General features: G+C 73.0%; 112 protein-coding genes and 2 pseudogenes (2 of these 114 cut by a window edge). 60 read left to right on the top strand and 54 right to left on the bottom strand.

What is annotated here, in order from left to right; all coding sequences use genetic code 11:
- Window positions 1-949: the 5' portion of an IS481 family transposase gene (locus tag GA0070622_RS31170; protein ID WP_245666118.1), read on the bottom strand. Its footprint begins 872 nt before the window's first position; the window shows 949 of its 1,821 coding nt (coding positions 1-949); its start codon is at window positions 947-949; its stop codon lies beyond the left edge, outside the window.
- Window positions 950-1,660: 711 nt separating this feature from the next.
- Here GA0070622_RS31170 and GA0070622_RS31165 point away from each other — a divergent pair.
- Window positions 1,661-3,142, top strand: coding sequence for an ATP-binding protein (locus GA0070622_RS31165; RefSeq protein WP_091584316.1), 1,482 nt, complete (start codon window positions 1,661-1,663; stop codon window positions 3,140-3,142).
- Window positions 3,143-4,444: 1,302 nt separating this feature from the next.
- Here the strand turns inward: GA0070622_RS31165 and GA0070622_RS32255 are convergent.
- Complete coding sequence (locus tag GA0070622_RS32255; RefSeq protein ID WP_141684652.1) at window positions 4,445-4,768, bottom strand: hypothetical protein; 324 nt, start codon at window positions 4,766-4,768, stop codon at window positions 4,445-4,447.
- A gap of 231 nt (window positions 4,769-4,999) precedes the next feature.
- On the opposite strand from GA0070622_RS32255, the gene GA0070622_RS31160 reads away from it, so the two are divergent.
- Window positions 5,000-5,383 (top strand): VOC family protein, encoded by a 384-nt coding sequence (locus GA0070622_RS31160; RefSeq protein ID WP_091584312.1) that lies wholly within the window; start codon window positions 5,000-5,002, stop codon window positions 5,381-5,383.
- 350 nt (window positions 5,384-5,733) lie between these two features.
- On the opposite strand, the gene GA0070622_RS31155 is transcribed toward GA0070622_RS31160, so the two are convergent.
- The 3 genes from GA0070622_RS31155 to GA0070622_RS31145 form a co-directional block, all read right to left on the bottom strand.
- Window positions 5,734-6,354: a DUF4240 domain-containing protein gene (locus GA0070622_RS31155; protein WP_091583450.1), complete on the bottom strand. Its 621-nt coding sequence runs from the start codon at window positions 6,352-6,354 to the stop codon at window positions 5,734-5,736.
- Window positions 6,355-6,518: 164 nt separating this feature from the next.
- Complete coding sequence (locus tag GA0070622_RS31150) at window positions 6,519-6,764, bottom strand: hypothetical protein (protein WP_245666930.1); 246 nt, start codon at window positions 6,762-6,764, stop codon at window positions 6,519-6,521.
- A gap of 291 nt (window positions 6,765-7,055) precedes the next feature.
- Window positions 7,056-7,685: a VOC family protein gene (locus GA0070622_RS31145; RefSeq protein ID WP_091583446.1), complete on the bottom strand. Its 630-nt coding sequence runs from the start codon at window positions 7,683-7,685 to the stop codon at window positions 7,056-7,058.
- 196 nt (window positions 7,686-7,881) lie between these two features.
- On the opposite strand from GA0070622_RS31145, the gene GA0070622_RS31140 reads away from it, so the two are divergent.
- Window positions 7,882-8,136 carry a hypothetical protein gene (locus GA0070622_RS31140; protein ID WP_091583442.1) on the top strand — a complete coding sequence of 85 codons (255 nt, stop codon included), beginning with the start codon at window positions 7,882-7,884 and terminating at the stop codon, window positions 8,134-8,136.
- Window positions 8,137-8,211: 75 nt separating this feature from the next.
- Window positions 8,212-8,754 (top strand): hypothetical protein, encoded by a 543-nt coding sequence (locus GA0070622_RS31135; RefSeq protein ID WP_141684651.1) that lies wholly within the window; start codon window positions 8,212-8,214, stop codon window positions 8,752-8,754.
- A gap of 22 nt (window positions 8,755-8,776) precedes the next feature.
- Here the strand turns inward: GA0070622_RS31135 and GA0070622_RS31130 are convergent, their stop codons facing one another.
- Window positions 8,777-9,679, bottom strand: coding sequence for an AraC family transcriptional regulator (locus tag GA0070622_RS31130; protein WP_091583434.1), 903 nt, complete (start codon window positions 9,677-9,679; stop codon window positions 8,777-8,779).
- An 86-nt stretch (window positions 9,680-9,765) separates the two neighbouring features.
- Here GA0070622_RS31130 and GA0070622_RS31125 point away from each other — a divergent pair, with 86 nt between their 5' ends.
- A complete protein-coding gene (locus GA0070622_RS31125) occupies window positions 9,766-10,722 on the top strand; it encodes an SDR family NAD(P)-dependent oxidoreductase (protein ID WP_091584305.1) in 957 nt (318 codons plus the stop codon).
- 4 nt (window positions 10,723-10,726) lie between these two features.
- Here the strand turns inward: GA0070622_RS31125 and GA0070622_RS31120 are convergent, their stop codons facing one another.
- Together GA0070622_RS31120 and GA0070622_RS31115 are read right to left on the bottom strand one after the other, a co-directional pair.
- Window positions 10,727-11,641, bottom strand: coding sequence for a Nif3-like dinuclear metal center hexameric protein (locus GA0070622_RS31120; protein WP_091583431.1), 915 nt, complete (start codon window positions 11,639-11,641; stop codon window positions 10,727-10,729).
- Between the two features lie 285 nt (window positions 11,642-11,926).
- A pseudogene (locus tag GA0070622_RS31115) lies at window positions 11,927-12,373 on the bottom strand (SRPBCC family protein); the annotation flags it as partial.
- A 179-nt stretch (window positions 12,374-12,552) separates the two neighbouring features.
- Between GA0070622_RS31115 and GA0070622_RS31110 the strand changes: the two are divergent.
- Window positions 12,553-14,748: an acyltransferase family protein gene (locus GA0070622_RS31110; RefSeq protein WP_091583422.1), complete on the top strand. Its 2,196-nt coding sequence runs from the start codon at window positions 12,553-12,555 to the stop codon at window positions 14,746-14,748.
- 27 nt (window positions 14,749-14,775) lie between these two features.
- On the opposite strand, the gene GA0070622_RS31105 is transcribed toward GA0070622_RS31110, so the two are convergent.
- Window positions 14,776-15,396 (bottom strand): pyridoxamine 5'-phosphate oxidase family protein, encoded by a 621-nt coding sequence (locus GA0070622_RS31105; RefSeq protein WP_091583417.1) that lies wholly within the window; start codon window positions 15,394-15,396, stop codon window positions 14,776-14,778.
- Window positions 15,397-15,563: 167 nt separating this feature from the next.
- On the opposite strand from GA0070622_RS31105, the gene GA0070622_RS31100 reads away from it, so the two are divergent.
- The 3 genes from GA0070622_RS31100 to GA0070622_RS31090 all read left to right on the top strand — a co-directional run bounded on the left by GA0070622_RS31100 (window position 15,564) and on the right by GA0070622_RS31090 (window position 17,837).
- Window positions 15,564-16,070 (top strand): DUF2231 domain-containing protein, encoded by a 507-nt coding sequence (locus GA0070622_RS31100; RefSeq protein ID WP_091584301.1) that lies wholly within the window; start codon window positions 15,564-15,566, stop codon window positions 16,068-16,070.
- Complete coding sequence (locus tag GA0070622_RS31095; protein ID WP_091583413.1) at window positions 16,067-16,594, top strand: Hsp20/alpha crystallin family protein; 528 nt, start codon at window positions 16,067-16,069, stop codon at window positions 16,592-16,594. The genes GA0070622_RS31100 and GA0070622_RS31095 overlap by 4 nt, the downstream gene beginning before the upstream one ends.
- Window positions 16,595-16,730: 136 nt before the next feature.
- Entirely contained in the window at window positions 16,731-17,837 is a 1,107-nt protein-coding gene (locus GA0070622_RS31090) for a glycosyltransferase family 9 protein (protein WP_176710619.1), read from the top strand.
- Here GA0070622_RS31090 and GA0070622_RS31085 read toward each other — a convergent pair.
- On the bottom strand, window positions 17,812-18,684 hold the full coding sequence (locus GA0070622_RS31085) for a glycosyltransferase family 2 protein (RefSeq protein WP_091583409.1): 873 nt from the start codon (window positions 18,682-18,684) through the stop codon (window positions 17,812-17,814). The genes GA0070622_RS31090 and GA0070622_RS31085 overlap by 26 nt on opposite strands.
- Window positions 18,681-20,555, bottom strand: coding sequence for a D-glycero-beta-D-manno-heptose 1-phosphate adenylyltransferase (gene rfaE2 / locus GA0070622_RS31080; protein ID WP_245666928.1), 1,875 nt, complete (start codon window positions 20,553-20,555; stop codon window positions 18,681-18,683). The genes GA0070622_RS31085 and rfaE2 overlap by 4 nt, the downstream gene beginning before the upstream one ends.
- Before the next feature lie 142 nt (window positions 20,556-20,697).
- On the opposite strand from rfaE2, the gene GA0070622_RS31075 reads away from it, so the two are divergent.
- Both GA0070622_RS31075 and GA0070622_RS31070 read left to right on the top strand, forming a co-directional pair.
- Entirely contained in the window at window positions 20,698-21,255 is a 558-nt protein-coding gene (locus tag GA0070622_RS31075; RefSeq protein WP_091583405.1) for a type 1 glutamine amidotransferase domain-containing protein, read from the top strand.
- 53 nt (window positions 21,256-21,308) lie between these two features.
- Window positions 21,309-22,982 (top strand): MDR family MFS transporter, encoded by a 1,674-nt coding sequence (locus GA0070622_RS31070; RefSeq protein WP_091583402.1) that lies wholly within the window; start codon window positions 21,309-21,311, stop codon window positions 22,980-22,982.
- Between the two features lie 28 nt (window positions 22,983-23,010).
- On the opposite strand, the gene GA0070622_RS31065 is transcribed toward GA0070622_RS31070, so the two are convergent.
- Window positions 23,011-23,502 carry an NUDIX domain-containing protein gene (locus GA0070622_RS31065; RefSeq protein WP_091583400.1) on the bottom strand — a complete coding sequence of 164 codons (492 nt, stop codon included), beginning with the start codon at window positions 23,500-23,502 and terminating at the stop codon, window positions 23,011-23,013.
- Between the two features lie 86 nt (window positions 23,503-23,588).
- On the opposite strand from GA0070622_RS31065, the gene GA0070622_RS31060 reads away from it, so the two are divergent.
- Complete coding sequence (locus GA0070622_RS31060; RefSeq protein WP_091583394.1) at window positions 23,589-25,238, top strand: fatty acid--CoA ligase; 1,650 nt, start codon at window positions 23,589-23,591, stop codon at window positions 25,236-25,238.
- A gap of 181 nt (window positions 25,239-25,419) precedes the next feature.
- Here the strand turns inward: GA0070622_RS31060 and GA0070622_RS31055 are convergent, their stop codons facing one another.
- From GA0070622_RS31055 to GA0070622_RS31035, 5 genes are all read right to left on the bottom strand, one after another.
- Window positions 25,420-26,433 (bottom strand): NADPH:quinone reductase, encoded by a 1,014-nt coding sequence (locus GA0070622_RS31055; protein ID WP_091583390.1) that lies wholly within the window; start codon window positions 26,431-26,433, stop codon window positions 25,420-25,422.
- 65 nt (window positions 26,434-26,498) lie between these two features.
- A complete protein-coding gene (locus GA0070622_RS31050) occupies window positions 26,499-27,152 on the bottom strand; it encodes an HAD family hydrolase (protein ID WP_091583387.1) in 654 nt (217 codons plus the stop codon).
- A gap of 31 nt (window positions 27,153-27,183) precedes the next feature.
- On the bottom strand, window positions 27,184-28,044 hold the full coding sequence (locus GA0070622_RS31045; RefSeq protein WP_425412794.1) for an SCO6745 family protein: 861 nt from the start codon (window positions 28,042-28,044) through the stop codon (window positions 27,184-27,186).
- A gap of 127 nt (window positions 28,045-28,171) precedes the next feature.
- Window positions 28,172-28,828 carry an FKBP-type peptidyl-prolyl cis-trans isomerase gene (locus GA0070622_RS31040; protein ID WP_091583378.1) on the bottom strand — a complete coding sequence of 219 codons (657 nt, stop codon included), beginning with the start codon at window positions 28,826-28,828 and terminating at the stop codon, window positions 28,172-28,174.
- Between the two features lie 119 nt (window positions 28,829-28,947).
- The gene (locus GA0070622_RS31035; protein WP_091583375.1) at window positions 28,948-29,598 is read right to left on the bottom strand and encodes a DUF4241 domain-containing protein; all 651 of its coding nucleotides are present in this window, start codon (window positions 29,596-29,598) and stop codon (window positions 28,948-28,950) included.
- An 80-nt stretch (window positions 29,599-29,678) separates the two neighbouring features.
- Here GA0070622_RS31035 and GA0070622_RS31030 point away from each other — a divergent pair, with 80 nt between their 5' ends.
- On the top strand, window positions 29,679-30,071 hold the full coding sequence (locus tag GA0070622_RS31030; protein WP_091583372.1) for a PPOX class F420-dependent oxidoreductase: 393 nt from the start codon (window positions 29,679-29,681) through the stop codon (window positions 30,069-30,071).
- Between the two features lie 55 nt (window positions 30,072-30,126).
- On the opposite strand, the gene ku is transcribed toward GA0070622_RS31030, so the two are convergent.
- A complete protein-coding gene (gene ku, locus GA0070622_RS31025; protein ID WP_091583369.1) occupies window positions 30,127-31,104 on the bottom strand; it encodes a non-homologous end joining protein Ku in 978 nt (325 codons plus the stop codon).
- An 86-nt stretch (window positions 31,105-31,190) separates the two neighbouring features.
- Here ku and ligD (GA0070622_RS31020) point away from each other — a divergent pair, with 86 nt between their 5' ends.
- Together ligD (GA0070622_RS31020) and ligD (GA0070622_RS31015) are read left to right on the top strand one after the other, a co-directional pair.
- Complete coding sequence (ligD, locus tag GA0070622_RS31020; protein WP_091583364.1) at window positions 31,191-32,129, top strand: non-homologous end-joining DNA ligase; 939 nt, start codon at window positions 31,191-31,193, stop codon at window positions 32,127-32,129.
- The gene (gene ligD / locus GA0070622_RS31015) at window positions 32,119-33,033 is read left to right on the top strand and encodes a non-homologous end-joining DNA ligase (protein ID WP_091583361.1); all 915 of its coding nucleotides are present in this window, start codon (window positions 32,119-32,121) and stop codon (window positions 33,031-33,033) included. The genes ligD (GA0070622_RS31020) and ligD (GA0070622_RS31015) overlap by 11 nt, the downstream gene beginning before the upstream one ends.
- On the opposite strand, the gene GA0070622_RS31010 is transcribed toward ligD (GA0070622_RS31015), so the two are convergent.
- On the bottom strand, window positions 32,960-34,033 hold the full coding sequence (locus GA0070622_RS31010; protein WP_091583358.1) for a hypothetical protein: 1,074 nt from the start codon (window positions 34,031-34,033) through the stop codon (window positions 32,960-32,962). The two genes, ligD (GA0070622_RS31015) and GA0070622_RS31010, sit on opposite strands and share 74 nt — an antisense overlap.
- 103 nt (window positions 34,034-34,136) lie before the next feature.
- Entirely contained in the window at window positions 34,137-34,508 is a 372-nt protein-coding gene (locus tag GA0070622_RS31005) for a DUF4267 domain-containing protein (RefSeq protein ID WP_091583353.1), read from the bottom strand.
- Between the two features lie 87 nt (window positions 34,509-34,595).
- Here GA0070622_RS31005 and GA0070622_RS31000 point away from each other — a divergent pair, with 87 nt between their 5' ends.
- From GA0070622_RS31000 to GA0070622_RS30980, 5 genes are all read left to right on the top strand, one after another.
- Entirely contained in the window at window positions 34,596-35,174 is a 579-nt protein-coding gene (locus GA0070622_RS31000) for a TetR/AcrR family transcriptional regulator (protein WP_091583348.1), read from the top strand.
- A 27-nt stretch (window positions 35,175-35,201) separates the two neighbouring features.
- The gene (locus GA0070622_RS30995) at window positions 35,202-35,888 is read left to right on the top strand and encodes a TIGR03089 family protein (RefSeq protein ID WP_091583343.1); all 687 of its coding nucleotides are present in this window, start codon (window positions 35,202-35,204) and stop codon (window positions 35,886-35,888) included.
- A 91-nt stretch (window positions 35,889-35,979) separates the two neighbouring features.
- On the top strand, window positions 35,980-36,879 hold the full coding sequence (locus GA0070622_RS30990) for an alpha/beta fold hydrolase (RefSeq protein WP_091583340.1): 900 nt from the start codon (window positions 35,980-35,982) through the stop codon (window positions 36,877-36,879).
- A gap of 253 nt (window positions 36,880-37,132) precedes the next feature.
- Window positions 37,133-37,990 (top strand): GNAT family N-acetyltransferase, encoded by an 858-nt coding sequence (locus tag GA0070622_RS30985; protein ID WP_091583335.1) that lies wholly within the window; start codon window positions 37,133-37,135, stop codon window positions 37,988-37,990.
- A gap of 178 nt (window positions 37,991-38,168) precedes the next feature.
- A complete protein-coding gene (locus GA0070622_RS30980) occupies window positions 38,169-39,122 on the top strand; it encodes a zinc metalloprotease (protein ID WP_091583331.1) in 954 nt (317 codons plus the stop codon).
- Window positions 39,123-39,174: 52 nt separating this feature from the next.
- Here the strand turns inward: GA0070622_RS30980 and GA0070622_RS30975 are convergent, their stop codons facing one another.
- Window positions 39,175-40,854 carry a DNA repair helicase XPB gene (locus GA0070622_RS30975; protein WP_091583327.1) on the bottom strand — a complete coding sequence of 560 codons (1,680 nt, stop codon included), beginning with the start codon at window positions 40,852-40,854 and terminating at the stop codon, window positions 39,175-39,177.
- A 173-nt stretch (window positions 40,855-41,027) separates the two neighbouring features.
- Between GA0070622_RS30975 and GA0070622_RS30970 the strand changes: the two genes are divergently transcribed.
- Both GA0070622_RS30970 and GA0070622_RS30965 read left to right on the top strand, forming a co-directional pair.
- Window positions 41,028-41,891 (top strand): L,D-transpeptidase family protein, encoded by an 864-nt coding sequence (locus tag GA0070622_RS30970; protein WP_091583323.1) that lies wholly within the window; start codon window positions 41,028-41,030, stop codon window positions 41,889-41,891.
- A 120-nt stretch (window positions 41,892-42,011) separates the two neighbouring features.
- The gene (locus tag GA0070622_RS30965) at window positions 42,012-42,248 is read left to right on the top strand and encodes a hypothetical protein (protein WP_091583320.1); all 237 of its coding nucleotides are present in this window, start codon (window positions 42,012-42,014) and stop codon (window positions 42,246-42,248) included.
- Between the two features lie 4 nt (window positions 42,249-42,252).
- Here the strand turns inward: GA0070622_RS30965 and GA0070622_RS30960 are convergent, their stop codons facing one another.
- Window positions 42,253-44,718, bottom strand: a complete 2,466-nt coding sequence (locus GA0070622_RS30960; protein ID WP_091583317.1) for a helicase-associated domain-containing protein — start codon at window positions 44,716-44,718, stop codon at window positions 42,253-42,255.
- Window positions 44,719-44,755: 37 nt separating this feature from the next.
- Between GA0070622_RS30960 and GA0070622_RS30955 the strand changes: the two genes are divergently transcribed.
- Together GA0070622_RS30955 and GA0070622_RS30950 are read left to right on the top strand one after the other, a co-directional pair.
- The gene (locus GA0070622_RS30955; protein ID WP_091583314.1) at window positions 44,756-45,379 is read left to right on the top strand and encodes an HAD family hydrolase; all 624 of its coding nucleotides are present in this window, start codon (window positions 44,756-44,758) and stop codon (window positions 45,377-45,379) included.
- Between the two features lie 28 nt (window positions 45,380-45,407).
- Window positions 45,408-45,794, top strand: coding sequence for a cold-shock protein (locus tag GA0070622_RS30950; RefSeq protein WP_091583311.1), 387 nt, complete (start codon window positions 45,408-45,410; stop codon window positions 45,792-45,794).
- Here the strand turns inward: GA0070622_RS30950 and GA0070622_RS30945 are convergent.
- Entirely contained in the window at window positions 45,755-46,585 is an 831-nt protein-coding gene (locus tag GA0070622_RS30945) for a 1,4-dihydroxy-6-naphtoate synthase (protein ID WP_091584294.1), read from the bottom strand. The two genes, GA0070622_RS30950 and GA0070622_RS30945, sit on opposite strands and share 40 nt — an antisense overlap.
- A 525-nt stretch (window positions 46,586-47,110) precedes the next feature.
- Between GA0070622_RS30945 and GA0070622_RS30940 the strand changes: the two genes are divergently transcribed.
- Window positions 47,111-47,983, top strand: a complete 873-nt coding sequence (locus tag GA0070622_RS30940; RefSeq protein ID WP_245666926.1) for a GNAT family N-acetyltransferase — start codon at window positions 47,111-47,113, stop codon at window positions 47,981-47,983.
- On the opposite strand, the gene GA0070622_RS30935 is transcribed toward GA0070622_RS30940, so the two are convergent.
- Together GA0070622_RS30935 and GA0070622_RS30930 are read right to left on the bottom strand one after the other, a co-directional pair.
- Complete coding sequence (locus GA0070622_RS30935) at window positions 47,955-48,605, bottom strand: futalosine hydrolase (protein ID WP_091583305.1); 651 nt, start codon at window positions 48,603-48,605, stop codon at window positions 47,955-47,957. The two genes, GA0070622_RS30940 and GA0070622_RS30935, sit on opposite strands and share 29 nt — an antisense overlap.
- Window positions 48,602-50,233 carry an MFS transporter gene (locus tag GA0070622_RS30930; RefSeq protein WP_091583302.1) on the bottom strand — a complete coding sequence of 544 codons (1,632 nt, stop codon included), beginning with the start codon at window positions 50,231-50,233 and terminating at the stop codon, window positions 48,602-48,604. Before GA0070622_RS30930 ends, GA0070622_RS30935 begins: the two co-directional genes overlap by 4 nt.
- Before the next feature lie 87 nt (window positions 50,234-50,320).
- Between GA0070622_RS30930 and GA0070622_RS30925 the strand changes: the two genes are divergently transcribed.
- Entirely contained in the window at window positions 50,321-51,163 is an 843-nt protein-coding gene (locus GA0070622_RS30925; RefSeq protein ID WP_091583298.1) for a DUF3027 domain-containing protein, read from the top strand.
- A gap of 4 nt (window positions 51,164-51,167) precedes the next feature.
- Here the strand turns inward: GA0070622_RS30925 and GA0070622_RS30920 are convergent, their stop codons facing one another.
- Window positions 51,168-51,383 (bottom strand): DUF2530 domain-containing protein, encoded by a 216-nt coding sequence (locus tag GA0070622_RS30920; RefSeq protein WP_425412793.1) that lies wholly within the window; start codon window positions 51,381-51,383, stop codon window positions 51,168-51,170.
- Window positions 51,384-51,521: 138 nt separating this feature from the next.
- On the opposite strand from GA0070622_RS30920, the gene GA0070622_RS30915 reads away from it, so the two are divergent.
- The 5 genes from GA0070622_RS30915 to thpR all read left to right on the top strand — a co-directional run bounded on the left by GA0070622_RS30915 (window position 51,522) and on the right by thpR (window position 56,079).
- Window positions 51,522-53,003, top strand: a complete 1,482-nt coding sequence (locus GA0070622_RS30915) for an NCS2 family permease (protein ID WP_091583290.1) — start codon at window positions 51,522-51,524, stop codon at window positions 53,001-53,003.
- 61 nt (window positions 53,004-53,064) lie between these two features.
- Complete coding sequence (locus GA0070622_RS30910) at window positions 53,065-53,514, top strand: MarR family winged helix-turn-helix transcriptional regulator (protein ID WP_176558738.1); 450 nt, start codon at window positions 53,065-53,067, stop codon at window positions 53,512-53,514.
- Between the two features lie 69 nt (window positions 53,515-53,583).
- Window positions 53,584-54,870 (top strand): MFS transporter, encoded by a 1,287-nt coding sequence (locus tag GA0070622_RS30905; protein WP_091583287.1) that lies wholly within the window; start codon window positions 53,584-53,586, stop codon window positions 54,868-54,870.
- A 116-nt stretch (window positions 54,871-54,986) separates the two neighbouring features.
- Window positions 54,987-55,496, top strand: a complete 510-nt coding sequence (locus GA0070622_RS30900; protein WP_091583282.1) for a hypothetical protein — start codon at window positions 54,987-54,989, stop codon at window positions 55,494-55,496.
- A 4-nt stretch (window positions 55,497-55,500) separates the two neighbouring features.
- Window positions 55,501-56,079, top strand: a complete 579-nt coding sequence (thpR, locus tag GA0070622_RS30895; RefSeq protein WP_091583278.1) for an RNA 2',3'-cyclic phosphodiesterase — start codon at window positions 55,501-55,503, stop codon at window positions 56,077-56,079.
- Window positions 56,080-56,231: 152 nt separating this feature from the next.
- Here the strand turns inward: thpR and GA0070622_RS30890 are convergent, their stop codons facing one another.
- The 4 genes from GA0070622_RS30890 to GA0070622_RS30875 form a co-directional block, all read right to left on the bottom strand.
- Entirely contained in the window at window positions 56,232-57,218 is a 987-nt protein-coding gene (locus tag GA0070622_RS30890) for an aldo/keto reductase (RefSeq protein ID WP_091583275.1), read from the bottom strand.
- Window positions 57,219-57,281: 63 nt separating this feature from the next.
- Window positions 57,282-58,370 carry a septation protein SepH gene (gene sepH / locus GA0070622_RS30885; RefSeq protein ID WP_091583270.1) on the bottom strand — a complete coding sequence of 363 codons (1,089 nt, stop codon included), beginning with the start codon at window positions 58,368-58,370 and terminating at the stop codon, window positions 57,282-57,284.
- A gap of 191 nt (window positions 58,371-58,561) precedes the next feature.
- Window positions 58,562-59,689: a phosphoserine transaminase gene (serC, locus tag GA0070622_RS30880; RefSeq protein WP_091583266.1), complete on the bottom strand. Its 1,128-nt coding sequence runs from the start codon at window positions 59,687-59,689 to the stop codon at window positions 58,562-58,564.
- A gap of 259 nt (window positions 59,690-59,948) precedes the next feature.
- Window positions 59,949-61,055 carry a citrate synthase 2 gene (locus GA0070622_RS30875; protein ID WP_091583263.1) on the bottom strand — a complete coding sequence of 369 codons (1,107 nt, stop codon included), beginning with the start codon at window positions 61,053-61,055 and terminating at the stop codon, window positions 59,949-59,951.
- 272 nt (window positions 61,056-61,327) lie between these two features.
- On the opposite strand from GA0070622_RS30875, the gene pdxH reads away from it, so the two are divergent.
- From pdxH to GA0070622_RS30840, 7 genes are all read left to right on the top strand, one after another.
- Complete coding sequence (pdxH, locus tag GA0070622_RS30870) at window positions 61,328-61,957, top strand: pyridoxamine 5'-phosphate oxidase (protein WP_091583259.1); 630 nt, start codon at window positions 61,328-61,330, stop codon at window positions 61,955-61,957.
- Window positions 61,954-63,246, top strand: coding sequence for an MFS transporter (locus GA0070622_RS30865; protein WP_091583256.1), 1,293 nt, complete (start codon window positions 61,954-61,956; stop codon window positions 63,244-63,246). Before pdxH ends, GA0070622_RS30865 begins: the two co-directional genes overlap by 4 nt.
- Window positions 63,247-63,262: 16 nt before the next feature.
- Complete coding sequence (locus tag GA0070622_RS30860) at window positions 63,263-64,189, top strand: aldose 1-epimerase family protein (RefSeq protein ID WP_091583253.1); 927 nt, start codon at window positions 63,263-63,265, stop codon at window positions 64,187-64,189.
- Window positions 64,190-64,191: 2 nt separating this feature from the next.
- Complete coding sequence (locus tag GA0070622_RS30855) at window positions 64,192-64,794, top strand: nitroreductase family protein (protein ID WP_091584286.1); 603 nt, start codon at window positions 64,192-64,194, stop codon at window positions 64,792-64,794.
- A gap of 54 nt (window positions 64,795-64,848) precedes the next feature.
- Window positions 64,849-65,154 carry a type II toxin-antitoxin system VapB family antitoxin gene (locus GA0070622_RS30850; RefSeq protein ID WP_089154454.1) on the top strand — a complete coding sequence of 102 codons (306 nt, stop codon included), beginning with the start codon at window positions 64,849-64,851 and terminating at the stop codon, window positions 65,152-65,154.
- Between the two features lie 31 nt (window positions 65,155-65,185).
- On the top strand, window positions 65,186-66,346 hold the full coding sequence (locus GA0070622_RS30845) for an acyl-CoA dehydrogenase family protein (protein WP_091583249.1): 1,161 nt from the start codon (window positions 65,186-65,188) through the stop codon (window positions 66,344-66,346).
- Window positions 66,347-66,446: 100 nt separating this feature from the next.
- Complete coding sequence (locus GA0070622_RS30840; protein ID WP_091583246.1) at window positions 66,447-67,211, top strand: DUF4230 domain-containing protein; 765 nt, start codon at window positions 66,447-66,449, stop codon at window positions 67,209-67,211.
- A gap of 513 nt (window positions 67,212-67,724) precedes the next feature.
- Here GA0070622_RS30840 and GA0070622_RS30835 read toward each other — a convergent pair.
- Window positions 67,725-67,928, bottom strand: a complete 204-nt coding sequence (locus GA0070622_RS30835) for a PspC domain-containing protein (protein ID WP_026267959.1) — start codon at window positions 67,926-67,928, stop codon at window positions 67,725-67,727.
- A gap of 364 nt (window positions 67,929-68,292) precedes the next feature.
- On the opposite strand from GA0070622_RS30835, the gene GA0070622_RS30830 reads away from it, so the two are divergent.
- The 6 genes from GA0070622_RS30830 (at window position 68,293) to GA0070622_RS30805 (ending at window position 76,984) form a co-directional block, all read left to right on the top strand.
- The gene (locus tag GA0070622_RS30830; RefSeq protein ID WP_091583244.1) at window positions 68,293-69,663 is read left to right on the top strand and encodes an L-serine ammonia-lyase; all 1,371 of its coding nucleotides are present in this window, start codon (window positions 68,293-68,295) and stop codon (window positions 69,661-69,663) included.
- Window positions 69,664-69,728: 65 nt separating this feature from the next.
- Complete coding sequence (locus GA0070622_RS30825) at window positions 69,729-70,556, top strand: ABC transporter permease (RefSeq protein WP_091583242.1); 828 nt, start codon at window positions 69,729-69,731, stop codon at window positions 70,554-70,556.
- Window positions 70,557-71,300: an ABC transporter ATP-binding protein gene (locus GA0070622_RS30820; protein WP_091583239.1), complete on the top strand. Its 744-nt coding sequence runs from the start codon at window positions 70,557-70,559 to the stop codon at window positions 71,298-71,300.
- Window positions 71,297-73,300 carry a DUF5941 domain-containing protein gene (locus GA0070622_RS30815; protein WP_091583235.1) on the top strand — a complete coding sequence of 668 codons (2,004 nt, stop codon included), beginning with the start codon at window positions 71,297-71,299 and terminating at the stop codon, window positions 73,298-73,300. The genes GA0070622_RS30820 and GA0070622_RS30815 overlap by 4 nt, the downstream gene beginning before the upstream one ends.
- A 16-nt stretch (window positions 73,301-73,316) precedes the next feature.
- On the top strand, window positions 73,317-75,506 hold the full coding sequence (locus tag GA0070622_RS30810) for a bifunctional glycosyltransferase/CDP-glycerol:glycerophosphate glycerophosphotransferase (RefSeq protein ID WP_091583231.1): 2,190 nt from the start codon (window positions 73,317-73,319) through the stop codon (window positions 75,504-75,506).
- Between the two features lie 158 nt (window positions 75,507-75,664).
- Window positions 75,665-76,984, top strand: coding sequence for an ABC transporter ATP-binding protein (locus GA0070622_RS30805; RefSeq protein ID WP_091584281.1), 1,320 nt, complete (start codon window positions 75,665-75,667; stop codon window positions 76,982-76,984).
- A 52-nt stretch (window positions 76,985-77,036) separates the two neighbouring features.
- Here the strand turns inward: GA0070622_RS30805 and GA0070622_RS30800 are convergent, their stop codons facing one another.
- Complete coding sequence (locus tag GA0070622_RS30800) at window positions 77,037-77,573, bottom strand: TetR/AcrR family transcriptional regulator (RefSeq protein ID WP_245666924.1); 537 nt, start codon at window positions 77,571-77,573, stop codon at window positions 77,037-77,039.
- A gap of 65 nt (window positions 77,574-77,638) precedes the next feature.
- Here GA0070622_RS30800 and GA0070622_RS30795 point away from each other — a divergent pair, with 65 nt between their 5' ends.
- Window positions 77,639-78,046, top strand: coding sequence for a nuclear transport factor 2 family protein (locus tag GA0070622_RS30795; RefSeq protein WP_091583221.1), 408 nt, complete (start codon window positions 77,639-77,641; stop codon window positions 78,044-78,046).
- Window positions 78,047-78,049: 3 nt separating this feature from the next.
- Here the strand turns inward: GA0070622_RS30795 and GA0070622_RS30790 are convergent, their stop codons facing one another.
- Entirely contained in the window at window positions 78,050-78,253 is a 204-nt protein-coding gene (locus tag GA0070622_RS30790; protein ID WP_091583217.1) for a hypothetical protein, read from the bottom strand.
- On the opposite strand from GA0070622_RS30790, the gene GA0070622_RS33370 reads away from it, so the two are divergent.
- Both GA0070622_RS33370 and GA0070622_RS30780 read left to right on the top strand, forming a co-directional pair.
- Window positions 78,227-78,382 carry a Scr1 family TA system antitoxin-like transcriptional regulator gene (locus GA0070622_RS33370; RefSeq protein ID WP_245666922.1) on the top strand — a complete coding sequence of 52 codons (156 nt, stop codon included), beginning with the start codon at window positions 78,227-78,229 and terminating at the stop codon, window positions 78,380-78,382. The genes GA0070622_RS30790 and GA0070622_RS33370 overlap by 27 nt on opposite strands.
- Window positions 78,373-78,561, top strand: coding sequence for a DUF397 domain-containing protein (locus GA0070622_RS30780; protein ID WP_091583214.1), 189 nt, complete (start codon window positions 78,373-78,375; stop codon window positions 78,559-78,561). Before GA0070622_RS33370 ends, GA0070622_RS30780 begins: the two co-directional genes overlap by 10 nt.
- A gap of 24 nt (window positions 78,562-78,585) precedes the next feature.
- Here the strand turns inward: GA0070622_RS30780 and GA0070622_RS30775 are convergent, their stop codons facing one another.
- From GA0070622_RS30775 to GA0070622_RS32775, 3 genes and pseudogenes are all read right to left on the bottom strand, one after another.
- Window positions 78,586-78,915: a hypothetical protein gene (locus GA0070622_RS30775; RefSeq protein ID WP_141684650.1), complete on the bottom strand. Its 330-nt coding sequence runs from the start codon at window positions 78,913-78,915 to the stop codon at window positions 78,586-78,588.
- Window positions 78,916-78,975: 60 nt separating this feature from the next.
- Complete coding sequence (locus GA0070622_RS32780) at window positions 78,976-79,359, bottom strand: YybH family protein (RefSeq protein ID WP_176710616.1); 384 nt, start codon at window positions 79,357-79,359, stop codon at window positions 78,976-78,978.
- Between the two features lie 42 nt (window positions 79,360-79,401).
- Window positions 79,402-80,067: pseudogene (locus GA0070622_RS32775) on the bottom strand (nucleoside/nucleotide kinase family protein); the annotation flags it as partial.
- Between the two features lie 227 nt (window positions 80,068-80,294).
- On the opposite strand from GA0070622_RS32775, the gene GA0070622_RS30765 reads away from it, so the two are divergent.
- The gene (locus tag GA0070622_RS30765) at window positions 80,295-81,164 is read left to right on the top strand and encodes a sulfotransferase family protein (protein WP_091583206.1); all 870 of its coding nucleotides are present in this window, start codon (window positions 80,295-80,297) and stop codon (window positions 81,162-81,164) included.
- 52 nt (window positions 81,165-81,216) lie between these two features.
- On the opposite strand, the gene GA0070622_RS30760 is transcribed toward GA0070622_RS30765, so the two are convergent.
- Window positions 81,217-81,741 (bottom strand): hypothetical protein, encoded by a 525-nt coding sequence (locus tag GA0070622_RS30760; RefSeq protein ID WP_091583201.1) that lies wholly within the window; start codon window positions 81,739-81,741, stop codon window positions 81,217-81,219.
- 110 nt (window positions 81,742-81,851) lie between these two features.
- Here GA0070622_RS30760 and GA0070622_RS30755 point away from each other — a divergent pair, with 110 nt between their 5' ends.
- The 3 genes from GA0070622_RS30755 to GA0070622_RS30745 are packed head-to-tail and all read left to right on the top strand — an operon-like array spanning window position 81,852 to window position 84,222.
- Complete coding sequence (locus GA0070622_RS30755; protein WP_091583197.1) at window positions 81,852-82,256, top strand: GntR family transcriptional regulator; 405 nt, start codon at window positions 81,852-81,854, stop codon at window positions 82,254-82,256.
- Window positions 82,253-83,161: an ABC transporter ATP-binding protein gene (locus tag GA0070622_RS30750; RefSeq protein ID WP_091583194.1), complete on the top strand. Its 909-nt coding sequence runs from the start codon at window positions 82,253-82,255 to the stop codon at window positions 83,159-83,161. Before GA0070622_RS30755 ends, GA0070622_RS30750 begins: the two co-directional genes overlap by 4 nt.
- Window positions 83,158-84,222, top strand: a complete 1,065-nt coding sequence (locus tag GA0070622_RS30745; protein ID WP_091583190.1) for an ABC transporter permease — start codon at window positions 83,158-83,160, stop codon at window positions 84,220-84,222. Before GA0070622_RS30750 ends, GA0070622_RS30745 begins: the two co-directional genes overlap by 4 nt.
- 3 nt (window positions 84,223-84,225) lie before the next feature.
- On the opposite strand, the gene GA0070622_RS30740 is transcribed toward GA0070622_RS30745, so the two are convergent.
- On the bottom strand, window positions 84,226-85,338 hold the full coding sequence (locus GA0070622_RS30740; protein WP_091584276.1) for an FAD-dependent oxidoreductase: 1,113 nt from the start codon (window positions 85,336-85,338) through the stop codon (window positions 84,226-84,228).
- A gap of 30 nt (window positions 85,339-85,368) precedes the next feature.
- On the opposite strand from GA0070622_RS30740, the gene GA0070622_RS30735 reads away from it, so the two are divergent.
- The 4 genes from GA0070622_RS30735 (at window position 85,369) to GA0070622_RS30720 (ending at window position 89,801) form a co-directional block, all read left to right on the top strand.
- Window positions 85,369-86,097: a TetR/AcrR family transcriptional regulator gene (locus GA0070622_RS30735; protein WP_245666920.1), complete on the top strand. Its 729-nt coding sequence runs from the start codon at window positions 85,369-85,371 to the stop codon at window positions 86,095-86,097.
- Window positions 86,098-86,163: 66 nt separating this feature from the next.
- The gene (locus GA0070622_RS30730) at window positions 86,164-86,631 is read left to right on the top strand and encodes a DUF4442 domain-containing protein (RefSeq protein ID WP_091583186.1); all 468 of its coding nucleotides are present in this window, start codon (window positions 86,164-86,166) and stop codon (window positions 86,629-86,631) included.
- A 48-nt stretch (window positions 86,632-86,679) separates the two neighbouring features.
- Complete coding sequence (locus GA0070622_RS30725) at window positions 86,680-87,432, top strand: beta-phosphoglucomutase family hydrolase (protein WP_091583183.1); 753 nt, start codon at window positions 86,680-86,682, stop codon at window positions 87,430-87,432.
- Window positions 87,429-89,801, top strand: a complete 2,373-nt coding sequence (locus GA0070622_RS30720) for a glycoside hydrolase family 65 protein (protein ID WP_091583178.1) — start codon at window positions 87,429-87,431, stop codon at window positions 89,799-89,801. The genes GA0070622_RS30725 and GA0070622_RS30720 overlap by 4 nt, the downstream gene beginning before the upstream one ends.
- Before the next feature lie 45 nt (window positions 89,802-89,846).
- Here GA0070622_RS30720 and GA0070622_RS30715 read toward each other — a convergent pair whose 3' ends face one another.
- The 3 genes from GA0070622_RS30715 to GA0070622_RS30705 form a co-directional block, all read right to left on the bottom strand.
- The gene (locus GA0070622_RS30715) at window positions 89,847-90,026 is read right to left on the bottom strand and encodes a hypothetical protein (protein ID WP_091583174.1); all 180 of its coding nucleotides are present in this window, start codon (window positions 90,024-90,026) and stop codon (window positions 89,847-89,849) included.
- Window positions 90,027-90,088: 62 nt separating this feature from the next.
- Window positions 90,089-90,436 carry a thioredoxin gene (gene trxA / locus GA0070622_RS30710; protein WP_091583171.1) on the bottom strand — a complete coding sequence of 116 codons (348 nt, stop codon included), beginning with the start codon at window positions 90,434-90,436 and terminating at the stop codon, window positions 90,089-90,091.
- Complete coding sequence (locus GA0070622_RS30705) at window positions 90,406-90,798, bottom strand: MerR family transcriptional regulator (protein WP_091583168.1); 393 nt, start codon at window positions 90,796-90,798, stop codon at window positions 90,406-90,408. The genes trxA and GA0070622_RS30705 overlap by 31 nt, the downstream gene beginning before the upstream one ends.
- A 405-nt stretch (window positions 90,799-91,203) precedes the next feature.
- On the opposite strand from GA0070622_RS30705, the gene GA0070622_RS30700 reads away from it, so the two are divergent.
- A complete protein-coding gene (locus GA0070622_RS30700; RefSeq protein WP_091583165.1) occupies window positions 91,204-91,866 on the top strand; it encodes a dienelactone hydrolase family protein in 663 nt (220 codons plus the stop codon).
- Window positions 91,867-91,868: 2 nt separating this feature from the next.
- Here GA0070622_RS30700 and GA0070622_RS30695 read toward each other — a convergent pair whose 3' ends face one another.
- Window positions 91,869-92,990 carry an AI-2E family transporter gene (locus tag GA0070622_RS30695; protein ID WP_091583162.1) on the bottom strand — a complete coding sequence of 374 codons (1,122 nt, stop codon included), beginning with the start codon at window positions 92,988-92,990 and terminating at the stop codon, window positions 91,869-91,871.
- A gap of 129 nt (window positions 92,991-93,119) precedes the next feature.
- Here GA0070622_RS30695 and GA0070622_RS30690 point away from each other — a divergent pair, with 129 nt between their 5' ends.
- On the top strand, window positions 93,120-93,302 hold the full coding sequence (locus GA0070622_RS30690; RefSeq protein WP_091583159.1) for an antitoxin: 183 nt from the start codon (window positions 93,120-93,122) through the stop codon (window positions 93,300-93,302).
- A 59-nt stretch (window positions 93,303-93,361) separates the two neighbouring features.
- On the opposite strand, the gene GA0070622_RS30685 is transcribed toward GA0070622_RS30690, so the two are convergent.
- The 5 genes from GA0070622_RS30685 to GA0070622_RS30665 all read right to left on the bottom strand — a co-directional run bounded on the left by GA0070622_RS30685 (window position 93,362) and on the right by GA0070622_RS30665 (window position 96,340).
- On the bottom strand, window positions 93,362-93,976 hold the full coding sequence (locus tag GA0070622_RS30685; protein WP_091583156.1) for a C39 family peptidase: 615 nt from the start codon (window positions 93,974-93,976) through the stop codon (window positions 93,362-93,364).
- A 155-nt stretch (window positions 93,977-94,131) separates the two neighbouring features.
- Window positions 94,132-94,545 carry a pyridoxamine 5'-phosphate oxidase family protein gene (locus GA0070622_RS30680; protein ID WP_091583152.1) on the bottom strand — a complete coding sequence of 138 codons (414 nt, stop codon included), beginning with the start codon at window positions 94,543-94,545 and terminating at the stop codon, window positions 94,132-94,134.
- A gap of 43 nt (window positions 94,546-94,588) precedes the next feature.
- Window positions 94,589-94,930 carry a YkvA family protein gene (locus GA0070622_RS30675; RefSeq protein WP_091583148.1) on the bottom strand — a complete coding sequence of 114 codons (342 nt, stop codon included), beginning with the start codon at window positions 94,928-94,930 and terminating at the stop codon, window positions 94,589-94,591.
- Window positions 94,931-94,970: 40 nt separating this feature from the next.
- On the bottom strand, window positions 94,971-95,807 hold the full coding sequence (locus GA0070622_RS30670) for a hypothetical protein (RefSeq protein WP_091584271.1): 837 nt from the start codon (window positions 95,805-95,807) through the stop codon (window positions 94,971-94,973).
- Between the two features lie 134 nt (window positions 95,808-95,941).
- Window positions 95,942-96,340 carry a hypothetical protein gene (locus tag GA0070622_RS30665; protein ID WP_091583145.1) on the bottom strand — a complete coding sequence of 133 codons (399 nt, stop codon included), beginning with the start codon at window positions 96,338-96,340 and terminating at the stop codon, window positions 95,942-95,944.
- Window positions 96,341-96,549: 209 nt separating this feature from the next.
- Between GA0070622_RS30665 and GA0070622_RS30660 the strand changes: the two genes are divergently transcribed.
- Window positions 96,550-97,158, top strand: a complete 609-nt coding sequence (locus GA0070622_RS30660) for a lipocalin family protein (protein WP_091583141.1) — start codon at window positions 96,550-96,552, stop codon at window positions 97,156-97,158.
- A 51-nt stretch (window positions 97,159-97,209) separates the two neighbouring features.
- Here GA0070622_RS30660 and GA0070622_RS30655 read toward each other — a convergent pair whose 3' ends face one another.
- The 6 genes from GA0070622_RS30655 to eccB all read right to left on the bottom strand — a co-directional run bounded on the left by GA0070622_RS30655 (window position 97,210) and on the right by eccB (window position 104,051).
- Window positions 97,210-99,507, bottom strand: a complete 2,298-nt coding sequence (locus GA0070622_RS30655; RefSeq protein ID WP_218060642.1) for an ABC transporter permease — start codon at window positions 99,505-99,507, stop codon at window positions 97,210-97,212.
- Window positions 99,504-100,187: an ABC transporter ATP-binding protein gene (locus GA0070622_RS30650; RefSeq protein ID WP_091583138.1), complete on the bottom strand. Its 684-nt coding sequence runs from the start codon at window positions 100,185-100,187 to the stop codon at window positions 99,504-99,506. Before GA0070622_RS30650 ends, GA0070622_RS30655 begins: the two co-directional genes overlap by 4 nt.
- Complete coding sequence (locus tag GA0070622_RS30645; protein WP_091583134.1) at window positions 100,184-100,708, bottom strand: PadR family transcriptional regulator; 525 nt, start codon at window positions 100,706-100,708, stop codon at window positions 100,184-100,186. Before GA0070622_RS30645 ends, GA0070622_RS30650 begins: the two co-directional genes overlap by 4 nt.
- Window positions 100,709-100,814: 106 nt before the next feature.
- The gene (locus GA0070622_RS30640) at window positions 100,815-102,101 is read right to left on the bottom strand and encodes a WXG100 family type VII secretion target (RefSeq protein ID WP_091583131.1); all 1,287 of its coding nucleotides are present in this window, start codon (window positions 102,099-102,101) and stop codon (window positions 100,815-100,817) included.
- Complete coding sequence (locus GA0070622_RS30635) at window positions 102,094-102,465, bottom strand: hypothetical protein (protein WP_091583126.1); 372 nt, start codon at window positions 102,463-102,465, stop codon at window positions 102,094-102,096. The genes GA0070622_RS30640 and GA0070622_RS30635 overlap by 8 nt, the downstream gene beginning before the upstream one ends.
- Before the next feature lie 116 nt (window positions 102,466-102,581).
- Window positions 102,582-104,051, bottom strand: coding sequence for a type VII secretion protein EccB (gene eccB, locus GA0070622_RS30630; protein ID WP_091583122.1), 1,470 nt, complete (start codon window positions 104,049-104,051; stop codon window positions 102,582-102,584).
- A 162-nt stretch (window positions 104,052-104,213) separates the two neighbouring features.
- Here eccB and GA0070622_RS30625 point away from each other — a divergent pair, with 162 nt between their 5' ends.
- Window positions 104,214-105,386, top strand: coding sequence for a type VII secretion protein EccE (locus tag GA0070622_RS30625; protein WP_091583118.1), 1,173 nt, complete (start codon window positions 104,214-104,216; stop codon window positions 105,384-105,386).
- Here GA0070622_RS30625 and eccD read toward each other — a convergent pair.
- Complete coding sequence (gene eccD / locus GA0070622_RS30620; protein ID WP_091583114.1) at window positions 105,370-106,767, bottom strand: type VII secretion integral membrane protein EccD; 1,398 nt, start codon at window positions 106,765-106,767, stop codon at window positions 105,370-105,372. The two genes, GA0070622_RS30625 and eccD, sit on opposite strands and share 17 nt — an antisense overlap.
- Before the next feature lie 170 nt (window positions 106,768-106,937).
- Between eccD and eccCa the strand changes: the two genes are divergently transcribed.
- Window positions 106,938-110,351, top strand: partial view of a type VII secretion protein EccCa gene (eccCa, locus tag GA0070622_RS30615; protein WP_091583111.1) — the 5' portion only. The gene runs 552 nt beyond the window's last position; 3,414 of the gene's 3,966 nt are visible here — the first part of the coding sequence; it begins with the start codon at window positions 106,938-106,940; its stop codon lies off the right edge, out of view.

Genomic DNA, 110,351 nt, shown 5'->3' with positions numbered 1-110,351 from the left:
TGGCCAGCGCTGGCGGCAGCCGCAGCGGCAGCTGTTCCTCAGCCGGCTGGGCGGTGAAACGGTCGGCCGGGAACGCCATCCCGAGGGACTGGTGCGGCCGTTCGGTGTTGTATTCGTGCCGGAACACGTCGATCGCTGCTTGGGCCTCTTCCGGGGTGGCCCAGACCTCGACGTCGTCGAGTAGTTCGCGTTGCAGGGTCTGGTGGAACCGTTCGACCTTGCCGGTGGTGGTCGGTGAGCGGGGCTTGGTCAGCCGGTGAGTGATGCCGTTCTCTCGGCAGATCCGGTCGAACATCACCTCACCGCCGCCGCGGCCGAACCGGGCAGTGAACTGCTTGCCATTGTCCGTGAGGACCTCTTCGGGAATCCCGAACCTGTGCAGGGCTTCGGCGAAGGCGAGACAGATCGCCCGACCGGTGGCCCGGCGGACCACGGCGGCGATGACGCAGAACCGGGAGTGGTCGTCCACGCCGGTGACGACCTTCGCCTCACCGCCATCGGCCAGCTGAATACCGCCGACGATGTCCATCTGCCACAGTTCCATCGGCCGGCCACGTTCCCATCGCCGGTAGTCCTCACGCCGACGCCGGCGAGGTGTCGGATCGACCAGGCCGTGCCGGATCAGCACCCGATGCACGGTGATCCGAGACGGGATCGGACCCGGGCAGTCACGACGGCCAAGCTCATAGAGCAGGCGACGGGCACCCCATCGCGGGTGATCCCGGCGCAGCTCACAGATCAGCGCCTCCACCTCAGGAGAAGTCTGGCCAGGCGAGGAACGCGGCCGGCTGGACCGGTCCGCCAGCCCTTCCAAGCCCTCGTCCTGATACCAGGCCAGCCAGCGGTGCACCGCCTGGCGGGAGACCCCGAATCGTTCGGCGACGTCCGTGACCGTGGATCCGGCAAGCACGTCCTGGACGGCTCGATACCGCTGTTCCATCACGCTCATCTCCACCAACACTCGGCGGAGTGTCACCCAGGTCCTGACACCGATGTGTCACGCAGGTCCCGAGACCGGACAGCACCCTCCCAGAATCCCCGTTCAAAGTTTCTGTACGTCTTCAAGGCGGCCCTGAACGGGCCGCACGCGCCGCCGCCAGGGCGCGCGCCGACCGCTGCCGCTGTCGCTCTGCGGCCGTCACGCCGAACGCCCGGCGGCTGGCGCGGAGAGCGGGAAGCCCGGAGGGCCGCCGCAGAACGACAGACCGTTGAGTGGTGGGGTGGTGGGCCGGCAGCCGGCCGGGCCGCGCGGCCACGACCCGCGCGGCGTAAGGGAGCGCACGCCGGCCACGTCGACGAGCTGGCGGCGGTCGCGGGGTTGTGGTTAGGGCGCCTCCGGCGGGGGCGCTCCGGCTCCAGGATGGCCGAAGATCGTCGGCAGCCGCCGGGTCCGTGGGTAGTCAGGGAGGAAAGCCATCCCGCCTGCCATCGACCCGGGCAAGCCGAGCAAACCACCGCCCGACCCGCCAGCGTCCGAACCTGCGTCAAGGTCCGTTTGACGTGGCGGGCCGGGCGGCGGCCCGCTCCCCGAAGGGCGGGTCGACGGCATACGGGATGGCGATACGCAGTCGGTGTCATGCTGATGGGCTAGCCTCACGCGTGTTCGGACGGACATCATGAGTTGCCACGCGCACGGGGCGCGCTATTGAGGGAGCGGTTGGTGAGCCGGAGCCAGGAGCAGCTGGAAGAGCTCGTGCGGGCTCTAAGCGCCTTGCCGCAGGAGACGGAATGGGTCGAGTTTAAGGAAAACTATTCTGACTTGGAGGGAATCGGCCAGTACGTGTCTGCGCTCTCCAACTCGGCTGCCCTGCATCGCAAAGATCGCGCTTACATGTTGTGGGGAATCAGCGACGAGAGCCACGCCCTGGTGGGAACGTCCTTCAAGCCGAAAACTGAGAAGATCGGCAACGAAGACTTTCTGCCCTGGCTTGTTCGGCTGCTGGATCCTCAGATTCATTTCGAATTCTTTGAATTCTCAGTCAGTGGAACCCCTTTGGTGTTATTGGAGATATCGCCAGCCGCGCATCGGCCAATCTCGTTCAAGGGTGGCGAGTACATCAGGATCGGCTCTTACAAGAAGAGGCTGCAGAGCTTCCCGGACCACGAGCGGCGACTGTGGCAAGTGTTTGATCGGACGGACTTCGAGAGCGGTGTGGCAAAGGCTGACGTAGCCTCCAATGACATCGCGAAGTTCATCGATATTGATGCGTATTTCAAGTTACTTGATATGCCAGCTCCCGCAGACCCGTTGGACGTGTTGGCCGTATTGGCCTCCGAATCAATCATCACTGAGACAACCACCGGGCGTTGGAACATCACCAACATGGGTGCGATCCTGTTTGCTCGCGACCTTACAAGTTTCGGTCCACTCGGAAGGAAGGCCCTCCGGATAATTCACTATCAAGGATCGAATAGAGTCAACACCATCCGTGAGCAGGTTGGAACTTTCGGATACGCAAAGGGATTCGAAGGTGCCGTCGATTACCTGCTCTCCAGGCTGCCGTCTAATGAAGTAATTCGAGTTGCGCTACGACAAACCGTGCGGATGTTCCCGGACCTGGCAGTTCGCGAGTTGCTTGCAAACGCTCTAGTCCACCAGGACTTCGCCATTACAGGAGCGGGCCCGATGGTGGAAATATTTGAGGATCGCCTCGAAATCTCCAATCCCGGCGAACCTCTAATGGATCACTGGCGATTTGTCGATACCCCACCAAGGTCTCGCAACGAAAGACTTGCGGGGCTTATGAGACGCGCGGGAATCTGCGAAGAACGTGGCAGCGGCTGGGACAAGGTAGCTTTCCAGATTGAGTACTACCAGCTTCCTGCGCCGCTGGTAGAAGTCACAGACGAGAACACCCGGATCGTCCTCTTTGCTCATCGGGACCTTAAGGACATGGACCGCGAGGATCGAGTGCGCGCAACCTACCTGCATGCGGCCTTGCGATGGGTTAACCGAGAAAAGGTGACGAACGCCTCCGTTCGAGAGCGATTCGGGATTCCGGGCTCAGACCTACCCAAGGCTTCTCGCATCATCAAGGAAGCCATCGAAGATGGCAAGATTGCGATTCGGGACACCTCAGCCCCACCTCGCTACCGGGACTATGTGCCCTTCTGGGCCGCAGGGAGGAATACGGAGAGTTAGCGCTCCACTTGCAGCCTGTCGCAGCCGTCGACGCGCAGGCGCCTCCAAGACCCCCGTTGACCTGCTGTTTTCACCGAACGCTCTCACTTGCCCTTAACTTGCAAAACCCCTTGGAATGGCACCTGGCCGCTACTCTCCGTGGCTGTGCGCCTCCTTGGCTGCCTGCTTGTCAGTCTCGAAATACCTCTCCTGCTGGGCCCCGTCTGCGGCTCGCGGGCCGGGAGCGGGGCCATGCAGGGGGTCGCGCCCAGGACGAGCCAAGCAAGATCGTCGGGCACTAGCCGGGCACAACTGACACCCACAAGAGCTCAGAGTTCGGCCTGTACGGTCGGCAGCCTGCCACAGCATGGGAGGGCCTGCGGAGCAGCTATGCGAGCAGCCCGACGGCTGTTGTCGGCACTGCATCGAGGTGTAACGGCTTATGCGGTCACTGTGTTACATAGCAAAAGTTTTTTTGAAGCCGGAGCCGCTGCTTGGAAGGCGGCAAGCCCACCAACGAGCAGCGCCACCGCGCCTGTCGAGACGAGTTGCCAGGGAGTTGGTCGGTCAGCGAAGCCTGCTGCGATCTTTACGACCTCGACGACAGGCTGGGCAAGCACCAATAGGCCGACTCCGAGCTGAGTGCGGCTGGGATGGCGACGACGCGACACATCCGTAGCTTATCGATGTTGCGCAAGTACCTATCTCGATTCCAGCTCAAGCCGTGAGTTCAGCACGGCTGGCGACAGCAAGGGTGACAGCAACCGGCCTGGACCGGGACAGCCGCTGAGGGGTGGGCGGCGGACAGTAGCCCAAGGTTGCACACACAGATGGACGCGGTTACACCAGGTGCACAGAACTTGTAAGCGAGAGGCTGGGAGGTGTTGGGGACCTGGCTGGACGACGCCGACCAGATCCCCTACCCTGTAGTGTCTACCTCGTGAGTAGTTGGTAGAACGTCCAAGCCGCGGTAGCCGCCGCGAAGAGGACGCAGAGCCGGATGGTTTCGGGCCAGCCTTTTATTGCGGCCCGGACCGTCCGTCCAACTTCCTTCGGAATTTCTTCCATTCATCACCTCCTTCTGCCCGTTTTTGGGCAGCACAAATGGACCCCCTCCACATAACAAAATTAAGGCAAAGAATCTACCCACATTTTGTTACGGATTAAAGGGCCTAGCAATATAGTCGCCACCCACGTCGCAAGTGGCGTTGACGGAGAGCTTACCACAGGATGGCACCCTTACAAGGCCCTGTCCGTATTGTGGTATTCGGCCAGTAATGCGCGGAGTACTGCATCCATGTCAAGCGCCCGAGGTAAGCAGCCTTATGCGGACCATTGCAGGAGCTGGATTTGTCCGAGCAGCCAAGCGAGCAGCCAACCCAGCAAACCTGAGCGGACGACCGCGGACAGCGACGCGATGCCGGGCGTGAGGAACCAACGCTGGACCAGGTCCGGGCAGCCGACTCGTAATGCGTAGGTCGACGGTTCGATTCCGTCAGGCGGCTCGGTACGGAAGCCCAGGTCATCGGCCTGGGCTTCGCCGTTTCTCAAGGTCCACGAGACCGCCGCCGGGCGTGCCGGTCCGCAGATGGTCCGCATCCCGCGCCGCGACTGCTGGCCGGTTGGGGACGGCGTCCAGGTCGTCACCGAACAGGCCCGCGTACACGTCCATCGCGACGAGGAAGCCGCGGCGTACGTCAAAGCCATGGAGAAACTCTGGATGGAGGCGGCTACGCGAGGATGCTCGCAAGCTCATCGTGCGGGCGGCTCACGCCCTCGGAGCTAGTCGCTCGATCGCCTGGCGGACGCGTGGGGCAGACCGGGGAGCAGGGGATCTCGCCGATGACAGCCAGTCGCGGGCCCCCGTACCTTGGCGTCATGGCGACTCTTTGGACCTTGGGATGCGATGCCGACGATCCGCAGCGGATAGCTGCCTTCTGGGCGCTCGCCCTCGGCTATGTCAAGGAACCTGGCTTCGACGAGCCCGACAACGCCTCCATCGTCGACCCGGACGGCCAAGGCCCTGCCATGAGCTTCCTGAAGGTGCCCGAGGGCAAGTCCAGCAAGAACCGCATGCATATCGACCTCCGGGTGGCCGGTCCAGGCCCCTGGGACATGGCCGAGCGGGCACGACTGATCCAGCAGAAGGTCCCCGCGTTGGTATCCGCCGGCGCGACGGTAATCCGGGAGGAGTGGTACGGCGACGTGCTCGGTCACGTCGTCATGCAGGACCCCGAGGGCAACGAGTTTTGCGTCGCTTGACGCCACGGCCAGCGCCCGCGATTGGGTATCCAGATCTGCTGCCACTCGCGCATGTCGCAGATCGCCTGGCGTGTCGCACGTCAGCCGACGGAGGACACGCAGTACCTACGTTGCGTTGCGGAATTCCGCTTTATCGGATCAAGGCGGCCCGCAAAGCGGGCCGCGCCGGCCCGGCCCCGGCCTGCTGGCGACCTCCGGCCGGCATCGGCCGGGCCGGCCGGCCACGCTTCGGGATTGCCAGACGTTGAAGACCTCGGGGCGCTGCCCCGAACCCCGGCCCTCCTCAGAGATGCCGCCTGCCCGACGAGGAGATCCGCTCTATCACTTCTGCCCAGCCCAGCACCCGCCGATCAGGGCTTCACGTATTGCTGGCGGGGGAACATGCGCGCGAGGCGCGGCAGACGTTGTTCGATCTGGGCGAGGCTGTCGCTGTCCCAGGGTTGATCGGTTGGTTCCGGGTCGGAGTACGTGCGGTGGCCCCGGGCATCCAGCGCTTCTTCGAGGCTGTCTTCACGCCCGGTGATGTGGTCGTAGGCGCGGGGTGCCACGTAGGCGAGTTCTTCCCAGTGCGGCCATTCCGCGTTGGGCCATTCACGGGGGCTGCTGCCGGCGAGCGCACGAACGGCGGGCAGGTCGGCGAGGTTGTCGGGGTTTTGGGCGGCGTGATGCCACCAGCGCTGCCCCTGGCCGATGAGCCATGGTTGGAAGTACCAGAACGCGTCGCTGCTACAGAGGCCGTCCATGATCTGGTTGGCTGCGCCCCACATGGCGTAGGTGTCGATCGGGCGACGTGCAGCCTCTAGGTGGAGCTGGAAGTCCGCGATGTGGTCAAGAGAGACGTGGCTGAGTCGGTATGCCAACCAGTCGAGCCTTTGGGCCGGGTCGGTCGTCTCCGCGGCTGACCGCTCCAGGAACTGCCAGAATTCCGCCATGTTCACGTCGAGGACGGTAGCGGTCTGGCCGTCGCGCATCTAGCGCTGGTTGCCCTATGGCCCAGGACCCGGCCATACAGCCATCTGTACAGCCAAGCCCGCCCGCCGACCCGGACAGTGGCCGACAATGACGGACAGGCTGACCAGGGGCGCAGCCACCCGACCAGCCATCCCTGATCTTCTTCTGACCTCCAGGCCGTAGCTCAGTTGAGCAGTCCCGGAAACCGCTCCTGAAGTTTGGCCATCACCCTGGATAGCCCGGTGTCCAAGTCGTCGCCGTCCCACCGCACGAATTCCCCGCCCAGCGGCTTGCCCGAAACCAGAACGGTCCAGCGCCCCCGTTCGCGCTCGCCGTCCATCTTGACGATGGCGACCAGGCCGTGATCCCCGAGCTGGACCAGCAACTCCGTCAGGCACTCATCCAACCCCATAGCCGCGTATTCGATCACGACGGCTCAGGGATGTGCAGTCCGCATCTGGTCCGCAAGAGGTCGATGGACGGTGGGGGAGTGATGAGAGGTGCCGAGAGGCATTTCCGCTGCTAGAAGCCCATCCGCGCAGCTCGTCGCGTTGCCCATCTTGATCTCGTAATGCGTAGGGCGACGGTTCGATTCCGTCAGGCGGCTCGGTGCAGAACCCCAGGTCATTGGCCTGGGCTTCGCCGTTTCTCAAGGTCGACAGCGGGCTCGTCAAGGCTGTGGACCGGTGGTGTCGGGGCTGGAAGTGTGATCGGGACGGCGCTACTCGCGGCCGACCCAGGTGGCGACGCATGCCTCGTTGCCCTCGGCGTCGGCGAGGATCCACCACTTCGGCGCGTGCGCGTCGGAGACGAGGTGGCCGCCCGCGGCCAGGGCGGCGGCGACGCGGGCCTCGGCTTGATCGTGTGGGACGGCGACATCGAGGTGCATGCGGTTGCGTTGCGGACGCGCCGCGTCCATGGTCTGGAACCCGAAGCCTGGGCCGCGACGTGCCGGGTCGGCCAGGTAGTCGTCGCCGATCTGGCGGTATCCGAGCAGTGCCCGCCAGAACGGCAGCACCTCCGCGCTGACGAGTGCGTCGAGGGTGACGTTGATGAGCTGCACGGCGGTCGGGTCGGCGGGGATGTCCAGTGCCCTGGCGGCGGCCGAGATCCGGCGGGCCAGCCCGATGTCGCGCCGGGACAGGGACACGGTGACGCCGGTGGAGCGCAGGTCGATACTCAGGTACTGCTGCTCGGTCTCGCCGGCGAGCTGACCGATCTCGTCGACGAGCGCAACGCCGTCGGCCAGCGAACCGGTCCGGAAGTGGGCCGAGACCAGGTGGTAGAGGGACCGCCAGTCCTCGACACCGTCGGCCTCGTGGAACTGCCCGGCGGTGATCTGCTCAGTCATGCCAGCGAAGCTAACAGGGCCGCTGGTGGCCGGGTCAGCGGCCGTGACCGCGATGTCGAGGCTCATTCCGTACTCCCGACGGGTCGGATCATGGTCAGTGCAGGAGGCTTCTGCCCGGTTGCGGGCCAGGCCGGCGGCGAGGGCAGCCGGATCGACCGTATCGCCGCCGGTCGGCGTGGTCTGGGATCGTGGCCGCATGGAGAGCGTGGATCCGGGCGGGCCGCTGACCGACGCGGAGGTCCGGGAGCTGGTGCGGTTGCTGGCCCGGTTCGCGTCGCACGATCTGGACCAGTGGGAGAACTGGCGTGTCGACACCCCGCACGGTCCGGTGTTCATGTCCCTCAGTCGCACGGTGCCGCCGGACTGGCCGGAGGACGCGTTCGTCCCGATCTGGCCCCCGCCCGCGGACCGTCGCCACGGTTGGACGCCACAAGCAGACCTACAGGGTTAGCCGATCAGGCTGACCGCCGTGCCGGCGAGGGCCGGAGGCCTGCCCGTGCCCGCCCGATGGGCGATCATGAATGGCGTGCAGGACACGGTCGCCGTAGCGCTGATCACCTCCATGTCCACTCTGGCCGCCGCCGGGATGACCGGGGTGATCGGTGCGTGGGCCGCCCGTCGCCAGGTCACGAGCCATCTCACCGGGGCTCGGGAGGAGCGGGCGGAGCAGCGAGCGACGGAGAGGGCGCAGCGGCGCCGGGACGCGTACGTCGGGTTCCTCGGCGCGTGCGACCAGGCGTACCGCAGTCTCGACCGGAACTGGCGGCAGGAGAGTGGGGCGGGCCACGGGGAGACGTACCAGGCGCTGCGGGGTCTCGACGAGGCGTACAACATCGTCCTGCTCGAAGGGCCGGAGGAGGTCGCCCGGGAGGCGGAGCTGGTCACCGCGAGCATCAACGGCGAGTCCCGTGAGCAGCGGCGACTGGTCGGCGAGGTCGCCGCGGAGTCGGACGGCGTTGCGCCGGCTGACGTCCACGGGCCGTGGCGACGTACCGCGATCGAGGAACGGGCGAGGCGCCGGGACTCCTTCGTCGACGCGGCCCGGGCTGCGCTGGAGCAGACCAGGTAGGGCGGGAGACCGTCGGCGGGCGTCAGGCCGTCCGGTTCCGGTACGCCCGGGGCGAGAGCCCGGTGACCCGCTTGAACGCCACGCTCAGCGCGCTCTCCGAGCCGTACCCGACGGCGCGGGCGATGGTGGCCACGGTGTCCTCGGAGCGGCGGAGCCGGTCGGCGGCCAGCTCGATCCGCCACCCGGTGAGGTATTCCAGCGGGCCGCACCCGACCACCTGCTTGAACCGGGCGGCCAGGGTCGAGCGGGACACGGTGGCGGAGCGGGCCACCGCCGCCACGGTCCACGGCCGTTCCGGGTGGGCGTGCATCGCCCGCAGGGCCGGGGCCACCACGGGGTCGGTCAGACCGGCCAGCCAGCCGGACGGGGTTCCCCGGTCGAGGTGCAGGCGCAGGATCCGGATCAGCATGACCAGCGCGAGGTGTTCGGCGACCAGCCGTCCGCCGGGGCGACCCTGGCGGAGTTCGGCGTCGATCTCCCCGACCGCCCACCTGACGGTTTCCGCCTCCTTCGTCGTCGCGGGCACGTGGATGACCGGTGGAAGGCCGTCCAGCAGCAGGTCACGGGAACGGTCGGTGAAGGAGAACGCGCCGCCGACCAGCAGGACCTCGTCGCCGGAGCCGGCCCGGGCCGGCCCGTCGGCCGCCGCCCGGAAGATCGGTCCGGCCGGTTCGGCCGGCACGTCGGGGTCGCTGGCCAGGGTGTAGCCGACCGGCCGGGTCAGCAGGAAGCAGTCGCCCTCGTCGAGCGGCACCGGCTCCGGCGCGGCGTCCACCCGCAGCAGGCAGCGTCCGCGCCGTACGGCGTTGAACTTGACCCCGGTCGGCGGGTCGAAGCGCACCGCCCAGCGCCCGCCGGCGGACAGGGCGGCCGAGACGTGGCTCGTCGTGTCGAGCAGCGCGAGCACGTCGTCCAGCGGATCCACGCGACCTCCCTCCCTGGACGCCCGCTAAAGAGTGGCGGATTCCAGAGTACGGACAGTCCAGCGGTCCCGCCCCTAGCGTGGAGGTCATGACAGAGACCTTCCGACTGAGCACCCCGTTCACGGCCCGCACCACGGCGGCCGAGATCCTCGACGGCGTCGACCTGACCGGCCGCCGCATGATCGTCACGGGCGGAGCCTCCGGTATCGGCACCGAGACGGTCCGGGCGCTCGCCGGCGCGGGCGCGGAGGTCACGGTCGCCACCCGTGCTCCGGCCCGGGCGGAGCCGCTGGTGGCGGAGTTCGCCGGCCGCGTCCACGCCGCCGCGCTCGACCTGGCGGACCTGACCTCGGTGGACGCGTTCCTCGCCGGCTGGGACGGCCCGCTGCACGCGCTGGTCGCCAATGCGGGCGTGATGGCGATTCCCGCCCGGCAGCTCACCGCCGAGGGGTGGGAACTCCAGTTGGCCACCAACTACCTGGGCCACTTCGCGCTCGTCCGGGGCCTGCACCCGCACCTGCGGGCGGCCGGGTCGGCCCGGGTGGTGCTGGTCAGCTCCGGCGCGCACCTGCGGGAGGCGTTCGACTTCGACGACCCGCAGTTCGAGCGGCAGCCGTACGACACCTGGGCCGCGTACGGCCGGTCGAAGACCGCCGAGGTCCTGCTCGCGGTGGGTATCGCCCGCCGGTGGGGTGGCGACGGGATCACCGCCAACGCGTTGAACCCGGGCTTCATCACCACGAACCTCCAGCGCCACATGGACGACGAGACGCTGCGCGCCTTCGGGGCGATGGACGAGGCGGGCAACCGCATCGAGCAGCCCTACTACAAGACGGCCGCCCAGGGGGCGGCGACGTCCGTGCTGCTCGCCGCGTCGCCGCTGGTCGAGGGCGTCACCGGTCGTTACTTCGACGACAACCAGGAGGCCGACGTGGTCGCCGGCGGTCCGGAGGCGACCGGCGGGGTGGCGGCCCACGCCGTCGACCCGGCCGCCGCCGACCGGCTCTGGGAGTACGCGGAGGCGGTGCTCGCCGGCCGCCGGTGACCGGTCACCGCCACCAGCGCGGTTCCCGGATCGGGTGCAGGGTGAGCCCGAGCTCCTCGGCGAACCAGCGACGCAACTGGGTCTCGACGACCAGGTGCTCGCTGGCCGCGTGGGAGACCCCGATCAGGGTCATGCCGGTGGTGGCGGCGAAGGCCCGGACGGCGGCGAACTTGCTCCGCCCGTACTCGCCCTCGATTCGGACGTGCAGCTCGCCGGTGAGGTACGCCTGCGCGCCGAGTCGTTCGGCGAGCGCCATCTGCTCGACGTGGTCGCCGATGCCGCCGACCACCGCCACCCGGGTCACGACGTCCCGGGTGGCGCCCTCCACCTCGACGGTGGTCACGCCGAACAGCTCCCGCGCCCGCCGCACGAGCGCGGCGGAGCTGACCGGTGGGACGTCGGCCACCAGCCCGGCGTGGCCGTCGCCGTACGGCCAGAACCGGTCGACGACGGTGCCGTCCAGCGCCTCCACCACGGCGGCGGCCGTCCCGACCCGCAGCGAGACGTCCATCGGCGCGTGGCAGGAATACAGGGAGAGCCCTCGTTCGGCCACGGCCCGCAGCCGCGCCGGGTCGATGGGTACGAAGCCCTCCGCCCAGGTGTCGTCCTCCGGGGAGCCGTTGCGGACGTCGATGGGGTGGTGGGTGACCAGCAGGTCACCCGGCTCGGCCACGGCCAGCCAGGCGTCGAGCACCTCGGCCGACGGGAAGCAGGCGCCGTACACGGTTCCGACGTCGGGCCGTCCGCGCCGCATCAACCCGTTGAAACGCTCGGCGAACCTGGGCTCGACGAAGCCCCGCCAGTCGGTGCCGACCTCCTCGTGGACGCGGGGCAGGTGGCGGGCCATCGCGGTGTCCGGCGGCGCCGTGTCGAGTTCGAACAGGCGGTCCAGGGCGGCGACGATCCGGTCGAGATCCACGCCCCGGAGTCTCGCCGCCCGCGGCGGGAGCGGCAAGCGTGAATACGCGGAACGAAGCGGGCCCGGCGGGCACGGCCACGCGGCCGGTCCGCCGGGCCCACTCCGGCAGGGAGGAAGAAAGGTCTATCGCGGGCTGTCGGCGCCCCGCGAGGCCGGGATCCGAGCCGTCGCCTCCTCGGGCTCGGTCTCCGGCGGCGGCGGTTCCTCGTCGGTGTCCGCACGGTGCCGCGCCGCCGGATCGGGCAGGTCGGCCTCCTCGGACGGGTCGGGGAGGCCGCCCGGAGCGATCGTGCCGCGCCACCCGCCGGACTCCACCTGCCGGCCCTCGATGTACTCCTTGAACCGCGCCAGGTCGGACTCGGCCTGCCGGTCCACCAGGTGCAACCGCTCGCCGGCCTGCTCGACCAGCCCCTCCGGCTCGTACTCCAGGAGCAGGTGGACCTGGGTGCGTTCGGTGTCGAGCGGCGCGAAGCGGACCGTGCCCGCGTTGGTGGTGCCGTCGGTGGCCGCCCAGGCCACCGTCCGGTCCGGCACCTGCTCGACGATGGTGGCGTCCCACTCGCGTTGCACGCCCGCGATCTCGGCGATCCAGTGCGTCCGCCGGTCGTCCAGCTGGCGCACCTCGCGCACGCCACCCATGAACCGGGGAAACTCCTCGAACTGGGTCCACTGGTTGTACGCGGTGGTGACCGGCACGTCGACGTCGATGGACTTCTCGACCTTCCTGGTCATGACCACTCCTTTGCGTCCCGTCGTCTGCACCGGGATCGGTACCCCCGCAGATCAGGCCTAACCGGACGCCCGCCGAATGTCTCGACGGGGCCGCCGACGCGGATCGACCACAATTGCCCGCTCACCTGACGAGCCGCTATCGTTCCCTGGCCAGTGCCCTGAGACTTTTGAGGACCGCGATGACTTCCCCGGAGTTGACGAGAGTTGCCGCACGGGAAGGTCTCCCCCTCGAGGGGTCTGGTGTCCCGGCCCCCAGAGCGGGCGCGGCGTCCGGACACGAGCCGCGGCGGGAGTCGACGCCCAGCCGCTTCCGGGCGGACGTCGCCGGGCTCCGTGCCGTGGCGGTCGGGCTGGTGCTGCTCTACCACGCCGGGTGGTCGTTCCTCCCCGGCGGCTTCGTCGGCGTGGACGTCTTCTTCGTGATCTCCGGCTTCCTCATCACCGGGCAGATCGTCAACGAGATCGAGCGGACCGGCCGGCTCTCCCTGATCGGTTTCTACGCACGGCGGGCGAAGCGGATCCTGCCCGCCGCGACGGTGGTGCTCGCGGCCACCGCGGCGGCGGTGTGGCTGTTCGTGCCCCGTAGCGACTGGCAGGTCATCGGCGGCGACATCGCCGCCGCGGCGGTATACGTGGTCAACTGGCGCTTCGCCGACCGCGCCGTCGACTACCTCGCCGCCGACAACGCCGTGACCTCGCCGGTGCAGCACTTCTGGTCGCTGGCCGTCGAGGAGCAGTTCTACCTGCTCTGGCCGTTGCTGATCGTGCTGGCGATCCTCGCGGCGCGCACGCTCCGGCGGTCGAACGTGCGTCCGGTCCTCTGGGTCGGTCTCGCGGTCCTGGCGGTGCCGTCGTTCGTCTGGTCGATCCTGGAGACGGCGAACTCCCCGGCGCGTGCGTTCTTCGTCTCCACGACCCGGCTGTGGGAACTCGCCGTCGGTGCGGGCATCGCGCTGATCGCGGTCCGGGCAGCGCGGATGCCGCGGGCGGCGGCGCTCGTCCTGGGATGGCTCGGGCTCGCCGCGATCGTGGCGGCGGCGCTGCTGGTGACGGCGAAGACGGCATGGCCCGGGTACGCGGCCGCGCTGCCCACGCTCGGCGCGGCGGCGGTGATCGCGGCGGGTGCGGCGGCGGGCTCGCGTGGTCCGGTCCTGCTCCTCGGCACGAGTCCGTTCCGGTGGGTCGGTGACCTGTCGTACTCGCTCTACCTGTGGCACTGGCCGATGCTCGTCGTGGCCGAGGCCTACTGGGGGAACCTGTCGTTGACCCGGGGCCTGCTGGTGGCGGCCGCGTCGGTCGTGCCCGCCTGGCTCACCTTCCGACTGGTGGAGAACCCCCTCCGCTACTCGCGCAAGATCTCCACCTCGCCGCGTCTCGCGCTGAGTCTCGGCGGCAACTTCACCCTGGCCGGGATCTGCGCCGGCCTCGCCCTGCTCCTGATCGGCGCGTGGGCGGCCGCGGCGACGCCGACCAAGAACCGGTACGCGCCGGGTGCCGCGTTGCTGTCGACCACCCCCGGCATCGCCCCGATCGGTCCGGTCCCGGAGCAGTTCGATGTCATCACGCCGGATCCGCTGCGGATCCGGCAGGGTTTTCTGGACGTGCCCGACACCAAGAAGGACAAGTGCTTCCAGGAGGTCCTCGGCGCCGAGGTCCTGTCCTGCACCTACGGCAACCCGAACGGGGCGACCACCGTCGCTCTGGTGGGTGACTCGAAGATGGACCAGTGGCTGCCGGCGTTCCAGGTGCTCGCCGAGCAGAACGACTGGAAGGTGGTGGTCAACGCCAAGGCGGGTTGTGCGTTCACCAGCGCCCAGGTCATGAAGGGCGACGGGTCCGGGCTGCCCAACGCCGACTGCATCGAGTGGAACCGGACGCTGCTCGACAGGCTGGTTCAGGAGCGCCCGGACTACGTGGTCACCTCCCAGTCCGCGGCGACCGCCCTCGACGCGGCCGGCAAGGGGCCGACGGTCGACGCGATGATCGCGGGCGTCCGGTCGTCGTGGAAGAAACTCCAGTCCGCGGGGGTCAAGATCGTCGTGATGGCCAACAACCCCTACCCGGGGCCGGCCGTGCCGTGCGCCGACAAGAACCGGAAGCGCCTGTCGGCCTGCGCGTTCGACCGCGCGCGCCACGACCAGGACCCGTCCTACCAGATGCAGCGGAAGGCGGTGGCCGGGCTGCCCGGGGTCAAGATGATCGACCTGTTCGACGCTCTCTGCCCGACGGACCGGTGCCCGGTGGTGTTCGGCAACGTCCTCATCTACCGCGGAGGTTCGCACATCGGCGCGGCCTACGTCCGGACCACGGCCCCGCACCTCGCCCGGGCGTTGTCGGACGTCGGGGTGCCGACACGTTTCACGCCACCCAGCTGACCGACCCGCCCGGGCGGGCGGCGTGGGTCAGGTGTAGAGGGTTCTGGCGTAGCCCGGGCCGTAGTGCCGTTCCAGGTCGGCCAGACTCTCCGCCACCGCCTCCACCTCCTTGACCAGCCGGGGCCGGGACGGCAGCACGTCCGGCTGCCAGGTCTCCGGCTGCCACAGCGCGGAGCGGAGGAACGCCTTCGCGCAGTGGTAGAAGATCTGCTCGACCGCCACCTCCACGGCGAGCACCGGCCGGTGGCCCTTGACCTCCATGTCGGCGAACCAGGGCGCGTCGCCGACCAGCCGGGCCCGGCCGTTGATCCGCAGCGTGTCGGTGCGGCCGGGGATCAGGAAGATCAGCCCGACGTGCGGATTGGCCAGGATGTTGCGGTAGCCGTCGGCCCGCCGGTTGCCGGGCCGCTCCGGGATGGCGATGGTGGTGTCGTCGAGCACGAGCGCGAAACCGGGCGGGTCGCCCTTCGGCGAGACGTCGCAGCTGCCGTCCGCGCCGGCGGTGGCGATCAGGCAGAACGGTGAGGCGGCCAGCCACTCCCGGTCGCGGGCGTGCAGCGTACGGCGTTCCTTCGTCACCGCCCGGGGCATCGGCGCGCCCAGCAGGTCGCGCAGTTCCTCAGGGTTGGTGATCTCCCTTGTCGTCACGTCTTCCTCCCCCGTCCGTTGACCTTGACGACGGTTTCGGCCCGCAACGGGCCGGGATCCGCCAGGGTCAGCCTAGGAGAGCGCGTCGAACGCCGGGTTTGCCCCCGGTGCCGACGGGTAGGGACCGGATCGCAGCGCGTGTCCGGACGCGACGGATGGAGGCCGTGATGGAGAGCCGACTCAAGGTGCTCGGCCATCCCGTGCATCCGATGCTGGTGATGTTCCCGGTCGGGCTCTTCGTGACCGCGGTGATCTTCGACCTGATCGACATCGTGGGCGGGCCGGACTTCCTCGGCGAGGTGGCGTACTGGAACGTCACGGTCGGGCTGATCGGCGGCCTGCTGGCCGCGGCGGCCGGCGCCTTCGACCTGCTGGCCCTGCCCACCGGCACCCGCGCGAAGCGGGTCGGGCTCACCCACGCCGCCGCCAACGTGGCGGTGATCCTGCTCTTCGCCGCGGTCTGGGCGGTCCGGCTCAACGCGGACTCACGGGCGGCCGGCGGCGCGCTGTTCGCGATCGAGGTGGTCGCGGTGGCGATCCTCGGCATCAGCGCGTGGCTCGGCGGGGAGCTGGTCGACCGGCTCGGCGTCGGGGTCGACCCGGACCACGACCTCAACGCGCCCAGCTCGCTGCGACCCCCCTCGGCCACCCAGCGGATCGGAGACGTGCGATGACGGAACAGCGGGGCTGGCGGGGACGCCAGCAGGGCTGGGACCCGATGGGCGAGTTGCAGTCACTGCGCTCCGAGCTGAGCCGCCTGGTCGGCGGCCGCTCCGGCACCCCGGACGTGGAGATGGCCGAGGTCGCCGACGGCTGGGAGGTGGTCGTCCGGCTGCCCGGCGTGGCGCCCGAGGAGGTGGCCGTCGAGCTGGACGACCGCGAGCTGTGCGTACGCGCCCGCTCGGAGGCCGAGGTCAACGCCGACCAGGGCATCCCCGGCGGGTTCACCACCCGCGGCTTCGAATACCGCGTCGACCTGCCGTCCCGGGTGGACCCGGAGCGGATCGACGCGGTGATGGACCACGGCCTGCTGCGGGTGCACCTGCCCCGGGCGGCCCGGCCCGCGCCGCGCACCATCACCGTCGGTCGCACCGGCCCGCGCGCCACCTCCGGCCGTACGCCGAGCCCGGCCGACCCGGCCGCGGACCGGGAGCTGCACCACCCGGACACCACGGTCGACGAGATCGACCGGCCGTAGGGGCCGCGTGACCACCCCGCCCGACGACTCCAGCTCGGCGCGTCTGTCGCCGCGCCGCGACCCGGAGCCGTCGCCCGACGATCCCAGCTCGGTGCGTCTGTCGCCGCGCCGCGACCTGGAGCCGTCGCCGTCCTCGGTGCTCGGTCCGGTCGGCGCGCGCGTGCCGGACGTCGAGCGGATCGCCGTGCTGCGCGCCAACGCGCTCGGCGACTTCATCTTCGTGCTGCCGGCGCTGGACGCGCTGCGGGCCGCGTACCCGTCGGCGGAGATCGTGCTGCTCGGCGCGCCGTGGCACGCGGCGCTCTGGCGCGACCGGCCCGGCCCGGTGGACCGGGTGCTGGTGGTGCCGCCCGCGCCCGGCCTCCGGGACCCCGGCCCGGACGAGAGCCCGGCGGACCCGGCGGAGTTCCTGGCCGCCGCCCGGACCGAACGGTTCGACCTGGCGTTGCAGGTGCACGGCGGCGGGGCCAACTCCAACCCGTTCGTCACCGGGCTCGGCGCCCGGGTCACCGCCGGGCTGCGGGCGGACGGCGCGCCGCCGCTCGACCGTTGGCTGCGCTACGTCTACTACCAGCACGAGGTGATCCGCTATCTGGAGGTGGCCGCCCTGGTCGGGGCGCCGGCCATCACGATCACCCCGGCGCTGGCGGTGACCGACGCCGACCGGGCCGAGGCCGTCGAGGTGCTCGGCGCGCCCGAACGGCCCCGGGTGGCGCTGCACCCGGGCGCGACCGACACCCGGCGGCGCTGGCCGGCGGAGAGCTTCGCCGAGGTCGCCCGGGCGCTGGCCGGGGACGGGTACGAGGTGCTGGTCACCGGCACCCCGGCCGAGCGGGAGACGGTCGACGCGGTGGTTGCGGCGGCCGGCGTGCCGGTGCGCCCGCAGGTCGGCACGCTCAGCCTCGGCGCGCTGGCCGCGGCCTACGCGGACTGCGCGCTGGTGGTCTCCAACGACACCGGCCCGCTGCACCTGGCCGCCGCGGTGGGCGCGCCCACCGTCGGGATCTTCTGGGTCGGCAACCTGATCAACGGGGCCTCTCCGCTGCGCGGTCGGCACCGCCCGATCGCCGCCTGGACCACGCTCTGCCCGGTCTGCGGCGTCGACTGCACGCCGGGGATCTACCCGCACCGCCCGGGCGACGGCGAGTGCCCGCACCGGGTGTCGTTCGTGGCCGACGTGCCGGTCGCCGAGGTGGTGGAGGCGGCCCGGGAGCTGCTCACACCTCCGCCGTCGACTCGCTGAGCACGACCTCCCACGCCTCCACGTCCCGCTCGGTGACGGTGGTCGGCGACTCCAGGTGGTAGGCCCCGCTGGGTAGCACACCGGCGCCGCCGTGGCGCTCCAGCACGGCGAGCTGGGCGGCCACGTCCTCACCCTGGTGCCGCTCGGGCAGCCGCTCCCAGAAGTCGAAGCCGCCGGACTCGACCAGCTTGGCCCGGTCGTAGAGCACGCAGCCGCCGATCCAGGAGATTTTGTACGCCCGCCACGCGCCCGCCGGCAGGTCCAGCTTCTCGGTGACGTGCAGCAGGTTCGCCGCCGGGTGGATCGACGCCCGGTGCCACTCCGGGGTGCCGGGGCGGATCCGCTCCGGCTCCGGCCGGCCCGGCCACTCCTCGTAGTGCCGGTGGGTGTCGGGGCGGACGTCGTCGGTGTAGGAGAGCCCGTGCACGGCGTTGCCGACGAACCCGCAGCCCAGCTCGTCCAGCGCGGTGACCAGGCGGGACAGGGCGCCCGGCTCCAGCCACACGTCGTCGTCGAGGCAGAGCACCGCCTCGGCCGCCGACCGGGACAGCAGGTAGGAGCGGTGCTCGGCCAGCCCGCGCCGGGGCAGCCGCCGGGTCAGCAGCACCGGGTGCCCCCGGTGGCGCAACGCCCGCACCATGGTGGCCGCCGCCGGGTGCGCGTACGCGGGTTCCCCGTCGGACTGGTCGCTGACCACCACCCCGAACCCGGGCACACCCTCCTGGGCGGCCAGCCCGGAGAGGGTGACCGCCAGCTCGGCCGGCCGGTTGCGGGTGGGGATCAGCACGTCCAGCCGGCGGGGCCGGCGGAACTGTTCGGGCGTGCCCGGGTCCAGCGGTCGGGTCACGCCGGCCTGCCCTCGCCCACGGCGGGAAGGTGCGGGTCGGGCGCGGCCTCACGGTGCTCGCTGGCCGCCTGGGCGCGGATGCGGTCGATGATCGCCGAGGTGGAGCGGTCCGGCACGTACCCGAGCGTGCGCACCTGGCCGCCCAGCCGGCGGACCAGCGGCGCCTCCGGGACCATCTCCGGCGGGTAGTCGCCGCCCTTGACGTAGACGTCCGGGCGGACCGCCTCGATCAGGCGGGCCGGCGAGTCCTCCTCGAACACCACCACGTGGTCGACGCAGGCCAGCGCGGCCAGCAGGGCGATGCGGTCCTCGACCGGGTTGACCGGCCGGTCCGGGCCCTTGAGCCGCCGCACGCTGCCGTCCGAGTTGACCGCCACGATCAGCAGGTCGCCGAGCGCGCGGGCCTGGGTCAGGTAGCGGACGTGCCCGGGGTGCAGCACGTCGAAGCAGCCGTTGGTGAACACCACCGAGCGGCCGGCCCGGCGGTGGTCGGCGACGAGCGCGGTCAGCTCCTCGGCGCCGACCAGGGCCGGGTGCCCGGCTTCCTCACCGCCGGTGCCCAGCGCGGCGAGCAGGTCTTCCCGGCGGCACACGCAGGTGCCGGTGTCGGCGACCGTGATGGTCGCGGCGAGCTGGGCGAGCTGGGCGGCGGTCGGCAGACCCGCGTCGGCGGCGAGCGCCAGCGTCATGGCCGCCAGGTACGAGTCCCCGGCGCCCACCGCGTGGCTCGCCGGGACCGGGGTGCTGTGGCTGCGCCGGGGCGAGCCGTCGGCGCCGCCGACCACCGCGCCCTCGGTGTCCAGGGTGACCGCCACCACGTCCGCGCCGGTGTGGGCGCGCAGCTCGGGCAGGCGCGACTCGGCCAGCACCGCCCGGTCCACGCCCTCGCCGGCCGCCGCGTTCACCGTCACCCCGGTGCCGGTGACGCTGAGACCGTCCCCGGTCAACGCCACCCGCTCCTCACCGGGCGTCGGCTCACCCGTCGGCCCGGCCGGACCGCCGGTGGCGGCCGTCGCGGCGGGCGCTCCGGAGGTCGGGTGCGGGCCGCCCGTGGTCCGCTCGCCGGCCCCGCCGGGCGCGGCGCCCACCACCAGCTCGGACGGGCCGTCGGCCTCCGCCGGGTGGTCGAGGTGCAGGTCGCCGCCAGCGCGGACGGCACCCCGTTCGGCGTGCGCGAAGCCGGCGGCGGCGCGGGCCAGCAGCCGGGTCGCCTCGGCGAAGCTCGGGGTCACCACGGTCGGGTTGAGCCCGCGCCAGTCGGCCAGGTCGTGTGCGTCCAGCGCCACCGTGCCGTACCGGTCCCGGTTTGCGACCAGCCAGGCGCGGACCGCCGAGGGCAGCGCGCCCAGTCCGTAGTCGCAGACCACCAGCGTGAGCGGATGCCCGGCGGCCACCGCGCGCAGCTCCTCGGTGGCGCAGTGCAGCGCGGTCAGCAGGCGGGCCACGCCGTCTTCGTCGAGCGCGTCCTCTGGGCCGCCGGAGTCCTCCCGGAGCAGGATCTGATTGCCGGCGAGCATCCGCCGCTTGACCGGGGTGGGACGGCCGGGCTGGCTCACCGTCCGGTCCCAGACCGCCGCGCGGTCCAGGCAGTCGTGCAGCTCGTCACCGGCCACGTCGGCGCCGACCGGGGCGACCAGCGCGGCCCGCCCGCCGAGGGCGGCGACGTTGACCGCGGTGTTCGCGGCGCCGCCGGCCGCGGAGATCCGGCGGCGCAGGGTGAGGACCGGTGCGGGCGCCTCCCGGCAGAGCCGCTCCGACTCGGCGAACCGCCACTCGTCCAGCATGGCGTCGCCGACGACCAGCACGGGACGCCCCTGCCAGCTCGCCACCACGGTGGCCAGCCGGCGCTCTTCCGCTGCTGCTCCTGCCATGCCCCTCCGGGTCCCCCCGCACCGACCGGCCAAACCTGCGCGCCGGGCGGGCGGGAGTGCGACGCGGGCCACCGGCGGCGTCCGGTTTCGGGGTATCGGCCGGGGGAACCGTGCAGACACACCCCGGAGAGGAGAGAGCAGCATGGCAGCGACACTTCAGGGCAAGCGGATCGCCTTCCTGGCCGCCGACGGCGTCGAGGAGGTCGAGTACACCAAGCCCCGGGAGGCGGTGGAGAACGCCGGCGCCCAGGTGGAGCTGGTCTCCATCGAGTCCGGCTCGATCCAGGCCTTCAACCACCTCGACCACGGCAAGCAGTACCAGGTGGACGTCACCACCAAGGAGGCGGACGCCGGGGCGTACGACGGGTTGGTGCTGCCCGGCGGCGTGGCGAACCCGGACTTCCTGCGGACGGACCCGGAGGCGGTCCGGTTCGTGAAGGCGTTCTTCGACGCCGGCAAGCCGGTCGGGGTGATCTGCCACGGCCCGTGGACGCTGGTCGAGGCGGACGTGGTGCGGGGCCGCACCATCACCTCCTGGCCGAGCCTGCGCACCGACCTCACCAATGCCGGCGCCACGTGGGTCGACCAGGAGGTCGTCACCGACAACGGCCTGGTCAGCAGCCGTAAGCCGGACGACCTGCCGGCGTTCTGCGCCAAGATCGTGGAGGAGTTCGCCGAGGGCCGGCACACCGCCCGCTGAAACCCGACCACCCACCGGGGGCATGATCCGCCCCCGGTGGGATAGGAAGCGGGATGACCGCCCAGGCCGCTCGTCCCGCCCTGCCCGCCCGCCAGATCCGCCTGCTGATGTTCGGTCTGATGACCGGAATGCTGCTGGCGGCGCTCGACCAGACCATCGTCGGCACCGCGTTGCCCACCATCGTCGGCGAGCTGGGCGGGATCAACCACTACTCCTGGGTGGTGACGGCGTACCTGCTGGCGTCGACCGCCTCGACGCCGCTCTACGGCAAGATGGCCGACCTGTACGGACGCCGGCCGGTCTTCCTCTTCTCGATCGGCACGTTCCTGCTCGGCTCGTTGCTGGCCGGCCTGTCGCAGGACATGACCCAGCTGATCGTCACCCGGGGGGTGCAGGGCCTGGGCGCGGGTGGCCTGATGACGCTGGCGTTCACCATCATCTCGGACGTGGTCTCCCCCCGGGAGCGGGGCCGCTACCAGGGTCTGTTCGGCGCCGTGTTCGGCCTGTCGTCGGTGGCCGGTCCGTTGGTGGGCGGCTACTTCGCGGAGACCAACTGGCGCTGGATCTTCTACATCAACGTGCCGCTGGCGATCCTCGCCATCGTGGTCTGCTGGCACGTCATGCGGCTGGTGCCGTTCCAGCGGCGCGAGCACACCGTCGACTGGGTCGGCGCCGCGCTGCTGGTCGCCGGCGTGAGCTGCCTGCTGTTGGCGCTGAGCTGGGGTGGCAACGAGTACGGCTGGGGCTCCGGCGTGATCGTCGGGCTGTTCGTGGCGGGCGCGGTGCTGGGCGTGCTGTTCCTGCTCCAGGAGGCCCGGACCCGGGAACCGATCCTGCCGCTGCGGCTGTTCCGCAAGCGGACGTTCGCGCTGGCCAACTCGGCCGGCTTCGTGCTCGGCCTGGTGATGTTCGGGTCGATCATCTTCATCCCGCTCTACCTCCAGATCGTCAAGGGCGCCTCGCCGACCCGCAGCGGCCTGCTGATGCTGCCGATGATGGCCGGCATCATCGTCACGTCGATCGTCACCGGCCGGGCGATGAGCCGGATCGGCCGGTACAAGTGGTTCCCGGTGGCCGGCGCGGCCGTGCTGGTGGTCGGCATGCTGCTGTTCCGGCAGCTCCAGGTGGGCACCTCGCTCTGGGCCGCGTTCGGCTACATGGTGGTGATCGGCGTCGGGCTGGGCCTGTGCATGCAGTCGTTGATCCTGGCGGTGCAGAACGCGGTGGACGTCCGCGACCTGGGCGCGGGCACCTCGTCCGCGACGTTCTTCCGGTCGCTGGGCGGGTCGTTCGGGGTGGCGATCCTGGGCGCGGTGCTGTCGTCGCGGCTCACCGCCGAGCTGTCCGACCGGCTGCCGGGCGCGATCGCCCAGCTCCCGCCGCAGCAACGGGCGGCGGTGGCGGCCGGCGGCACGGAGAACATCTCGATCAACGACCCGGCGACCATCCTCGCCCTGCCCGGTCCGGTACGCGCCGCGATCCAGGCGTCGTTCGTCGAGTCGCTGCACCTGGTCTTCCTGACCACCGGCCTGATCGCCGTGCTGGCGGTGCTGGTCACCCTCGCCATGCCGAACCACCAGCTGCGCGGCGCCGGCCCGCAGGGCTCGACCGGCGGCGCGGACCCGCTGGGCGGGAAGGCCGCCGCGCCGGGCGGCAAGCCGCTGCCGAAGGAGTCGAAGGACGAGGCCGCCGCCGACATGGAGGCGAAGTCGCAGACGATGCTGTGACCGGTGGCGCCGGCGGCCCGGCGCCGGGTCACTTGAGGATCAGGCGGTTGGTCTGCTCGAAGACGTCCAGGTCGGCGAGCGTCTCGTGGACGCTGGACGAGAGCGGGGTCGGGAACTCGTCCGGGTGGAAGAAGCCGGCGTCGGTGGTCTCGTCGGTGAAGCGGGACAGCTCCCCGTCCCACTCGTCGACCCGGAACGCGGTGGTGAAGACCTGGTAGGTGTGCCCGTACATGTTGGTGTGGGTGCGGTCCGGGCCGGTGTAGAGCGCGAACGCGCTGACCCGCAGCGCGCGCAGGCCGGTCTCCTCGCGGACCTCCCGGACCGCGCAGTCGGCGATCGACTCGCCCAGCTCCATCGCACCGGCCGGCAGCGCCCACTGGCCGTTGTCGGAGCGCTGGATCAGCAGCACCCGGGCGGCGTTGTCGCGCACCACGGCGCGGGCGCCGACGAACATCAGGGTGCGGTCACCGGCCAGGGCGCGGAGCTGCCCGACGTACGAGTCGGCCCACGAGATGCTCACCCGGACAATCTACGCACCGATCCCGGCCGGGCTCGGCCGATCCGGGGGGTTCCGTTCGTGTGACCGGCGACACTACGTTGTTACCCATGCGTAGCACGATGATGGAAGCCCCCCTCCAGGTCGCCCGGATCCTCGAACACGGCTCCACCGTGCACGGCGCGGCGGAGGTGGTCACCTGGACCGGTGCCGAGCCCCGCCGGATGACGTACGCCGAGGTGGGTCGCGCCGCCGCCCGGTTGGCCCACGCGTTGCGCGACGAGTGCGGCGTGACCGGCGACGAGCGGGTCGCCACGTTCATGTGGAACAACAACGAGCACCTGGTGGCCTACTTCGCGGTGCCGAGCATGGGCGCGGTGCTGCACACGCTCAACATCCGGCTCTTCCCCGACCAGGTCGTCTACATCGCGAACCACGCCGAGGACCGGGTGGTGCTGGTCGACACCACGCTCATCCCGCTGCTCGCCCGGGTGATCGGCGACATGACCACGGTGCGGCACGTGGTGGTGGTCGGCGGTGGCGACCCGGCCCCGCTGCTGGCCGCGGCCGGCGACCGGATCACCGTGCACCACTGGGACGCGCTGCTGGCCGACCGCCCGGACCGCTACGACTGGCCCGAGGTGGACGAGCGCGACGCGGCGGCGCTCTGCTACACCTCCGGGACCACCGGCAACCCCAAGGGCGTGGCCTACTCGCACCGCTCGATCTACCTGCACTCGCTCCAGGTGTGCATGCCGGAGGGCTTCGGCCTCGGCCCGAAGGACCGGGAACTGGCCATCGTGCCGATGTTCCACGCCATGTCCTGGGGCCTGCCGTACGCGGCGTTCCTCTCCGGCGCCTCGCTGATCATGCCGGACCGTTTCCTCCAGGCCGAGCCGATCGCCGCCATGATCGCCGCCGAGCGGCCCACCCTGGCCGGCGCGGTGCCGACCATCTGGACCGACCTGCTGGCCTATCTGGACAGCCACGACGTGGACACGTCCTCGCTGACGGAGGTGATCGTCGGCGGTTCGGCCTGCCCGCCGGCGCTGATGCACGCGTTCCACGACCGGCACGGCATCGAGGTCATCCACGCCTGGGGCATGACCGAGATGTCCCCGCTCGGCTCGGTCTCCCGCCCGCCGGCCGGCGCGACCGGCGACGACGCGTGGGGCTACCGCTACACCCAGGGCCGGGTGCCGGCTGGCGTGGCCGCGCGGATCGTCGGCCCGCTGGGCGAGCCGCTGCCCGCGGACGGGACGTCCGTGGGCGAGCTGGAGGTCCGCGGGCCGTGGGTGACCGCCCGGTACGTCGGGGACGACGTGCCGGACGAGGAGAAGTTCCGGGACGGTTGGCTGCGTACCGGTGACGTCGGCACGCTCTCGCCGGACGGCTACATCACGCTGACCGACCGCGCGAAGGACGTGATCAAGTCGGGCGGGGAGTGGATCTCGTCGGTCGAGCTGGAGAACGCCCTGATGGCGCACCCGGCGGTGCTGGAGGCGTGCGTGGTGGGCGTGCCGGACGAGCGGTGGGACGAGCGTCCGCTGGCCACCGTGGTGGTCCGCGAGGGCGCCTCGGTCACCGCGGAGGAGCTGCGGGACTTCCTGGCCACGTCGGTGGCCCGCTGGCAGTTGCCGGAGCGCTGGGCGTTCATCGACGCGGTGCCGAAGACCAGCGTGGGCAAGTTCGACAAGAAGGTCGTGCGCTCGCGGTACGCGGACGGCGGGCTGGAGGTGCGCGAACTGACCGCGCCGTAACACTTTCCGGCGTACCGTCGCCAACACGGGTAGGAACACGTTTCCAACGGACATTCCTCCCCAGAGGGCGGCCCCGGCGTTCGCACCGCGCCGGGGCCGCCCGTCCGTTACGGGGTGACCCGCACCGTCATTGTTGCGAAACTTGTTCGCCTCTGTCCCGATGTCGGGGAAATCCGGTTGCCTACTCGTCGGCGGTGCTCACGAGCACCTTGCCCACCACGCTGTCCTGCACCGCCTGCTGCGCGGCGGCGGCCTGCGCCAGCGGATACCGGTGCAGCGGCAGGCCCGCCTGTTCGCCGACCCGGATCGCGCCCTGCGCCACCGCGGCGGCGATGTCGGTGACCGCCTGCGCCTTGGCCACCTTCGGCGCGGTGTAGACCAGCACGAACTGCCAGCGCGCGTTCGGGCCCATCAGGGGCCGGATCGGCAGCGTCACCTCGTCGCCGCCGTCGTCGGCGTACACGCAGACCGCCGCGCCGGTGCGCAGGATCTGCACGTCGGCCGCGGCGTTGCGGGCGGCCGAGACCTCGACGATCGTGTGCACCCCGTCGGGCGCGACCTTGCGGACCTCCTCGACCACGTCCTGCTCGCGATAGTTGATCACGAAGTTGGCCCCGGCCGCCGCCGCCAGCTGTGCCTTCTCCGGGCTGCTCACCGTGGTGATCACGCAGGCGTCGGCCCAGCGGGCGAGCTGGATCGCCGCGTTGCCCACCGCGCCCGCCCCGCCCTGCACCAGCACCACGTGGTCGCTCAACGCGCCGGCGTGCAGCTTGTCCGGCATGAACTCGCCGGCGGTCAGGCACCGGTGCGCGGTCATGAACGGGATGCCCAGCGCCGCGCCCAGGTCGAACGAGGCCGAGCCGAGCGGCACCGCGTGCCGGACCGGCACCACGGTGTACTCGCTGGCGGTGCCCCAGGGTCGCTGCCAGGCCGCCTCCCAGACCCAGACCCGCTCGCCGATCAGGATCCGGTCCACGCCCTCGCCGACCGCCTCGACCACGCCGGCGCCGTCCTGGTGCGGGATCTGCCAGCCGGCCGGCAGGGGCCACGCCTGGCGGGCCTTCCAGTCGGTCGGGTTCACCCCCGACACCGCCATCCGCACCAGCACCTCGCCGGGGCCGGGCTCCGGCACCGGCCGGTCCACCAACTGGAGCACCGAGGCGTCCCCGCTGCGCTCGTACACGATCGCCTTCATCGTCGTCCCTCCGCCGTCGTCGTGGGTGCGCTACCCGAAGGTCGCGCGAACATGCCGGGCCCGCCTCAGCGCAGGTCCGCCAGCAGCTCCGGGGTGAGCGCGTCGATCGAGGGCAGCAGCACGGCCGCGAGCGCCTCGGCGTCCGGGTCGAGCGGGTACGACCCGTGCGGCACCGCCACCACCCGACAGCCCGCCGCGGCGGCCGAGCGGACGCCGTTCGAGGAGTCCTCCACCGCCACGCACCGGGCCGGGTCGACGTCCAGCCGCTCGGCCACCGCCAGCCAGACGTCCGGCGCCGGCTTGCCCCGGGCGGTCTCCTCGGTCGACAGCGTCGCGCCGAACGCGCCCGCCAGGCCCGTCGCGTCGAGCGCCGCGGCGATCAGCCGGGTCGGCGAGGAACTGGCCAGCCCGAGCGGCCACCGCGCGGCCGTCCGGCGCACCACCGCGTCCGCGCCGTCGATCAGCGGTACGCGTCGCGCGTACCGGTCGGTCATCTCGGCCACCACCTCGGCGGCGACCTGCTCGGCCGACCGGTCGACGCCCAGCTCGCCGCTGAGGTACGCCGCCCACTCGCCGGTACTCATGCCCATCAGCCGGCGCTGGGTGTCGGGCTGCCAGACGCCGCCGTGCGTCGCCACGTACGCCCGGCGGACCTCCTCCCAGACCGGCTCGGAATCCACGATCACGCCGTCGAGGTCGAAGAGCACCGCGTCCACCATGACGTCATCCTGCCCCAGCCGGCGGCCCGGTTCAGCCCGGCAGGGTCACCCCGGCGGAGCGCTGCGCGGGCAGACCGATCGGGGCCTGCGGCGGGATGATCGTGCGACACCGGGTGGCGATCGGGTCGAGCAGCTCCCGCAGCCGCGCGGTGCGCTCCGCGCCCAGTGCCCGCCACGGGCCCGACGCGGCCCGGTCGGTGGCGTCCTCGACGCTCCGGAACGTCTCGGTGGCGTGCGCGGTGGGCTTCCGCTCGGGGGTCAGCCACCCCTTCTCGACCAGCCGCTCCTCCGCGGCGGACCACTGCTCGTCGGTCCAGCCCCGGGCCGGCTGGTGGAACTCGCGCGACTGGTCGACCCGGCACCGCCAGGCCACCACCTCGACCGGCTCCAGCCCGGTGGTCACCAGCGCCGCCACGTGGCCGTCGCCCCGGTGCTCGCGCAGCGTGGCGGCCGCCTGCCAGAGGCGGGCCAGCGGGTACTCCCCGCGGGGCAGGGCGGCGTTGACCGCGCCGAGCACCCGACCCGCCGTGTCCACCCGCCCGGCCGCCTCCTCCAGCAGTTCGGCGGCCTCGACGAGGTGGGACTCGGGCAGCTCGTAGGTGAACTCGGCGAGCGCCTGCACCGCACCGGTGAGCCGGGCGCGCAGCGCCTCCTCCGGCGTGGCCAGCCGCCACACCGACGGCAGCGCGCGGGCCACCATCGGCGGCGCGAAGCTGAAGAAGGCGGCCGTGACCGTCGGCGCGTCCACCGGCCCGAGCGGCGCGGCCCGGCCGGCGAAGTAACCGCGCCAGTAGCCGCGCAGCCCGACCGCCTCGAACGCGGCCCGGGCGCGCGGGTGGAAGTAGGTCACCGCGTGGACCGGCTCGAAGAGCGTCCACATCCGCCGGGCCATCCCGGCATCGTCCAGCGCCGCCACGTTGCACCTCCGCGTCGGTGGGCAGTCGCCGTGGACGGACGTGCCGCCCACGGTGACCACGAACCTACTGCCGGTGGGTGACCGGGCGGAAGCCTGGAGTGATCTACTGCGCAGCCAGCACGTCGACGACGAAGCGCAGCGGCCCGGCCGGACGGCCGCCCGAGGCGTCGTTGCCGTAGGCCAGGTCGGCCGGGAGGTCCAGCTGCACCCGGCTGCCCACCGGCACGCCGACCAGGCCCTGGTCCCAGCCCTTGATGACCTGGCCCACGCCGATCTGGAAGGTGGCCGGCTGGCCGTTGTCCCAGGACGCGTCGAACTGCTTGCCGTCCTTGTAGAACACGCCCACGTAATTCGTGGTGATGGTCTGGCCGGCCTTCACCGCCGGGCCGGTGCCCTTGACCAGCGTGGTGACGGTCAGCTTCTTCAGGTCACCCGAGCCGGCCTGGACGGTCGGCTTGGTCTTCAGCGCCGGGTCGGTGCCCGCGGGCAGCTCCGGGGCGGGCGGCGCGGCGGGCTCGACCGGGGCGCTGGGGCTGGCCGAGGTGGCGGTGGCGGGCTTGTCGTCGTCCCCGCTGTTCAGCCAGACCAGACCGCCGACCAGGGCCACCACGGCGAGCACACCGGCGGCCGCGCCGAGCATCGACTGCCGGCGGCGGCGCGCCTCGGCGGCCTTCTTCTCGGCCAGCTGGGCGGCCAACCGCCGCTGTGCCTTGGTGGCCGGGGCCTGGCCCGCCGTCCGGTTCTCCACACGCTCGCTCACGTCGACTCCCTGCAGGTGGGTGGATGCGCGCAAACGGTACCCGCCCACACGCCCACTGTGAGAAAAGGCGGGGGCCCTTCTTAACGCATTCGGTATGGGCGGGGCCCCTTGTTCACACCTCAGTCCTCGACGGGCACCACCATGAAATCGGTGACGAACCTCGCGACCCGGTCGTCCGCGTCCCGGCCGATCCAGGTGCCGTAGCAGCCGTCCCCCCAGCCCGACCAGACCGCCACCACGTTCGCGCCGGTCTCCTCGTCCACGACCGCGTCGACCAGGCCCGGCACCGGACCAGGGGCGGAGCCCTCGTCCCCGGCGATGAAAACCTCCTCGATCCGCTCGTAGTCCCAGTCCTCGATCACGGCGAGAGCGTCGCGGTCGGCGAGCGTGCCGGTGCCGGCGTCCACGCCGTACCCGAAGAAGCCGTCCGGGCCCAGCTCGCCGATGTCCTGGCCGTCGACGACGGCCATCTCCCACCGCGAGACCGGCTCGTCCCGGACGACGACCTCCAGCGCCGCGACCCGCCGGTCGGTCTCGTCGCCGTCGCGGCGGACCGACGACACCCAGGCACGTGCCGGGTAACGGCCGGGCGCGACGGCGACCGTGTACGGGTCGCTCTCCGGGCAGACCAGCGGATCGCACCCCACCAGTCGGCCGGTCGGCAGCACGACCTCACCGGCGGGGTGCGCCTCGATCACGTGCACGGCCGTGCCGTCCTCGAACCGGGCGCCGGGGGTGAGCAGTCGCTCGAAGTCTGGGGTGTACGGCATGGGAAGTGTCCTTTCGTCGGCCGACGGCCGGCGGAGCGTACCGGCGGCGGCGGACAACCCACCGAGGTACGTTCTCGACCATGGCGATCCTCACCGAAGAAGATCTGGCCCTGCTCGGCGAGCCCCAGCTCGCGCACGTGGCCACGATCGAGTCCGACGGCACCCCGCACGTCACCCCGGTCTGGGTGGACACCGACGGCGAGCACATCCTGTTCAACACGGCAAAGGGCCGGCAGAAGTACCTCAACATGGCGCGCAACCCGGTGGTCGCGGTGTCGGTGGTGGACAAGGCGGACGACTTCCGCACGCTCTGGGTGAAGGGCACCGCCGAGTTCGTCACCGAGGGCGCCGACGAGCACATCGACCGGATGGCGAAGAAGTATCTGAACCAGGACGCGTACCCGTGGCGCCGTCCCGGCGAGGAACGCGTCATCGTGCGCGTCACGCCGACGGAGAAGCTCGGCCGTGGGTGACAAGAGGGGGCCCCGCCTATACCGGAGGCGTTAAGCGGGGGCCCCTCCTTGCACCTCAGGCGGTCTTCTTCTTCGCGGCGGTCTTCTTGGCGGGGGCCTTCTTCGCGGCGGTCTTCTTGGCCGGTTCGGCCTTCTTCGCCGCGGTCTTCTTGGCGGGGGTCTTCTTGGCGGGGGCCTTCTTCGCGGCGGTCTTCTTCGCCGAGCGGGCCGACGAGATCGGGGTCGGCTCGGCCCCGCCGCCGGACGGCGCCTCACCCCGGGCCGCCCGGGCCCGCTCGACCGACGCCTTCAGCGCGGCCATCAGGTCCACCGCGGCGGCCGGCGCTGCCTCTTCCTCCTCCGGCTGCACCACCTCACGGCCCTCGACCTTGGCGTCGATGACCTCCTGCAACGCGGCCCGGTAGTCGTCGGTGAACGCGTCCGGCTCGAACTCGCCGGCCATCGAGTCGATCAGTGAGCTGGCCATCGCCAGCTCCGGCGGGCGGACCTTCAGGTCCTCGTCCAGGAAGCCGAAGTCCGGCTGGCGGATCTCGTCCGGCCAGAGCATGGTGTTGAGCAGCAGCACGCCCTCGCGGACCCGCAGGGTGGCCAGTTGCTCCCGCTGGCGCAGCGCCACCTTGACGATCGCCACCCGCTCCGAGTCGGAGAGCGCGTCGCGCAGCAGCACGTACGGCTTGGTGGCCGAGCCCTCCGGCTCCAGGAAGTAGGCCTTGTTGTAGAGGATCGGGTCGACCTGCTCGGCCGGCACGAACTCCAGCACGTCGATCGCGTGCGAGGTGCTCAACGGCAGGTCGGCGAAGTCCTCGTCGGTGAGGATCACCATCTCGCCGCCGCCGATGTCGTAGCCCTTGGCGATGTCGTCGTAGGTGACCTCCTCGCCGCAGACCGAGCAGGTGCGCTTGTAGCGGATCCGGCCGCCGTCCTCCCGGTGCACCTGGTGGAACCGGATGTCCTTCTCCTCGGTGGCCGAGTAGACCTTCACCCCGATCGACACCAGGCCGAACGACACCGCTCCTTTCCAGATCGCCCGCATCCCGCGCTCCTCTCCCCGGTTGACCACCAGAATCGCAAACGATCGAACGGGACGCACGCGCTTCCGCGCGCAACTACAGTCAGGAGGTGCCCGGCGCGCCGTTGAAGCCGATGCTCGCGATGACCGGGCAGCTCCCGGCCGGTGCCGCGTGGGCGTACGAGTTCAAGTGGGACGGGGTCCGCGCGCTCGCCGACATCTCCCACGGCGACCGGCACTTCTACGCCCGGTCCGGCGTCGAGATCACCACCGCGTACCCGGAACTGCTCAACCTGGCCGAGCAGGTCGACGACGCGCTGCTCGACGGCGAGGTGGTGCTCTTCGCCGACGGGCAGCCGTCGTTCACCGCGCTGGCCGAGCGGATGCACGTGCGCAACCCGGTCAAGGCGGCGCGGCTGGCGGCGACCGTGCCGGTCACGTACATGATCTTCGACCTGTTGCGGCTCGACGGCGTGGACCTGACCGCCCGGCCCTGGCGGGAGCGGCGGGCGGCGCTGGAGTCGCTCGGGCTCGGCGCCGCCCGGTGGGCGGTGCCGCCGGTCTTCGGCGACGGCCCGGCCACCTACGCCGCGGCCGGCGAGCACGGGCTGGAGGGCGTGATGGCCAAGCGGGTCGAGTCGGTCTACCGACCCGGGGTGCGCTCGCCGGACTGGGTGAAGGTCAAGCTGGAGGTCACCGGCGACTTCGTGGTCGGCGGCTGGCGACCGGGCGCGCGCCGGGTCGGTGGCCTGCTGGTCGGGGTGCCCGGCCCGGACGGCCGGCTGATCTACCGGGGCCGGGTCGGCGGCGGGATCGGCGCGGCGATCGAGCGGGAGCTGCTGCGTGAGCTGGAGCCGCTGCGTGCCGACGCGTCGCCGTTCGCCGCCGGCGTGCCGCGCGAGGATGCCCGGGGTGCGATCTGGGTATCACCCCGGGTCGTGGTGGAGGTGAAGTACGGCCAGCGCACCCCGGACGGCCGGCTGCGCTTCCCGCGGATCCTGCGCCTGCGCCCGGACAAGCCGCCCGAGGAGGTCGACGATGCCGGCTGACCGTTTCAAGGTCGAGGTCGAGGGGCGCTCGCTGGAGCTGTCCAACCTGGACAAGGTGCTCTTCCCGCAGGCGGGTTTCACCAAGGGCGAGGTGATCGACTACTACACCCGGATCGCCCCGGTGCTGCTGCCGCACCTGCGCGACCGGGCGCTCACCCGGATCCGCTTCCCCAACGGCGTGGACGGCGGGTCGTTCTTCGAGAAGAACGCGCCCGCCGCGACCCCCGGTTGGGTACGCACCGAGAACCTGCCCGCCCCCGGGTCGAGCAAGGGACGGGAGACCATCGACTACGTGGTCTGCGACGATCTGCCCACGCTGGTCTGGCTGGCCAACCTGGCCGCGCTGGAGCTGCACACGCCGCAGTGGAAGATCGGCGCCCACCCGGACATGATGGTGGTCGACCTGGACCCGGGCGCCCCGGCCGCGTTGAAGCAGTGCTGCCAGGTGGCGCTGCTGATGCGCGACCGGCTGGCGGCCGACGGCGTCGAGGCGTACCCGAAGACGTCGGGGAAGAAGGGCATGCAGCTGTGCTGCCCGATCGCCGGGACCCAGGACGCCGACGTCGTCTCCGACTATGCCCGGCGGATCGCGCAGGAGCTGGAGAAGGCGCACCCGAAGCTGGTGGTGTCGAAGATGGCGAAGAACCTGCGGCCCGGCAAGGTCTTCATCGACTGGAGCCAGAACAACGCGGCGAAGACGACTGTCGCGCCGTACTCGCTGCGCGCTCAGCCGGTGCCCGCCGCCTCCACGCCGCTGACCTGGGACGAGGTCGAGGCCGGCGCGGCCGGCAAGCGCCCGTCGACGAAGCCGTACACGGCCACCGAGGTGCTCAGGCGGGTGGAGAAGCAGGGTGACCTGCTGGCACCGCTGCTCGACGGCGGTCCCGAGCTGCCCGCCCGCTGACCCGCCACCACGCGCCGCCGACCAGGAGCAGCACGATCGCGCTGACCGCCACGTCGCCGACCAGGGCCGCCGCCGGGCTTGCCGGGGAGTAGGTCGGCCCGTCGTACGCGAACGCGGCCGCGACGACCAGGCTCGCCGAGCCGGCGGCGAGCACCTGCCGCTGTCCCCAGCCGGGCCGCCGGGACCAGCGCGTCAGCAGGACGGCGGTGACCGCGGCGAGCGCGGCCGCGAGCCCGACGCCCGGCCAGCCCGGCACGATCCCGGCCCCCACGTACGTGACCAGCACGACCAACGCGGGCCACACCGGGTGCGGCGCGGCCGGCGGGCCGGCGTCGGTGGGCGGTCGCCCGGCGTCGGCGTGCCGGCGCCCGGCGTACCGGCGGCGGAGCAGGGCGGCGGTGACCAGGGCCAGCGCCAGGCCGGTGGCGAACGCCAGCTGGAGCGGCGCGGCCAGGAAGCCCTTGCGGCCGCCGTCGTCGGCGAAGACCAGCAGACTGCCGCCGAGCCAGAGCAGCGCGGCCGCGACCAGCCCCGGGCGGCCCAGCCAGGGCCGCGACCGGCGGCCCGCCCCGAGGTACGACTCGACGAGTGCGATCGACGCGCAGATGGTCAGCGCCACGTGGTTGCCCACGTAGTCGACCGCCTGCCGGGCGCTGAACCCGAGGCCGGGCACGAGCGTCGCCTCGGCGGCGGATCGGGTGTCGGCGAACTGGGTGTCGTCGAGGAACCCGGGATTGAACAGCGACTGGTCGACCAGGCCGGCCTGGACCACGCCGAAGGCGGCGGCGAGCAGGACGATCCCGGGCCAGCCCAGCCCGAGCCGGCGGGCGGTCTCGCGGATCAGCAGCGCGGCGCCGCCGTACATCGGGGCGAGCACGAGCACGACGAACGGCATGCCGGTGAGGGTGAATCCACCCCAGGAGCATTCGGCGGTCCAGGGTGCGAGCAGCAGCAGCGCGACCGCCGGCGCGAGTCGCCGGCGCAGGGTTTCGGTCGTCATGCCCGCACCGTCCCGCAGCCACCCGGCCCGCCGATACGGCCATCGGCCGACCGGGCCCGCGACCAAAGTCGACGGTCGCGGACCGGCCGGCGGCGGGCCCGGTCTAGAGCGCGAACAGCAGGGCGGCGTCGACGAGGATGACCACCGCGGTGGCGAAGTGGACGCCGAAGGCGACGGCCCGGGTGCCGCCGTTCCGCAGCACCACGACGGTGTCGCCCAACGGGTTGAGCGCGACGACCAGCATGTACCAGGCGACGGCGTCGGCGCTGGTGAACGCGATCAGCGCGAGGCCGAGCAGGCCGTAGCTGAGGTCGCGCAGGCCCTTGACGGTGAGGTAGGCGGTGCCGCCGTCCGGGGTGGCCGCGACGCCGTAGCCGGCGGCGGAGGCGCGCGGTGCCAGGAGGAACCGGGCGCCGATGAAGACGCAGAAGAGGCTGAGGACGATGGCGAGCCCGTAGGCGACGGGGGTGAGCATGACCGACTCCGAATCTAGCGACGCTAGGAATGGTGGCGACGCTAGCAGAGCGTCGGCAGGTTGGCTAGCAGTGCTAGAGTCGGGGTCATGTCGATTCAGGCCCGCCGGGAGCGGGAGCGGGCGGAACGCGAACGGGCGATCATCGCCGCCGCCCGGGACCTGGCCGAGTCGGAGGGCTGGGACGCGGTCACCACCCGTCGCCTCGCCGCCGAGATCGAGTACAGCCAGCCCGTGCTCTACAGCCACTTCACGGGCAAGGACGCGATCATGGCGGCGGTCGCCGTGGAGGGCTGCGGCGACCTGGCCGCCGAGCTGGCCGCCGCCCGGGCCGCCGCGACCGACGCGCGGCAGGCGGTGGCCGGCATCGCCGCCGCGTACGCCGCCTTCGCCGAACGCCGGCCCGCGCTCTACGACGCGATCTTCACCCTCCCCGTCGCCCTCTCCTTCGCCAGCCAGGACACCCCGGTCGAGCTGGCCCGTGCCTTCGCCGAACTGGCCGAGACGCTGCGGCCGTTCGCCGGTGACGACGACCTGGAGACCTTCACCGAGACGTTCTGGAGCGGGCTGCACGGCCAGGTCACGCTGATGCGCGGCGGCCGGCTGCGGCGGGCGGAACACGAGCGGCGGTTGGCCCTCCTGGTCGACCGGTTCGCCCGGCTAGGGTGAGCTGACCGCCAGGGAGGAGCACGCCCGATGGCCACCCACGCACCAGCCGCCGTCGCGACCGACGAGCCGCTGCTCAGCTATGTCGACGACGCCACCGGCGAACGCACCGACCTGACCGCGCCCCAACTGGGTGAGTGGGCGGCCCGCAGCGCCGCGCTGCTCCGGGACGGCTGCCGGCTGCGCCCCGGCGACCGGGTGGCGGTGCTGCTGCCGCCGCACTGGCGTAGCGCGGCGGTGCTGATCGGCGCCTGGTCGATCGGGCTGGCGGTCTCCTTCCGGCCCCGCGCGCTGGCCGGGTTGCCGGTGCTGGAACCGGGGGCGGACCGGCCCTACGACGCGGTGTTCGTGACCCCGGAGCGGCTCGACGACTGGCTGGAGGACGTGCCCGAGGGCACGCACCGCTACCTGGTGGGCACCGGGCCGGGCCCGCTCGGCGAGGTGCCGCCGGGCTGGCTGGACTGGTCGGCCGAGGTGCTCCGGCACCCCGCCGACACGCCGGACCACACCGCCGTCGACCCGGCCGACCCGGCTACGGCGGACGGCACCAGCTTCGGCGCGTGGCGGCGACTCGCCGCCGAGATCGCCGAGCAGCTGCACCTCCGCCCGGGGGACCGTTTCCTGGTCGACCTCACCGAGCACGAGCACCCCCTCACGTGGCTCCTGGCCCCCCTCTCCGCTCGCGCCACGATCGTCATCCACTCCCCGTCGCGCTGATCTCGCACGTGTCGCCCCTCCGCCGGGGGATCGACGGCCCCTGCCGGGTGCCCGATCGCATGATCGACGGCGCGATGGGGAAGCGGGCCCGATGACGGAGGCGTGGGGAGAGGTTCGGCGGGTCGAGGCCGGGGAGCTGAGCGTCGGATACGTCGACGCGGGACCGGCGAACGGGGACGTGGTCGTACTGCTGCACGGGTGGCCCTACGACATCCACAGCTTCGCCGACGTCGTGCCCCGGCTGACCGACGCCGGACGGCGGGTGATCGTGCCCTACCTCCGCGGATTCGGGCCGACCCGGATCCGGGACGCCGGCGCGCCGCGCAACGGCCAACCGGCGGCCCTGGCGCAGGACACCCTGGACCTGATGGACGCGCTCGGGGTGCAACGGGCGACGCTCGCCGGGTTCGACTGGGGCGCACGGACCGCCGACGTGATCGCCGCCCTCCGACCGGAACGCTGCGCCGGGCTGGTCTCGGTGAGCGGCTACCTGATCGCCGGCCAGGAGGCGGGCCGCGCGCCCCTGCCCCCGTCGGCGGAACTGTCCTGGTGGTACCAGTTCTACTTCGCCACCGACCGGGGACGCGACGGGTACGACCGGAACCGGCGGGACTTCGTCCGGCTCATCTGGCGGACCGCGTCGCCGCGGTGGCACTTCGACGACGCCACGTTCGACCGGAGCGCGGCCGCGCTGGACAACCCCGACCACGTCGACGTGGTGATCCACAACTACCGGTGGCGGCTCGGGCTCGCCGAGGGCGAGGCGCGGTACGACGAGTGGGAACGGCGGCTGGCGGCCAACCCGGACATCACGGTCCCCACCGTCACGCTCGAGGGCGACGCCAACGGCGCCCCGCACCTCGACCCGTCCGTCTACGCGGCCCGCTTCACCGGCCCGTACGAGCACCGCACCGTCAGCGGAGGCATCGGCCACAACCTCCCCCAGGAGGCGCCCCGGGACTTCGCCCAGGCCATCCTCGACCTCCCCTGACGCACCCCCGCGCCCGCCCCGCACCGCGTCGAGCCCGCCCTCGGGCTCGCTCGGTATTCGCCGATCTTGGACTTGTGGCACCTGCCAAAGGCTGCGAAGCCGACATTCGAGGCGCCACAACTCCAAGATCGAAGGCGGTGGGGGTGGGGTGAGGGCGGGGGAATGGGGTTGACCTGGGGGAGGGGTTGGGGCCTACTGCCGGAGGGCCGGGCCGTGGGGTCGGGCGTGACGGCGGTGGTGACAGGGGTGGACTGTGGACGGGACGGACGGGCTGGTCTGGCGGGAGTTCGGCGACGAGGACCTGCCCGCGCTGACCGGCCTGGTGCAGGCGTGCCTCGCCACCGACGGCGGGTTGCCGCTGTTCGCGCGTACCCCGTTGCTGCGGGCGCGGCTGGTGCAGACGCGTACCCACGGCGCCTGGTGCGGTGACGGACCGGTCGCGGCCGTCGGGGTCGGCACCGGGCGGACACCCGTCACCGCCACCGGGCTGGTGCACCCGGCGTGGCGCGGGCGTGGGCTCGGCGGCGCGCTGCTGGACTGGGCCGAGCGCCAGGCCGGCGACGCGGGCCTGCTGCACACCACCGAGACGTGGAGCATCGGCGCGGAGGAGCTGTTCGACGCGCGGGGCTACACGCGGACGTTCCTGGAGTGGGTGCTGCGCCACGACCTCGACGCGTTGCCCGACGTCCCCGCGCCGGACGGCGTGACGGTGGAGCGGGCCGCGCTCGGGCCGGAGCTGTTCGCCACCTACCGTGCCTCGTTCGCCGACCGGCCCGGCTTCGTCGAGCCCGACGCCGAGGAGTGGTTGGGCGACCTGCGGGACGACGAGGACCACCGGCCGGAGCTGACCCTGATCGCACGCGGGTCGGACGGCCACGCGGCCGGTTTCGTCACCGTGCTCGACACCTGGATCGACCAGGTCGGCGTGGTGCCCGGGTGGCGGGGCCGGCGGGTCGGGGCGTACCTGGTGGCGCGCGTGCTGCGCGGGCTCGCCGGGGCGGGCGCGGACGCCGCGTGGCTCTGCGTCAACGACGACAACCCGGCGGCCGGGCTGTATCGGCGACTCGGCTTCGGCGACGCCGGCCGCCGCGCCCGCCACCTGCGCCGCTGAGGGCGGACTGAGTGAGTCGTTTCCGGCATCAGCTCGAAAGGGAGCGGACAGCGGCCACCCGCGGGGGGTGTTGTGAACGCCGGTGACGTGGTCTTATGTCGGGACGACGACGTCATCGACCCGCAGCTTTGACAACCCCGCGTCGGTACTCCTTTCATGCCTCTCGAAAGGTGCAACGATGCACAGGAAACCGACGATCCACCTGGCGGTGCTCGCCGCTGCCGCCGCCACGTTCCTGACCTCCGGGGGAGCGTCCGCCACGGCCGCACCCGTGAGCCCCTCCGCCGAGGTCGCCGCCTGCGAGCCGGGCGCCGACACGCACAGCGTCGCCCGGGTGAGCGAGGGCGCCACCGCCCAGGAGCCGGAGCTCTACTCGAAGAACGAGGCGAACGCGTACGGCGTGATCAAGGACGCCCCGCGCCTGGCCGACGGCAGCGTCACCATCCCCACCGTGTTCCACATGGTCTCGGACCACCCGTTCAGCGCGGCCGAGACGGCCCGCTGGAACACGCTCATCGCCGCGCAGATGACCGTGCTCAACGACTCGTTCGCCGGGCGCACCGCGGCCGACGCCTCCGACACGCCGTTCCGGTTCTCGCTGGTCGACACCACCTGGACCGTCAACAGCGCCTGGTACACGGTGGTGCCGGGGAAGAACGAGCGCGACATGAAGAAGGCGCTCTACACCGGCGACTCCCGCACGCTCAACGTCTACGCCGCGAACATCGGCGGCGGGCTGCTCGGCTGGGCGTACTTCCCGAAGGGCTACAACAACGGCCGCGACTACATCGACGGTGTGGTGATGCTCGACGAGTCGATGCCGGGCGGCACGGCCGGCAAGTACGCGCTCGGCGACACGCTCACCCACGAGGTGGGGCACTGGCTGATGCTGGAGCACACGTTCGCGCACGGCTGCTCCGCCTCCGGCGACTTCGTCGCCGACACGCCGCGTGAGGCGGCGCCGCAGTTCAACTGCCCGGTCGGCGCGGACACCTGCACCGCGCCGGGGCTCGACCCGATCCACAACTTCATGGACTACACGCAGGACTCCTGCATGAACATGTTCACCCCGGGCCAGGCCGACCGGATGAGCGACGCCTGGGTCGCCTTCCGCGCCAGCGGCCAGGGCTGACCGCGGAACCGGGCGGGCCGCACGAGAGCGGCCCGCCCGGCCCGCGCGCCGATCAGTCGACCGTCGGCAGCTTCGGGCCGAGCACGTCGTCGGCGTCCACGATGGTGTACGCGTACCCCTGCTCGGCCAGGAACCGCTGCCGGTGCGCGGCGTACTCGGTGTCGATGGTGTCCCGGGAGACCACGGTGTAGAAGTGCGCCTGCCGGCCGTCGGCCTTCGGCCGCAGCACCCGGCCCAACCGCTGGGCCTCCTCCTGCCGCGAGCCGAACGTGCCGGACACCTGGATCGCCACCGCCGCCTCCGGCAGGTCGATCGAGAAGTTGCCGACCTTCGAGAGCACCAGCGTCCGCAACGAGCCGGAGCGGAACGCGTCGAACAGCCGCTCGCGTTCCTTGTTCGTGGTGGAGCCCTGCACGATCGGCGCATCGAGATATTCGCCCAGCTGGTGCAACTGGTCGAGGAAGCCACCGATGACGAGGACCTGCTCGTCCGGGTGCCGCTCCACCAGCGCCCGGACCACCGGCAGCTTCGTGCGGGCGGTAGCCGCCATCCGGTAGCGCTCCTCCGCCTCCGCCGTCGCGTACGCCATCCGCTCCGCGTCGGTCAGCGTCACCCGTACCTCGGTGCACTCCGCCGGGGCGATCCAGCCCTGCTGCTCGATGTCCTTCCACGGCGCGTCGTACCGCTTCGGGCCGATCAGGCTGAACACGTCACCCTCCCGGCCGTCCTCGCGTACCAGCGTCGCGGTGAGGCCGAGCCGGCGGCGGGCCTGGAGGTCCGCCGTGAAGCGGAAGATCGGCGCGGGCAGCAGGTGCACCTCGTCGTAGACGACCAGGCCCCAGTCGCGGGCCCCGAACAGGTCCAGGTGGGTGAACGCGCCGCCGCGCCGCGAGGTGAGCACCTGGTACGTGGCGATGGTGACCGGGCGGATCTCCTTGCGCTCGCCCGAGTACTCGCCGATCTCCTCCTCGGTCAGCGAGGTGCGGGCGATCAGCTCCCGCTTCCACTGCCGTCCCGCCACCGTGTTCGTCACCAGGATCAGCGTGGTGGCCTTCGCCTCGGCCATCGCCGCCGCCCCGACCAGCGTCTTGCCGGCGCCGCAGGGCAGCACGACCACCCCGGACCCGCCGGCCCAGAACGCCTCCACCGCCTCCCGCTGGTACGACCGCAGCGTCCACGGCCTGCCGCCGTCCTTGCCGGACTCGGCCAGGTCGATCGGGTGCGCCTCACCGTCCACGTAGCCGGCCAGGTCCTCCGCCGGCCAGCCGAGCTTGAGCAGCGCCTGCTTCAGCCGGCCCCGCTCGGACGGGTGCACCGCGATCGTGTCGTCGTCGAGCTTCGCGCCGAGCATGCCGGCGAGCTTCTTGCTCTTCGCCACCTCGATCAGCACCACCCGGTCCAGCGCGCGCAGCACCAGCCCGTGCACCGGGTCGTTGGCGAGCTGGAGCCGGCCGTACCGGTCCATCGTCTCCGCCACGTCCACCAACAGCCCGTGCGGCACCGGGTAGCGGGAGTACTTGATCAGGGAGTCGACCACGCCCTCGGCGTCGTGGCCGGCGGCCCGCGCGTTCCACAGGCCCAGCGGGGTGAGCCGGTAGGTGTGCACGTGCTCCGGGGAGCGCTCCAGCTCGGCGAAGGGCGCGATGGCCATCCGACAGGCCTGCGCGTCCGGGTGGTCGATCTCCAGCAGCAGCGTCTTGTCCGACTGCACGATCAGTGGTCCACCGCTCACGCCAGCGTCCTCTCGCATCGCCCGGAATCTCTGCCCGCACCACAGCTGACCTGCCGAAGGCGGACCATCCAGTGTTACACGCCGGGGACGGTCCGAAAAAAGTCTTGCTGGACAGGCAACGTCATACTCGTCCCACACGTCTAGCAAGCGGGACAACTGTCCAGGGAGGGCCCATGCAGCGTGTCCGGTTTCTCGCCCGGGTCGCCGGCCTGGCGGTGGTCGTGCTGGTCGGCGTCGGCGCGTGCGCGCTCGATCCGCAGCCGGAAGGCGCCGGGGTCACCACCCCCGCGCCGGTCGGGCTGACGGAGGGAGCATCGGGGGCGAGCGCGCCGCCCACGTCCGAACGGCCGGCGACGTCCCCGTCGGCGCAGCCGAGCCGGACGGCCACGCCGAAACCCTCCCGGTCGCCCGGGGCGACCGCCTCCCCGAAGCCGAGCCGGTCCAGCGGATGCCCGCAGGGGGAGCACCAGCGGGCCGTGGAGAGCTACCTGAGCCGGCTGGGCGGTTTCGGGACGCTGACCGTGGACGGCGCGCAGTCCGCCGCCGACTGCGCCGCGATCAAGAAGTTCCAGACCCGGTACGGCATCAGCCCGGCCTCCGGCCGCGCCGGTCCCACCACGTACGACGTGGCGAAGCGGCTGGCGAACACCGACGTGTCGCGCTGCCGGGCCGGTTCCCGGCTCACCTTCTGCGTCGACCTGACCCGGCAGACCGTGTGGGCGATGCGCGGCGGCACGGTGGTGATGGACCCGACCGTCACCCGCACCGGCATGTCCGGATACGCCACGCCCGCCGGCACCTATTCGGTGGGGCGGAAGAACCCGCGCGAGTGGTCCAACCCGTACGAGGTGTGGCTGCCCTACTGGCAGCAGTTCAACGGCGGGATCGGCTTCCACGAGACCACCACCTACCTGCACAACGGGGCGATCGGCTCGCACGGCTGCGTCAACCTGCTGCACCGCGACGCGGTACGCCTCTGGGAGCTGGGCTCGGTCGGCACCCGCGTGGTGGTGGTCGGCCGCCGCCCCGGCACCTGAGCCCCGCCCCGCCCGCACCCGTGACCGGACCGCCCGGATCAGGGTTTTAACCCCTGTCCGTGCGATCCGCTCGGTGTCACGCTGGAAGCCGGGTCCACCACGGGGCGGGGAGGGGCTGACATGACCGTCGACCAGGACGTGCTTCCCGAGGACGAGCGGACGGGGCAGCACGAGGTCTCCACGGCGGTGATGGTTGGCTACGCGGCCGCCGCCGCCGGCGTGTTCGGCTGGTTCCTGTTCGGGCTGCTGGTGCAGCGGCAGGGCTTCGTCGACTCGGTCGGGGAGTCCGCCGGCGCGGCCTTCGCGCTGCTGCTGGCCGTCTCGGTGATCGGCACGTTGCGCCGCAACGGGGAGTGACGCCTCACTCCTCCAGCACGGCGGCCGTGATCCGGTGCAGCGCGAAGGTGTGCAGCATCTCGGTGCGGTCGTCCTCGGCGCGCAGATAGCCGGCGCCGATCGACACCGGCCGCACCAGCCGGGACGCGGTCGCCCCGTGCGCGTCGACGTAGCCCACCCAGACCAGCGCCCGGTCCCGTACCGCCTGCTGGAGCACCGCCAACGCGTCGCCGTGCCCGGGCACCGGCGTCGGACCGCCGGGCGGCGTGCCACCGCGGACCACGGCCGGCGCCCGCCGCGCCGCCCGGGCCGCCGCGTCACCCCGGCGGATCTGCTCGACCACGCCGAGCAGGCGGGGCATCGGCAGCTTCGGGGTGGCCAGCGGGTCCACCGGGCGTCCGGTGACCGGCGTCCGGGCCGGCGCCCGCCGGGTCTTCGGCCGGGCCAGCACCGTCGCGCCGCTCGCGTCCTCCGGCACCGGCGCGTATCCGGCGTCGCGCAGCGCGAGCAGCATCCTGTTGACCTGGTACGGGGTGACCAGCACCGTGGGCGCCAGCCGACGGAACGCCAACGACTCCAGCCGACGGTCCGACTGGACCTCGGTGAGCAGGGCCTCGTCGTCGCTGCGCACGTAGCCACCGGCCGAGCCGACGCGCAGCCCGCCGTGCTTGCGCGCCACGTCGTCCACCAGGTAGCTGAGGCCCTGCGGCACCGGGGTGCGGGACCGGCGGCGGAACAGCGCGTGCAGGTCGTCGGCGGTGTAGCCGGCGTCCAGCGCCCGCCGGACGCTGGCCGTGGTGACCCGGTGCACGCTCGCCCCGCCCGCCGACTCGTGCTCGGCCACCACGTCCAGCTCGGCGGCGAGCGCCGGGTCGGGCGGGCCGGGCACCACCACGGTCAGGTCGGCCTGCACCAGGACGTGGTCGACCGGAGCGGGCAGCAGCCCGTCCAGCGCGCGCACCGCCGTCGACGGGTCACCCGACTCCGCGTCGGAGCGCAGCCCGAGCGGGTCGTCGCCCCGCTCGTCGGCGTCGTTCAGCTCGGCCAGCAGCAGCCGCCCGTACGAGGTGAGCGCACCGAGCCCGGTCACGCCGAGCCGGGCGGCCTCGGCCAGCACCTCCCGGTGCGCCGCCTCGCGGCCCCGGGCCCGCCGGGGCGCCCGCCAGTCGAGCAGCTCCAGCACCTCGTCGGGGGTCGGCGCGGTGCCCTGCGGCAGGTCGGCGAGCACGGCGAGCACCGCGCGCCGGGCGGCCGGCGCCCCGGCCCGTTCCGCCTCGGCCGAGAGCACCGAGATCGGGCGGTCCCGGTCGTCCCGCTGCCCGACCAGGCCCACCTGGCGGGTCATCGCCAGCCAGGCGCGGGCGAGCTGTTCCCAGCGTTGGGCGAGCGACGCGGCACGCCACACCTCGTACCCGCCGGTGGGCAGGATCTGCTGGTCACCGCCGTACCGGGTGCTGGCTCCGCCGGTCAGCTCCAGCTCGCCGACGAGCCCCGCCGCGTACGCCACCTCGAACAGCAGCGCGGTGGTCGGCTCGTCCTGGCCGAGACCGCGGGCGAGTCGGCGCAGGTCGCGCACGCCCACCCCGCCGGAGCGCAGCACCGGCGCCGGCTCGACGACCAGCGCCTCCAGCAGCGCCTCGGTGTGCCGGACCACCTCCATGGTCTGCCCGGCGCCGGCCGAGTCGACGGCCTTGACCTCCCGGGGCGGGCCGGACACCAGCGGCGGGCTGGTGCGCAGCGGGCCGAGCGGGCCGGCGTCGCGGCGCAGCACCAGCCCCACCTCGCGGGGCAGCTCGACGGTGCCGCCCTTGCCGCCGGACATCCGCACCAGCAGCCGGTGCTCGACCAGCCAGCGGATCGGCGAGCCGGTGGGCGCGCCGCCGTTGACCAGGTCGGGCGGGAGCACGTCCTCGCCGCCGGTGGCGGGCGCCTCCAGGGCCCCCGGGGCGACCGTGCCGACAGGTGGCCCGGCCGCGAGCCGGTCGAGCACCGCGCGGGCCGAGGGCGGCGCGGCCAGCAGCGTGCGCCGGAGCTTCGCCGGGTCCGCGCAGAGGGCCGCCGCGCGCGCGTCCAGCTCCGCCGCCGGCCGGCCGAGCCCCGCCGGGTACGGGGACACCTCGTCGACGCCGCCCACCACGCACAGGTCGTGCTCGGGGCCGTAGAGCAGGAACCGGGCCCGGAGCCGGTCCACCGCGGCGCGGACCGCGGTCGGGGCGGGCGGGTGCGGCCCGGCGGTGGCCATGGCCAGGATCTGGTCGGTGGAGGTGGCGCCCTCGGGGCCGCGGGTGAGCCGGGCGGCGTCGAGGATCTGCAGGGTGAACTGGTCCAGCCCGTCGAGCGCCCGGGCCACGGAGACCCGGGACTGGGCGCGCAGGGCGAGGGCGGACACGTCGGCCGGCACCGGCACGACGAGGTCCGGCCGCAGCTGGAGCAGCGCGGCCAGGGACTCGTCGGGAAGGGCCCGCAGGTGGTCGGCGAGTGAGGTGGTCATCGTCGTACCACGCTAGCCCGCTGGGTAGGTTCTCGGCATGTCTCCGCTGATGGTCGGCTTCGACCTCGACATGACCCTGGTCGACTCCCGCCCCGGCATCGCCGCGGCCTTCCGGGCGCTGACCGCGCGCACCGGCGTGCCGGTCGACGAGGAGCTGGCCGTCTCCCGGCTGGGTCCGCCGTTGCGCACCGAACTGGCGTACTGGTTCCCACCGGAGCGGGTCGAGGAGGCGGTGACGCTCTACCGGGAGCTCTACCCCGCGTACGCGATCACGCCGACCGTGCCGATGCCGGGCGCGGCGGCGGCCCTGCGGGCGGTGCACGCGCGCGGCGGGCGGACGATGGTGGTGACGGCCAAGATCGGGCGGCTGGCGCAGCTGCACCTGGACCACCTCGGCCTGCCGGTCGACGAGCTGGCCGGCGACCTGTTCGCCGAGCAGAAGGCGACCGCGTTGCGCGAGCACGGGGCGACGCTCTACGTGGGCGACCACGTGGCCGACATGGCCGCGGCGCGGGCGGCCGGGATCCCCGGCGTGGCGGTGGCGACCGGCCACTGCACGCCGGACGAGCTGAGCGCCGCCGGCGCGGAGGTGGTGCTGGATGATCTCGCCGAATTCCCGGCGGCGGTCGACCGGATCATCGGGCTAGCCTTGGAGGGGTAGACGGTTCGAGTGGAGCGGGGTTCGACAGGTGCCGACGGGTCGAGTGAAGTGGTACGACGCGGCCAAGGGATACGGGTTCGTCACCAGTGACGAGGGTGGCGACGTGTTCCTGCCGAAGGGCGCGCTACCGGCGGGTGTCGCCGACCTGAAGGGTGGTCAGCGGGTCGATTTCAGCGTGGTGGACAGCCGGCGGGGCGCCCAGGCGATGGGGGTCAAGCTGCTGGAGGCGCCGCCGTCCGTGGCGGAGCTGCGCCGGCGACCGGCCGAGGAGCTGCACGGCCTGGTCGAAGACATGATCAAGGTGCTGGAGGCGAAGGTCCAGCCGGACCTGCGCCGGGGCCGCTTCCCGGATCGCCGGACCGCGCAGAAGATCGCTCAGCTGGTCCACGCGGTGGCGCGCGAGCTGGAGGTCTGAGGGACGAGCCCGGCGTCGGCGGCCCGGCCCAGCAGCGCCTCCACGGCGGCGAAGCCGGCCTCACCCAGGTCGGCGGTGAACTCGTTGACGTAGAGGCCGATGTGCCGGTCCACCACGTCGGGCTCCATCTCCTGCGCGTGCGCGAGGACGTACTCGCGGCTGGCCTCGGGGTCGGCCCAGGCCTGCCGCACCGACTCGCGGATCCAGGCGGCGGCCTCGACCGGGTCCACCGCGCCGCGGCGGGCCAGGATCGCGCCGAGCGGGATCGGCAGGCCGGTGTCGCCCTCCCACCACTCACCCAGGTCGACCAGGGCGGTCAGCCCGTGGCGCGGGTAGGTGAAGCGCGCCTCGTGGATCACCAGCCCGGCGTCGTACCGGCCCGCGGCCACGCCCGGCATGATCTCGTGGAACGGCACCACCTCGATCCGCGCCGGCGCCTGGTCCGCAGCCCAGAGCCGGAACAGCAGGTACGCCGTGGTCCGCTCACCGGGCACCGCGACTGTCGCGCCGGACAGGTCGGCCCGGTCGCCCCGGGTCAGCACGAGCGGCCCGCAGCCCCGGCCGAGCGCGCCCCCGCAGGGCAGCAGGTGGTAGTCGTCGAGCAGCCACGGCAGCGCCGCGTAGCTGACCTTCACCAGGTCGAACGCTCCCCGCTCGGCGGCCGTGTTGGTGACGTCCACGTCCGCGTAGGTCACCTCGACCGGCGGTGCGCCCGGCACCCGGCCGTGCACCAGCGCGTCGAAGACGAACGTGTCGTTGGGGCAGGGGGAGATCGCCAGGGAGAGCGCCACGCCCCCACCGTAACCCCGGCCACCGCCGTGCCCCATAGCCCGGCCGCGGGTGTGAAACGTCACCGCGCGGCGGTCGAGACGCTGTTCCGCTGGGGGCGGCGCGTCGACCTGGTCCCGCCGCCGGCCGGGTGGCAAGACCTGGCACGGGCCGGCGAAGACGGTCATCGCTGGCACGCCTTTCGAGCTGATATCAGAAACGACTCACAGCGCCTCACCCCGCACCGGCGCCAGCACGGGAGCGACCGCCGTGCCGGGACGCCCCTTCGCGCTGGGACGGCCTTCCGCGCTGGGACGGCCCCGGCCCAACCGCCCTGCTGCCGACCGCCCGTGGTGTCGGTCTGCCCGTGGTGTCGGTCCGCCCGTGGTTCCGGAACGTGGGCGGGGCCGGCGATATCACCGACGACTCAGCTCCAAAGGCGCTCGTTGTCCACACATGCCGCCGCCCGCAGGCGGATGTCCACAGGGTTATCCACAGGTGGAGGGCGGCTGTTGAGAAGTACCGTCCGTCGCCGGCACGCTACCGGTGTGGCTGAGTCGACCCCGTCCTCGCGCGGCACCGACCTGGGCGATCTGCTCCGCAGGCTGCGGCGGCGGGCCGACCTCAGCCAGCGGGAGCTGGCCGCCCGGGCGGGGGTGCCCCAGCCGGCAGTCGCCCGCATCGAGTCGGGTCGGGCCCCGGATCCCCGCTACCGGACGGTCGAGCGTCTGGTCCGCGCGACCGGCGGCCGGATGCGGGTCGATGTCGAGCCGTCGGCGGCGGAGCAACCGACCGCGGCGGAGCAACCGACCGCGCCGGTGCCGCACGACGACATGCGGGACCGGGCGGGTCGTCGCTATCCCGCACACCTCGACGTCTGGGAGGTGCACGAGCCCCGGGACTGGCCGGGCGCGTGGTGGGCCGAGTGGTATTCGCTGCCGGCTCGGCTGTACCCGTTGCCCCTGCCGCCGGCGACCTATCGGTTGAACCGGGACTACCGCGACGAGCGTCGGGAGCGCGAGGCGGTCCGGCGATCGGTGACGGTACGGCGGGTCACCGGCCCGACCGTGCCGGCGACGGCCTGGCGTTTCGTCGCCGAGCTTCGCGGCGGTGAGCTGATCGGTGAGCTGCGGGCGCACGAGGAGAGCCCTCACCTGCGGTGGGGCGACGGCGAGCGCGCGGAGGAGCGGGAAGCCGTCCTGGACGGCGTGCTGATCCTGGCCCGGTACCGACGGTTGGGCATCGGGCGGCGCCTCGTGCAGACGTTGCTGGAGGCGCTCGGCCCGGTCCGCGTCCGTGCGCTCACCGAACAGCCGGGAATCAGTTTCCTGCACGCGTGCGGCTTCGGCATCGAGGCGAGCCGGCCGGCTGCTATGCGGTTCGAGGCGTCGGTCAGCGGAGCGCGGCCGCGGCGGTGGTGAGCGCGGTGAACGCCTCGCGCATGCGCCACGAGCTGCGGTCCCGGGGGCCGACCGGGTTCGAGATCGTCCGCAGCTCGGCGAAGGGGACGCCGGCCTGGGCGGCGGCGACGGCGACGCCGTACCCCTCCATGGCCTCGGCCACGGCGTCGGGGTGCCGGTCGGCGAGGGCCGCGGTGCTCTCGGCGGTGCCGGTCACCGTGCTGACCGTGAGCACCGTGCCGACGGTGGCCGCCGGCAGGGCGGCGCGCAGCGCGCCCAGCAGGCCCGGGTCGGCGGGCACGACGCGTCCGCCGCCCAGCAGCTCCGGTGGCATGCCCAGGTCCTCGACCGGGATGAACCCGGCCGGCGACTCGGCGCCCAGGTCGGCGGCGACGCTGCGGTCGGCCAGCACGGTGCCGCCGACGGCGACCCGGCCGACGAAGCCGCCGGCGATGCCGGCGCTGACCACCGCCCGGTACGGCTGCCCGGCCGCCTCGGCCAGCGCCAGCACCCGTGCGGTGGCGGCGCCGGCGACCGCCGGGCCGACCCCGACCGGCAGCACCGTCACGGTCGCACCGGTGAGGCCGGCGCGGACCGCCTCGGCCTCGGCGGGCACCGCCGTGACCACCAGCAACCCGGTCACGCCACCGGCCCCCGGGGGTCGCGCCGGTTCTCGTCCTCCGCCGTGCCCGGCCCGCCGACCGACGAGGAGGGGCGGTAGATGTGGAATCCGGGCGGCGCGAGTTCGTCGTCGTCCGGTCGCGGTTCGACGCGCTGCGGCGCCGGCGAGGTCGGGGCCGGGTCGTCGAACGAGGTCGGGGCCGGGGCGTCGGGGCGGCTGACCGGCGCGGCGCCCGGCTCGTCGGCGCCCAGTTCGTCGTCGCCCAGCGGCCGGCCGGCCAGGTGCTCACCGCGCAGCCGGCCGGCGACCAGCACCCCGCGCAGGGCCACCAGCGAGGCCACGGCGGCGGCGACCGCCACGCCGATCAGGCCGGTGAACGGCACCAGCCCGAGCCCGCCGCCGGCCACGAAGGCGAGCATCAGCGCGGTCTCCGAATGCGCGAAGGAACTGGCCCGCAGCCGCTCCGGGATGCGTTCCTGGATCGAGGCGTCCACCGCCAGCTTGGCGATCCCGCTCATCAGCGCGGCCACCAGGCAGAGCAGCGCCACCATCGGCAGCGAGAACTTGAGCGTGGCGAGCACCGCCACGCCGGCGACGACGATCGTGCCGCTGGACTGGATCGCGGTCGGGCGGTGGATGCGCAGCCGGGTGCCGAGCGCGGTGGCCAGGAAGGTGCCCACCGCGAGCGCGCCGCCGACCAGGCCCAGCGCGGCCTGCGCACCCAGCTCCCGACCGAAGAAGTCGGTGGTCAGGTCGCCGCCCTTGATGGCGAACGCGAGGAACAGCAGCAGGAAGCCGTAGAGCCCGCGCAACGCCGCCGCGCCGATCAGCGTGGCGATCACCAGCCGGCCGGCCGGGCGCCCCCGGCCCAGCGGGCGTTCGCCGTCGCGGCGGCGCATCGCCCGCAGCGGGTGCGGCAGCCGCTCCGGCGGCTCCGAGTCGGCCTTCGGCGGCAGCCGGAGCGAGATCACCATGCCGATCAGGAAGATCACCGAGGCGACCCGCAGCGGCCACTGCGGCCCGAACCAGAACGCGGCCAGGCCGATCGGGGCCACCAGCGCGCCGGCCACCGTGCCGTAGACGCTGGCCCGCGCCCCGACCTGGGACAGCCCCAGCCCGGCGGGAAGCAGTCGGGGCACCGCGGCGGACCGGGCCACCCCGTAGGCGCGGGAGAGCGCGAGCACCCCGAACGCGGCCGGGTAGAGCCCGAAGCCGCCGATGTAGTCGGAGATCAACCAGGCCAGGAAGGCCCGGCCGAGCATGGTCGCGGCCAGGGCGTAGCGGCGGCCGTGGCGGAAGTGGTCGAGCAGCGGCCCGACCACCGGGGCGAGCATGGCGAACGGGACCATGGTCACCAACAGGTAGAGCGCGACCTTGTTGCGCGCCTCACCCAGCGGTACGTCGAAGAAGATCGTCCCGGCCAGGCCGATGGCGATCAGCGTGTCGCCGGCGCAGGAGAGCGCGTGCAGGTCGAAGAGGCGGACCATGCCCACCTCGTTGCCGGCGCTGCGGGCTCGGGCGGTGCCGGCCCGGCGGGTCATCCAGCGCCCACCGTGCACCGAGCCCCGCAGCAGCAGCCGGGTGGCGCGGATGCCGGTGCCGACGGTCCGCCCGAGAAAGGAGCGGCCGGAGCGGGAGGACAGCGCCATGTGTCCCATCCTCGCCCATCTGCTCCACGCGCGCCGCATCACCCGGAGAGAACGACTCCGGGGAGTGCCTGTCACCGTTCCACGGGCATGGGGAACAATGGACCGGTGACCAGGCCCGCCTCCGCCCGCGCTCCCCGGCTCGACCAGGCCTGCGCCGCCGCCGTCGAGGTGGCCCGCGACGCCATCACCGAGGTGGAGCCGACCGACGTCGGCGACCACCTCCAGGCCGTCGCCGAGGGTGACCGGCTCGTCACCCACTACTTCGACTGCCGGATGGCCGGCTACCGCGGCTGGCGCTGGGCCGTCACGGTGACCCGGGTGCCGCGCAGCAAGCACGTCACCATCTGCGAGACGGTGCTGCTGCCCGGCCCCGACGCGCTGCTCGCCCCGGGCTGGCTGCCCTGGCAGGAGCGGCTCAAGCCGGGCGACCTCGGCCCGGGCGACCTGCTGCCCACCCCGGCCGACGACGAGCGGCTCGCCCCCGGCTACCTGCTCTCCGACGACCCGGCCGTGGAGGAGACCTCCTGGGAGCTGGGCCTCGGCCGGGCCCGGGTGCTGTCCCGCGAGGGACGCGCCGACACCGCCCAGCGCTGGTACGACGGCGACCACGGGCCGGACGCCCCGATCTCCGCCGCCGCGCCGGCCGCCGCCCGCTGCGGCACCTGCGGCTTCTACCTGCCGCTGGCCGGTGCGCTCCGGCTGGCCTTCGGCGCCTGCGGCAACTTCTTCGCCCCGGACGACGGCCGGGTGGTCAGCGCCGACCACGGCTGTGGCGCGCACTCGGAGACGCTGGTCGAGGCGGCGGCCGAGACGCCGGTCGACGAGCTGCCCACGGTCTACGACGACAGCGCGGTCGAGGCCATGTCGGTCAGCCGCGCCCCGGGCTCGGTGGAGGCGGCCGAGCCGGCGGAGCCGTACGGCCACCCCTGACCGGTCAGCGCTGAGGCTGGGCGGCCGCCCGGCGGCGACGCCGGTTGGCGTCGTGCCGCATCATCGTGGCCAGCCCGGGAAAGCCCCACAGGAAACCGGCGAGGCAGGTCCAGAGCCAGTTCTGGTGGCCGTGCGCGGTGAGCCAGTCGCGGAAGAAGAGCAGCAGCACCAGGCCGGCCACCGCCCAGGCGATCAGCCCGGCGACGGCGAACGGCACCATCGGCGGGTCGAGCGGCTCGGGCCGCGGCTGCTGCTCTCGGGGCACCGGTCCAGCGTACGTGATCGTCCTTCCCTGCCCGCCGGGTGATCTGGGACGATGCGCGCGACAAAACCCGGTCGATAACCCGATGAGGACCCGATGTCCATTGCTCCGCCGCCGGATCACGGCACGCCGCCCGACCCCGCGCACCCGCGCAACGCGTTCGACCGCTACTTCGAGATCTCCGCCCGCCGGTCCACCACCGGCCGGGAGATCCGGGGCGGGTTCGCGACGTTCTTCACGATGGCGTACATCGTGGTGTTGAACCCGCTGATCCTCGGCGGCGCGGAGGATGCCGACGGGCGCACGCTGGCCATCCCGGCGCTGGCCGCGGCCACCGCGCTGGTGGCCGGTCTGATGACCATCCTGATGGGGGTGGTGGCCCGGTTCCCGATCGCGCTGGCCGCCGGGCTGGGCGTGAACGCGCTGGTCGCCTTCGAGATCGCGCCGCAGATGACCTGGGCGGACGCGATGGGCCTGGTGGTCATCGAGGGTGTGCTGATCGGCATCCTGGTGCTCACCGGGCTGCGTACCGCCGTGTTCCGGTCCGTGCCGACGCAGCTCAAGACCGCGATCGGCGTCGGCATCGGCCTGTTCCTGACCATCATCGGGCTGGTCGACGCCGGGTTCGTGCGCCGGGTGCCGGACGCGGCGAACAGCACCGTGCCGGTCGGGCTGGGCATCAACGGCAAGATCGTCAGCTGGCCGATGCTGGTCTTCGTGGTGGGCCTGCTGATCACCGTGGTGCTGGTGGTCCGCCGGGTCCGTGGCGCGATCCTGATCGGCATCCTGGCCTCCACCGTGCTGGCCGTCGTGGTCGAGGCGATCGGCAACATCGGCCCGTCCTTCGTCGACGGCAAGCCGAACCCGAAGGGCTGGGCGCTGAACGTGCCCGAGCTGCCGAAGCAGGTGGTGGACCTGCCGGACCTGTCGCTGCTGGGCAACTTCAACGTGCTGGACTCGTGGACCCGGGTCGGCTGGCTGGTCCCGCTGATGTTCGTCTTCACGCTTCTGATCACGGACTTCTTCGACACCATGGGCACGATGGTCGCGATCGGCCAGGAGGGGGACATGCTCGACGAGCAGGGCACCCCGCCGCGCGCCAAGGAGATCCTGCTGGTCGACTCGATCGCCGCCGCCGCGGGTGGCGCGGCCTCGGTGTCGAGCAACACCTCGTACATCGAGAGCGCGGCCGGGGTCGGGGAGGGCGCCCGGACCGGCGTGGCCAACCTGGTCACCGGCGCCCTGTTCCTGCTGGCCATGTTCCTGGCGCCGCTGTCGGCGATCGTGCCGTTCGAGGCCGCGTCGACGGCGCTGGTGGTGGTCGGCTTCCTGATGATGACGGCGGTCCGCACGATCGACTGGACCGACTACGAGATCGCCATCCCGGCGTTCCTCACCATCGTGCTGATGCCGTTCACCTACTCGATCTCGAACGGCATCGGGGCCGGCGTGATCAGCTACGTGCTGGTGAAGCTGGCGAAGGGCAAGGCGCGGGAGGTCCACCCCCTGCTGTACGGCGTGGCCGCGCTCTTCATCCTCTATTTCCTGCGCGGGCCGATCGAGTCCGTGCTGCTCTGACGCTGGTGAGCCTGGTCATAACGCATGTCGTTAGCCAGGCTCATTAGTTAAGCTAACGAGTGTGACGGAGCGGACGGTGACGGCGAAACGCGTGCCACCGGCGCAGCTGGCCCCCCAGCTGCGAGATGCGATCACCCGACTCAACCGGCGGGTCCGACAGGCCCGGCCGGTCGGCGACCTCACGGTCACCCAGCTGTCGGCGCTCACCAGCCTCAAGCTGGCAGGCGCCCTCACGCCCCGGGAACTGGCCGACGTCGAACGGGTGCAGCCGCCCACGATGACGAAGATCGTCGCGAAGTTGGAGGAGCGGGGCCTCGTGCAGCGCACCCCCCACCCGACCGACGGACGGCAGGTCATCCTGGCGGCGACCGAGGGGGGACGGGCCGTGCTCGACCAGTTCGAGCGGGCCCGCAACGAGTGGCTGGCCAGCCGGCTGGCCGCGCTCAGCGAGGAGGAACGCGACACGCTACGGCGGGCCGCGGACATCCTTCAGGCAATCGCCCGCGCCTGACACCGCGTCGCGCGGTTCGCTTCGTCCGTTGTGGATGAGGCGTACCCGACGCGAGGAGGCGCACCTAGAGTGCAGGCCAAGCTGAGCACGATGTTCCAGTCCCTACGAGTCCGCAACTACCGACTCTTCGCCACCGGGCAGCTGATCAAACTGATCGGCGTCTGGATGATGTTCATCGCCCAGGACTGGCTCGTCCTCGAGCTCAGCGACAACTCCGCGACCGCGCTCGGCGTGGTCACCGCGTTGCAGTTCACCCCCGTACTCCTGCTCACCCTGCTCTCCGGCCGGCTCGCCGACCGCTACGACAAGCGGATGCTGCTCTTCGTCGCCAACGCGTTCTGGACCGTGCTGGCGCTCGGGATGAGCCTGCTGGTCGTCACCGGCGTCGTGCAGCTCTGGCACGTCTTCGCGTTCGCCGCCCTGCTCGGCGTCGCCAACGCGGTGGAGACCCCGGTCCGGCAGGCGTTCGTCTCCGAGCTGGTCGGCATGCCGCTGCTGCCGAACGCGCTCTCGCTCAACGCGGCCGTGTTCAACTCCGCCCGGATCGTCGGCCCGGCCGTCGCCGGCCTGGCCATCGCCGCCTTCGACGTCGGCCCGGTCTTCCTGGTCACCGCGCTCAGCTCGATCGCCCCGCTGGTCAACGTCGTGCGGATGCGCCCGCAGGAGCTGCACCGCAAGGACCTGCCGCCGGCCGGCGAGCGGGACCAGGCGCGGGTGGTGGACGGCCTGCGCTACGTGGCGCGCCGCCCCGACCTCCTGCTGCCGATGGTCGTCATGTCGGTGATCGGGATGAGCCTGTTCAACTTCCAGCTCACCCTCGCCGCGCTGGCCAAGACCGTGTTCCACACCGGCGCCGCCTCGTTCGGCCTGTTCAGCACCGCGCTGGCGGTCGGCGCGCTGGTGGGCGCGCTCGCCGGGACCGGCCGGCGCAGCCGGCCCTCGGTCTGGCTGGTGCTCGGCGCGGCGATCGGCTGCGCCAGCTTCGGCACCCTGGTCGGGCTCGCGCCGGCGTACTGGATGGTGGTCTCGCTCCTGCTGCCCACCGGGTTCTTCATGGTCTTCTTCGCCCAGGCCGCCAACCAGCGCGTGCAGCTCGGCGTCGACGCCTCCTTCCGGGGACGGGTGATGGCGCTGTGGGTGCTGGTGTTCCTGGGGACGAACCCGGTCGGCGCGCCGATCATCGGGTGGGTGGCCGAGCGGTTCGGCGCCGGCGCGAGCATCTGGATGGGTGGCCTGATCTCACTGGCCGCGGCGCTGCTGGCGCTCACCTGGCAGCTGCGCCGCTCCGGTGCCCGGCTGCGGATGCGGGTGCTGCCGATGCCCCGCTTCTACGTGGTGTCCCCCGGGGCCGAGTGAAAGGAGGGGCCCCCTCTTAACGCATTCGGTAGAGGAGGGGTCCCCTTTTAACACCCGTACCAGTCGGATTCCCGGAACGGGTGGCAGCCGGGTGCGGCAGGGCTTAGCGTCGATGTGTGGGATTGGGGCAGGAGCTGCTACTCGCGCTGACGATCCTCGCCGTCTGCTGCCTGCCCGCTCTGATCGCGCTGGTCTTCTGCGCCGACGAGATCCTCGACCGGGTCGCCTGCGGCTGGGCCGACTGGCGCGACCGACGCCGCGAACGCCGCACCGTCGCCCGACTCGACCGGGCCATCGAGGCCGAGGCGCTGACCCGCGACATCGACCTCACCGAGTTCGACCGGGAGGGCCGCCGCCCGCTGGAGCAGCTCGCCATCGACCTGCGCCGGCTCGGCGGCCACCGGCTCGCCGCCGCCGACCGTTCGGTGGTGTGGCACGGCGCGGTCATCGAGGCGTACGACGAGCGGCTGCGGGCCGCCTGCCGGGCCCTGGGCATCGCCGAGCACCTGGCCGAGCTGGACGGCGTCGACCGGGAGATCGAACGGGTACGCGTCGAGGGGCTGCTGCACGCCGCCGGGCTGACCCTGCCCGCCGCGCGGGCGGCGCACCACCAGCGGCACCGCTGACCGGGTGCGCCTCTTCGCGGCGGTCTACCCGCCCCCGGCGGCGGTCGCCGACCTGGCCCGGCGGATCACCGGGCTGCGTGTCGGCGCCGCCTCCGCCGCCGGCGTCAAGGTGCGGCTCGCCGACCCGGATCACCTGCACCTGACGCTGGCCTTCCTCGGCGACGTGCCGGACGACCGGCTGGTCGCCGTCGAGAGCGCGCTCGGGCTGGCCGCGCAGGCGTTCCGCGACGGCCGGGTCGGCTCACCTCGGCTGCGCCTCGGCGGTGGCGGCAGCTTCGGTCAGGGGCGTTCCACGGTGCTGTGGGTGGACGTGCGGGGTGAGGCCGACGCGCTGGACACGCTCGCCCGGTTGGTGCGCGACAGGCTGCGCCGGGCCGAGCTGCCCCACGACGACAAGCCGTTCCGTGCCCACCTGACCATCGCCCGTCCCGGTGACCGGGTCGCCGCCGCCGACGTCTGCGCCGACCGCGAGGATCTGCACAGGTACGAGGGTCCGGAGTGGCCGGCCGACGAGCTGGTCCTGGTCCGCAGCCACCTGGGGCGGAACGCTCGCCACACCCGCCTCGCCGCCTGGCCGCTGTGACAGCTCGCCGCCTGGCGGCTGTGACAGCTGGCCACCGGCATCCGCAGCGTTGAGCTGCCGGCTGCCGGCTGCCCGTCACCCGTCATGCGGCGCCGTGTTAACAAGGGCCCCCGCCTATACCGGAGGCGTTAAGCGGGGGCCCTTCCTTGCACCTACCAGGCCCAGGCCTCGGGGCCGGGGCCGCCGTTGCCGACGGGCGGGAACAGCTCGTCGAGGCGGGTGAGGGTGGGGTCGTCCAGGTGCACGTCGAGGGCGCCGAGGTTCCGGTCGAGTTGGTCCATGGTGCGCGGACCGACGATCGGGGCGGTCACGCCCGGCCGGGACAGCAGCCACGCCAGCGCCACGTCGGCCGGGTCCTGGCCGAGGTCAGCGCAGAGCTTCTCGTACGCCTCGATGGTGGTCCGGTGCTCGGCCAGCGCGTCGGCCGAGCGGCCGCTGGCGCCCCGGGCCGCGCTGCCGTCGGCCATCTTGCGGATGATCCCGGAGAGCAGCCCGCCGTGCAGTGGCGACCAGGGGATGATGCCCAGGCCGTAGTGCTGCGCGGCCGGGATCACCTCCAACTCGACGTGCCGGGTGAGCAGGTTGTAGATGGACTGCTCGGAGACGAGGCCGAGGAAGTTGCGCTTGCCGGCCGCCGCCTGTGCCTGCGCGATGTGCCAGCCGGCGAAGTTGGACGACCCGACGTAGAGCACCTTGCCCTGGGCAACCAGCGTCTCCATCGCCTGCCAGATCTCCTCCCACGGCGTGGTCCGGGAGACGTGGTGCATCTGGTAGAGGTCGATGGTGTCGGTCTGGAGCCGCCGCAGCGAGTCCTCACAGGCCCGGATGATGTGCCGGGCGCTCAAGCCCTGGTCGTTGGGCCACTCGCCCATCTTGCCGTAGACCTTCGTGGCCAGGACGACCTTGTCGCGCCGCCCGCCGCCCTGGGCGAACCAGCGGCCGACGATCTGCTCGGTCACGCCCTCGCCGAGCTTCCAGCCGTAGACGTTCGCGGTGTCGAAGAAGTTGATCCCGTGTTCGAGCGCCCGGTCCATGATGGCGAAGCTGTCCGGCTCGTCGGTCTGCGGCCCGAAGTTCATCGTGCCGAGGCAGAGCCGGCTCACCGACAGTCCGGTGCGTCCCAGGTTCGTGTACTCCATGGGTCCACCCTGGCACGCGGGCACTTCGAGTGCCTTGTCGACGAGCCAGGGCGGACCGGAGGATCAGGAGGACTCGCGGGCCGCCGGGCCGCTGCCGAACAGCACGTCGTCCCAGCTCGGGAGCCGCTTGCGCGGCTTGCCGGCGGCGTCGGTGGACTCGTTGCCCGAGCCGCCGGACGCCGCCGCCGGACCGGTGCGCCGAGGCCGCAGCACAGCCAGCGACGGCACGGCCGGGACCTCCTTCGGCGCGTCCGAGTCGTCGTCGAACGCCGAACCCTGCCCGCCGCCGAGCAGCGCGGCGGCACCACCGGCGACCGCCCGCTGGCGGGGGGCGTCCGACCCGGCCAGCGCGGCCGGGGACCGGGTGTCGAGGCCACGGCCGGACGTGCCGCCGAGCGGCCGGTCCAGCGAGGCGAGCAGCGCGTCGCGGCCGGCGCGGATCGGGTCCCGCCCCGGACGGGCGTGGTCGGACGCGGCCGGCAGGCCGTGCCCGCCCCGGCTCGGCTCGCCGCGCGACGGGCCGGGCAGCGCGTGGCCGCCCCGCTCCGGCGCCGGCTCCTGGCCGAGGATCGGCGTCGGACGCTCGGCGCACAGGTATTGGGCCATGTCGTCGTGCGGGGCGACGTTCTGCCGGGTCTTGTCGAGATCCCAGACCGCCTGGGCGGTGGCCTTGCCGGACGGCCAGGTGGCGATGATCCGCCAGGTGCCGTCGTCGCGACGGTAGGCGTCCCAGGAGATCTTCTCGGTGTCGATCCCGTGCTGGGCCAGCCGACCGTTGACCACCTCGGCCAGCGGGGTGGGCTTCTCCGCGCCCTTGAGCCGGGTGCGGCGGGCGTGCTGGGCGAGCATGGCCCGCTCCTGGAGCACCGGGCCGGCGTAGCGCAGCACCCGGTCGACCGGCACGCCGGCGATGCGGGCGACGTCCTCCGCGGACTCGCCGGAGCGGATCCGGGCCTGGATGTCGCGCGGGGACAGGGACGGCGTCGGGTCGGTGGCGGACGGCACCACGGCGAGCGGGGGCGCGCCCGGCTCGGCGTGCAGCGCCGAGGCGATGCGCTCGTCGATGGGCAACGCGAGCAGGCGCCCCACCTCGTCGGCGAGCACCAGGGCCTGGCCGTCCTCGGAGAGGGCGACGAAGCGTACTGGGCGCATGGGCTTGCCTCCGTCCCGCTTCGCTGGCCGTCACGCCACGGGAGCCGGCCACCCGGGCGTCTCGCACCACCGTACGCTCATCTACCCGGACATGGGGACTGCGACACCCCGGCATGTCGCGACTGAGCTGCGGCAATGATCACGGTGGGTGGCCGCCGGAGCCCCGACGACCACCCACCGTGACGGAACGATCAGAGTCGCTCGACCACGTAGTCGACGGACGCGGTGAGCGCCTCGACGTCGGCCGGCTCGACGGCCGGGAAGAGCGCCACCCGCAGCTGGTTGCGGCCGAGCTTGCGGTAGGGCTCGGTGTCGACGATGCCGTTGGCGCGCAGCGCCTTGGCGATCGCGGTAGCGTCCACCCCGTCGGCGAAGTCGACGGTGGCGACCACGTTGGAGCGCAGCGCCGGGTCCGACACGAACGGGGTGGCGAACGACGAGCGCTCGGCCCAGCCGTACACGATGCCGGCGCTCTCGGCGGTGCGCTTGGCCGCCCAGGCCAGGCCGCCCTGGGAGTTCATCCAGTCGGTCTGCTCGGCGGCCAGGAAGATGGTGGCCAGCGCGGGCGTGTTGTACGTCTGCTCCAGCCGCGAGTTGTCGATCGCGGTGACCAGGTCGAGGAAGGCCGGGATGTAGCGACCCGAGGACTTGATCTCGGTGGCCCGGGCGAGCGCGGCCGGCGACATCAGCGCCAGCCAGAGGCCGCCGTCGGAACCGAAGCACTTCTGCGGGGCGAAGTAGTAGACGTCGGTCTCGCCGACGTTGACGTCCAGGCCGCCGGCGCCGGAGGTGGCGTCGACCAGCAGCAGCGAGCCCTCGTCGGCGCCCGGCACCCGGCTGATCGGCACCGCCACGCCGGTCGAGGTCTCGTTGTGCGGGGTGGCGTAGACGTCCACGCCCGCCTCGGCGACCAGGGACGGCGCGCTGCCCGCCTCGGACTTGCGCACGGTCGGCTCGCCCAGGAACGGGGCGTCGGAGACCGACTTGGCGAACTTGGCGCCGAACTCGCCGAAGCTGGCGAACTGGGCCCGGTCACGGATCAGGCCGAACGTGGCGACCTCCCAGAACGCGGTGGTGCCGCCGTTGCCGATCACCACCTCGTACCCCTCGGGGAGGGAGAAGAACTCGGCCAGGCCACGGCGCAGCCGGGCGACCTGGTCCCGGACCGTCTTCTGCCGGTGCGACGTGCCCAGGTAGCTGGTGGCGACGTCGGCGAGCGCGGAGACCGCGGCCGGACGGACCTTGGAGGGCCCGCAGCCGAAGCGTCCGTCGGCGGGCCTGAGGTCGTCGGGAATCCGGATGGTCGGTGCGTCAGCCACGGTTGTCTCGATCCTTCCGCATGGGCGAGGGCGGGCCCTTCCTGCGGGCGCGGACCGGCGACCGGCTCGTGCGTCGGGCGCACGGGACGGCCGGGATCCGAACCCGGCCGGCAGCGCTGCCGGCCTTCATCCTCGCACCCGACCGGCCGCGACCGGCCGCTGGTCCCACGCCCGGCCCTGAGGCGTACGCCACAGCGCGGGCGTTAAGAAGGGGCCCCGCCTATGCGGAATGCGTTAAGAAGGGGCCCCTCCTTGCACCTCAGACGCCGTGGGGGATGGCGTCCCAGCCCTCGACCTGCTGCGGCTTGCGGGTGCCCGGGCCGACGTAGGTGGCGGACGGGCGGACCAGCCGCTGGAGCTTCTTCTGCTCCAGGATGTGCGCGGACCAGCCGCCCATCCGGGCGCAGGTGAACATCGAGGTGAACATGTGCGCCGGCACCTCGGCGAAGTCCAGCACCACGGCCGACCAGAACTCGACGTTGGTGGCCAGGACGCGGTCCGGGCGGCGGGCCTGAAGCTCGGCCAGGGCGGCCTTCTCCAGCGCCTCGGCCACCTCGAAGCGGGGCGCGCCCAGCTCCTTGGCGGTGCGCCGGAGCACGCGGGCGCGCGGGTCCTCGGCCCGGTAGACCCGGTGCCCGAAGCCCATCAGCCGCTCGCCCCGGTCGAGCACGCCCTTGACGTAGCCCTCGGCGTCGCCGCTGCGCTCGACCGCCTCCAGCATGGTCAGCACCCGCGACGGCGCGCCGCCGTGCAGCGGGCCGGAAAGCGCGCCGATGCCGGAGGAGATGCAGGCCGCGGCGTCCGCGCCGGTGGAGGCGACGATCCGGGCGGTGAAGGTGGAGGCGTTCAGGCCGTGCTCGGCGGCCGAGATGAAGTACGCGTCGACGGCCTTGACGTGCCGCGGGTCGGGCTCGCCCCGCCAGCGCTTCATGAACCGCTCGACGATCGTCTCCGCCTTGTCGATCTCCTTCTGCGGCACGGCCGGCAGGCCCAGCCCGCGCGCCGACTGGGCGACGAAGGACAGCGCGGTGACCGACACCCGGGCCAGGTCCTCGCGGGCCTGCTCGTCGGAGATGTCGAGGAGCTGGTTGAGACCCCAGTAGGGGGCCAGCATGGCGACCGCGGACTGCACGTCGACGCGGATGTCGCCGGAGTGCACCGGCACCGGGAACGGCTCGGCCGGCGGCAGGCCGGGGCCGAACCGGCCGTCCACCAGCAGCGCCCAGACGTTGCCGAAGGAGACCTGGCCGATCAGATCCTCGATGTCCACGCCCCGGTAGCGCAGGGATCCGCCCGCGCGGTCGGGTTCGGCGATCTCGGTCTCGAAGGCTACGACGCCCTCGAGGCCCGGCTTGAAATCGGACATGTCGTCTCCTGGCTTGGGCTCGGTGCGCCCGGGCGGGCTGATCCGGCCCCGCAGCTCAGGCGACCCTCAGGGAAGTGGTTCGTGACATCTTGCCCGGTGGGTAACCAGGTGCGCGACCCGCTGGCGGTGTGCGCCACGTGACATCCCCGCCGGTGGACACCGGGGCGGGGAGGAGAAGACTGGGTGGCGGGGCCTGGCCAGCGTCGGGGGACGCCGGCACGCCCGGGAGAGGAACGGCGAGAGTGACAGGCGACACACCCACCCCGGCCGGCATGCGTAACGAGTACGCCGCCGACCTGGGCCTTTCCGAGCCGGACCTGGCACCGGACTGGCACACCCAGTTCGGCCGCTGGTTCGCCGACGCGGTGGCCCACCCGCTGCCCGAGCCGAACGCGATGGTGGTGGGCACCGCCGACGCCGAGGGCCGGCCCAGCGGACGCACGGTGCTGCTCAAGGGGTACGACCCGGAGGGGTTCGTCTTCTTCACCAACTACCGCTCGCGCAAGGGCGTCGAGGCGACCGCCAACCCGTGGGCCAGCCTCGTCTTCCCCTGGTTCCCGATGCAGCGGCAGGTCACCGTCGCCGGCCGGGTGGAGCGGGTCGACCGGGCCGAGACCGAGGCGTACTTCGCCGGCCGGCCGCGCGGCTCCCAGCTCGGGGCGTGGGCCAGCACCCAGTCCGAGGTGGTGCCGGACCGGGCCGCGCTGGACGCGGCGTACCGGGCGGCGGCGGAGCGGTTCGCCGGCGTGGAGCCGATCCCCGCGCCGCCGCACTGGGGCGGCTTCCGGGTCCGCCCGGAGACGGTGGAGTTCTGGCAGGGCCGGGCCGGCCGGCTGCACGACCGGCTGCGGTTCCGGCGTGCCGGCGACGGCGTCTGGGTCGTCGAGCGGCTCGCACCGTGACGGAGGTCACCAGGACCCGGCCGCGCGGGGCGCGCCGCTGGGCGATCGACCTGCGCCCGCTGGGCGTGCCCGCGTACCGGCGGGTGTGGCTCGGCAACGCGGTGGCGATGTTCGGCTTCCAGTTCACCGCCGTCGCGGTGCCGGTGGAGATGTTCGACCTGACCGGCGGCTCGTTCTGGGTCGGCCTGCTGGGCATCGCCGGGTTCGTGCCGCTGCTGGTCTTCGGGTTGTGGGGCGGAGCGGTCGCCGACGCGCGGGACCGGCGGCGGGTGCTGCTCGCCGCCGGCGCCCTGCTCTGGGCCGCCACGCTGGGGCTGCTGGTGCAGTCACTGGCCGGGGCGGGCAGTCCGATGCTGCTCCTGCTGCTGGTGGCCGTGCAGACGGTGGCGTTCGCGATCACCTCGCCGGCCCGCAGCGCGATCCTGCCCCGGCTGGTGCCGGCCGAGCTGGTCCCGGCCGCCACCACGCTGAACTACACCACGTTCACCGCCGCGGCCGTCTTCGGCCCGCTCGCCGCCGGCCTGATCTTCGCCGCCTGGCGGGTCGACGTGGCGTTGCCCATCGCGTACGGGGTGGACGCGCTGCTGTTCACCGTCTCGCTCTGGGCCACCCTGCGGCTACCGGCGATGCCACCGGAGCCGGACCCTGACGGCGGCGTCCGCAAGGCCGGGCTGGCCAGCATCGTCGACGGTTTCCGCTACCTGGCCACCACGCCGGTGCTGCTGCTCTCGTTCGCCATCGACCTGATCGCGATGATCCTGGCGATGCCGCGGGCGCTCTTCCCGGAGCTGGCGCAGGAGCGGTTCGGCGGCGGCGCGGCGGTCGGCTGGCTCTACAGCTCGATCGCCATCGGCGCGATGCTGGGCGGCCTCACCTCCGGCTGGATCGGCCGGGTCCGCCGGCAGGGGCTGGCGCTCACCGTGGCCGTGGTCGGCTGGGGCGTGGCGATCGCGTGCGCCGGCCTGGCCGGCCAGCTCTGGCTGGCGGTGCTGCTGCTCGGTGTGGCCGGCGCCGCCGACCTGGTCAGCGCGACGCTGCGGCAGTCGATGCTGCTGGTCTACGCGCCGGACCGGATGCGCGGCCGGCTCCAGGGTGTGAACACGGTGGTGGTGGCCGGTGGGCCACGGCTGGGCGACCTGCGGGCCGGCGCCATGGCCGCCGGTTTCGGCACCGGGTTCGCCATGATCGGCGGCGGTCTCGCGGCGGCCGTGCTCGCGACGCTGCTGGTGGTGGCGTTCCCCGCGCTGCTGCGCTATCGCGCGACCACCCACGCCGACGACGGTCGCTGACGGTAGGGTCCCGGACATGGGGATCGACGTGCAGCCACCGTCCGGGACACAGTGGACCATCGCCGCCGACGGCCACGAGGCCGTCGTGGTGGAGGTGGGCGGTGGGCTGCGGGCCTACCGGCACGACGGCCGGGACTACCTCGACGGGTACGCCGAGGACGAGCTCTGCCCCGGCTCGGCCGGGCACGTGCTCGCCCCGTGGCCGAACCGGATCCGCGACGGCGTCTACACGTTCGGGGACCGCTCGTTGCAGCTCGACCTGACCGAGCCGGAGCGGCACAACGCCCTGCACGGCCTGGTCAACTGGGTCCGGTGGGAGCTGGTCGAGCAGTCGGCGGAGAGCGTCACGCTCGGCTACGACCTGCCGCCCACCCCCGGTTACCCGTGGGCGCTGCGGCTGCGCAGCCGGTGGAGCGTCGGCCCGGAGGGTCTGCGCGCCGAGCACGAGGTGACGAACCTGTCCGCCGAGCCGGCGCCGTTCGGCTTCTCCGTGCACCCCTACTTCCAGCTGCCCAAGGTCGGCGTCGACGAGCTGCTGATGCGCGTACCGGGGCGGAGCCGGGTGCAGGTGGACGGCCGGCTGCTGCCGCTGGCGGCGAGCGCGGTGAGCGGCACCGAGTTCGACTTCACCGCCCCCCGCCCGATCGGTGACCTGGTGCTCGACATGGCCTTCGGCGACGTGGAGCGGGAGGCCGACGGCGGCTCGGCGGTGACGCTCGGCGCGCCGGACGGCTCGTCGTCGCTGCGGATCTGGGCGGACCGCGAGTTCGGCTGGTGGCAGGTCTTCACCGGCGACACGCTCGGCGGCGAGCGGCACCGTCGGTCGGTCGCGGTGGAGCCGATGACCTGCCCGCCGGACGCGTTCCGGTCCGGGCGGGACCTGATCACGCTCGACGCCGGCCAGACGTGGCGGGGCGTCTGGGGCGTCCGGCCGGCGGCCTGACCGTGGAGTTCGCCGAGGTCGTCCGGCGACGCCGGATGGTGCGCAACTACGACCCGGACCGGCCGGTGCCGCCCGAGGTGGTGGACCGGCTGCTGGCGCACGCGCTGCGGGCGCCGTCGGCCGGGTTCGCGCAGGGCTGGGGCTTCCTGGTGTTGGAGGAGCCGGACGACCGGGCGCGGTTCTGGTCGGCGGCAACGCCGGACGGCGGTGGCCGGGAACGTTGGCTGACCGGCATGCGCCGGGCCCCGCTGATCGTGGTGCCGCACGCCAACCGGGACGCCTACCTCGACCGGTACGCCGAGCCGGACAAGGGTTGGGCGGACCGCGCCGAGGAACGCTGGCCGGTGCCCTACTGGTACGTGGACACCGGCTTCGCCGCGCTGATGATGCTGCTCACCGCCGTGGACGAGGGGTTGGGCGCCTGTTTCTTCGGCATCCCGCCGCAGCGGGCCGGGGCGTACCGGGAGGCGTTCGGGGTACCGCCGGAGCTGCACCCGATCGGCGCGATCACCATTGGTTACCGAGCCGTCGACCACCGGTCACCGTCGCTGCGCCGGGGGCGGCGTCCGGTGCAGGATGTGGTCCGGCGGGGACGGTGGAGTTGAGCGGTTAGGCTGGCAGCCACATCGTCAGCCGGGCCTGGGGGAGGAGAGCGCGCCGTGATCTTCAGGGCGGTCCGGGACGGGCGTCCCTACCCGGAGCACAACTTCACGCTGAAGCAGTGGGCCGAGATCCCACCGCGCCCGCTGCGGCTGGACCAGCTCATCACCACCAAGCGGGAGCTGGCGCTGGACAAGCTGCTCGCGGAGGACTCCACCTTCTACGGCGACCTCTTCCCGCACGTGGTGCAGTGGAACGGCGGGCTCTACCTGGAGGACGGCCTGCACCGGGCGCTGCGCGCCGCGCTCCAGCAACGCAACCAGATCCACGCGCGGGTGCTGGTCCTCGGCGACCAGGGCGAGTGACGCCCGCCTGAGGCTTGGTTAAGGTGACGCCATGACTCCTCTCGACCTGCTCGACATCGACGCGTCGCTGAGCGAGGAGGAGCGGCAGATCCGCGCCGTCGTGCGCCAGCTCGTGACCGACCGGGTACGCCCGCACGTCGCCGGGTGGTACGAGGACGGCGAGGTGCCGGCCCGCGAGCTGGCCCGCGAGTTCGGCAAGCTGGGCCTGCTCGGCATGCACCTGACCGGGTACGGCTGTGCCGGCGCGTCCGCCGTCGCGTACGGGCTGGCCTGCCTGGAGCTGGAGGCCGGCGACTCCGGCGTCCGGTCGCTGGTGTCGGTGCAGGGTTCGCTGGCCATGTACGCGATCTGGCGTTTCGGCAGCGAGGAGCAGAAGCAGCGGTGGCTGCCGGCCATGGCGACCGGCGAGGCGATCGGCTGCTTCGGGCTGACCGAGCCGGACCACGGCTCCGACCCGGCGTCGATGGCCACCCGCGCCCGCCGTGACGGCGACGACTGGATCCTCACCGGCGGCAAGATGTGGATCACCAACGCGCCGATCGCCGACGTCGCCGTGATCTGGGCCCGCACCGACGACGGTGTGCGCGGCTTCGCCGTACCGATGGACACGCCGGGGGTGACGGCGCGCGAGATCCGGCACAAGATGTCGCTGCGCGCGTCGCTGACCGGCGAGATCACCCTCGACGACGTGCGGCTGCCGGCGGACGCCCAGCTGCCCGGCGCGACCGGCCTGAAGGCGCCGCTGAGCTGCCTGACCGAGGCCCGCCACGGCATCGTCTGGGGCGCGCTCGGCGCGGCCCGCGACTGCCTGGAGACCGCCCTGGCGTACGCGACCACCCGTACCCAGTTCGGCCGGCCGCTGGCCGGCTTCCAGCTCACCCAGGCCAAGCTCGCCGACATGGCGGTGGAGTGGAACAAGGGGATGCTGCTCGCGCTGCACCTGGGCCGGCTGGCCGAGGCCGGGAAGCTGCGCCCGGAGCAGGTCAGCGTGGGCAAGCTGAACAACGTGCGGGAGGCGCTGGCCATCGCCCGGCAGTGCCGCACGATCCTCGGCGCGAACGGCGTCTCGGGGGAATATCCGGTGATGCGGCACGCCAACAACCTGGAGAGCGTGCTCACCTACGAGGGCACCTCGGAAATCCACCAGCTGGTCATCGGGCAGCGGCTGACCGGGCTTTCCGCCTTCGCCTGACCTGCCCGTTCACCCGATCGGGTCGCTCGACGAGCGACTGTCGCACGGTGCCCGTACCGTCATTGTCAGTCGATGTGTCGGACGAGGACGGTGAGGGGCGATGGCCCGCGACGGTGACATCAACCAGCCCACCAGGGAGTTCCCGGAATACCCGACCAGCGAGTCCCTGCGCGACCGGGCGGATTCCCCGCTCGAACCCGAGCCGGGTGGCCGGGCGCCTGGCGGCGGCCCGGCACGCGGTCTGCTCTGGGTGCTCGGCGCGGCCGCGCTGGCGGTGGTGGTGCTGCTCGGCGTGCAGGCGACCGGCCTGCTGCCCGACTTCCGCAACCCGTTCGCCAAGGAGCAGACCGACCGCAGCCAGCCGCCGCTGCTCAAGTCGATCCGTGACCTGAGCCGCTACGTCGCCGCGGAGGGCAACTTCCAGGTGGTAGTCGACGTGCAGAACGACCGGCGCAACGTGCCCGACTTCCTGCTCAACGAGCGCACGCTGTTCGTCGGGGCCGGCCGGGTCGAGGCGTACGTCGACTTCACGAAGATCGCCGACGGCGCCGTGGTGGTCTCCGACGACGGCAAGTCCGTCGAGATCAAGCTGCCCGCGCCGCAGCTCGGCGAGACCGATCTGGACATGGACAAGAGCTACGTCTTCGCCGAGGAGCGGGGCCTGATCAACCGGCTCAACGACCTGGTGTCCGGCGACCCCAACCGGCAGCAGCAGGTCTACAAGCTGGCCGAGGACCGGATCACCGCCGCCGCCCGGGACAGCGGGCTCGGCGCGCGGGCCGAGGCGAACACCCGCAAGATGCTGGAGGGGCTGCTGCGCTCCCTCGGCTACGAGAAGGTGACGGTCACCTACACGGCACCCTGACCTGTCACGACGCGCCCCGCCCCGGTCGTTCCGGAGCGGGGCGCCGTCGTGTCCGCCACCCGCTCCGGCCGCCGCGCGGCGGCCTGTCCCGTCCCCGCCGCCCCGTCCCCGCCGCCCCGTCCCCGCCACCCCGTCCCCGCCACCCAGGCTCAGCGTGTCGGCCCCGCCACCCCCGGCTCAGCCGCGCCGCCCCGGGCTCAGCGTGTCGGCCGCGCTGCCCCGGGCCCGCAGCCCCCGCCCCAGCGCCCCGCCCCAGCGCCCCCGCCCCAGGGCCCTAGGCCCCGACGGCGCGGTCCTGGCATCCCGGGCCCCGGCCGCTCGGCATCCCGGCGGCTCGGCCCTGGCGTCGACGGGGGCACATGAGTTCGGAGCGATATACCGCTGAGTCATAAATATGACCCAGCGGTATATCGGTCTTCGGGGGAATCGACCAGTGACTCACTACGGACAGTGACCCGGCTTCCCGCCACCCGTTCTCATTAGGCCGCGCAGCTCGGGCCGGGCGGCGTCGGGTCAGCGGGTGGCGAGGTAGCGGTCCTCGTTCGGCATCAGGATCCACAGGACCAGGTAGACGATCACCTGGGTGCCGGGCAGCAGCAACGACAGCAGGAACAGCAGCCGGACCATGCCGGCCGACATGCCGAACCGCTGCCCCAGGCCGGCGCAGACACCGGCGATCATGCGCCCCTGGCGGGGCCGGACCAGTTTGCGACTCATCGTCGTCTCCCACTTCTGCGGCGATCCGCCGCGCTGATTCCACGGTAGGAAGGGGTGCGCGCCGCGCCCTCGGCCCCGAGGAGGATCGGCGACCCGGGCACCCGTAGGTGCTTACCCCGGCGCACCCCCGCCGACGCGTCCACCGACGCTCGTCGATGCGCGCCGTGGGGCTGACTGCTCGGGTCCTTCAGCGCGGGCCGCGGGGCGCATGTGGCGGGGTGGGGCGGGTAGTGAGCTGGGGAGGTAGGCTCGCCGGTCGGGCGCCCACACCCCGGGCGCCGGGCCGTCGAACCCGCCGAGCGGGCATACGGCACGCACCGGTTCGGATCCGCACAACGGGGACGACGGCGAGGAAAGTGCAGCCATGATCAGTGTTTTCGATCTTTTCAGCGTCGGTATCGGGCCGTCCAGCTCGCACACCGTCGGGCCGATGCGGGCCGCCCGGACGTTCGTGGCGGGCCTCAAGGCCGACGGGCAGCTGGCCGACGTGACCCGGGTGCAGGCGGAGCTGTTCGGCTCGCTCGGCGCCACCGGCCACGGTCACGGCAGCGACCGCGCGGTGCTGCTCGGGCTGGAGGGCGAGGCCCCGGAGACGGTCGACACCGACACGGTCGGGCCGCGGGTGGAGCGGATCCGCGCCGAGCGGCGGCTCCGCCTGGTCGGCAGTCAGGAGGTCGACTTCGACCCGGACCGGGACCTCGTGCTGCACCGCCGGCGCTCGTTGCCGTACCACCCGAACGGGATGACGTTCGCGGCGTTCGACGCGGCCGGGAACGAGGTGCGTACGCGCACCTACTACTCGGTGGGCGGCGGGTTCGTGGTGGACGAGGCGGCCGCCGGGGCGGACCGGATCAAGCCGGACAGCACCCAGGTCCGGCACCCGTTCCTCACCGGCGCGGAGCTGCTCGACGTCACCACCCGCACCGGCCTGTCGATCAGCGAGGTGATGCTCGCCAACGAGCTGTCCTGGCGCAGTGAGGCGGACGTGCGCGCGGGGCTGCTGGAGATCTGGCGGGTGATGCGTGAGTGCGTGGAGAACGGGTGCACCCGCGACGGCGTACTCCCGGGTGGGTTGAAGGTCCGCCGCCGCGCGGCCGAGCTGCGGCGCGGCCTGGAGGCGGAGGGCGAGGGCAACGACCCGCTGCGGGCCATGGACTGGGTGACGCTGTTCGCGCTCGCGGTCAACGAGGAGAACGCGGCCGGCGGCCGGGTGGTCACCGCGCCGACGAACGGGGCCGCCGGGATCATCCCGGCCGTGCTGCACTACTACACCCGGTTCGTCCCGGGCGCCTCCGAGGAGGGGGTGGTGCGGTTCCTGCTGGCCGCCGGCGCGATCGGCGTGCTGTTCAAGGAGAACGCCTCGATCTCCGGCGCGGAGGTCGGCTGCCAGGGTGAGGTCGGCTCGGCGTGCTCGATGGCGGCGGCCGGGCTGGCCGAGGCGCTGGGTGGCACGCCGGAGCAGGTGGAGAACGCGGCCGAGATCGGCATGGAGCACAACCTCGGGCTCACCTGCGACCCGGTCGGCGGCCTGGTGCAGATCCCGTGCATCGAGCGCAACGCGGTGGCCAGCATCAAGGCGATCACGGCGGCCCGGCTGGCGCTGCGCGGCGACGGGGTGCACCACGTGTCGCTGGACAAGGTCATCAAGACCATGCGGGAGACCGGCGCCGACATGAAGGTCAAGTACAAGGAGACGGCGCGGGGCGGCCTCGCGGTCAACGTGATCGAGTGCTGACCCCGTTGGGGTGACCCCCGGTCGACGGCCGCCACGCCGACGATGAACGGCGCGACGATGGCCCGGTGACGTCCGCCGTCGCGGCGCTCTGGTCCGCCCGCACCTCGCTGCGCATCCTGGTCCGGCGGGATCTCGCGGTGAAGTACCAGCAGTCGCTGCTGGGCTACTTCTGGTCGCTGATCGAGCCGCTGGGCATGGGCCTGATCTACTGGTTCGTCTTCGGCGTGCTCTATTCCGGCGCCACCCGACGGCACCTGGGCGAGGCGGCCGGTTCGTACCCGCTGTTCCTGATCACCGGGATCTTCGCCTGGATGTGGGCCAGTTCGGCGCTGACCGAGGCGGCCAACGCGCTCACCGGGCAGTCCCGGCTGATCACCACCATGAACCTGCCCCGACCGATCTTCCCGATCGGGCGGGTCGCCGGCCGGTTCGCCGAGTATCTGGCCGGCCTGCCGATCCTGGTCGCCATCGCGGCGCTCTACGCGGCCCACGGGAAGATCCACCCGGGGTGGAACCTGCTCGCCCTGCCGCTGGCCGTCGCGGTGCAGTTCACGCTGCTGGTGGGCCTGGCCCTGCTGCTGTCGGCGGGCAACGTGCTGATGCGGGACATCGAGCGGATCATGCGGCTGGTGATCCGGCTGCTGTTCTACGCCACCCCGATCATCTATCCGCTGAACCTGGTCCGGGACTCCGGCATGCCCGGCTGGCTCAAGGTCGCGTACGAGCTGAACCCGCTGGTCGGGATCTTTCAGTTGCACCACGCGATCTGGTATCCGGACGAGTTCCCGGACGCCCGGCTGCTCACCGTCACGGTGGTGGGCAGCGGGCTGGTCCTGGCGCTCGGCTGGTGGGCGTTCCACCGCCTCGAACCGGCCGTGCTGAAGGAACTCTGAATGACGGCGATCATCGAGGCGGACGGGCTGGGCATCCGATTCGTCCGCAACCGGCGCCGCCAACTGCGGCTGCGGGAGCTGATCGTGCACCGGGGCGCGCGCGACCCGGACGCGGGCCGGTTCTGGCCGCTGCGCGACCTGTCGTTCCGGGTCGAGCCGGGTGAGACGGTCGGCGTGGTGGGGCGCAACGGCACCGGCAAGAGCACGCTGCTGCGACTGATCGCCGGTGTGCTCATCCCGGACGAGGGCACGATCGCGGTGCACGGCCGGGTGGCGCCGCTGCTGGAACTCTCCGCCGGCTTCTCCGGCGACCTGACCGGCCGGGAGAACCTCTACCTGGTGGGCGGGCTGCACGGGCTCTCCCCGGCCTACCTGCGGCGGCACTTCGACGAGATCGTCTCGTTCGCCGGTGAGCAGGTGGAACGCGCCATCGACACGTCGGTGCGGCACTACTCGTCCGGGATGAAGGTGCGGCTCGGTTTCGCGGTGATCGCGCACCTGCCGCACCCGGTGCTGTTGGTGGACGAGGTGACCGCGGTCGGGGACGCGGAGTTCCGCGCGAAGTGCTATGCGACCATCGAGCGACTTCTCGCGGAAGGGCGCACGCTGGTGCTGGTGTCACACAACGACAAGGACCTCACCCGGTTCTGCCGTCGGGGGCTCTACCTCGACGCCGGACGACTGATCGTCGACGGGACGATCGACGAGGCGCTGGCCGCCTACGCCGACGCGGCGCAGCGGTGACGCTCGCGATCGTGCTCGCCGCCGGACCGGCGGCGGGCCGCCCCACCGAGGGCGGGGAACCGCCGGCCGACCGGCTGGCCGCGCAGTGGCGCCGGGCCGGGGCGGACGACGTGCGGATCGCCGCCGACCTGGCCGAGCTGGCCGACCTGGTGGCCGGCGCGACCGGCCCGGTGCTGGTCAGCGGCGTCGACCTGGTGGCGCACACGGCCGTACTGAAGCATCTCGCGACCAGCCCGGTCGGGCCGACGGTGGCGCTGGTGCTCACCGATCCGCCGGCGGCCGGGCAGGCGACGGTGCGCGAGGAGCGAGGGCAGGTGGTCGAGGCCGGCGCGGTCGCGGACGCGACCGGCGTGTTCGGCGGCGCGCTGCGGGTCGGCCCGGCCGACCTGCCGGCCCTCGCCGAGGCCGCCCGCCGGGCCGCGGGCGGCATCCCCGCTCCGGCGTCCGCGCCGGACCCGCGACCGACGGAAACGGCGTCCGCGCCCGGGGTCGGCGCCGTCGGGGGCGGGCCGCTCGCCGACCTGGACCGGTTGGTGGCCGACCTCGCCGCCCGGGGCACCCTGATCTTCGCCCACCGGGTACGCCTGCTCGTGGCGCACCGGGCCGGCGACGCGGCGCAGCGGCGGGCCGCCGAGGCGCAGGTGGCGGCGGTCGACGAGGACCGGGCCGAGCTGAAGCTGTCGGTGAAGGAGCGGGACGACTTCTTCACCACGTTCTTCGTCAGCACCTGGTCCCCGTACGTGACGAAGGCCGCCGCCCGGATCGGGATCGGCCCGACCGGCGTGACCATGGTGTCGGTGGCGTTCGCGGTGGCGGCGGCGGTGCTGTTCGGCGTCGGCGGACGGCCCGCGCTGGTGGCCGGCGCGGTCCTGCTCTACCTGGGCTTCGTGCTCGACTGCGTGGACGGGCAGCTGGCCCGCTACACCCGGCACTTCAGCGCCTGGGGCGGCTGGCTGGACACCATGGCCGACCGGTTCAAGGAGTACGTGGTCTACGCCGGCCTCGGCTACGGGGCCACGCACGCCGGGTTCCGGTACGGCTGGGCGCTGGCGCTGGCCGCGATGACGTTGCAGACCGTGCGGCACATGACCGACACCTGGTACGGCGCGCTGCACGACGAGGCCGCGCGCCGGCCGAAGGTGGTGACCGGGGACGCGGGCGGCATCGGCGGGAAGCTGAACGCGGCGTCGACCCGGGTGCAGGCGGACACCGGCTCGGTCTCGTACTGGCTGAAGCGGACGGTGGTGTTCCCGATCGGCGAGCGGTGGGCGCTGATCGCGCTGGCCGCCGCGCTGTTCGGCCCGCTGGTGGCGCTCTGCGCGGTGCTGGTCTGGGGCACGTTGGCGTTCGCGTACACCGGGGCGTTGCGGACGCTGCGGGCCCGCTGGATGAAGGTGCCGGTGCTGACCACGGTCGACGCCGGCCTGCACCGGGACGACGGCCTGCTGACCCGGACGCTGCCGACCGCGCGCCGGCCGCTGCTGGTGGCGGTGGTGGCCGCGCTCGGCGCGGCGGGGCTGCTGGTCTGGGCGCTGTGGGCGGTGCACGGCGGGCGGGACCTGCCGCACTGGGCGGCGGTCTTCGTCCTCGTGCTGCTGCTGGGCGCCGCCCAGGGCGCGCGGGCGCCGCACGCCGGGGCGTTGGACTGGCTGGTGCCGGCCGCGCTGCGGGCCGCGGAGTATCTGTTCGCCATCGCGGTCGGGGTGGCCGGGCGCGCGCCGGCCTGGCTGATCTTCGCCTACGTCCTGGTGCTCACGCTGCACCACTACGACCTGACCGCCCGGCTGGAGAAGCGGCAGTCGGCGCCGCCGCTGCACGCCGTCACGCTGGGCTGGGAGGGGCGTTCACTGCTGCTGGGGATCGCGCTGATCGCCGGAATTGCGAGTATCGCTCTGGCTACACTCGGTACGTACCTTCTTGTGGTTTTCGTCGCGAGTGTGGTCCTCGCCTGGGTGGTCCTGCCGGCCCGTGCCCGTGGGGGTGCCCCCTCGCCGGGCTGACGGAGGGCGGGCCGGGATGACGCTGATCAGCTTCGTCGTGCCGGCCTACCGGGTGCAGGGCTACCTGCGGGAGTGTCTCGACTCGATCCTCGACCAGCCGTTCGGCGACCTCGAGGTGATCGGGGTGGACGACGCGTCCCCGGACGACAGCGGCGAGATCCTGGCCGAGTACGCGGCCCGCGACGCCCGGGTCCACCCGGTCCGGCTCGCCGAGAACGTCGGGCTCGGTCCGGCCCGCAACATCGGGCTGGACCGGGCCGTCGGCGAGTACGTGTGGTTCGTCGACGGGGACGACTGGCTGGTGCCCGGCTGCCTGCCGCACGTCGCCGACCGGCTCCGCGACACCCGCCCGGACGTGCTGCTGGTGGACCACGTCCGGGCGCACTGGAACAACGTCGGCACCCGCAGCGCCATGCGTGACGTCTTCCCGGAGCCACCCGGCGCGACCACGTTCGCGCTGCGGGACCGGCCGGAGACGCTGCGGCTGCTGCACACCGCCTGGAACCGCCTGGTCCGCCGGGAGTTCCTGGTCGAACGCGGGCTCCGCTTCGAGCCGGGCTGGTACGAGGACGTCTCGTTCAGCTATCCGGCGTTGATGGCGGCCGACCGGATCGGGGTGCTGGACCGGGTCTGCCTGAACTACCGGCAGCGCCGCACCGGGGCGATCACCCGGACCCGGGGCGACCGGCACTTCGAGGTGTTCGCCCAGTGGCACCGGGTGTTCCGGCTGATGGACCGGTGGGGTCCGGCGGTGGCCGGGCTGCGGCCGGCGATCTTCGAGCGGATGGTCTGGCACCACCTGACCGTGCTCGGCAACGGCGACCGGATCGCGCCGGAACTGCGGGCCCCGTTCTTCGCCCAGATGCACGCCGACTACGTCCGCTTCCTGCCGCCCGAGGGTTATCCGGTCCCGCCGGGCGTGGAGGGGCTCAAGCACCGCCTGGTGGCGGCCGGGCGGTGGCGGACGTTCAGCGCGTTGCGCGAGGCCCACCAGGCGGGGGAGGTCGCCCGGCGGACCGCCGTGGGAGCCCGCCGGCGGGTGGCGCCGGTGGTCCGGCGTACCGCCCGGCGGGCGCGGGACACCGCGTTGCGCGAGTACTACCGGGCCGAGCTGCGCCGGCCGATCGACCCGACGCTGGCGGTCTACGCGGCCTACTGGTACCGCGGTTACTCGTGCAACCCGGCCGCGATCTACGAGGCCGCGCGGCGGCTCGCGCCGCAGGTGCGCGGGGTGTGGATCGTGCGGCGGGACCGGGTGGCCGCGTTGCCGCCGGGGGTGGAGTACGTGATCGCCGGGACGCGGGAGTACCACCGGGTGCTGGCCCGGGCGCACTGGCTGGTCAACAACGTCAACTTCCCGGACTTCGTCCGCAAGCGCCAGGGTTCGGTGCACGTGCAGACCCACCACGGCACGCCGGTCAAGGTGATGGGGTTGGACCAGCAGCGCTTCCCGGTCGGCGCGATGGGGATGAACTTCGCCGGGCTGCTGCGCCGGGTGGACCGCTGGGACTACAGCATCACCTCGAACAGCTTCTCGACGCAGATGTGGGAGCGGGCGTACCCGGCGGACTACACCACGCTGGAGGTCGGCTACCCGCGCAACGACCGGCTGGTCCGGGCGACGCCCGAGGAGTGCCGCCGGGCCCGCGCCGCGCTCGGCCTGGGAGCCGACGAGTACGTGGTGCTCTACGCGCCGACGCACCGCGAGCACCTGCCCGGCTGGCGGCCACCGTTCGACCCGGACCGGATGCGCGACGTGCTCGGCCCCGCCGGACGGCTGCTGATGCGCAGCCACTACTTCCACGACCGGGAGCGTCACCCGGGGGGACCGGCGGCGGACGGCGTGCTGGACGTGAGCGCCCACGACCGGGTGGAGGACCTCTATCTGGCCGCCGACGTGCTGGTCACCGACTACTCCTCGGCGATGTTCGACTATGGCGTGCTGGACCGGCCGATCGTGGTCTACGCCCCGGACTGGGACGCGTACCGGGTGGCCCGGGGCGTCTACTTCGACCTGCTCGCCGAGCCGCCGGGCGCGGTGGCGGTGGACTTTCCCGGGCTGCTCGACGTGTTCCGCTCCGGCGCGGTCGACGACGAGACGGCCCGGCGGGCGCGGGCGGCGTTCCGGGACCGGTTCTGCGCGCTCGACGACGGGCGCGCCGCCGAGCGGGTGGTGCGGCGGGTCTTTCTCCACGAACCGGCGTGAAAAAACGGTTACTGGCCGGTCACTTAACTGTGAGGTCCGGCGAAGACCGCTTAATAGGACTGTCACGAGACGAACATGGCACGTTTACCCGATGTGCGGATCCGATGATCCTGGTCACAGTCATTGCCGGGTTCGGGCGAGCGACTGGGGAGGTGACGGTGACCACCGTCGCGCTCAAGGATGTCACCAAGGTGTTCCAGGACGGAACGATCGCGGTCGACACCATCAATCTGGACGTCAACGACGGCGAGTTCATGGTGCTGCTCGGCCCGTCGGGCTGCGGCAAGTCCACCGTGCTGCGGATGGTGGCCGGGCTGGAGGATCCCACCTCCGGCGCGGTCATGCTCGGTGGTGAACTCGCCAACGACCTGCCGCCGCGGGACCGGAAGATCGCCATGGTCTTCCAGGACTTCGCGCTCTATCCGCACATGACCGTCGGTGACAACATCGGCTTCCCGTTGCGGCTCTCCGGGGTCGAGCCCGGGCCGCGTGGCGAGCGGATCCAGGACGTGGCCGGCGCGCTGGGCATCGGCGACGTGCTCGCGCGCAAGCCCAGCCAGCTCTCCGGCGGCCAGCGGCAGCGGGTCGCCATGGGCCGGGCGATAGTGCGCCGCCCCGGCCTCTTCCTGATGGACGAGCCGTTGTCCAACCTGGACAGCGGGCTCCGCGCCGAGCTGCGGGCGGAGATCTCCGGCCTCACCCGCGAGCTGGGCGTCACCACCATCTACGTCACCCACGACCAGGCCGAGGCGCTCACCATGGCCGATCGGGTCGCCATCATGCGCAAGGGCGTGCTCCAGGACGTGGGCACCCCCACCCAGGTGTACGGCCGGCCGGCCACGCTCTACGTCGCCGCCTTCCTGGGCAGCCCCCGGATGAACCTGCTGGAGGCGTCCGTCTACGTCCACCTCGACCGGTACGTCGCGCTGAACCTCGGTGAGCAGGCGCTCTACCTGCCGTGGGACGACATCCGCAGCCGGGCCGTGGCGCACTACCACGGCGAGCGGATCGTGGTCGGCATGCGGGCCGAGGCGCTCACCCCGGTCGCCCCGGACACCCCGGGCGACGTGCTGCACGGCCGGATCCGCTACCTGGAGCACCACGGCCACGAGTCGCTGGCCTTCCTCGACATCGGCGCCACCGCGATCGTGGTCGACGAGATGGGCACCCCGGTCGAGCGGGCCGCACCCGGGCAGCGCAGCCTGCGCCGGTTCGGTCAGGTGATGCAGCGGCTGACCGGTCGCGCGGCGGAGTCCGCGCCCGCCGCGGCCCCCGCACCCAACGGCGGTGGCGGTGGCAACCGCACCAGCGTGCTGCCCGACCCGGGCCGGCACCACCGCCGCCCGGCGGAGCTGGCGGTACGGCTGGCGCCGTACCCGCAGGTGGCCTCCGGGCATCCGCTCGCGGTGCAGGTGCGGATGGACGCGCTGCACTTCTTCGACGAGCGCGGCGACCGCATCGACGTCGGCTGGCGCTGAGATGTAAGGAGGGGCCCCCTGTTAACGCATTCTGCATAGGAGGGGGCCCCTATTAACACCCCTTCAGGCCGGCGAAGACAACCGCGAGTGTGCGGGCTTGCAGGTGGTCGTCCCACCCGCCGTGCAGGGCGCCCTGACACAGGCTGGCCAGCAGCGCCATCACCTCGGGCAGCCGGACCGACGCGGCTACCGCCCCGGCGTCCTGGGCCTGGGTCAGCAGCCTCCCCACCGCGTCGCTGAGGTGGCCCAGCGCGTCCGGAACCCGGATGTCGATCCCGGACCCGGCGAGCAGGTCGACGGCGGCCTTCTTCGCCGCGGCCTGAGCCACGGCATGCCCGAAGAACGCGAAGAGGTCGCGTTCGCCGGCGTCCTCGACCAGTTGCGCGAGCAGCCGCTTCATGATCGCGGTGAGCAGGTCGTCCTTGGTGGGGAAGTGGCGGAAGACCGTGCCGATGGCGAGGCCCGCCCGACGCGCCACCTCCTCCGTGGAGGCGCGCGTGCCGAACTCGGCGAAGACCGCCTCGGCGGCGTCGAGGATGCGTGCCCGGTTGCGCTGCGCGTCGGCACGTAGCGGCGATCCCTCTACCAAAGTGAGTCTCCACTCATTATTGTGGGGGACAAGTCGAGTCATCGCTCATTATCCAGGAGGCGGACATGACGCCAGCCGAGGTCTTCGACCGCATGCGAGCCCGGTGGCTCGCGAACCTGCCCACCTACGAGGCGGGCTCCCTCGCCGACGACGTGGTGATCGAGACGCCGTTCGCCGCACCCGGCCACCCGACGCGCACCGAGGGGAAGCGGCAGGTCCTCGACTGGACCCGAGCCGCTCGGGCGGAGTTCCCGGTCCGGTTCGACGACTGCCGCAACGTGGTCGTGCACGAGACCGTCGACCCCGACGTGATCGTGGTCGAATACGAACTGGTCGGCACGCACACGACGACCGGGGTGACCGCTTCGGCGCCGTTCATCGGGGTGCTGCGGACCCGGGACGGCAAGCTCGCCCACTGGCGCGAGTACCAGCACACGCTCGCCATCGCGCAGGCCATGCAGCCTCCGCGATGACGCCTACCACCCGCCGGGCGGCGCGACGATCGGGCGGCGGTGCGGGCCCCAGGCGACGAACCGGGTGAACATCTCGGTCGGCGACGGCGCGTCGTCGGGATTGAGCCGGTAGAGGTCGCGCGTCGCCTCGTAGAGCAGCCCGCACAGGTAGATGGCCAGGCCGATCCGGACGGTGACGATGTGGGCTACCTCGACAATCAGTTGCACGGCACCATTGTGGAGCGGACAGCAGACGTAAACTCGCTGCGGCAGACCTGGGAGTCCGTCCGCGCGGAGGCCATGCCGCACGGGGCGACCCTGGCGGTGATCTCGGAGGCGGCGAAGCGATGGAGCTGACCGGCGCGACCTGGCGTAAGAGCACCCGCAGCAGCGGCAACTCCGGTGACTGCGTCGAGGTGGCCGACAACCTGCCCGGCGTGGTCGGCGTCCGCGACAGCAAGGACCGGCAGGGGCCGGCGCTGACGTTCACGCCGGCGAGTTGGGCGGCGTTCGTCGCGTACACCAAGCGTTCCTGACGGTCGCCGTCGTCGCGGCGACCGTCAGCAGGAACTCAACCGGTCGATCGGAATCGTCATGCTCGCGCTCAGGGCCATGGCGAGCACGGAGACGGCGAGCCACGGCCAGGGGTTCGGGAAGTGGCTCCACCTGCCGCCCCAGGCGAGCGCGATCGACAGGGCCGCCGCCAGCAGCATCACCACGCTGAGCAGGAAGAGGACGATCCTCGCCTGTTGGAACGAGTCGGCCGTGTCGTTCGGACACGGTGCGGTGGGCGCGAGGAACGGCAGGCAACTGAGGCAGCCGAGCAGGGTGAGCAGTCCCGACAGCACGGTGACCACCGTCGCTGCCGTCGTCGCCGCGCGGGATCGCATTGCTCCGACGGTAGGCACCGAAGGTCTCGCGGGTGACACGACCGGGCAACGGTGTCGGCCTCAGCCGGCGGCGGCGGTCCGCTGTTCCGGCGCGAACGGCCACTCCTCGAAGGACCTGCACCGGCCGTCCTCAACGAACCGCATGATCCACAGGTCCTGCCACTCCTGGTCGGCGGGGTCGCCGTAGCGCACCTGCACCCGGGCGACCCCGGTGTCACCGTCGACGGCGACGACCCTCCCGGTCATCTCGAAGACCTCGTCGGGGCCCTCGCGCTCGCTCTCCCACATCCGGGCGATGGCGGGAAGGCCGACGACCGGCTCCCGGTACGGCCCCTGCCGGTAGGTCGCATCGGCCGTGAAGATCGAGTCGAGCGCCGCCGTTCCCGGTGTCCGCCACGCCTGTTCGTACGCCGCGATCCAGTCGGCCACCTGCTTCCTGTCCATGGTCGCCAGCTTGCCACCCGAGGAGCGCGGCGCGCGGGAGGTCCGGGTCTGCCAGGCCGGCTGCCGGGGGTCGTCGTTGTGCACGACGACGTCGGCGCGCTCGGTCGGGCGGGCCCGGGAGAAGTAGAGCCGCTGGGCGGGGAGGTAGCGCTCGCGCCACCGCCGTTCCACGTCGGCCCGGGTCGACACGTGGCGCTCCCGGACCACCGCGCGGTCCACGGTCCGGTCGGGCGCGGTCGACACGAAGACGCGCAGCTCCCACCGGTCGATCAGTTCCGGCCGCAGGAGGAAGACACCGTCGACGATCAGCACGGCGTCGGCGGGTGCGGTCGTGACCGGCGGGGCCAGCACGGTGTCGGTGCGGTGGTCGTAGACCGCGTGCTGGAAGCGTCGGTCCCCACCCGGGCCGAGCGGATCGAGCAGGACCCGGTTCAGCGCGCCGTGGTCATGGGTGTCGACGTAGCAGCCCTCGGCCGAGTATTCGCCGCGCCGGTAGCGCAGCGCCCTGGGGAAGAGGAAGTCGTCGACCGTGGCCCGGATGACGAACCGGCCCCGTGCGCGCAGGACCGCCGCCAACTCGTCGGCGAGCGTGGTCTTGCCGGTGGCGGGCGGCCCGTCGACGGCGACCCGGACCGGGTGCGCGACGGTGACTGCTCCGACCGCGTCGGCCAGTCGGCCGAGCAGGTCGCCACGGGTGCCCCGGTCCATGTCCCGCCCCGTCCCGGTCGCGCGAGTTGTCCATGCCGAGTCGACCCTATGCGCCCAGCCGTGGGGTACCGGTGCGACGACAACTCGCTTGCCCGGACATCAGGCGGAGCGATTGACTGCCTGCCATGCCGTCCCCCTCCCCGGTCCTCGTCGCCGGTACGGGTCGCTCGGGAACGTCACGGATCGCCGACATCATCGGCCAACACCCGTTGATCCACCGGATCCCCATGGAGACCAGGTTCCTCGTCGACCCCGGTGGCCTGCGGGACCTGACCGACGCGCTCACCGATCGGTACGACCCGGTCGTGGCCGAGGACGCCCTGCGCCGACTCGGCGAATTCCTCACCGTGCGACTGCCCGGCCGGCGGGACGATCGTGGCAGGACCGTCCCCGAGTTGGTCGGCGAGCGGCGCTACCGGGACGCCGTACACCAGCTCTGGCCCCAGTTGATCGCGGAAGTGTACGACGAACCCGCGCCCCCGGAGGGGTTCGGGAACGGCGACCGGCCCGCGGGACCGTTCGCGCCGGTGAGTCGCCGGCGGGTGCTGCCCCGATACTTCCATGACCGGAGCGAGCTGGTGGCGATCCTCCGGGGCCTGGTCGACACCCTGTTCGGTGGGGCGGCCGCCGACGCGGGCAAGCCGACCTGGTGCGAGAAGACGCCGTTCAACCTGCTCAACATGGACTTCCTCTGGGAGCTGCTGCCCGAGGCGACCATCGTGCACATCACGCGTCACCCGGTCTCGGTGCTCGCCTCGCACCTGGACCAGCCGTGGGCGCCGCCGACCGTGGACGGCGTGCTCGCCTACCTCAAGCCGGTCTATCACCGGTGGCTGGCCTGGAAGCAGGCGGCCGACCTGGCGGGCCGGCGCTACGTCGAGGTGAAGGCGGAGGACCTGGCCGCCGACTGGCCCGGGCAGCGGCGCGCCCTGTTCGAACGGCTGGGGGTGGACGACGTCGTCACCGCGTCCACGTTCCAGTCGCACCGGCTGACGCATCGCGCCGACCAGTTCGACGACGAGACCCGCAGGTCCATCGAGGAAGCTCTCGGCCCGGTCATCCCCGCCATGGGATACGAGTCCGGCGCGGCTTCCTGACCTGACCCGAGCGGGACCGGGCCCTCACCCCGGGACGGCCGGCCCGGGCGGGTCACGCCCTGCGGCGTAGTTCGCGGAGCACGCCGTGCCGGCGTAGCGCCCACGCCAGGCGCCGTGCGCTCGGGTGCCGGACGAACAGCACCGCCGCCCGGCGGATCAGGCCGAACCCGTTGTCGCTCACCTGGTCGTCGACCGCCCGCCAGATCAGCTCGCGCACGTCGGCGCTGTCCAGCACGGCCCGCACCTCCCGCCGTACCGCGGGGTCCTCGGCCGCCGACGTGACGGCGGTGACCCGGCCCGGCCGGTCGGCGATCGGCTCCACCGCCGCGGCGACGAGCGGTCGGCGTACGGTGTCCCGCTCCAGCAGCAGCAACACCGCCTCCCGGACCTCGGTGGTCTCCAGGCCGGAGCGCAGCAGGCCCAGCAGGCTCCGCTCGACCTCGCGGTCGCGGTCCGGGAGCGACAGCGCGGCCAGCAGGACGGTCACCTCGTCGAGGTCGACGAGGTGGCGCAGCCCGTCGCGGAACTCCGGCAACGCCCAGGCCACCGTCAGCCCGCGTGCGAGATCGCGGTTCATGGGCGTCTGGCTACCCGGAGGCGGCGGTCGCCGAAACGCCGTGCGGGCATTGCCATGTTGCTTAACTGGTGTTCTACTGAACCATAACAATCTGACGGAGGGTCACCAGGGTGATCAACTTTCATGTCGACCGGTCCAGCAGCGTCCCCGCGTACGCCCAGCTGGTGCGTCAGGTCCGCGAGGCGCTGCGGATCGGGACACTGCGACCCGGGGACCAACTCCCCACCGTGCGCAGCGTGGTGACGTCGTGCACGGTCAACCCGACCACCGTGCTCAAGGCCTACCGGGAGCTGGAGCTGTCCGGCCTGGTGGAGGCGCGGCAGGGGGCGGGCACCTTCGTCAGCGGGACGCTCGGCCACGCCGATCCCCATGTCATGGCCCGACTGCGTGGCAGCCTGGCCCGGTGGCTCGGCCAGGCCCGGGAGGCCGGCCTGGAGGACGAGGACGTCCAGGCGCTGCTCGCCTCGGTGATCGGGGAGAACGCGGCGCTCCGGAACAAGGAGGGCGCGGCGTGAGCGGCCAGCCGGTCGCCGTCGAGGCCCGCGACCTCAGCCGGCGCTACGGCGCGGTGTGGGCGCTGCGGGATTGCGGCTTCGCGTTGCCCGCGAACCGGATCGTGGCGCTCGTCGGCGCGAACGGCGCGGGCAAGTCGACGCTGCTGAGCATCATCGCCGGCACGTTGGCGGCCAGCAGCGGCACGCTGCTCGTGCACGGCCGGCCGGTGGCGCGGGGCCGGTCCACCGACGGGGGCGGCAGGGTCGCGATCCTGGCCCAGGACAAGCCGCTCTACCGCGACTTCACCGTGTCGGACATGCTCCGCTTCGGCCGGTCGACCAACCGCGTGTGGGACCAGCGGCGCGCGCTGTCGTGGCTGAGGCGCTTCGACGTCCCCCTGGACCGGCGCTGCGGCAAGCTGTCCGGCGGGCAGCGGGCGCAGGTCGCGTTGGCGGTCGCGCTGGGCTCCCGCCCGGCGGTGCTGCTGCTGGACGAACCCCTCGCCAACCTGGACCCGGTGGCCCGCACCGAGGTGACCGGCGAGTTGATGGCGGAGGCCGCCGAGGACGACATGACCGTCATGCTGTCGACGCACATCATCGCCGAGCTGAGCGGCGTCGGTGACCACCTGCTGCTGCTCGACGCGGGTCGGCCCGTGCTCACCGGCGACGTCGAGGACCTGCTCGACGGCCACGTCCGGATGACCGGACCCCGCGCCGACCAGCCGCCCGGCCCGGGCACGGTCGTCCAGGCGCAGCACACCGAACGCCAGTCCACCTTCGTCCTCCGGCGGCCGGCGGCACCGACGGCGCACGCCGTCGTGGCACCCGGCTGGACCGTCCAGCCCGTCGCCCTGGACGAGCTGATCCTGACCTACCTCCGGGCGTCGTCCCGGGCGCCGCACGAGCGGGAGGCAGCCGCATGAGCCAGGCCACCGAGGTGTCCACCGCCGCGAGCCACCAGGACGACCTCGGGTACGCCGGTGGCGTACGCGGTCTGCTCTGGCTGACCTGGCGTCAGCACCGCTGGACCCTGATCGGCACGTTGATCCTGGCGGCGGTCCTGGTGGGCTGGATGACCTACCTGTCGGTGGAGCTGACCAGCCTGTGGCACCAGTGCCACGAGACGTTCTGCCCGGAGGACTCGCCGCAGGGCCGGCGGCTCGGGGGATCGTCCCCCCTGGTCATGACCCTGGCCGCCCTGTCGTTGGTGGTGCAGTGGATGCCGCTGCTGATCGGTGTGTTCGTCGGCGTCCCGGTGCTGACCAGGGAGCACGAGCAGCGCACCCTGCTGCTGGCCTGGAGTCAGGACGTCTCCCCGCAGCGCTGGCTGTGGACCAGGCTGGCACTGCTCGGCCTGTTCGTGGCCGCCGTGACCTCGGCCGTCGCCGGCGTCAGCGACCATCTGGAGCGACTCCAGGCCCGGCTCGCCCCGGTGACCCTGTTCGACTACGGGCCGTTCATCAACACCGCGATGCTGCCGGCGGTGATCAGCCTCTGCTGGTTCGCGGTGGGCGTCGCACTCGGCGCCGCGATCAGGCGCACACTCCCCGCCGTGTTCGGCGTGATCGTGGGCTTCGTCGGCCTGTCCTACCTGGTCCGGTGGCGCTACCCCACGCTGAGGGAGCCGCTGACCGCGCACCGGCCCATCGGCGGGCCGAACCTCGACGTGCTGCGCGACAACGCCCTGGTCGTCAAGGGTGGATTGATCAACTACGGATTGGACGGGCCGTCCGGCGCGTTCGACCCCTCCGGGCGTGAGCTGAGCGGCGTCGAGCTGCAACAGCTCTGTCCGCCCGACAACGGCACCGGCCGGACGCTCGCCTGCTTCGCGGAGCACCACCTCCAGCAGCACATCCAGTACCAGCCGGGCAGCCGGATCCCCGAGTTCCACCTGATCGTCGCCGGCGGCTACCTGGCCCTGGCCGCGCTGGCGCTCGTCGCCGTCTGGTGGCTCGTCCGCCGCACCGACCTCAGCGCGGGTTGACCCTCAGGTCCCGGTGGGCCGCGGGGCGAAGAAGCGGACGATGTCGTCGGCGGCGGTGGGGGACAGCATCATCGCGTGCACCCGAGCCGACATCTCGGCGATCGGGCGGATCCGGGCGAACATCGCCTCCTCGTACGCCCGGATCGCCGCGTCGGGGTCGGCGGGCGCGGCGGCCAGGCGGACGGCGAGGTCGGCGGCGTCGCGCATCGCCTGGTTGGCGCCCTCGCCGACCGGTGGCAGGAGGTGCGCGGCGTCACCGATCAGGGTCACGCCCGGGCGGTGGGCCCAGCGGATGTCGGTGGACATGGCCTCGATGGTGCGTGGCGCCGGCGAACCGTCCGCGGCGTGGATGAGCGCGGTGAGGCGGGGGTGCCAGTCGTCGAACAGGTCGAGCAGGGCGCGCTTGCGGCGGTAGGTGTCGACCGGGTGGCCGACCGCCGGTAGGGAGACGCCGACGCGGATGCGGCCGTCGCCGAGGCGTTGCGCGGACAGGACCTGCCGCGCGCCCATGCCCCAGAGGTTGCCGGGACCGACCATCTCGGCGACGTCCGGGTGGTCCCGGTCCGCGTCCCGGATCGTCAGCTCCACCAGGGTCGAGATGGCGGACGGTGTGGCGTCGGTCAGCAGCGACCGGACGACCGAGCGTGCGCCGTCCGCGCCGATCAGGAGGTCGCAGTCGGCGCGGTGACCGCCGTCGAACGTCAACCCGAAGCCGCCGGCGGGGTGCGGCGACACGGCGACGAGCCGCCGGTGCCAGGTCACCGCGTCGGCGGGGAGCGAATCGAGCAGGAGGTCCCGGAGCGCCCCGCGGTCGATCTCGGGGCGGCCGGCGAAGGAGCCCGGATCCGGCCTGTGGTGCACGAGGGTGCGTCCGGCCGGGTCGAGGATGCGGTGTTCCTCGCCCTGCGGTCGCGCCTCGGACCGGAAGCGCTCGGTCAGCCCCGCGTCGGCCAGGGCCCGCTGCCCCGACTCCGGGTGCAGGTCGAGCGAGCCGCCCGGGGCCCGTGCGGACCGGGTCACCTCACGTTCGTAGACCACGGCGTCGATGCCGTGCCGGTGCAGGATCCGGGCCAGCGTCAGGCCGCCCAGGCCGCCGCCGACGATCGCGATGCGCATCCGCGCCTCCCTTGCCGTACACTGTATTTCGTGGATACACCGTACGGTAGCGTGCCGTTGCCGGTCTGGGAACGGCCCGAGCCCCGGCCGCGGGCGACGCCGGTGCCACTGACCCGGGCGCAGATCGCCGACGCCGCCGTCCGACTCGCCGACGCGGGCGGCCTGGAGGGGTTGTCGGTCCGCAAGCTGGCCAGGGAGTTGGGTGTCGGGCCGATGCGGCTCTACGACTACGTGGCGAACCGGTCCGAACTGCTCGACCTGATGGTCGACGCCGTCTACGCCCAGATCGCCGACGCCGACCGGCACACCGGGTGGCGCGACACGGTGCTGGCGGTCATGCGTCGGACCCGCGCCGCCGCGCTCGATCACGAATGGTTCCCCGACCTGCTCGGCGCGCGGCCCCACCTGGGGCCGCACGCGCTCGCCGTGGCCGAGACGACCGCCGCGGCGCTCAGCCAGGCCCCGGGGGTACGCGACGTGGACGACCTCCAGCGGGCCCTCGGCGCGCTCAACGCGTTCCTCGTCGGTGCGCTCCGCCGGGAGATCGCCGAGCGGCGCACCGCCCGCGCGACCGGCGCCGACCTGCCCGCCTGGCAGGCCGCCCACGGCCCCTACCTGACCCGCATGCTCGACACCGGCCGCTATCCCACCGTGGCCCGACTCGTCGTCGACGGCGCCCACCTCGACGCCGAGGACACCTTCCACCGCAACCTGACCACCGTCCTGGACGGCGTCGCCGGCATGGAGCACCCGGCCTGATCCGCCGAACCGAAGGAGCGGAGGGCCGGGCTTGCCCGGGTTGTTACTGGCGAGTAGCGTTCGGGCATGTCCATCGACTCTCGCCAGGTGGCGGCCGGTCTCCTCGAAGCCGTGCCGTTCGCCCGCACGCTCGGAATCGAAATCGTCGAGGTGGCGCCCGAGGCCGAGGGCGGGGTCCGGGCCGTGGTCCGCCTCCCCGACGACCCGGCGCACCACAACCACGTGGGCGGCCCGCACGCCGGCGCCATGTTCACGCTGGGTGAGACCGCCTCCGGTGCGGTGGTCCTGGCCGCGTTCGGGCAGGTGCTCGACCGGGCCGTACCCCTGGCCGTGACCGCGACCATCCGCTACCTCAAGGTGGCGATGGGGCCGGTGCGGGCCACCGCGCGGCTCGGGCGTCCGCCCGCCGACGTGCTGGCCGAGCTGGACGCCGGCACGCGGCCCGAGTTCCCGGTCGAGGTGGAGATCGGCACCGAGGACGGCACCGTGACCTCCGCGCTCACCGTCACCTGGACGCTGCGCCCCAACCGCTGACGCGTCGAATCGGGTTTGCCCGGCCGACGGCCTGGATAGATTCAGGCAATGCTGGGCCTACCCGCGCACGTGACCGCGTGTCTCTTCGATCTGGACGGTGTGCTGACGCAGACCGCCAAGGTGCACAACGCCGCCTGGGCCGAGACGTTCGACGCGTTCCTGCGACGCCGGTCGGCCGAGACCGGCGAGCCGTTCCGCCCGTTCGACAGCGGACCGGACTACAACCGGTACGTGGACGGAAAGCCCCGCGCCGACGGCGTGCGATCGTTCCTGGCGTCACGCGGCATCACGTTGCCCGAGGGCGCGCCGGACGACCCGCCGGAGGCGGACACCGTCAACGGCATCGGCAACCGCAAGAACGTCGTGCTGCTCCAACGGATCGAGCACGACGGGGTCGAGGTCTACGACGGCTCGGTGCGCTACCTGGAGGCCGCGACCCGGGCCGGGCTGCGCCGGGCGGTCGTCTCGGCCAGCGCCAACTGCGCCGCCGTGGTGCACGCCGCCGGGCTGGACCGCTGGTTGGAGGCGCGGGTGGACGGGGTGGTCGCCCGCGAACGCGGACTGCGGGGCAAGCCGCACCCGGACACGTTCCTCCAGGGCGCGCGGCTGCTCGGCGTCGAACCGGCGAACGCCGCCGTCTTCGAGGACGCGCTCGCCGGGGTGGCGGCTGGTCGGGCCGGCGGCTTCGGGTACGTGATCGGCGTCGACCGGGTCGGCCAGGCCGACGAGCTGCGCGCGCACGGCGCCGACGTGGTGGTCACCGACCTCGCCGACCTGCTCGCCACGGAGCCGGCCGCGTGATCCGCGAACGGGCGTACCCGGTCGAGCCCTGGCACATCCGCGAGGTGCGCCTCGACATGGACGTGCTGGCCCAGTCCGAGTCGGTCTTCGCGCTCTCCAACGGCCACATCGGCCTGCGCGGCAACCTCGACGAAGGGGAGCCGCACGGCCTGCCCGGCACCTACCTGAACTCGTTCTACGAGCTGCGCCCGCTGCCGTACGCGGAGGCCGGCTTCGGCTTCCCCGAGTCCGGGCAGACCATCGTCAACGTCACCAACGGCAAGCTGGTCCGGCTGCTCGTCGACGACGAACCGCTCGACGTCCGCTACGGCGAGCTGCTCGCCCACGAGCGGGTCCTCGACCTGCGCGCCGGCACCCTCCAGCGGGAGGTGCACTGGCGTTCACCGGCCGGCCGCGAGGTCAAGGTCCGCAGCACCCGGCTGGTGTCGTTCACCCAGCGCTCGGTCGCCGCGATCAACTACGAGGTGGAGGCGGTCGACGGGCCGCTGCGGCTGATCCTCCAGTCCGAGCTGGTGGCGAACGAGTCGCTGCCGCCGCAGAGCCGCGACCCCCGGGTCGCCGCCGTGCTGGAGTCACCGTTGCAGGCCGAGGAGGAGCTGACCACCGACGACGGCGGCCTGCTCATCCACCGCACCAAGGTCAGCGGACTGCGGGTGGCCGCCGCCATGGGCCACGACGTGACCGGCCCGGAACGCACCACCATCGAGTCCGAGGGATACCAGGACTGGGTCCGCACCACGATCGGCTGCGTGCTCAAGCCCGGCCAGACGCTGCGCGTGGTCAAGTACCTCACGTACGGCTGGTCCAGCCGGCGGTCGCTGCCGGCGCTGCGCGACCAGGTCGGCGCGGCGCTCGCCGCCGCCCGGCTCGACGGCTGGGACGGGCTGCGCCGGGCGCAGCGGGAATACCTGGACACGTTCTGGGACGCCGCCGACGTGCGGGTGGAGGGCGACCCGGAGGTCCAGCAGGCCGTCCGGTTCGGGCTGTTCCACGTGCTCCAGGCCGGCGCCCGCGCGGAACGGCGGCCGATCTCCGCCAAAGGCCTCACCGGCCCCGGGTACGACGGGCACGCGTTCTGGGACACCGAGATGTTCGTGCTGCCGGTGCTCACGTACACCCAGCCGGGCGCGGTGCGGGACGCGTTGCAGTGGCGCTACGCCACGCTCGCCCAGGCGCAGGAGCGGGCCCGCACCCTCAACCTCGACGGCGCCGCCTTCCCGTGGCGCACCATCGAGGGGCCCGAGTCGTCCGCGTACTGGCCGGCGGGGACCGCCGCGTTCCACATCGCCGCCGACATCGCCGACGCGCTGCGCCGTTACGTGCTGGTCACCGGCGACGAGGCGCTGGAACGGGAGATCGGGCTGGAACTGCTGGTGGAGACCGCCCGGCTGTGGCGGTCGCTCGGCCACCACGACCGCGCCGGTCGGTTCCACATCGACGGGGTGACCGGCCCGGACGAGTACACCGCCGTGAAGAACGACAACGTCTACACCAACCTGATGGCCCAGCGGAACCTGCTCACCGCCGCCGACTGCGCGATGCGCTACCGGGACCAGGCGCTCGACCTCGGCGTCACCGAGGAGGAGGCCGCCGCCTGGCGGGACGCCGCGAACGACATGCACGTCCCGTACGACGCGGACATCGACGTGCACGAGCAGGTGGAGGGCTTCACCCGGTTGCAGGAGTGGGACTTCGAGCACACGCCGCCGGAGAAGTATCCGCTGCTGCTGCACTACCCGTACTTCGACCTGTACCGCAAGCAGGTGGTCAAGCAGGCCGACCTGGTGCTGGCCATGCACTGGCGGGGCGACGCGTTCAGCCCCGCCGAGAAGCTGCGCAACTTCACCTACTACGAGCGGCGCACGGTCCGCGACTCGTCGCTGAGCGCCTGCACCCAGGCGGTGCTGGCGGCCGAGGTCGGCTTCCCCGAGCTGGCCCACCGCTACCTGCGCGAGGCCGCGCTGATGGACCTGCACGACCTCAACGAGAACACCCGCGACGGGGTGCACATGGCGTCCCTGGCCGGCGCCTGGATCGCGCTCGTCGCCGGCTTCGGCGGGCTGCGCGACCACGACGGGACGCTCTCCTTCACGCCCCGGCTCTCCAGTCGGCTCAGCCGCCTGGAGTTCTCGCTCCAGTGGCGGTCCATGCGGTTGCGGGTCGACGTCCGGCCGCACCAGACCACATACTCGCTGCGCAACGGCGGCCCCGACACGGTGCTGGACCTGCTGCACCACGGCCAGCCGCTGCGGGTCACCTGCGCCCGGCCGGTCACCGTGCCGGTGCCACCGGCCCACCCGTCCGGCCCGCAGCCGGAACAGCCGCAGGGTCGGGCCCCGCTGATGCACCTGCCGGAACACCTGAGCTGAGCGGCCCCGCCGCACGTGTCGGCGGGGCCGCCCGGTGCCAGTACCTCAGAACTGAGGGCCGTTGGACGGACGCCCGCCGGCGTCCCGCGGCGCGGTCGCGCGCGGGTCGTCGGAGGTACGCGCCACGGCGGCGCGGTCGGCCCACTCCGGTGAGCGCTCCAACTCCTGCTTACGGCGTTCCTGGTCGCTGAGTTCCCGCTCCCGGGACCTGTCCTTCTTCGCCATCGGAGATCCTCGCGATCGATCGGGGTCCGTGGTCACCCCGCGCGTTCCCGCCCGGCGGCGGCTCAACCGTCCAGGTGACCGGCGAAGCTCTGCCGGAGGTGGTTCTTCGGCCGCGAACCGACGATGGAGCCGACCACCTCGCCGCCGCGGAAGACCAGCATCGTCGGGGCGGACATCACCTGGTAGGCCCGCGTGGTGGCCGGATTCTCGTCGGTGTTGACGGTCACGAAGCGCAACGCGTCACCGAACTCCTCGGCCAGCTCGGCCAGGTGCCTGGACACCACCCGGCAGGGCGGGCACCACTCGGCCCAGAAGTCGACCACCACCGGCCGGTCGGCGGCCAGCACGGCGGTCGCGAACGTGGCGTCCGTGACCGCCGTCAACCGGCCGGTCTGCGTGTCCTGAGGCATGTTTCCTCCCGATGGGCGATCGCGCGGGCGAGCTGGTCGTGCAGGCGGCGGCGGACCGCGCCGAGCCGGTCGAGGTAGTCGTCCACCTCGGCCAGCTTGCGGCGCAGCACCGCCACCGAGTCGGGACAGACGTCGCCGGAGTCGTGCCCGGCGCGCAGGCAGGCGACGAACGGCCGGATGTCGTCCAGACCGAACCCGATCGCCAGCAGGGAGCGGATCTCGTGCACGACGCGCAGCTCCGCCTCGTCGTAGACCCGGTATCCGTTGGCCGACCGGCGCGGCCGGACCAGCCCTTGTGTCTCGTAGTAGCGCAGGGTCCGGGCGCTCGTGCCGGCCCGCTCCGCCAGCTCACCGATCCGCATGGGCGTTCCCCCGTCCGTCTCTGGTGCCGACGCTAAACCTTGCCGCCGACGTCAAGGCAACCCCGCCGACCAGTCGACAGGACGCGTCACCTGCCCTGCGCACGGCAAGGTGGGGATGCGCGGTCACCGTCAGTAGCGAGCTCGTGGGGCGATCGCCGAATGACTGATATACCGCTGAGTCATTTTCATGACCCAGCGGTATATCGGTCGGAGGTGACGTGTCGCCGCGCGAGCCGGGGCCGTCGGCATGTGGCCGGTGGGCCGAGGGCCGGCCGCGAGTCGGGTCCGGCCGCGAGTCGTTCGTGCTATCAGCTCGAAAGGCGGTGCGAACCCTGTCCGTCGCCGCACGGCGGAGCTGAGGGTTGACCTCATGATCGCGGGAGAGGGGGGTATGGGGGAGCGGGGGTGAGGGGTGTGCGTGAGGTTTCGGTGCCGGTTGTCGAGGGTGGGCTGGTGGGGGACGTGTCGGTGCCCTCGGGGGCCGGCGGGGTGGTGCTGTTCGCACACGGGAGCGGCAGCTCCCGGCACAGTCCGCGCAACGTCGCGGTCGGGCAGGCGCTGAACGCGCGCGGGCTCGCCACCGTGCTGGTGGACCTGCTGACCGTCGACGAGGAGGCGCGCGACGAGGTCACCGCGGAGCTGCGCTTCGACATCGGGATGCTCGCCGAGCGGCTGGCCGGGATCGTCGACTGGATGAGTGCCGACCCGGAACTCGGGCGGCTCCCGATCGGGCTCTTCGGCGCCAGCACCGGGGCGGCCGCCGCCCTGGTCGCGGCCGCGACCCGACCCGAGCGGGTGGGCGCGGTGGTCTCCCGGGGCGGCCGACCGGATCTGGCGGGCAGCTCCCTGTCGGCGGTACGCGCGCCGACGCTGCTGCTCGTCGGCGGGCTGGACGAGCAGGTGATCGTGCTCAACGAGCAGGCCCGGGACGCGCTCGGCGAGGTGGCGGAGCTGCGGATCGTGCCCGGCGCCACGCACCTGTTCGAGGAGCCCGGCACGCTGGAGCAGGTGGCCGACCAGGCCGGTGCCTGGTTCGTCACCCACCTGCGCCAGCCGCACCCGGCCTGACGTCAGCCGGTGGCCTCGGCCCGACGGGTGACCTCGCCGGAGCGGTGCCGTTGCACGGTGTCCAGCACCCGCCAGAGCACGGCGGCGATCGGCACCGAGACGAACGCGCCGGCCACCCCGGCGACCAGCGTGCCGGCGGTGACCACGACCAGGATGACCGCCGGGTGCAGCTGCACCTGCCGCCGCATCACCAGCGGCTCCAGCAGGTTGCCCTCGATCTGCTGCACCGCGATCACCGCGGCCAGCGTGAGCAGCGCCGTGGTGGGACCGTTGGCGGCCAGCGCGACCAGCACCGCCACCGCGCCGGCGACGGTGGCGCCGATGATCGGTACGAACCCGCCGAGGAACGTGATCAGGGCCAGTGGCAGCGCCAGCGGGACGCGCAGCACGACCAGAGCCAGCCCGATGCCGAGGGCGTCGATCGCCGCGATGATCATCGTGCCCCGGCTGTACGCGCCGAGCGTCCGCCAGCCGGCCCGGCCCGCCTCGGCGGTCAGGTCGCGGCGCGGGCCGGCCAGCCGGCGCAGCACCCAGCGCCACATCGAACGGCCGTCCTTGAGCAGGAAGAAGAGCAGCACCAGCCCGAGCAGGAGCGAGCCGACCACCTCGGCGGCGCGGCGGGCGCCGGAGACGGGATCGGGCGCGCCGCTGCTCAGCCCCTGGCGGACCTGCTCGACCAGCCGGTCGAGCTGCTGGTCGGTGACCGGGAGGGTCGAGGTGACGAAGTCGCGGCTGCGTTGCAGGCCCTCGTCGAGCTGCTGGCTCAACTCGCCGAACTGGCTCGCCGTGAGGTTCCAGACCAGGGCGCCGACGCCGACCAGGATGCCGAGCAGCAGCAGGATGGAGAGCAGGGCGGCGAGCGCGGCCGGCACCCGCAGCCGGCGCAACCGGACCAGGACCGGGTCGAGCAGCGCGGCGAGGAAGAGCGTGCCGGCCAGCGCCACGGCCAGCGGCGCCAGCAGCACCGCGACCTGCCCGAGCAGCCACAGCCCGGCCGCGATCACCAGGAGGCAGGCGCTCCAGGTGACCGCCGTGCGTACCGGCCAGGGCAGCCCGGCCCAGGTCTGCCGGGGTCCGGTCGTCGGGGCCGGCCTCGCCGGCTCGGGCGTACCAGCGTCGTCCACGTCGCCTCCTCGATCGTGGCCGTTGGTACCCGACGGGCGCGAATCCGACACCCGGGCGGTGACCGCCCGTCCGGTGTTTGTGCCCCCGGCCTCAGGGAAGGCTTTCAACGTACCGAAGGGAGAACCGACATGAGCGACTTCATGGACAAGGCCAAGGACTTCGCCGACAAGCACGACGAGCAGGTCGACAAGGGGCTGGACAAGGCCGGCGACATGGCCGACCAGCGCACCGGCGGCAAGTACGACCAGCAGATCGACAAGGGCGTCGACATGGCGCAGCAGCGCACCGGCGAGGGCGACACCGGCCGCTGACCACCCGACGGATCACGGGCCGGCCTCCACGCGGAGGCCGGCCCGTTCGGATCCGGTGGTCAGGAGCTGTAACCGCGGCCGGCGATCCAGTTGGCCAGCTCGGTCACGTCCATCCAGTACGTCGGCTCGTCCGGTCGGGCCGGGTCGGCGATCAGGACCTTGTTCCCGTCGTCCTCGTACCGCACGACGGTCAGGTAGTGGCCCGGGTAGCTGTGCTCCACCCCGTCGACGTCCCGCGCGCCGCCCAGGATGTTCGCCACCACCGGCCGGTCCGCGTCCACGGCGGCCCGGATGTCCGCGCGCAGGCGCTCGACCTGCTCCCGGGTAGCCACGTCGTCGCGGATCTCGGTGGTCTTGTACTTGCCGCCGGTGTACTCGTTCAGCACCCGGGTGATGTCGATGGCCGAGTCGGTGCCGTTCTCGGTGGTGCCCAGCTTGGCCGCCAACTCGTCCTGGCTGACGTCCTTGCCCTCGGCCGACAGCGCGATCCGGGTCGAGGCCGGACCACAGTAGAAGAAGTTCGGCTGCGCCTGGTACTCGAAGTCGGCGCTGCGGTCGCCCTTGCCCTTCACCGGGGCCGGGGCGGCGTGGGCGGCGGCCGGACCCGCCACGGCGCTGCCGGCGGCGGCCAGGCCGGCGACGGAGAGCAGGCACCTACGGATGATCGGGTTCATGGCGAGGCTCCATTCGGGGGTCGACGCTCCGGTCGGGGAGACGCGGCACCGGGAGTGGCGCTCGGCGTACGGAGAGTGCAACCGCCCTGCTGGGTCGCCCATTTCCGGCCGTGGTCGGGGCCACGGCGGAACCGGACAGACGACGCGCCCGGGCCTCAGTCGGGCAGGCTGCCGAGCAGTCGGGTCACCGCGATCTCGATGACCACCCGCTCGGGATTCGGGCGCGGCGTGCGGTAACGCTCGGCGTACCGGCGCTCGGCCTCGGCCACCGACCCCGGGTCGCGACGCACCACCGCCCGGCCCTCCACGGTGAGCCACCAGCGGCCGTCGACCTGGCACACCGCCACCGGCGTGCCGGCCGTGCCGGCCGCCGCCACGTGCCGCGCCTTCGCCGAACCACCCGAGGTGATCACACGGGCCAGGCCCGCACCGGGATCGAAGGTCACCCCGACCGGTACGACGTGCGGGGTGCCGTCGGCCCGCAGCGTGGTCAGCGTGGCGAGGTGCCGGTCGGCGAAGAAGCGGGCGACCCGCTCGTCGTGCGGATCCAACCGGTGGTCGCCGGGCATGCCGTCTCCTCGCTCGCCGTGCTCCTGTCGAGCTGATGATCGGTCATCGACGCGGAGTGGCACCCGGCGGGGCGGGCAGTGTGGCGGCTGGGGCGGGACCCGCCGCGCGCTGCGCCGCCCGGTGCTTCGCGGCCAGCCGGCCCAGGTAGAACAACGCGCCGGCCAGCACGCCCATGTCGTCCAGGTAGATCGGGTCGGGGAGCAGGTCCACCGGCAGGATCGTGTAGATCAACGCGCCGTAGAACGCGACCTTGCCGCCGGCGCCGAGCGCACCGAGCATGCGGCGGGTGCGGACCACCCGGACGGCGAGCAGCACCGCCCCGACCAGCGTTGCCGCCGCGACGACGGCGGCGAGTGCGACCAGCACCCAGGCTTCACGGGACACACCACCACGCTAGCCGAGCCGGGCCGTCGCCGCCCGACGGTCAGTACGCCGCCACGGCCGCCCGGCCCCGGGCCACCGGGCTCAGCTCCCGGGTGATCTCGGCACCCGCCGCCCCGGTCGGCAGCTCCCGGGTCGTCTCCGGCCCGGCGAAGCCCACGATGGAGAGCGCGGCCTGCGGCTCGGCGACCGGGTGCAACGCCGCGAACGCCTCCTCGCGCAGGCTCCGCGCGGCGGCCGCGGCCGTCTCGGCGGCCCGCCAGGCGGCCTGTTCCCGCTCGGCGGCGGCGCGGTGGCGGGCGAGCAGGTTGTCCCGGACCAGGCGACGCAGCAGCAGCTCCTGCTCCACCGGGTGCCGGCTCGGGTCCCAGCCGTTCCCGCCGAGGATGTCGCTGAGCTGCCGCACGGTGATCTCCTTGCGCCACTGGGCGTCGAGCGCCGCCCGGTGCAGCCAGCGCTCCCGGTCCGCGTACTCGGCCGGGGTGCGGGCGGTCCGGGGCAGCGGCAGCGCCGCGGCGGCGGCCAGCCGGTCCACGTCCTTCTCCGCCGCCTGCCAGGACCGCCACGCCTCCTCGGCCTCGTCCTGGGCGGTCAGCCACTCGGTGCGGCTCCGCTCGGCGGTGGTCGCCGCGCGGGACGCGGCCACGGCCACCTCGTCGGCGTACCGGCGGCGTTCCCGGGCCCGCTCGCGGGCCTGCTCGGCCAGGTCGATGCTGCTCGGTCGGGCGGCCTCGCTGATCCGCTCGCCGAACACCGAACGGAACCGGGTCGGGCGGACGACCAGCGCGGCGACCACGACGGCCGCCACCGCGAGCAGGGCCAGCCAGATCACGGCGGCGGCGGGGACGTCCGGCAGGACGGTGGAGAAGACGGTCTGCATCACCAGCACCTCGGGTGGAACGATCGACGATCAACGGTTGAGGGCCCGGAAGTCGGGCGGGGTGTGTCGCGGCGGAGGCGACGGGACGCGCGGCAGGGCGGGGCGCGTCGGGGCGTACCGGAGGGGTGGCCCGGTCAGGCGCGCGGCGGGCCGCGCCGGGCGATCGCGGCGCGACCCGGCTCGGTGACGGCCCCGACCTCGACGGCCGGGACCGGCGCGGAGGCGTCGTCGCCGGACGGGCCGGCGACGGCCGGACCGGTGGAGGCCTGTGGGGCGGCCCCGGCGGTAGCCGGCGCGGCGAGTGCCGTGGCGGCGTCGGTGGCGGAATCCGCCGGGGCAGCGAGTGTCAGCCCGACGGCGGTGGTCACGGACGCCTCGGCCGCCGTGACGGCGGAGCGTGCGGGCGCGGCCGGAGCGGGCGCGGCGGCCAGGCCCTGAAGGCCGGCGATGAGCACCAGGCTGGCCACGGCCGTGCGGGCGATCCGGCGCAGCGTCGCCGTCCAGGTGGACGGGGCGAACGCTACGGGCAGCACCGTCTCAACCTATCGGGTGATGCCGACTCCCGCAGCTCGACGATCTTGCGGGTTACGTGAGCCGGCCCACGGGTCGCTGTGGACGGACCTTCTTCTTCGCTCCGGACCGGCCCGACGGATGCATCGACGACGATGAGATTGTCGATAGTTTTCCGCCGCCCCGCTCGGGCACACTTCCGCCGTCGAGCCCCCGATCGCGAGGAGAAGCCATGGGAGCACGCCGCACCACGACCGCCCTGGTCGCCGCGCTGGCCGCCGCCACCGTCACCGCCCTGGGTGCCACCCCCGCGCAGGCCGCGACCACGTCGGTCGACACCGGTCCGCTGCGCCCGGTGGCCGACGTCGACGTGACCCGGTACGCGGGCGACTGGTACCAGGTGGCCGCGATCCCGCAGTGGTTCGAGATCCAGTGCTTCAAGAACGTCAAGGCCCGGTACGACGTCCAGGCCGACGGCACCGTCGGCGTCCGCAACACCTGCCGGACGATCGTGGGCACCACCAGCACGGTCACCGGACGCGCCCGGAGCGAGAACCCGCCCGCCGACTCGGCGCTGACCGTCTCCTTCATCAACCTCGGCGGCCGGTGGATCTACCTGGGCGGTCCGAACTACGTGGTGATCGGCCTCGACCCCGACTACCGCTGGGCGGTCGTCGGCGACCCCGACCGCAGCAGCGGCTTCGTGCTGTCCCGGGAGCCGTCGTTGGACGCGGCACAGCTCGCCGACGTCAAGGCGACGCTCACCGACAACGGCTACGACCTCTGCGACTTCCGCACCACCCGGCAGGACGGCGGCGCCAGGGCCGGCGCCTTCTGCTGACCGGGTGACGACGACCCGCCCGGCTCCTGGGCTGCCGGGCGGGTCGTCGACTCACTCCACCCGCAGGCCGTCCGGCCGGGTGAGCCGCCACAGCACCGGCAGGCTCGCCGCCGTCACCAGCAACACCACCGCCGCGCCGAGGCTCGTGCCGAGCCCGACCACGGGCCAGGTCACCACCACCGGCGCGCCGACCATGACGAGCAGAACCGCGCCGGTCGCCGTACCGACACCGGCCGCGAGCACCAGACCGACGAGCACCGGTACGCCCGTCTGGGCGAGCACCGACCAGCCCAGCACCCGCCGGGGGGTACCCACCGCGACCAGGGCGGCCAGCAGCGATCGCCGGTCCCGGAGCTGTTCCAGGACGCCGACCAGCAGGCTGATCCCCAGCAGCAGCAGGGTGATCACGGCGCCGGCGGTCAGGCCGGTCCGCACCTTGGTGAAGCCCGGGTCCTCCTGCACCGCCCGGAACTCCAGCACCTGCCCGACCGGCGGATCAATCGTCGCCACCGTGGCGCGGACCCGCTCCACGGCGTCCCGGTCGGCCGGGTCGAAGGTGAGCAGCGCGCCGGCGTTCAGGTTGCGCTCCGGCAGGCCGGCGGCGGCCGACTCGGTGAGCAGCAGCGCGGACTGCGGCCGCCCGCCCGCCGGGTCGGTGCGGGCCGGCACGATCCGGGTCGCCGGGGGGATGGTCCACTCCTCGTCCAGGCGGAGCCGGCCACCGGGCGCGACGCCCACCTCCGGGCCCCCGGAGCGGGCGAGGAACGTGTCGCCGTCGGCGCACCTGTCCAACTCGGCGTACTCGGCCAGGGCCGCGCAGTCGCCGATCCGTACCGTCACGACCGCGTCCGGGTTCGTGTCCCCTACCGGGGCGGCGGCGGTGGACAGCGTGGCCGCGCTGCCGGTCACGCCCTCGACGGTGGCGAGTCGGTCCAGCGCGGCGCGCGGATCGGCGACACCCGGGAGGTTCACCATCGCCTGGGCCCGCGTGAGGTCCTGCCCGGACGGCCGGCGGAACTCGTCCTGCACGCCGGCGATCAGCATCTGCAACCCGATCGTGCCCGCCACCGCCACCGCCACCCCGCCGACCAGGCGGGCCGAGGTGGCGCTGTCCAGCTGGAGCCGACGGACCGCGAGCTGCCAGCCCGGCGGGCCGCCGCGCAGCGGCCGCACCACCAGGTCGACCAGCCACGGCAGCGCCGTGACCGTGCCGGCCAGCAGCAGCACCGCGCCCGCCGCGATCCGCCAGTCGGCGGTCGGCGCCGGCCCGGACCCGGTCGACGGATAGAGCAGCCCGAGACCGACGACGGGGAGCAGCAGCCGCCACCAGAGCCGGCGGCGGGCCGGGCTGCCCCGGCGGGTCACGCCGAGCGGCTCCACGGCGACCCGGCGCAGCGCGAGCAGCGCCACCGTGACCGCGAGCGCCGGCACGGCCAGCACCACCAGGGCCACCAGGGGGACCGCCGGTCGCAGGTCCGACGGGTAGAAGCTGTAGTCGGCGAAGGACACGAACCAGGCGAGCTGCCGGCCGGCGAGGAACAGCCCGCCGCCCACCACCAGGCCGAGCAGCGCGGCGGCGGTCGCCTCCCCGGCCGCGATCCGCCGCACCATGCCGTGGTCGGCACCGAGCAGCCGGACGGCGGCGAGCCGTCGGTCCCGTTGGTCGCCGCCGAAGCGGACCGCGGCGCCGAGGAACACCACGACCGGCAGCAGCAGCACCACGAACACGACCACCACGAGCAGGTTGAGCGTCGGACCCAGTTCCTCGCCCGGGCCACCACCACCGAACCGGTCCACGCGGCCCGCCCACTCCTCGGTCAGGTCGGCCCGGCCCGCGTACCAGGCCAGCTCGTCCGGGCCGGAGAGGCCGTCGGCGCCGATGACGCCGACCACGCGGGCGCCGCCGAGACGGGCGGCGAGCAGCGGCCCGTCCGGCGAGTCGAGCACGGCACGCAGCGCCGGTGAGACGACCGCCTCACCCGGGCCGGGCAGGGCCGTCAGGCCGGGTGGCACGGGCGCGTCCGGGCCCTCCGGGCGGACCAGCCAGCCCCGCACGGTGCGCTGCCGGAACTGGCTGTCGGCGTGCAGGACCAGCAGGGTGTCCGGCCCGGCGGGCGGGGCGGCGTCGACGAACGGCTCGCTCCTCGCGGCGGTGCGTTCGCCGCGGCTGTCGATCGCCCCCGGCACCGCGGCGGCGAGCAGCAGCATGGCCACGCCCACCCCGACACCGAGCGCGGTGAGCAGCGTGCGCGTCCATCCGGAACGCCCGCCGGTGGCCGCCATCCGCGCGCCCATCAGCAGGTCGCCGAGGCCGGCGCCGACCGGTCGGCGCGGCAGGGTCGCGCTCATGCCACCTGCTCCAGGCTGCGGGTCCGGCCGTCGCGGACCACCACCTCCCGGTCGGAGTACGCCGCCACCCGGGTCTCGTGCGTCACCAGGAGCACCGCCGCTCCGGTCTCCCGGGCGGCACCGGCGAGCAGGCGCATCACCCGTTCGCCGTTGAGCGAGTCCAGCGCGCCGGTGGGCTCGTCGGCGAAGACCACCCGGGGGCCGGTGACCAGCGCCCGGGCCACCGCGACCCGTTGCCCCTGACCGCCGGATACCTCACCCGGCCGCTTGCCGGCCACGTCGACCACCTCCAGACGGTCCAGCCACTCTCGGGCCCGCCGCTCCGCCTCACGCCGGGCGACCCGCTCCAGCCGCAGCGGCAGCGCGACGTTCTCCAGGCAGGTCAGCTCCGGTACGAGCTGCCCGAACTGGAAGACGAAACCGAACTCCCGGCGGCGCAGGGCACTGCGCTCGGCGTCCGACATGGCGGTCAGGTCGGCGCCCCGGTAGCGCACCCGGCCGGTGTCCGGCGGCACGATTCCGGCGAGACAGTGGAGCAACGTCGACTTGCCGGACCCGGACGGCCCCATCACGGCCACCACCTCGCCGGCCGCGACGGCCAGCGACGCGCCGGCGAGCGCCGGGGTCGGGCCGAAGGAGCGGTGCAGGTCCTCCGCCACCAGCAGCGCGTCCGCGCTCATCGGCCGACCTCCCGGGCCAGCTGGTCGAGCCGGGACGCGGTCAGCTCCAGCCAGCGCAGGTCCGCCTCCAGGTGGAACAGCGCGTGGTCACAGATGAGCTGCTCGGCCAGGTCGCCCTGGGTCTTGCGCCGGGTCAGCTCCCGCATCAGCCGCAGATGCTCGGCGCGCTGGACGTCCAGCAGATCCGCGGCCGGGCGGCCGGTCAGCAGCGCGAGCACCACCTTGGTGTAGAGCACGCTGTGCAGGTAGGGCTCCGGCTTCTCCGGCTGGGCGAGCCACCGCTCCACGTCGGTGACACCGGCCTCGGTGATCGCGTACCGCTTGCGTTCCGGGCCCTCGCCGGGCTCCACCGCGTCGACCTCGACCAGTCCGTTGCGCAGCAGCCGGGAGAGCGTGGAGTAGACCTGCCCGAAGGCGAGCGGACGGGCCTGGCCGAAGCGCTCGTCGTACGCCCGTTTCAGGTCGTAGCCGTGGCGGGGACTGGCTTGCAGCAGCCCGAGGAAGGTGTGACCGATCGACATGACCGGCACTATACACAGTATGTATACGCTCTAGGTATACCCGCCCGCGCGACGGCGAACGGCGCGACTCCCGCCGGGGGAGCCGCGCCGTTCGTCCGTGTCGAGGTCAGATGCCGCCGAGCACCGGCGGCGGGGCCGACCCGCCGTCGCCCCAGACCATCTCGTCCTCGGTGAGCCAGGTCAGCCGGCCCTCCGACTCGTCGTCGTCGGCGGCGCCGCGCCCACCCAGCACGCCGTTGCGGCCGGCCATGGCGGGCCGACCGCTGGCACTTGTCGTGCGGCCGGTGGACCTGCTCTCGGCGTCGACGGTCAGGCCGCGGCCGGACGTGAGCCGCCCGGTGCCGGCGGCCGAGCGGTTCTCCGCGCCGGGCACGCCGCCGAGTCGCCCGGAGGACGCCGCGTTCGTGGGGCCCGTCCCGGCCAACGAGCCGGTGCTCAGCACGCCGGGGCCGCCGTAGAGCGTGCCGCCACCCCCGCCGGCCGTCATCGTCGGGTTGGCGCTGCCGGGACCGAAGCCCGGGCCGCCACCGATCTGCGGACCGCCGGTGGTGGCGGTGAGCGGGCCGGCGCCGGCCAGCGAGGTGCCGGTCGGGTCGAGCGTGCCGCCGGTCGTCACGGAACCCGGCGTGCCCGCGCCGGGGTGGCCGCCGGGGATGCCGTCGCCCGGGCCGCCGTCGCCGGGCATGCCGCTGGTCGGGGCGGTGTGGTGCACGCCCGAGGTGGTCGCGGTGCCGTTCGCGCCCGGGCCGAAGCTGCCCAGGGTCGGACCGGCCGACGGCGTCTGCACCGACGGGCCGCCGTGCAGCGTCGGGTCGCTCCCGTCGTGGTGGCGGGGCAGCTCGATGGGGGGCGGCTCCGGCACCACGATCCGGCCGTACGCCGAGAAGTCGTAGCCCTCGGCCAGCTTCGCCACGACCTGCACCATCCGCTGGTGGGCCTTCTCCTGCTCGGCCTCGTCCTGCTGGTGGCCGACGATGCCGCCGATCAGCGCGCCGGGGGCGCCGCCGATCAGGAAGCCCTTGCCGGCGCCGGAGAGCAGCTTGTCGTTGTCGTCGGTCTTCTCCGGGCTCTCCGCCTTGGCCTGGGCGGCGCGCAACTCGCTGGCCATCATGTCGAGGCCCTGTCGGATGCCCGTCATGCCCTCGGCCAGGTTGCCGGAGTAGCCGACCACCATGTCGAGCCGGCGGTGGAACTCGCGGGCGGCGTCACCGGTCCAGGTCTTCGTCAGCGCGTCCAGGTCGGCGGCGAGGTCGCGGCCGAGGTCGTCGAGCGTGCCCTTGAGCGACGTCCACTGGGCGCTGAGGCCCTCGATCTGCAGCGGGTCGCCGGCGTTGACGCCCTGGTAGAGCTCCTCGTGGCTGACGTGCTCGTAGCGCTGGGTGTATTCAGACACGCGGATCCTCCTTCGGCTGCTTCATCGCCTCGTTGAGCCCGGAGAGGGCGGCGGCGATGTCGGCCGCGGCGGCGGCGTTGCGGGCCTCGGCGGTCCTGTAGTTCGTCATGATCGTGTGGGTCGCCTCGCGGGCGGCCAGGATCGCCCGGCGCAGTCGGTCGACGTGGTTGACGTAGCTCTGGTGCGTCTCGGAGTAGCGACGGGAGTTGTCGGTCGCGTCGGTGAACGTGCCGAGCGCCGGCGGGCGGCACTGCATCTCGGTGTTGAGCTTGCGCAACACCGACTCCGCCTCGTGCAGACGTCGCTCGAGCCGCTGGTGAAAATCCTCCAAGGACAGTACGTCGACTGTCGTGCGCCCCGTCATGGCTGCATCCCCGTAGTCATCGTCCAGAACCGTTGGCCATGCTCAGGTTAGTCGAACCGGACCAACCCGGGCGACCCGTCGCCGCCCTCCTCCACTTCGGACCTCTCGCCCCTCGCTCAACCGCCCTGGACCTGGGCCGCCCCGCCGTCCGTCGAGGGCGTCGCGCCGGCCGTCGGGGTGTCCGCCGCATCGAAGTACGCCAACGCGTCCTGCCGGGCCAGCGTCGGGCCGGTCGGCACCAGCGCCAGCAGCGAGGCGGGCACCGCCAGCGGGGTCACGTCGCCGTAGCCGAGCGCGCTCCTCGCGTCGCCCCCGGCGGCGCCGAGCGGGTAGCGGATCCCCTGCGCGGTGATCAGGTAGACCGTCGAGCCGGCCGCCGGCTTGCCGCTCTCGCCGGCCGTCGCCTGCACGAGCACGCCCTTTCCGCCGGGCAGCAGCACGCTCTCGGCGGTGCGGACGGCGTCCCGGGCGCCCTGCCGCGCCGGCATCGCGGTCGTCCCGGCCAGCTCGGCCGGCGGCGAGTCGAAGACCTCCAGCGTGGTGGTCGGCGGCTGACCGGCCGGCCCGGAGCGGTAGGTGGCGCAGAGCACCGTGCGCCCGGGGCGGACGTCGTGCAGCGTCGGCGTCCGGGCCGGCAGCCCGTCGGCGTCCAGCCGCTGGTCGGTGAGGAGCCGGCCGGCCTCGTCCGCCGTGATCTCGGTCACCGTGCCTCCGCCGCCGAGCAGCAGGCGGGCGGTGACCTCCCGGATCGTGGCCAGACCCTGCCGGGTCAGCACGTAGTACTGGCCGGCGGCCTGGTAGACCTGGCCGATCCGGGCCGGCCGGTCGGCGACGGTCAGCCCGCTCGGCCCGCCGTCCCCGTCGATCGCGGGCTTGCGCAGCGCCGGGCCCACCGGCACCGCGTTGAGCAGCTGCTGCCCGACGGTGAGGTTGGTGGCGCCCGCCATCTGCAACGCCACCAGCGCCTGCTCGTCGCCGACCACGCGCAGGCGGGCGCCACCGGTGAGCAGGTAGCGCGCGTCGCTGGTGCGGACCAGGACGGCCCGGTCGGTGAGCGGGGTGCCACCGGGCAGCGGGCGGTCGACCACCAGGCGGGTGGTGGAGCGCTGCGGGTCGTTCGGGTCGGGCACGTCGCAGACCGACCACGGCAGCCCGACCAGGGACTTGCGGTCCGGCAGGTCGTCCGGCGCGCCCACGATGCCCACCATCCGGCCCCGCGGCCGGTCCTTGATGGAGGCCTGCGACATGGTGCGGACCGTCGCCGACGCGTCGTTCACGATCAGCCGGGCCGAGGCGTAGTTGAGCGTCGGGTGCAGCACCTGGTCTTCGCCGAAGTAGTAGGTGGCGCCGGTCTCCCGCTCGATCACCACGGTGTTCGCCTCGAGCGGCGCGGAGTTGCTGGTGAGCTGTCCGTACGCGCCCACACCGCCGAGCACCACGGCCGCGGCGACGACGCTGCCGAACACCGCCATGCCGAGGCGGCGCATCGGCAGGTCGTTGGTCTCCGGGTCGCCGGAGAGCAGCGCGGAGACGATGCGGCGGGTGACGAAGCGGTACGCCTGCACCTGATCGCGGCGGGTCCGCATGACTAACCTCCGGCGGGGGTGGGTCCGCGGCGATCAGGTCCGAACAGCGCCGCGGGCTTCCCTACGATAAGGGGCCGTCGGGGGTCTGCCGGGACCCCGTCCGCCACCCGACGACGCACCCCGCCGGCGGATGCCCAGGATGTCCAGAAGGGACGCTCACCGATGACGCAGCTCCAGGCGCCACCCGGTCGTACGGCCACCGCCCCCGCCGTGCCGGTGGACCGGCCGGTCACCCCGGCGGACCGGCGCCGGCGCGGCCGACTCGGTCCGGTCGTCGTCGGTCAGCTCGTGGTGGTGGAGTGCGCGGCGCTCGCGGTCTGGTTCGCCACCGCCGGCCCGACCTGGCTGCTCGCCGTGGTCGCCGGGCTGGCGCTGCTGGCCGTGGTGGCCGCGTTCGCCCGCCGGGGCGGCCGTTGGTGGTACGAGGACCTGATGCTCCGCCGCCGGCTGCGCCGACGTCGGGACCGGTCCCGGGGCGCGGTGCCCGGCGGTGACCCGCGGCTGGCCGCGCTCGCCCCCGAGCTGACCGTGGTGGAGCTGACCGAACGCGGCACCCGACTCGGCGTCGGGCAGGACGACCGGGGCTGGTTCGCCGCCCTGGCGTTGACCGGCCGACCCGGCGCGCCCGCCGGGTCGATCGAGGCGTCGACGGTGGACCGGGCGCTCGCCGTGCTGGCCGACTTCACCGGCCCGGTCACCCAGACCCAGGTGGTCTCGCACACCCTGGTCTGGTACCCGGCGCCCGGTGCGCCGCCCGCGGCGCACCGCACGGTGTGGGTGGCGCTGCGACTGTCGGTGGGGGACGCGCGCGCCGAGACGGTGAGCCGTGGCGGCGGCCTGCGCGGCGTGCACCGCACGGTCGCGGCCGGAGTGGGGCGGCTCGGCAAGGCGCTCACCGCCGCCGGCCTCGGCCACCGGGTGCTCGGCCGGGACGAGCTGCACGCGGCGGTGGTCTCCGGGGCGGGGCTCGACCTGGCGCCGGAGTCCCCGGTCGAGACCTGGACCAGCCTGCGCGGGGGCGGCTGGACCCAGCGCTGCCTGGCCCTGCGGGTCCGCCCCAGCGGCTCGCTGGGCGCGCTGGTGGACGCGGTCACCTCGACCTCCGCGCCCTCGCACACCGTCGCGGCCGTGGTGCTCCCCGGCGGCCGGCGGGTCCCGCCGCTGCTGCGCGTGGCGGCCATGGACGGGCACGCCGAGGCGCTGGTGAAGGTCGTGCGGGAGATGGCCCGGCGGGCCGGTGTGCCGGCCCGCCCGCTGGACGGCCAGCACGGCCCCGGCGTCTACGCCACCGCGCCGGTCGGCACCGCGATGGGCACCGTCACGGTCGAAGGTTGACGATCCAGCCGTACATGCCGCAGACCCAGACGGCCAGCGGCACCAGCGCGACGATCAGCAGGATCTCGACGATGTCGAGGGTGCGGCCCCAGACCGGGGAGATCCGCTTGCCGGCCACGGTGAGGCCGTAGACCAGGCTGATCACGGCAACCACGGTCAGGCCGCCCAGGACCAGCCCGAGCCGGACCGGCGTCGAGCCGGCCGCGAAGACCGCCAGGGCGGTGAGGCCGAGGCCGACGGTGCCGGCGAGCAGCACCGGGGTGCGTTGGCCCCGGCCGAGGAACGGGCGCGCCCGGAGCAGCGACAGCAGGGCCAGCACCAGGCAGAGCAGGACGGCCGGGAGCCGGCCGTCGAGCGCGAGCACCACCTCGCCGCCGAGCACCAGCAGCGAGACGGTCCAGAGCAGGCCGGTGAGGAATCCGTCGGCCCGCTCGCTGTCGCGCAGCACCGACGGCCCGTCCACCGACTCGGTGTCGGTCTTCAGGTCCTCCGGGCCGGTCGGGATCGACGGCACCGGCAGTCGGGCCAGTCGGTAGGCCAGCATCGGCAGCGCGGGCAGCGCGCCGAAGGCCACCGTCGCCACCACCGCCGCCGAGGCCGCCGCGCCGATGCCGAAGGCCAGGCTGAGCACCGCGCCGAGACCGACCGCCGCCCCCACGCCCACCGCGCCGAGGAACAGCGGCAGCCGGTCGCCGACGGCGAGCGCGGCCACCGCGCCGAAGACCACCACCGCGGTGGCGGCGAGCAGCACGTGCGGGCCGGCCAGGTCGTCGAGCGGCCGGTCCCCGGCGAGCACGAGCAGGCCGCCGACCGCCGCGTAACCGACGCCGACCAGGGCCAGCACCGCGCCGGTACGGCTGTCGCCGGCCGCCCGGGACAGCACGGCGGCGCCGACCAGCAGGGCGACCGCGACCACCAGGGCGGCCAGCGCGCCGGGGAGCTGCGGCGGCCCGGTGAACAGCGTCGCGACCGCGCCCGCGGCCAGCGTCGACCCGGCGAGGAGAACGGCGAACGAGCGCGTGGTGCCCACCTGCCAGGCCCCGGCCCGCTGGGTGGTGGAGGTGGCGACCGCGTCCACCACGTCGTCGAAGACGATCTCGGGAGCGGTGGCGGCCCGGGGGTTGAAGTAGAGGACCTCCCCGTCGCGGACGCCGAGCTGCGCGGCGGTCCGGCCACCGTCGAGCGGCTGCCCGCCCAGCCGGGACAGGCTCCAACCGCCGTGCCGCACGCCCTCGTCGGCGAGGTCCTCGCCGGCGTAGCGCAGCAGCGTGGGCAGCAGGTCGGCCAGCGGCACGTCGGACGGCAGCGCCAGATCCATCCTGGTGCGCGGCGCCACGATGGTGATCCGGCTCAGCCCGCCGGTCGCCGCCTTCGTCGCCACTGTGGCCTCCTCGTGCTCGCCCTACGATCCACCCGGCCGTCGGCGTCGCCCCCACGGGTCCACGACGCCTCCGGGAGATTACCTACGATGGCGGTCGCACAGGTTGCCCACCCGACGCTCACCGCCGGTGGCAGACCACGATCACTGCCACTTCTGGGGAGGGGAGAGCCGTGAGTACGGTGGTGTTCCGCCGACTTCCGCGTCAACCGGGACCCGCGCTGCCGCGCGGCGAGGTCCTGCTGGAGTCCCCGCCCGAGCTGCCGGAGCCGCAGGCCAAGGGCATGGGGCAGGTGCTGATGATCCTGCCGATGCTCTGCGGCGTCGGTGCGATGGCCTTCCTCTACGCCGGCCGTGGCGGCGGCATGATGACGTACGTCGCCGGTGGCCTGTTCGGGGTGTCCATGTTGGGCATGGCGATCGGCACGCTCGGCAACGGCGGCAACGACAAGGCGGAGCTGAACGCCCAGCGGCGCGACTACATGCGCTACCTGGCGCAGATGCGCAAGCGCACCCGGCGGGCGGCCGAGCAGCAGCGCGCCGCGATGACCTGGCGGCACCCGGAGCCCGACGCGCTCTGGTCGATCGCCGCCTCGCGCCGGCTGTGGGAGCGGCGGATCACCGAGGACGACTTCGGCGAGGTGCGGATCGCGCTCGGCCCGCAACGGCTGGCGGTGGAGATCGTGCCGCCGGAGACCAAGCCGGTGGAGGACCTGGAGCCGATGAGCGCCATCGCGCTGCGCCGGTTCGTCCGGGCCCACTCCAGCGTGCCCGACCTGCCCACCGCCCTGTCGCTGCGCGCGTTCAGCCGGATCGCGTTGCGCGGCGACCGGGAGCCGGTGCTCGACCTGGCCCGGGCCGCGCTGGGTCAGCTGGTCACCTTCCACGCCCCGGAGGACCTGCTGGTCGTCGTGGTGGCCGCACCGGACCGGCAGCCGGTCTGGGACTGGGCGAAGTGGCTGCCGCACGCCCAGCACCCGGGGCGTACCGACGCGGCGGGCGCGCGCCGGATGGTCTTCGCCAGCCTGGCCGAGGCCGAGTCGGCGCTCGGCAACGAGCTGGGCGGCCGGCCCCGGTTCGCCCCGGAGGCGAAGCCGCTCACCACCGCGCCGCACGTGGTGGTCGTGCTCGACGGCGGCGAGGTCTCGGCGACCTGCGCGCTGACCGGCGCGGGGCTGCTCGGCACGACCGTGTTCGACCTGTCCGGCGCGGTGCCCCGGGACGCCGGCCGGTGGCTGCTCTGCCTGGACACCGGCGACGGCAGCGGGCTCGACCTGGTGCGCGGCGCCACCACCACCCGACTCGGCCGGCCGGACCGGCTGTCGCTGGCGGCGGCCGAGGGGTTGGCCCGGCAGATCGCCCCGTTCCGGCTGTCCCAGCAGCAGGGCGCCAGCACCGAGGAGCCGCTGGCCCGCAGCATGGAGCTGCCCGACCTGCTCGGCGTCGGCGACGCCGCCACCGTGGACACCCGGCAGACCTGGCGCCCGCGCGGCCACCGGGACCGGCTGCGCATCCCGCTCGGCCTGGGGCCGGACGGCAACGTGGTCGAGCTGGACTTCAAGGAGTCCGCGCACGAGGGCATGGGCCCGCACGGCCTGGTCATCGGAGCGACCGGTTCCGGCAAGAGCGAACTGCTGCGTACGGTGGTCGCGGCGCTGGCCGTGACGCACTCGTCGGAGGAGCTCAACTTCGTCCTGGTCGACTTCAAGGGTGGCGCCACGTTCGCGTCGCTGGACGCGTTGCCGCACACCAGCGCCGTGATCACCAACCTCTCCGACGAGCTGCCGCTGGTCGACCGCATGCGGGACGCGCTGGCCGGCGAGATGAACCGCCGCCAGGAGGTGCTGCGGGCGTCGGGCAACTACGTCTCCCGCTACGACTACGAGAAGGCGCGCGCGGCCGGTGAGCCGCTGGAGCCGATGCCCAGCCTGCTCATCATCTGCGACGAGTTCTCCGAGCTGCTGGCCGCCAAGCCGGACTTCATCGACCTGTTCGTGATGATCGGCCGGCTGGGCCGGTCGCTCGGCGTGCACCTGCTGCTCGCCTCGCAGCGACTGGAGGAGGGCAAGCTGCGCGGTCTGGACACGCACCTGTCGTACCGGATCGGTCTGCGGACCTTCTCGGCGGTGGAGAGCCGGATCGTGCTCGGCGTGCCGGACGCCTACGAGCTGCCGAGCGCGCCGGGCCACGGCTACCTGAAGACCGACACGGCGACCATGCTGCGGTTCCGTGCCGCCTACGTCTCCGGCCCCTACCGGGCGCCGGGGCAGACGCAGCGCTCCAGCCGGGCGCAGGTGCAGCGCCGGATCGTCCCGTACGGCATCGACTACGTGCCGGTGCCGAAGCTGCCGACCCCGGCGGAGACCGCGCCCGAGCCGGAGCAGACCGGTGACGGCAAGGCGGTGGCCATGCTGGACGTCCTGATCGACCAGCTCAAGGGCCGGGGCCGGCCGGCGCACCAGGTCTGGCTGCCGCCGCTGGCGGAGCCGTCCGGGCTGGCCGAGCTGCTGCCCAAGCTGAGCGTGCACCCGACGTTCGGCCTGACCACCGCGGACTGGCCGGGCCGGGGCCGGCTCGCGGTGCCGGTCGGCATCGTCGACCGGCCGTACGAGCAGCGGCGGGACCCGATGATGGTCGACCTCTCCGGCGCCGGTGGCAACGTGGTGATCGTCGGCGCCTCGCTGAGCGGCAAGAGCACCATGCTGCGCTCGATGCTGGCCTCCCTCGCGCTCACCCACACGCCGCGTGAGGTGCAGTTCTTCTGCCTCGACTTCGGCGGCGGCGCGCTGCGCAGCCTGGACGGGCTGCCGCACACCTCCGGCGTGGCCGGTCGGCGCGACACCGAGGCGGTCCGGCGGACCGTCGCCGAGGTGGTCGCCGTGATCGACGAGCGGGAGAACCGGTTCACCCAGCACGGCATCGACTCGGTGGCGAGCTACCGCCGGCGGCGGGCCGCCGGGGAGTTCGCCGACGACCCGTTCGGGGACGTCTTCCTCGTGGTGGACGGCTGGAACACGCTGCGCCAGGAGTACGAGGAGCTGGAGCAGACCATCACCAACCTGGCCAACCGGGGGCTGGGCTTCGGCGTGCACGTGGTGATCACGGCGGTGCGCTGGGCGGAGATCCGGATCAACATGCGGGACCTGCTCGGCACCAAGCTGGAGCTGCGGCTCGGTGACCCGTCCGAGTCGGAGATCGACCGGCGGGCGGCGCAGAACGTGCCGGTCGGTTCGCCGGGTCGGGGCCTGACCCGGGACAAGCTGCACTTCCTCACCGCGGTCTCGCGGATCGACGGCAGGCGCGACATCGAGGACCTGACCGAGGCGTCGGTCGCGCTGGCCGGCCACGTGGCGGCGAACTGGCCGGGCCGGCCCGCGCCGAAGGTGCGGCTGTTGCCGCGCAAGCTGGCGCTGACCGACCTGGCCCAGGTGGTCGACCGGTCCGCCCCGGGCATCCCGATCGGGGTCAACGAGTCGGCGCTCGCCCCGGTCTACCTGGACCTGGCGAGCGAGCCGCACCTGACCGTCTTCGGCGATGCCGAGTGCGGCAAAACCAACCTGCTGCGGCTGATCGCCCGGGGGATCGCC

Origin of the sequence: Micromonospora sediminicola (assembly GCF_900089585.1) — a bacterium.
Taxonomy (GTDB): Bacteria; Actinomycetota; Actinomycetes; order Mycobacteriales; family Micromonosporaceae; genus Micromonospora; species Micromonospora sediminicola.
The sequence above is the reverse complement of the archived record's forward strand: the minus strand, read 5'-3'. Positions and strand labels throughout refer to the sequence as shown.

What these genes read in the sequence shown, in the direction of transcription:
- ligD (WP_091583361.1), top strand. Translation starts at nt 32,119, where the DNA reads ATGCCGGCTGACCGTTTCAAGGTCGAGGTCGAGGGGCGCTCGCTGGAG.
- GA0070622_RS30875 (WP_091583263.1), bottom strand. Translation starts at nt 61,055, where the DNA reads ATGTCCGATTTCAAGCCGGGCCTCGAGGGCGTCGTAGCCTTCGAGACC.
- GA0070622_RS30845 (WP_091583249.1), top strand. Translation starts at nt 65,186, where the DNA reads ATGACTCCTCTCGACCTGCTCGACATCGACGCGTCGCTGAGCGAGGAG.
- GA0070622_RS30725 (WP_091583183.1), top strand. Translation starts at nt 86,680, where the DNA reads ATGCTGGGCCTACCCGCGCACGTGACCGCGTGTCTCTTCGATCTGGAC.
- GA0070622_RS30830 (WP_091583244.1), top strand. Translation starts at nt 68,293, where the DNA reads ATGATCAGTGTTTTCGATCTTTTCAGCGTCGGTATCGGGCCGTCCAGC.
- GA0070622_RS30860 (WP_091583253.1), top strand. Translation starts at nt 63,263, where the DNA reads ATGGGGATCGACGTGCAGCCACCGTCCGGGACACAGTGGACCATCGCC.
- GA0070622_RS30760 (WP_091583201.1), bottom strand. Translation starts at nt 81,741, where the DNA reads ATGAACCGCGATCTCGCACGCGGGCTGACGGTGGCCTGGGCGTTGCCG.
- GA0070622_RS30655 (WP_218060642.1), bottom strand. Translation starts at nt 99,507, where the DNA reads ATGAGCGCGACCCTGCCGCGCCGACCGGTCGGCGCCGGCCTCGGCGAC.
- eccB (WP_091583122.1), bottom strand. Translation starts at nt 104,051, where the DNA reads ATGCGGACCCGCCGCGATCAGGTGCAGGCGTACCGCTTCGTCACCCGC.
- GA0070622_RS31075 (WP_091583405.1), top strand. Translation starts at nt 20,698, where the DNA reads ATGGCAGCGACACTTCAGGGCAAGCGGATCGCCTTCCTGGCCGCCGAC.
- GA0070622_RS30795 (WP_091583221.1), top strand. Translation starts at nt 77,639, where the DNA reads ATGACGCCAGCCGAGGTCTTCGACCGCATGCGAGCCCGGTGGCTCGCG.
- GA0070622_RS32780 (WP_176710616.1), bottom strand. Translation starts at nt 79,359, where the DNA reads ATGGACAGGAAGCAGGTGGCCGACTGGATCGCGGCGTACGAACAGGCG.
- GA0070622_RS30730 (WP_091583186.1), top strand. Translation starts at nt 86,164, where the DNA reads ATGTCCATCGACTCTCGCCAGGTGGCGGCCGGTCTCCTCGAAGCCGTG.
- GA0070622_RS31160 (WP_091584312.1), top strand. Translation starts at nt 5,000, where the DNA reads ATGGCGACTCTTTGGACCTTGGGATGCGATGCCGACGATCCGCAGCGG.
- sepH (WP_091583270.1), bottom strand. Translation starts at nt 58,370, where the DNA reads ATGCGCCCAGTACGCTTCGTCGCCCTCTCCGAGGACGGCCAGGCCCTG.
- GA0070622_RS31140 (WP_091583442.1), top strand. Translation starts at nt 7,882, where the DNA reads ATGGAGAGCGTGGATCCGGGCGGGCCGCTGACCGACGCGGAGGTCCGG.
- GA0070622_RS30810 (WP_091583231.1), top strand. Translation starts at nt 73,317, where the DNA reads ATGACGCTGATCAGCTTCGTCGTGCCGGCCTACCGGGTGCAGGGCTAC.
- GA0070622_RS31070 (WP_091583402.1), top strand. Translation starts at nt 21,309, where the DNA reads ATGACCGCCCAGGCCGCTCGTCCCGCCCTGCCCGCCCGCCAGATCCGC.
- GA0070622_RS30915 (WP_091583290.1), top strand. Translation starts at nt 51,522, where the DNA reads ATGTCCATTGCTCCGCCGCCGGATCACGGCACGCCGCCCGACCCCGCG.
- GA0070622_RS31095 (WP_091583413.1), top strand. Translation starts at nt 16,067, where the DNA reads ATGACGGAACAGCGGGGCTGGCGGGGACGCCAGCAGGGCTGGGACCCG.
- GA0070622_RS31005 (WP_091583353.1), bottom strand. Translation starts at nt 34,508, where the DNA reads ATGCTCACCCCCGTCGCCTACGGGCTCGCCATCGTCCTCAGCCTCTTC.
- GA0070622_RS30645 (WP_091583134.1), bottom strand. Translation starts at nt 100,708, where the DNA reads ATGTCGATCGGTCACACCTTCCTCGGGCTGCTGCAAGCCAGTCCCCGC.
- GA0070622_RS30740 (WP_091584276.1), bottom strand. Translation starts at nt 85,338, where the DNA reads ATGCGCATCGCGATCGTCGGCGGCGGCCTGGGCGGCCTGACGCTGGCC.
- GA0070622_RS31155 (WP_091583450.1), bottom strand. Translation starts at nt 6,354, where the DNA reads ATGCGCGACGGCCAGACCGCTACCGTCCTCGACGTGAACATGGCGGAA.
- GA0070622_RS30765 (WP_091583206.1), top strand. Translation starts at nt 80,295, where the DNA reads ATGGAGACCAGGTTCCTCGTCGACCCCGGTGGCCTGCGGGACCTGACC.
- GA0070622_RS30670 (WP_091584271.1), bottom strand. Translation starts at nt 95,807, where the DNA reads ATGCAGACCGTCTTCTCCACCGTCCTGCCGGACGTCCCCGCCGCCGCC.
- GA0070622_RS31110 (WP_091583422.1), top strand. Translation starts at nt 12,553, where the DNA reads ATGACTTCCCCGGAGTTGACGAGAGTTGCCGCACGGGAAGGTCTCCCC.
- GA0070622_RS31010 (WP_091583358.1), bottom strand. Translation starts at nt 34,033, where the DNA reads ATGACGACCGAAACCCTGCGCCGGCGACTCGCGCCGGCGGTCGCGCTG.
- GA0070622_RS30980 (WP_091583331.1), top strand. Translation starts at nt 38,169, where the DNA reads ATGCACAGGAAACCGACGATCCACCTGGCGGTGCTCGCCGCTGCCGCC.
- pdxH (WP_091583259.1), top strand. Translation starts at nt 61,328, where the DNA reads ATGCGTAACGAGTACGCCGCCGACCTGGGCCTTTCCGAGCCGGACCTG.
- GA0070622_RS31050 (WP_091583387.1), bottom strand. Translation starts at nt 27,152, where the DNA reads ATGGTGGACGCGGTGCTCTTCGACCTCGACGGCGTGATCGTGGATTCC.
- GA0070622_RS30920 (WP_425412793.1), bottom strand. Translation starts at nt 51,383, where the DNA reads ATGGTGCCGTTCGCCGTCGCCGGGCTGATCGCCTGGGCGGTGGCCGGC.
- GA0070622_RS30625 (WP_091583118.1), top strand. Translation starts at nt 104,214, where the DNA reads ATGACGCAGCTCCAGGCGCCACCCGGTCGTACGGCCACCGCCCCCGCC.
- GA0070622_RS31145 (WP_091583446.1), bottom strand. Translation starts at nt 7,685, where the DNA reads ATGACTGAGCAGATCACCGCCGGGCAGTTCCACGAGGCCGACGGTGTC.
- GA0070622_RS30965 (WP_091583320.1), top strand. Translation starts at nt 42,012, where the DNA reads ATGACCGTCGACCAGGACGTGCTTCCCGAGGACGAGCGGACGGGGCAG.
- trxA (WP_091583171.1), bottom strand. Translation starts at nt 90,436, where the DNA reads ATGCCTCAGGACACGCAGACCGGCCGGTTGACGGCGGTCACGGACGCC.
- GA0070622_RS31055 (WP_091583390.1), bottom strand. Translation starts at nt 26,433, where the DNA reads ATGAAGGCGATCGTGTACGAGCGCAGCGGGGACGCCTCGGTGCTCCAG.
- GA0070622_RS30745 (WP_091583190.1), top strand. Translation starts at nt 83,158, where the DNA reads ATGAGCCAGGCCACCGAGGTGTCCACCGCCGCGAGCCACCAGGACGAC.
- ku (WP_091583369.1), bottom strand. Translation starts at nt 31,104, where the DNA reads ATGCGGGCGATCTGGAAAGGAGCGGTGTCGTTCGGCCTGGTGTCGATC.
- GA0070622_RS30660 (WP_091583141.1), top strand. Translation starts at nt 96,550, where the DNA reads ATGGGAGCACGCCGCACCACGACCGCCCTGGTCGCCGCGCTGGCCGCC.
- GA0070622_RS31000 (WP_091583348.1), top strand. Translation starts at nt 34,596, where the DNA reads ATGTCGATTCAGGCCCGCCGGGAGCGGGAGCGGGCGGAACGCGAACGG.
- GA0070622_RS30705 (WP_091583168.1), bottom strand. Translation starts at nt 90,798, where the DNA reads ATGCGGATCGGTGAGCTGGCGGAGCGGGCCGGCACGAGCGCCCGGACC.
- GA0070622_RS30685 (WP_091583156.1), bottom strand. Translation starts at nt 93,976, where the DNA reads ATGAACCCGATCATCCGTAGGTGCCTGCTCTCCGTCGCCGGCCTGGCC.
- GA0070622_RS30925 (WP_091583298.1), top strand. Translation starts at nt 50,321, where the DNA reads ATGGGGAACAATGGACCGGTGACCAGGCCCGCCTCCGCCCGCGCTCCC.
- GA0070622_RS30650 (WP_091583138.1), bottom strand. Translation starts at nt 100,187, where the DNA reads ATGAGCGCGGACGCGCTGCTGGTGGCGGAGGACCTGCACCGCTCCTTC.
- GA0070622_RS30890 (WP_091583275.1), bottom strand. Translation starts at nt 57,218, where the DNA reads ATGGAGTACACGAACCTGGGACGCACCGGACTGTCGGTGAGCCGGCTC.
- GA0070622_RS31035 (WP_091583375.1), bottom strand. Translation starts at nt 29,598, where the DNA reads ATGCCGTACACCCCAGACTTCGAGCGACTGCTCACCCCCGGCGCCCGG.
- GA0070622_RS30930 (WP_091583302.1), bottom strand. Translation starts at nt 50,233, where the DNA reads ATGGCGCTGTCCTCCCGCTCCGGCCGCTCCTTTCTCGGGCGGACCGTC.
- GA0070622_RS31045 (WP_425412794.1), bottom strand. Translation starts at nt 28,044, where the DNA reads ATGGCCCGGCGGATGTGGACGCTCTTCGAGCCGGTCCACGCGGTGACC.
- GA0070622_RS30990 (WP_091583340.1), top strand. Translation starts at nt 35,980, where the DNA reads ATGACGGAGGCGTGGGGAGAGGTTCGGCGGGTCGAGGCCGGGGAGCTG.
- GA0070622_RS30680 (WP_091583152.1), bottom strand. Translation starts at nt 94,545, where the DNA reads ATGCCCGGCGACCACCGGTTGGATCCGCACGACGAGCGGGTCGCCCGC.
- GA0070622_RS30960 (WP_091583317.1), bottom strand. Translation starts at nt 44,718, where the DNA reads ATGACCACCTCACTCGCCGACCACCTGCGGGCCCTTCCCGACGAGTCC.
- GA0070622_RS30840 (WP_091583246.1), top strand. Translation starts at nt 66,447, where the DNA reads ATGGCCCGCGACGGTGACATCAACCAGCCCACCAGGGAGTTCCCGGAA.
- GA0070622_RS31125 (WP_091584305.1), top strand. Translation starts at nt 9,766, where the DNA reads ATGACAGAGACCTTCCGACTGAGCACCCCGTTCACGGCCCGCACCACG.
- GA0070622_RS30775 (WP_141684650.1), bottom strand. Translation starts at nt 78,915, where the DNA reads ATGCGATCCCGCGCGGCGACGACGGCAGCGACGGTGGTCACCGTGCTG.
- rfaE2 (WP_245666928.1), bottom strand. Translation starts at nt 20,555, where the DNA reads ATGGCAGGAGCAGCAGCGGAAGAGCGCCGGCTGGCCACCGTGGTGGCG.
- GA0070622_RS30970 (WP_091583323.1), top strand. Translation starts at nt 41,028, where the DNA reads ATGCAGCGTGTCCGGTTTCTCGCCCGGGTCGCCGGCCTGGCGGTGGTC.
- GA0070622_RS30820 (WP_091583239.1), top strand. Translation starts at nt 70,557, where the DNA reads ATGACGGCGATCATCGAGGCGGACGGGCTGGGCATCCGATTCGTCCGC.
- GA0070622_RS31060 (WP_091583394.1), top strand. Translation starts at nt 23,589, where the DNA reads ATGCGTAGCACGATGATGGAAGCCCCCCTCCAGGTCGCCCGGATCCTC.
- GA0070622_RS31030 (WP_091583372.1), top strand. Translation starts at nt 29,679, where the DNA reads ATGGCGATCCTCACCGAAGAAGATCTGGCCCTGCTCGGCGAGCCCCAG.
- GA0070622_RS30690 (WP_091583159.1), top strand. Translation starts at nt 93,120, where the DNA reads ATGAGCGACTTCATGGACAAGGCCAAGGACTTCGCCGACAAGCACGAC.
- GA0070622_RS31100 (WP_091584301.1), top strand. Translation starts at nt 15,564, where the DNA reads ATGGAGAGCCGACTCAAGGTGCTCGGCCATCCCGTGCATCCGATGCTG.
- GA0070622_RS30835 (WP_026267959.1), bottom strand. Translation starts at nt 67,928, where the DNA reads ATGAGTCGCAAACTGGTCCGGCCCCGCCAGGGGCGCATGATCGCCGGT.
- GA0070622_RS30780 (WP_091583214.1), top strand. Translation starts at nt 78,373, where the DNA reads ATGGAGCTGACCGGCGCGACCTGGCGTAAGAGCACCCGCAGCAGCGGC.
- GA0070622_RS30715 (WP_091583174.1), bottom strand. Translation starts at nt 90,026, where the DNA reads ATGGCGAAGAAGGACAGGTCCCGGGAGCGGGAACTCAGCGACCAGGAA.
- GA0070622_RS30635 (WP_091583126.1), bottom strand. Translation starts at nt 102,465, where the DNA reads ATGACGGGGCGCACGACAGTCGACGTACTGTCCTTGGAGGATTTTCAC.
- GA0070622_RS30955 (WP_091583314.1), top strand. Translation starts at nt 44,756, where the DNA reads ATGTCTCCGCTGATGGTCGGCTTCGACCTCGACATGACCCTGGTCGAC.
- GA0070622_RS30995 (WP_091583343.1), top strand. Translation starts at nt 35,202, where the DNA reads ATGGCCACCCACGCACCAGCCGCCGTCGCGACCGACGAGCCGCTGCTC.